Raw genomic sequence first — 115,343 nt, 5'->3', positions numbered from 1 at the left:
CGTGCATTACCGGATACAGCCACAACCTGACCCGCTCGCCCCACCATCACGCTGGTTCGACAGCAAGTCAGACGTACAAGACAAAAGTGCGAGCCTCCGGCTCGCACTCCCAAAACCAGTTTATCGCTCTCTACCAGCCAACGACGGGGATCAAAAAGGGCAGGTGTTTCGCCTGCCCTGTCTGCCGACTCTTTACGCTTCCTCGTGCTTTTCGACAATCTGCACCTTGTTGCTAGTTGGCGGTGTCGTTGGCCGACGATTCCAGCTCAGGAGTTGACCCAGCAAAGCCCACATCCGCTGCTCCACCTCAGCTTCGCGACCGCGCAGTAACAGGCTGACACCACCCAACAGCAGAATGCCCGGCCACAGTAGCTTGAACAGCGATAGCAACGCTAAACCAACACCCCACAAGAGCGCCTGCACCGCTTCGTCGGTGCGGCCCAGGTTGCGTTGACGACGGTAAATGGCGATACCACCCCCGGCTAGCAGCGCAATCGGCACCAGCCACCAGAGCTTGAAAAGTGTCACCACGCCGAGGGTGATTAAAAGAATCCCAATCAGGCGGGTTTGATCGTTCTGTAGCGACATGTGTTTCCTCCTTTAACACCAGGCCATTGTACTTCTGCGGCTATGACGTAGTCTTTTGCGCAAAAGTTGCAGCACTCGTGGTACCATTAGTAAAGATGCAGGGTTACACTGTAATACTGGCACGCTGTGCCTGTAACTTCTTCCAGGGGTGCACGATGACACTATCACTCAGCGCCGAGCGGGTTCGTCAGTTTGGCACTACGATTTTTGCCGAAATCAGTGCGCTTGCCGTGCAATGCGGTGCCGTGAATCTGGGCCAGGGTTTTCCTGATTTCGCTGGGCCGGAATGGGTGAAGCAGGCTGCGATAGAAGCAATCACCGCCGATGCCAACCAGTATGCACCCTACATCGGTGTGCCACGTCTGCGTGAGGCGATTGCGGCCACCTGGCAGGCCCAGGGCTGGCGGACAGTTGATCCGGTGACTGAAGTGACCGTCACCAGTGGTGCAACTGAGGCATTGTTCGGCGCGGTGCAGGCACTGGTGAATCCTGGTGATGAGGTTATCCTGTTTGAGCCTTTTTACGATGCGTACCTGCCCGATGTGACGATGGCCGGCGGCGTTCCCCGTTTCGTTCGCCTCCATCCCCCCGGCGACGGTCATGCAACGTGGTGGTTCGATCCGGCAGAGTTGCAGGCTGTGTTCTCGCCACGCACCCGTCTGCTGATGCTCAATACGCCTCACAATCCAACCGGTAAGGTGTTTCGCCAGGACGAGCTGGAGCAGATCGCCGATCTGTGCCAGACCTACGACGTGATCGTGATTTCTGATGAGGTGTACGACCAACTGGTCTTCGCCGGCGCAACCCATCTTCCTATTGCAACGCTGCCCGGCATGTGGGAACGGACATTGACCATTAACAGTCTGGGCAAAACCTTCAGCCTCACCGGTTGGAAAATCGGGTATGCAGTTGGCCCGGCCAGCCTCAACGCCGCCCTGCGCGCAGCTCACCAGTGGATCACCTTTGCGACCGCGACCCCCTTGCAATTTGCCGCGGCGGCTGCCCTGGAAGGAGCTTTGCATAACGGCTATTATGAACAATTTCGCGCTGAATATACAGCTCGTTATCGTCTACTGGAAGAGATTCTGGTTAGTGTCGGCTTGCCGGTCTTGCCCACCGAAGGCAGCTATTTCCTGATGGCCGACATCACCCCGACCGGCTTTCACGACGATGTCACGTTCTGTCGCTACCTGACGCAGGAAGTTGGTGTTGCTGCCATTCCCCCTTCTGCTTTTTACGCCCGGCAACACGATTTGCCGCTGCTGGCCCGCTTCTGTTTTGCCAAGCGTCCTGAAACGCTGCGCGCCGCCCAACAACGGTTGTTGGCCTGGCGACAGCGCAGTTGAGAAAGAGAGAGCTGTCATGGAAACCCGTCTCCAAGAACTTCGTGCTCGCCTCCAGGAGATTGACGATCTGAACAGTGCTGCGGCTGTGCTGGGTTGGGATCAGAGCACATATATGCCCCCCGGTGGTGCAGCCGCCCGTGCCCGTCAGCTCGCGACCCTCTCGCGCCTGGCCCACATGAAGAGCACCGATCCCGAATTGGGCCGGTTACTGGCTGAATTGATGCCCTACGCCGAGCAATTGCCGTATGAACATCCTGATGCAGCGTTAATTCGGGTTGCCCAGCGCAACTACGAGCGCATGACTCGCTTGCCCGCTGATCTGGTGAGCGAGATTGCTGCCCATACGGCAGCCAGCTATCACGCCTGGACTCAGGCTCGCCCGGCGAACGATTTTGCTACGATGCTGCCGTATCTCGAACGCACCCTTGAACTGAGCCGGAGGGTTGCCGATTGTTTTCCCGGTTACGAGCATCCGGCTGATCCGCTAATCGACTTTAGCGACTATGGGATGCGGGCGTCGGTGATTCGTGATCTGTTTGCCCGTCTGCGCACCGGCTTGACCCCCATCATTCGGGCGATTGTTGCCCAGCCCCCCATCGATGACTCCTGTCTGCGCCAGTATTACCCGCGCAACGACCAGCTTGCGTTTGGCGAGCAGATCATTCGACGCTTCGGCTACGATTTTGAGCGTGGACGGCAGGATTTGACCCATCACCCCTTTGCCACTAAGTTCTCGGTTGGCGATGTCCGGATCACAACGCGCATCAACGAGCACGATCTGGGTGATGGTCTGTTCAGTACACTTCACGAATCGGGCCACGCGATGTACGAACAGGGGATCGACCCCGCTTTTGAAGCGACACCACTCTGCAACGGTGTGTCGGCTGGCGTACACGAAAGCCAGTCACGGCTCTGGGAAAATCTGATCGGTCGTTCGCGTCCATTCTGGGAGCATTTCTACCCTGAACTTCAGCAGACCTTCCCTCAGCAATTGGGGAACGTACCGCTCGATACATTCTACCGCGCCATCAATCGCGTACAGCCATCACTGATCCGCACTGATGCCGATGAAGTGACGTACAACCTGCACGTGATGATTCGGTTCGATCTGGAGCTGGCGTTGCTTGAAGGCACGCTGAAGCTACGTGATCTGCCGGACGCCTGGAATGCGCGCTACGCTGAAGATTTGGGTGTGACCGTTCCCGATTATCGTGATGGCGTGCTCCAGGATGTACACTGGTTCGGCGGGCTGATCGGTGGTGCTTTCCAGGGCTATACCCTGGGCAACATTCTCAGTGCTCAGTTCCTGGTTGCGGCACGTGCTGCGCATCCTGAGATCGATGATGAAATCGGGCAGGGTGAATTCGCAACCCTGCACGGCTGGCTCCGCGAAAACATCTATCGGCACGGCAGTGTCTTTACCCCTACCGAGCTGATTGAGCGTGCGGCCGGTGGGCCGATGCAGATTGAACCCTACCTGACATATCTGCGCACAAAATACTCGGCAATTTACGGCATCGATTTGTCATCGTAAGCCGCGTTTATCGCTCTCGTAATGTCAGAGCGTCGTGGAGTCGCCGCGCTGTGTAGAGCGGAACAGCAGACGGTGACTCCACGATTAACATCCATCCCCATCCTTAAAAAGTTCTCCAATGGCATTCGTTCTGATGTGAGACGTACCGAAACTCAGCCTGTCGTGTTCCTCCTCTCGTCGATGACACGCCCGCTGACGCTTCCACACAGGTATGCCCCGCATGTGTGAGGTCCTGCTTCTGCACCACCAAAGCGTGGTTACGGATGTATTGCTGGTAACAAAGTTACTCGTGGATAAAGTACCGCGGCCTAAAGCTACTGCCTAAGCCGGCATTGCCTAATCGCACATCATTGATGTTCATGCCGCCGGCCTGAGCAATGCGTAGATCAGCTACTGTATCTCCATGCTGTCCAGGACGAATGACGGCAACATGACCGGGATCGGATGCGAGCGCCGGCTTGCCAGCGTTAACGTGTTCTTTCAGCAGCCGCAACCCTTCAGGTGTTGATGGATCGACTTCGCGCCATCCATGCGCCGATGCCTGCGTTGTAAGCCAGCGGTTGAGGTCGGCAGCATTGACGGTTGCCCGATCTCCGGGTACGCCCGTCCCCAGTTCGGTCTTTGTTGGCAAAGGTACGCCCATCGCCCGCATCACATCGCCGGCAAACGTATTGCAGTAGGTGTAGTTGTCTGAAGCGTAGCGAGGATTACCGGCAACCCCGAACTGATTAATCACCGCAGCGTACAGTTCAGGGTGGCGGTTACCGGGCACACTGGTGATCGGTGCATTGAGGGGGAGCTGACCGGGTTTACCGTAGATGCTATCCATTCCGGCAACGGGCGTCCGGCCATCAAGCTGACTCGCCAGAACTTCGCTATCGTTGCTGAGGCGTATGCGCTCGTTCAGAATTGGTGGCAGAGCACCGGTTGCCGGGGCAGGGGTTGGCTCCGGAGCCGTTTCTGGTGGCGTTGCCGGCGTTTCGGGAATGGGTGTCATACGTTCAGAACCACTGATGTGACGCCCAGCGCTGCTGCCATCTCCGAACCTGCTCCCAGCCTCTTCAAGGGCATTGGTAAACTGTTCAGTACGTCGCGTGAGCTGACCAAGCGTCTCGCACAGTGTCGTATACTGACTCCGGATGCGCTCCCAGGCGGCTTCCGCCTGTTGACGATGGTTCCCGGCCCATGGCCCACTCTGCAGAGCCGTCATCGCCTGCGTGGCCTGTGCAAATGCATCCTCTATCGCACTGCTACCCTGGCGCAAAGCATTTAACGTTGCCCGTAGTGCATCAATGTCAGCCTGAATAGTTGCCATACCGAACTCCTCTAGCTGTGGCTGGTGCGCGTTGTGATGGGTTGGAATAGGATTCTGCACCAGAGAGTATACCTTACCTGCTTCGCTCATTCTTCGCTGGGGGGTAGTTGGGGCCGCAGGGAGAAGACAGAACGCCTGGTATTGATGAACACACCGAGTAATGGGGAACACAGTAAAAACCGGCACATCCTAAAAGCGAGGGACGGTCAAGGGCAATTAGTACCGTGATGCAATCGAATCAGACGCCTGGATCAACGGCGAGCAGCGGGCGGGCACGTGCCACATGTACGGTAGTGGTGCGGAAGTATGGCTTCCGCACCTCGCAAACCACTACTCCGCCCCCAAAATACCCTCCAGCCGTGACGGTTGGGGGGCAGCCTGCGCCTGCCGACCAAAATCGTCGCGGCGAAAGACGATCTTACCGGCAGCCATGGTGAGCATCACCTGCCCCTTCAGGCGCTGACCACGCAGTGGTGTATTGCGACCACGTGATGCAAAGTGATCTGGGTCGACCACCCAACTGCGTTCGGGATCGAAGATGACAATATCGGCGGTCGCACCTGGGCGGAGATTGGCCGGTGAGCGGTTGAGCACCTGTGCCGGTCCTTCGGTGAGTTTGGCGATCAGATTGACAATGTCCATCTCACCGCGATGGACGAGGGTCAGGGTGAGGGCAAGGGCCGTTTCCAGACCGCTGATACCGGGCGGGGCAATCCCATATTCGCAGTCCCGGTCTACCAATGCGTGCGGCGCGTGATCGGTGGCAATCGCATCAATCACCCCATCACGCAGCCCCTCCACCAGCGCTTCAACGTGTTCGATACTGCGTAAAGGCGGATCAACCCGGGTCGAGCTGTCGTAGGGTGGCAACAGCACCGGATTGAGCCACGACGGCAGACTCAGGTCGGGATGTACTCCGGAACGCCCGGTCTCAATCTCGTTGCGCTCTTCCAACCATCCCAACAGCCAGCGGTCGCTTAGCGTCAGGTGGTGTGGTGTAACTTCGGCAGTGACATGGACGCCGCGGGCACGAGCGGCACGAATCAGCGCCACGCTGCCGGCTGTACTGACCCGACTGATATGTAGATGTGCACCGGTCGCTTCGGCAAGGGCAATATCGCGGGCGACAATCGCCTCTTCAGCAGCCGCCGGAATAGCGGGTAAGCCCAATCGAATACTGACAGCACCTTCGTGCGCTACTCCGCCCGCTGCCAGATACGGGTCCTGGCAACTGACCATCACCGGTAATTTGAGAGCCGCGGCATAGGCAAGGGCATGACGCAGCAAGGCCGTATTGGCAATCGTCCGCCCACCATCGCTGAAGGCAATACAACCGGCTTCGGCCAGCTCTCGCATCTCACTCAGCACCTGACCCTCATTACCCACGGTCAATGCACCGATCAGATCAATCCGCACTCTGGCGTATTGATCGGTCAACTCACGCAACTGGCGAATAGCCGCCGCATGATCCGGTGTTGGACGTGTCGTCGGTCGAGCGCAGAGGGTGGTAAAACCGCCAACGGCCGCAGCGGCACTGACACTGGCGATGGTCTCTTTGTGCTCTTCGCCCGGTTGGCGCAGGTGGGTGTGAAGATCGGTAAAACCGGGGGCAACCACACAACCACGGGCATTAATCACCTCTACATCAGGTGCTAATGGTTCGCGATCAGTGTGCAGATCGGCCAGATCGTACAACCGCTCAACTTTACCGTTGGCAACCAGAATATCGCCAATGGTGGCTACACGATTGGCCGGATCGATAATTGTGCCATTTTTAATCAGATAACGCATTACCATCTCCTCTCAACCGGCCATTCGATAGAGTAACGCCATACGCACCGCGACGCCATTCGTGACTTGCTCTTCAATTACTGCCGGCGATGCAGTAGCCACTTCGGGAAAGATTTCGATCCCTTCATTCATCGGGCCGGGATGCATCACAATCGCATGTGACGGCAGGCGGGCAAGGCGTTCGCTGGTGAGACCATAGACCCGAGTGTACTCGCGCAACGCCGGCAACAATCCACTCTGCATCCGTTCTTTTTGCAGACGCAACGCCATCACCACGTCAGCTTCTGGCAGCAGTGGGTCAAGTTCATACGCAATCCGCACCTGCGGCCAGGTCGCCGTCCAGAACGCCGCCGGGCCGATCAGGGTGGGTGGGCCACAGAGCGTCACCCGCGCACCGAGATGGGTCAAGCCCCACAAATTGGAGCGCACCACCCGGCTATGCAGAATATCGCCGACGATAACGACGTGCAGATCGCGGATCTGTCCCAATCGACTCTGCATCGTGTAGAGATCGAGCAGTGCCTGCGTGGGATGCGCATGGCGGCCATCGCCAGCATTGATAAGCGAGCCACGAAAGTGACGCGCCACCAGATACGGCGCACCCGACTGACTGTGGCGCATAACAATGATGTCGGCACCCAACGCCTGCAGAGTGCGCACCGTATCAACCAACGACTCACCCTTCTCGACACTGCTCCCCCGTGCGGTAAAGGCGACCACATTTGCCGACAAAGCCCGCGCTGCCAGCTCAAACGAGATGCGCGTGCGCGTACTCTCCTCAAAAAACATATTGACTACAGTTTTACCGCGTAGTGCCGGTACCTGCTTAATTTCACGACTCAGCACCTCGCGCATACTCTCGGCCGTTTCCAGAATCTCCTCGATCTCAGTCGCACTAAAGTCATCGAGATCGATTGCATGACGACGTAATTCAGTCATTGGCAGAACCTCGCAGAATCACAACCTCATCAACCCCATCGGTCTCGCGCAAACGCACCATCACCCTCTCGGAGAGCGAGGTTGGCACATTCTTCCCCACAAAATCGGCCCGAATCGGCAATTCACGATGACCACGGTCGATCAGAACAGCAAGCTGAATCCGGGCCGGACGCCCCAGATCGGCAATCGCGTCGAGTGCTGCCCGCACCGTGCGCCCGGTAAACAGCACATCGTCCACCAGCACAACCGTCTTCCCGGTAATATCAATCGGCAAATCGGTCTTACGCACCCGTGGTGCCGGCCCACGCAGCTTCAAATCATCACGGTAGAGCGTAATGTCCAGTTGCCCCACCGGTATGCGCGTCCCTTCAAAATCGGCAATTGCGGCTGCAATTCGCTCCGCCAGCGGCACACCACGGCTCCGAATCCCAACCAGAACCACATCGCGCAGACCGCCATTGCGTTCATCGATCTCGTGCGCAATGCGTACCAGCGCCCGCCGAATCTCATCAGCCGACAGAATCTGTTTTTCTTTTCCCATGCGTTCCTCCGCAGCGAACGGACTGCGCAAACAAAAAATCCCTGCCCGCAGGTGCGGGATCAGGGAAAAAGCACAGCGATAATATGGGCCACGCTGACATGTAACTCATCAAATTGCTCCTTCACAGCCTCACGGGGCTGTATTAAAGGTGAGCAGATCGTACCACAGCCAGATACGAGCGTCAATGATAGTGGCAGGGAAAAGATGACAAATTGGCAACAAATCCATACAACTGATCGGCGAATAGATAGCAATCACCCATTGCCAATCGCGTGTAATTAGCGCACCGTTGCCTTGAAGCAGCGCGTATCAGGGGAATAGCTCTTTTGGATCGGTCTGTCAGGATTAGATTCACCTCCTCCCTGTAATCCCTTAGCCTTTGCAGTGCCAGCCTCACCACCGCAACGCCGGTATGACAGAGATGATGAACTGGCGGAGAATCGCATCATTGTCCAGTGTGCCGAACATTATCAAGTGCGGTTTATCACACTCGCCCTACCCACTACCATTGTCAAGGTAAGACGCTACGACAGTTATCCCCACAGGACTGAACCATATCAAAACGCTACGTCCTTGACCGCTGCACGCAAACGCCGATACCCCTGGACGCTGGGAGCGCGGGCCTCTGGCTTGCCCCTGGGGACGCACGCCATACCCGCTTCCAGTAGATCATCGTACCCCCAACCAGATCGCGATAGCAGAAATCATCCTGTACCGGCAACTCTCGCCTCCAGCGGGGGTGAGTAAGGGTAGGGCGTAGCAGGCGCTGGGAGCGCACGCCTCCGGCTCGCCCACCATCTGAGTGCGCACGCTAACCTGCTTCTAGCGGGGCATCGCACCCTGAACCGAATCGCGCTAGCAGGAGTCATCCTGCCCCACCTTTACCCGCCCCCGCTGGGCTATGCATTACCCACATGTCACGCTGCGTCAGATCGGACGGCAAACGCTCCCCATGGCGCGGGCTTCCAGTCCGCGTGCAAGCATCCTCGCCACCGCCGTCAGGTACTGGACATGGCCGATGGTGCGCAGGCTAGAAGCCTGCGCCACAGGCTGATACACCGTTTCCCATTCGTGCCGTGAGACTCACGCGACGGTGTTACAGTGCAATAGTGCTGGGATCGCGCACGATGAGATAGGCGCTGCAGATGCGTGGAGAGGTTGACAAAATAGATATGGATAATGTATTGGGGGGCGGGATAGGGTGGGGGAGACTAAGTCCTGGGAACGCGCACCTCCGGTGAGTACGGTGCCGGTGCCAACCTTGCACGTGCTCGCCGTGGGGAATGCGGCAGCCATCCTGCCGCACCAATCGCACTCATCGCCCCACTTCTATCGGTTAGCCTGCCGGGCGCTGGTGACGGGTAGTGCCCTTCAGCCCCCGCTCCTCTCCCTGGGTGGTAGAGGAGCGGGGGAGTAGGGAGGGGCATGCTCCGTACTGGTTTCTGCTTATCTCAATTCCAGCCCCCTCCTGACCTCCCCCCGCTGGAGGAGGAACAGACAGAGCATCAGAATGAGCTACTGTTTATTGCATCAGGAAGTCCCAGCACCGCTCGCTGGTCTCCTATTGGAGGAATGGGGGGTGGAGTATTCCCCATCCTTCTCCGGGAGCTAGGAGCGCGGGCCTCTGGCCCACCCACCACCTGAAACCGCACACCATATCTGTTTCCAGTGGAGCATCGCCCCCTGCACCAGAGTGCGCTAGCAGGAGTCATCCTGCCCCGGCAACTCCCGCCCCCGCTGGGGGCGGGTAAGGGTGGGGGCGTATCGCAGCGCACTGCTGACGTAACATCATTGTCACACGTCGCACGCAACACCGTGTGGCGTAACCGTAAACAATTTCAGGAGCAGTCAATTCCTATAGACGCACTTCGTCACCTCTCACGGTAGCAACCCAGACTATACTCATTCTCTGTGTCCTCCGTGTCTCTGTGGTAAAAAAGGTAGCAACTTGAATTAGATACAAGACTACGCTTCGGCAATAGCCTGTCGTGACTTGGCCTGTTCGCGCAAAATAAACTTCTGAATCTTACCGGTTGACGTCTTCGGTAAGGGGCCGAAGGTAAACTTCTTGGGTATCTTATAACCGGCCAGAAAACGCCGACAGTGCTGCTGTAAATCCTCCTCGGTGACGGTAACCCCTTCCCTTAGCTCGATAAAGGCGTGAGGCACCTCGCCCCACTTCGGATCGGGTGCGGCGACCACCGCAGCCAACATCACTGCCGGATGCTTGTAGAGTGCATCTTCCACCTCAATCGAGGAAATATTCTCGCCACCAGAGATAATAATGTCTTTTGCACGGTCGGTGATCTTAATGTAGCCATCAGGATGCACCACCGCCAGATCGCCAGAGTGGAACCAGCCATCGCGGAAGGCAGCTTCGGTCGCGGCTGGATTCTTGAGATAGCCCTTCATAACGATATTGCCGCGAAACATCACTTCACCCATCGTCTGCCCATCCCACGGCACTGGCTGCATCGTCGCCGGATCAAGCACACTAATCGCCTCTTGCGCGTGGTAGGCTACCCCCTGGCGTCCGTTGAGATGCGCCTGTTCGGCAATCGGGAGCGTATGCCAGTCGGGTTGCTTTGCACATACCGCTGCCGGCCCGTAGGTTTCGGTCAGACCATAGACATGGGTAATATCAAAGCCAATTTCAGCCATTGCCTGCAAAACGGCTGCCGGCGGTGGAGCGGCGGCAATCAGACCGCTGACCTTGTGGGTACCCCGACCTTCACGCCAGTGAGGAGGGGCATTATTGGCGATCAACGAATGGACAATCGGGGCACCGCAGTAGTGAGTGACACGGTACGTTTCAATCGCCTGCCAGATCAGCCCGGCATCAACTTTACGGAGACAAATGTTAGTACCCGCGTTCGCAGCCATCGTCCAGGGAAAACACCAGCCGTTGCAATGGAACATCGGCAGCGTCCAGAGGTAGACGGCATGGTGGGGCATCCCCCACGAAACAATATTGGAGAGGGCATTGAGATAGGCCCCGCGATGGTGATAGACGACGCCTTTAGGATTGGCCGTTGTGCCTGATGTGTAGTTGAGCGTGATCGCTTCCCACTCATCGGCAGGATAGATCAAGTCAAAATCGGGATCACCACCGGCGAGAAACTGCTCATATTCAAGACTACCCAACCGTTCACCTGGGCCGGTGTACACAGGATCGTCTACATCAATGACGGTCAACGTTCGGTTACACTGTTCCAGCGCCGCTTTCACCACCGGCGAAAATTCGCGGTCGGTAATCAAGACTTTCGCCTCACCGTGATCGAGGATGAAAGCGATGGTTGCGGCATCAAGCCGGACATTGATGGTATTAAGGACAGCACCGGCTCCTGGAACCCCAAAATGACACTCGTACATTTCGGGTGTATTGCTGAGAACGACAGCAACCGTATCGCGGAAGCCAACACCAAGCGCACGCAAGGCAGAAGCAAGCCGTCGTGATCGTTCGTAGACCTGTGCCCACGTATACCGCCGTTCGCCGTGAATGACTGCCGGCAAATTGGGATAGACCATCGCTGTTCGTTTAAGAAACGAGAGTGGGGTCAGGGGCGTGTAATTTGCTGCGTTCTTGTCCAGACCAAGCTCATACATGTGCATCGGACACACCTCCTCGTGCGGTTTGCTACATCTGCGAAGGTCTGCGTCGGGCACAGACCCCCTGCCATGCATTGGCGTCTAATGTGATACAGTCGCGGAAATTATTGGCTGTATTATACTGGTTTTGTCGTCTGTCGTTGTTGGGAGATACTGGTGTATCTGGGAGCCGTCGCCCTCATCCTCGCAGCACTCTCCGGATGGATACCGTTCACGCGCAATCATACCCGTGGCATCATCTTGGAGTGCGGTAGCCCCGCTGCTACATCAGCCCGCATAATCAGGTGCGGTTCACAGAGACAACGTGCGTTCAGAGCACGTCCGCCGGCTCAACCGTCCGTGAAGAGCTGCCTGCACGTGAGTGCGATGCAATCGTGGATCAGGCGTCTGGCCTGTCACTTCCATGCTCGTCCCGTGAGTACCGGTTGATGGACAAGCGCAGACGAGAAGTCCATCCGTTGGCGTAAGGCAATCCCATCACTAGATTATTTCATAAACGCTGTGCTATCGTGCTACCAGACTATCGCCCAGGCCCATGAACGCTTGCCAATCACCAAAGCTCGTTCATTCTGCTCCCGACCTGTTGACAGAGAGCAGCTCCGGCCGTGCCATCAAGCGCTGGATGAGGTTGCCCTGCCTGCTCGTCGTGCGCGTGTCGCAGCGTTTGGAGTGTGGCAGCCACGCTCTCACCGCAGCCGTACTCATGATCCGGCACGTGGCATGCCATTGACCCTACTGGTCTCTGGGAGGCTAGATGTACTCGTTACGCTCATAGAGTTCGGTCAGGAGTGAATAATCTAACTTCTTGCAGAAAATAGGTTCTACAGCGTTGTGTTCTCAATATGCAACGCACATCAGCAGAAGTCAACGCGGTGCCGCCACACCTCACAACTAACAAATCTCTATCGGAAGACTGATTGACAACCGCGTTGAGCGAGATATACTACGAATACAGCCTGCGGGGATGCTCTGGTTTCGACAGGGAGTGAACGCCGTAGACTGCAGGTCGTGCCGCCCAGTCACGTAAAAGGGGCAAGGCAACAACTGCCAACACCAACACTCGGGCCCAGGCTCGCCTGGCCCTCGCTGCTTAATAATAGCGGCGCGCTCGCCGTAGCTCCCCCGATGGTTACGGGTCGAGCGTCAGCAGTCGGGTGCTCCGGTAACGCCTGCCTGAGCGTTATCGGCTAAGAGATCAGGCTGGCCCAACGGTCGCTCTGCCACTCGCGCGACCGCGGGCGAGATCAAGCGAGGGGCTAAACCTGTAGATGTCTGCGGTCTAGCTTTCTGGACGGGGGTTCAACTCCCCCCATCTCCACCACACACCACAGCGCGGAGCAATATGCTCCGCGCTGTTCGTTTGTACAAGCTCACCAACGCGCAAGATCACCCTTCGCATTTGCAACAGGGATTTCTGACGTCGCGGCAAAACGCTCAGACTGCTGGTTGCCGATGACAAGAAACTACTGCAATTTGTCGTATATTCGTATGGCACCAGAAATGGTGACTTGACTCACCAAAATCGGTGAATGGAATACTTGAAATTGTCGCTAGTTACCATCTATGATACTACTTGATATTGTAAAGCAAAACTGTATTAAATCTATCCACGAGATTTGATCGCAACTCTTTACAGCATGATTAGTCAACTGCAACGTTCAACACGGATGGCCAAAGTTCTGAAGCACAAATGTTCAGATGCAGGCCCGCTGCCGTTGTCGTAAATAACACCTTCTTTCTTTAATTTCAAAGATGTTTCTTCAGCAAAAGTCAAGATTTTGGCACACATGTACAGGGTGATTGCCCATACGGGTTGCCACCTGCTGTCACTCATCAGCAATATTTCGAGTGACCGATAAATACTGTTGTGCCAAAAACTGGTTGCCTCTGTCATCTCTATCATCAGGAGCGTGTGATACATCCATACGCACCATCATCTTCAAGCGGGTTGAAAAGACCTGATAGCGAAGCAGGATTGGTTCACACGGCATGATCAAACAGGCTAACCAGTGTTCTGTTCAAATGCCAGCTTTCTGAAAGGAGGCAGCCGAATGTGACCGTAGATGTCACAACTCCCTGCTATGCTGTACGTAGCCATATCGCACGAACGTACATCGCAGACCCGCGTATGGGGATGACATGGTATCGCACCCAGGTACAATGAGCAGACCTGTGCCATCGCTGAGACGAGCCAACTGCGCGAAGGAGCTACATATGGACTTTCAATCATCAGACCGGGAGCAACTGCAACCGTATCGACTCGCTCGGCACCGGCTCGGACAAGTTCTTCTGCGTACTCCAGAGCTTCCCGGGATTATTGCTGTTTTATTATGGATGGTGCTTGGTGGCGTTGTGTTCATGAATGGTTTTCTGGCATGGTTATGCAGCCTCTGGTTTCTGAGTCGATACCTGCTCATCGACCAGACGCGACGGCTGCTAGATGGCGGGCAGTACCATCCGGCAATGCGGCTCGCCCGGATAGCCAAATCGCTCAACCCGTTCTCGGTTGACGCACACTGGCTTCTGGGCCTAATCGCACTCCAGCGCAATCGACCACGGATAGCGGTAGACCACTTGAAGGAAGCGTGCCGGCTTGATCCTGACAATCCCCGTGTATATGCAGCGTTGAGTGCAGCGCTCGTTGAAGCTGAAGAGCCAAAACTGGCTATTCAGTATGCAAAAAAAGCGCTTGCAATGAACCCTGGATTGTATGGTGCAGCTATGGTGCTAAGCGATTGTACACCAGATAATGAACAGGTCGAGCACTATTTACGTCAGGCGATCAATACTGCTCGACGACCGGTTGAGCGAGCTGCTGCCTGCTGTGCTCTCGCTAATTATTTGATTGAGATGGGACGGCGTAGTGAAGCAGAGTCTTTCCTGGCACAGGTGATCGGTCTTGTGCCGACTTGTCCTCCGGCCAGTCGTGGGCAGCTTCATTACCGACTTGGTGAATTGTTGACCGCCTGTGGCAAACACGATATGGCACGTGATCAATTCTTGCTCAGCATCAAAATCGATCCCAGTGGCCCGTGTGCTGCCAATGCCTGGCGAGCGGCTGCACTTGGTTTCATCGAAGAGCACCGTTCGCGACAGCGTCAGCCGCTGGCAAGCCATGAGGTAGACGGCACGGATGTGATAACTTCGTTAGAGGAAATGTCAAGCAAGCGACGTTCACGTTCGGGATGAAGTCCCGCAGATGTGGAGCGGCGGGTTTAGGCGGGTTGGAACCCTGCCTCACGTCGTACAAGCCCCTTGCGGGGTTGGCATGACGGCGGAGAGGTTTACCCCCAACCCCACCGGAGCTTCCACGTCGTCAGGTAGGGCTTTAGCCCGCCTGAAGGTTAACATCCAGAAACCAACAAAGGAATGGCGAGATCAATTCTATAATCCAGGTCGCCACCTATGCTACGGACAGACCACGTGAGATTGACTGCCAGAATGAACAGCATAACACTATGCGCAATACCGTGTGACGTACCTGTATTTATGAACAATGTGGGGGTGGCAGCCAGTTCCTGTAGACGCGCTCTTTCACGCACGACTCAAGGTAGCAACTCAGGTTATGCCTATCCTCTGTGTCCTCCGTACCTCTGTGGTGACAAACGTAGCAACCCGGGTTGTACCATCAACAGCTCAGTTACAGCGAGAAGGATCACCAGGTTCGCAACCCTAGAAACGGCGCTGAACAAAGCCAGGTTGCCATCTTGTCATTACCTGCGCGAGAGCCGTTTTGAAACCGGTTCTCATCAACGGCCAGAGGCTGCAAAGACGTTGTAATCGAGGGGGTTCTGATTGACCCACTGTCCATCACGCCAGACCCAGACCTGGTAGTCAAGGTGTGGTCCACTCGACATACCGGTCGAGCCAATGTATCCGATCACATCACCGGGATTGACCCATTGCCCATCACTGACAGCAAAGCCTGACAGGTGAGCATAACCGGTGCGATAGAGTTCGTTAGTCACCCAAACATGGTTGCCGGCGGGCCAGCTATTCGATGTGATCTTGACCCGACCGGCATGGGTGGCGTAGACCGGCTGATTCCAGGTACCTTCTGGATCGGCTATTCCATCACCATTGTCATCGATAGCCAGATCAATCGCCCCCCAAACCTCTGCCGGCGCATGGGTGCCGACACCATAACCTTGCGTCATAACAGTATTGGCAACACCGAGCGGATTTCCGGTGGGCAAAAGCGAGTCGTTGAGTCCCCGTCCCTGCGGCTCGGCTACGCCGATCAGTCCTTGTTGGGACAACACATCAGTGCTACCGGCAACGCTCGCTGCCAGGGCTTCACTCGCATTTACCGGACCGCGCCAGCCACTGAGCACCGGCTGGTTAGATCGACTCATCGTATTAAAGGCAGCAAATGCCAGGAGTACGATGGCAACAAAGGCACCGATAGGAAAAGAGATTCGCATAGTGTATTTCTACCGCAGATGTTGGATAAACGTGAACCTGTTTAGTTATCGATTACTCATGGAATATTGCCGGTGCGCCACTGATCGACCAGCCGCGTAACGACATTGATGTATCCCTGAACATCATTCTCTATCGACGGTGCGTAAATCGGGATGACTTCAGCAACTGTCTGAAGCCCGCGACCACGAATATATTCCACATCGATCAGGCGATACCAGTCGGCAATACCGGCTTCCCAGTTGGGGTAATCACGAAACCGACCATAACAGGTCGGATAGCCGGCACAGATAATATTGCCGACATTGTGGGTTGTGCTGCCATCTGGCTTAAAGCCGGCCCAGTTCGGGTTGGTACCAGCACCGCTTTCATGAATGAAGAAGGCAAGGGCATAGGCTGGATCAATGTTATATTCCAAACCAAGGCGGTACCAGATTTCACCGGTACCGGTCGCCGGCGAACCGTAACTTTGCAAGATACGATCAATCTGTGCCGGCGACAGGCTAGGTGCAGTTCGCAGCCGATAATCGCCGGGCGCAGGCCCTGTTACGGCTGCTGAGGCAATACTGGCGGCTACTGAACCGTTATTCACCCTTGTGTACTGAAAGCTCAAAAATGGCGATGCCACTGCCATTCCAAACCACAACCCGATCACCACAATACTTGTAACGGCAATTGCCAGCAGTACGAGCGGCTGATTAAACCAATCGGCAATCGTTAGTGGTTCAGGCTGACGGTATGTAGGTGGTGGTAAGGGTAACTCGTCGGTAAGCTCTGCCGGTACCGGTACGAACGCTGTTTGCCGCTCAAAGCGGGGCACGTGACTGACGACGGTTGTCACTGGTGCTCGCTCTGGTTCTGGTAATTGAGCCTCCAATGGTCGATTGCGTCTGGCGCTAACGGGAACAGCCTGCCCGGTTGACAACGACGCCGGTTCTGGTCTCGTTGTTCTGGAATGAAACGTCGCTAATGGTCTACCCGTCGTACTGCCAGATTGTGCCGGAGGAGGTAGTTTTTGGCCTGCAATTGGTTGAGCGTTCCGGGCCGGCTCAGGGGTATGCCGGTAGCTTTGATGAAGCGGAGGCGCTGATCGAGCTGATTGTCGGGCACGCTCATAAGCAGCCCGTACCTCAGCAGGAATCCGCAACCCCTGCGGTTCGACCGGCGTATGCAACACAGGTGATTGATCGGCCAGTGCCGCATCAAGATCGGCAGTGAGATCGGCTAGCGGTTGCGTCGGCGCCTGCACGATCTCCGGATCCTCAATTGGAAAGAGAGGCTGACCCAACCGCCGTGGCCCTCTCTTGCGATTGGAGAACGTGCTCACTTGCTCCGCTCCTGTGCCAGTCGATGCCACTCTTCTGGCGTTGGTAAACGAAATGCGCCATCACGGTTAAGATAAACCAGTTGTTCTTGATGGATTGTCACTACCAGATCGGCCAACCCATCGCTGTCGGCATCTTCTAATGATAATACCACAGGCGTCAGATCTTCGCGTAACCCAAACAAGTATGGGCCTTGCCAGGTCTGCACCTGGCTCGTGTCCCCACCCGGAATAACCATGATCACAATTTGCCGATCAAGATTGAGCGCCATAAACCGCGAAGGATGGCCGGAGCGTTCGGCGGGTAATCCGGCATAGCCGGTCAGATGGGTGGTGCGTGGCCTCCCATAGCGCCAATCGTCAACGATAGTGCGACCAACATCGGTGATAGTTCCAACCAGAATGATAAGCGCACCTATCACTAATGCGATTACTGCCCCCTGCATCATACGGCCTATTTTGAAGGCCCGTTGCACCGGTTGTAGTTCACGACTGGTAGACGCCATGCCAGCCCTCCTCTGCGAGCTTTACAATGCCACACCCAATCAATCAGGAATAAATCCTTTCACGTATTTTCCCTCACCGGTCGACGATCTGCCGGGTGTTGCCGCCAGGCCATATGGTGTTGGTGTGATATTCAACACTGTATCGAACAAGTGTTCTAATTCTACCAAAGATCGGCACCGTCGTCAAGCTCTCTTTTCTCATTGTGATGATGAAAATCGTTCAACAAAATATGTTACTGGTAGTACGATGGTTCGCTATCGGCATTACAATGAAAACAGTGACACATGCCGGTAGAGTTGCCGGGCTGCCGTTCCCCCACAGGCAACGGTTACGATGAACGTTCTCCCTGATGACAAAGAAGAGGCGCTATGCGTTATTTACTCGATCAACGTTCTTACGACGAAATGTTAGCGCGGAAGAGCCATCCGCGTGATTGTTATGTGCGCAATCAGGAGTATTGTCATCACCTCTACATCGATGGTGTCAAATACACCGTCGCTCGCGCCGTATATGCCTGTCTGAAAGAGGCGCAGGCAAAGAACGATGTTGACGCACTGCTCCACCTTCAGATGCACGTTACCGATCTTGAGCGGTTGATCGGTGAGGCACGTGCCCGTGGTGAAAACGTGGCGACGCTCCGCATGCTGGGCGATCCGCCCCCTACCGAAGATGAAGCGCGTCCGCAGCTCAATCATTCGTTTTTGCCCGAACAGCCAACAACGCCAGCGGAGACCGGTCTCAACCGTACATTCCTTACCGAGCAGTTTTTACGTATTCTCTATAACAAAGGGCGAGCAACCGGGATGGAGCTGGCTGAAGCGATGGGACTATTCTACCGGGTGATTGAGCAGATCATCATCGATCTACGGAATGTCGAACAGATTGACATTGTCGGTCAACGTGGTTTCGGCGATATTAACTACGAGTATGTACTGACGCCACGTGGACAGACGGCGGCGCAGGCTGCGATGGAAAAAGTTCAGTATACCGGTGTCTGCCCTGTACCGCTTGAACGCTGGATTGAGTCGGTCAAAGCGCAGACAGTAAAGAACGTAAAGGTGACACGCCGGAATATCCGCGATGCATTCGAGGGTCTGGTGATTGATGAGTCCATTCTGAATATGGTTGGACCGGCGGTCAATTCCGGTTCATCGGTGATGCTCTTCGGGTATCCCGGCAATGGCAAAACCACGATTGCCGAGCGTATTACCTATCTGATGGGTGACGACATCTTTATCCCGTATGCGGTATACGCCGATGGCGCTATTATCAAAATGTACGATTCGGTTATTCACGAGCCGCCTCGTAATCCACTCCCAGAGGATGTCGAATACGACCGGCGCTGGGTTCGGATCAGTCGACCCGTGGTCATCGTTGGCGGTGAGCTAACTCTCGAACAACTCAATCTGATCTACAATCCGACCTCGAAGGTCTATGAGGCACCGTTTCAAATGAAAGCCAACTGTGGCATCTTTTTGATCGACGACTTTGGCCGGCAGCAGGTGCGCGTGTTCGATCTGCTCAATCGCTGGATCGTGCCCCTCGAAAAGCGCTATGACTTTCTCAATACGGTGTCAGGGCAAAAGATCCAGATTCCGTTCGATCAGCTCATTATGTTCAGTACAAACCTCGATCCTAAAGACCTGGGTGACGATGCTTTGCTTCGTCGTATCAAGTTCAAGATCGAAATTATCGATCCGACCGAAGAGCAGTGGCGGGAAATCTGGAAGATTATGTGTCGGGTACGCAAAGTTCCCTACGATGATCGCAGCATCGATTATCTGATCGCCAAGTGGTTTCGCCCTGATCAGCGGCCGTTTCGGATGTGTCAGCCGCGCGATATTCTCGACCAATTAATCGCAATTGCCCGTTACAACATGGAGACCCCAACCCTTAGCCCCGATTTGCTTGATGCCGCCTGCCTCTCCTACTTCCCCAGCAAGGAAAAGAAGAACTTTGGCGCTAAGGTGCGGTTGGATCTCTAAACGAACGTATTATCTGGTTCTGATCGGCCGGTTGGCAATGCGAGGATGACCGGTGACCATTGAAGTCCACATCTATCATCGTAGCATTCCGTAGGGGTAGACCTTGGGCCTGCCTTTTTGCGTAAGGAATGTCTAATGGCATAGACAACCCAGGCTGCCACCTTAATTTGTCCTATACAAATATGCTCTCGATGCTTCTGTGGTACAACGATCACCACAGAGAGACGGAGGATGTTCAGAACTTATTTCATAAAAAGCTGCGCTATCATGCTATCAGACTGTCGCATAGGCGCATGAACGCTTGCCAATCACCAAAGATCGTTTTTCATGCTTCTGTCTTGTTGGCAGAGCGCAGCTCCGGTCGTGCCATCACGCCCTGGATTGGTTGCCTTTGCCAGTCGTCATGCGCGTGGTACGCGGTGTGGAGTGCAGCAGCATGGCTGCCGCAGCAGCCGTACCCACGATCCGGTGTGTGTCATACCGTTGACCATGCTGATCACGGGGATGCCGGATGTGCTCGTTACGATCATAGAGTCGGTCAAGAATGGGACAACTCCTGGCAGACGTTTTTTGAAACAGGTTCTATTATAAAATCTGGTTTGATAGAAATTATCACACGTGATCACACCATCACACCGGCGGCGACCCGATTGCAGAGACGAAGAACGGTATGTTCGCTGCACAAACCGGCATGAATACCGCTACAACCTGCACGTGATCGTAAGTAGGGGCGGGTTCAGAACCCGCCCCCATAGACGTTGCCTGTACCTGTTCAGATCGCCTTACCACATGACACGAGTAGCCCTATTTGGCAACAGTATCACCTCCGAAACGTAATCCCAACCCAGGTTGCTATCTATATTGTGGGCTGTCCACAGAGACTGACTGCCAGAAATAGCGCGACGTTGCACGCCACACCGTGTGGTGTAACCGCATAAACGATGTGAGAAGCGGTCAGTTCTATGGATACATTTCGTCACGTTTTGTGGTAGCAACCCAGGTCATACCCATCCTCTGTGTCTCTGTGGTTACAAAGGTAGCAACTGGTGTGTCTCTGTGGTTACAAAGGTGGCAACTGGGGTTATGATAGCCTGCCCCTGATGCCAGTATAATTCCGTAGCATGCCTAACATCATCGACCACCCATAACCGATTGCGCCAGATGTGCACCTTTTTACAGACTTTTTTGCTATTGATTCAAGATCGGATCGTTCTTTGCTCTTCTCATTCTCGCAGGGCTGATGGCTGTTTATGGCTTCAACAAGCCTCGTACCTTTCTTCACAAGAAGTGATCGGATTGTTGCAAGCGGTAGACAATTGATCGCAATTCCGTTATAATTCTGTAGCGGTAAGATACTTTGTAGGATAAATCACGGATGTTTTCCTGCTACTGCCGGCCAGAGCCGGCAGTCAATTATCGTCTGTATCTTGCGCAGAGCTTGGTTTCGGGAAGGATGGAACGATGACAGGAGTGCTCACCATCACCCGCACGTCGGTCGGCAAGAAAGTCATTATGGCACTGACCGGCTTCGTTCTCGTTGGCTTTGTCGTTTTTCACATGTACGGTAATTTGAAGATGTATCAAGGCCCTGAAGTGTACAACGCTTATGCGGCCGGTCTGCGCGAACTTGGCTATCCCGTTTTCGGCCACGAGCATTTACTCTGGATAGCGCGCTTTGTTTTGCTGGCCTCGGTATTTTTACATATTTGGGCCGCAACCAGCCTGACCCTCCAGAGCCGGCGCAGTTTGCAGGCGAGCAGTATTTCAACGGTACACCGTTATGGGCAGCACAAGCGCCAATCAGGGTATGCCGACTACACGATGCGGTTTGGCGGGGTGCTGATCTTTTTCTTCATTATCTATCACATCCTGCATCTGACCTTCGGCGTCGTCGGTTATCAACCCGGCCAATTCATGCATCCCCACGGTGATGTGTACGAAACCTACAATAATGTCGTGTATGGCTTTCAAAATCCACTGATTGTTGGCTTTTATCTCTTGACGATGGTCTTCCTGGCCCTTCATCTCTACCACGGTGTCTGGAGTATGTTTCAGACCCTTGGCTGGAACAACCGCACCTATGATCGGTTATTGCGCGGTCTGGCTATTGTTATCGCAGCAGCCGTTTTCATTGGCAATATCTCATTCCCGTTGGCGGTCTACTTCGGCTTTGTCGCGTAGATGCTCCCGACCAACGCTAGAAGAGCGAGGAAATTCGCATGAGCGAGACGAAGAACGAGACGACTGTTCGTACCGGGACGCGGCAGGTTGAATATGTCAGTGTTCTTGACTCCAAAGTCCCGACTGGACCGATTGAGCAGCGCTGGGATAAACATCGCTTTGAGATGAAGCTGGTCAATCCGGCTAACCGTCGAAAATACACGATTATTGTGGTCGGTTCTGGACTGGCCGGAGCCTCGGCAGCCGCTACGCTGGGTGAAGCCGGGTACAACGTGCTTTGCTTCTGCTATCAAGATAGTCCGCGTCGTGCGCACAGCATTGCTGCTCAGGGTGGTATCAACGCAGCTAAGAATTACCGCAACGACGGCGATAGCATTTATCGCCTCTTCTACGATACCGTGAAAGGTGGCGATTTCCGGGCACGTGAGAGTAATGTCTACCGCCTGGCCCAGGTCTCCGTCAATATTATTGACCAGTGCGTGGCCCAGGGTGTGCCGTTTGCCCGTGAGTACGGTGGCTTGCTTGATAACCGCTCGTTCGGTGGTGCCCAGGTGGCACGCACATTCTACGCCCGTGGTCAGACCGGCCAGCAGTTGCTACTCGGCGCCTACCAGGCCCTGAGCCGCCAGATCGCAGCCGGTACCGTGAAGATGTTCCCCCGTACTGAAATGCTTGATCTGGTGGTGGTTGACGGGCGAGCGCGTGGAATCATTACCCGCGATATGGTGACCGGCAAGATCACGCGCTACGCTGCTGATGCGGTTGTGCTGGCAACCGGTGGCTACGGCAATGTCTTCTATCTGAGCACAAACGCTAAAGGGTGTAACGCCACAGCGATCTGGCGCGCTCATCGCCGGGGCGCATTCTTCGGTAATCCCTGCTTTACCCAGATTCACCCAACCTGTATTCCGGTCAGCGGTGAATACCAGAGCAAGCTGACCCTGATGTCAGAGTCGTTGCGTAACGACGGACGGATTTGGGTACCGAAGAAGAAGGGAGATACCCGCCGCCCACAAGACATTCCTGAGTCAGAGCGCGATTACTATCTCGAAGAGCGCTATCCTAGCTTCGGTAATCTGGTGCCGCGCGATATTGCCTCTCGTGCTGCCAAGCAGGTGTGTGATGAGGGGCGCGGTGTTGGCCCTGGCGGTCTGGGTGTCTATCTCGACTTCGCCGATGCGATTAAGCGCCTGGGCCGCCAGAAGATTGCCGAACGCTACGGTAATCTCTTCGATATGTACAAGCAGATTACCGGCGAAGACCCGTATGAGACCCCAATGCGAATTTATCCCGCCGTCCACTATACGATGGGTGGACTGTGGGTTGACTACAACCTCCAGAGCACGATCCCTGGCCTGTTCGTGATCGGAGAGGCGAACTTCTCGGATCACGGTGCTAATCGATTGGGTGCATCGGCGCTGATGCAGGGTCTGGCCGACGGCTACTTCATTCTGCCTTACACCATCGCCAATTTCCTGGCCCAGGTTAAGCCTGGTGGCATCAGCATCGACCGTCCCGAGTTCGCTGAGGCCGAAGCCGAGATCAACCAGCGTATTCAACGCCTGCTCAGCATTCGCGGCAAGCGAACCGTCGATTCGTTCCACCGCGAGTTGGGCAAGCTGATGTGGGACAAGTGCGGTATGGCACGCAATGCGGCTGGCCTGCGCGAGGCGTTGCAGCGCATCCCTGAGATTCGCGCCGAGTTCTGGGAGAATGTGAATGTGCCCGGTGAGGCCAACGATCTCAATCAGGCGCTGGAAAAGGCCGGACGGGTGGCCGATTTCCTCGAACTGGCCGAGCTGGTGTGTCTGGATGCTCTGCACCGTGAAGAGTCGTGTGGCGGCCACTTCCGCGAAGAATACCAGACACCCGACGGCGAAGCACTGCGCAACGACGAGCAGTTCTCGTATGTGGCTGCGTGGGAGTTTACCGGCGATCTGGCGAAACCTCGCCTGCACAAAGAGCCGCTCGTCTTCGAGTACGTCAAGCCGACCCAGCGCAGTTATAAGTGATCCGGTTGGATGCTGACGATTTCGTACAGGTTCCCGTTGCTATCAGTTTAACTGCTGCCGGTTGACGTCATCAATCGGTGGCCGGAGATAGAGTATGAAGATCACGCTGAAGATCTGGCGGCAGAAGAATCGCAATACTCCCGGCGAGTTCAAGACGTATGTCATGGATAATGTCAACCCCGATATGTCGTTCCTCGAGATGCTGGATGTGCTTAACGAGGATCTTATGTCGCGGGGTGAAGAACCGGTAGCGTTCGATCACGATTGCCGGGAAGGTATCTGTGGCATGTGCTCCCTGATGATTAATGGCGTTGCCCACGGCCCCAAGAACGCCATTACCACCTGTCAGTTGCACATGCGCAGTTTCAAAGATGGTGATACCATTACGGTCGAACCCTGGCGTGCATCGGCATTCCCGATCCTGAAAGACCTGGTGGTTGACCGAAGTGCATTTGATCGGATCATTCAGGCTGGCGGGTACATCAGCGTTAGCACTGGCTCTGCACCCGACGCCAATACCATTCCGGTATCGAAAGTAGCTGCTGACCGGGCGATGGACGCCGCAGCCTGCATTGGCTGTGGTGCCTGTGTGGCCGCCTGCCCGAATGGTTCGGCGATGCTGTTTACGGCAGCAAAGGTTACCCACCTGGCGCTGCTGCCCCAAGGCCAGCCAGAACGGTATCAGCGAGTTGTCAATATGGTGGCACAGGCTGATTTCGAGGGTTTCGGCAATTGCACGAACATCGGTGAGTGTGCCGCGGTCTGCCCCAAGGAGATCAGCCTCGATACTATTGCACAACTCAACCGCGATCTGGTGATGGCAGCGCTTCGCGGTATTGAGCCGAATACACCAATCGCACCGGCGACGACTCGTTAGTCTGTTCGTTATCCGCAGTGCCTGCGTAATCCCTCTTCCACCGGTGTGGAAGAGGGATTTCTGTAGCGCCAGTAATCTCAAATCTACTGCATCTGAACGATGCACTGTCAGACGCCAGCGCCAGGTAGGGGGACACGGCATGCCGTGCCCCTACTGACCAAAACTCATCGATGGGCCTCAGGCACACCTGGATGATGTCCATTGTTGAGCAACATGGGGAAACCACCGCACTCCCGCACCTGATCGTAATCGCGGCTGGTGCGGCAGCGTGGCCGCCGCACTTCACACCACGCGCCACGGGCAACTCTTCTGACAAGGGATGTTCTCACTGTGTGTGGAGTCAAAACGCTGGTTCGACGCATCCGCGCACAGTCGTAGTGTCGGGATAATCGTTGAGTCGCGTGTCACGAACACTATTACCCAGCGTTGATACAACCATCACCTCGATCACAAATGCTCCGCCCGATACCGTTCGCGTAGTTCGTCAATGCTGATCAGGGAACCATCAGCCACCTCAACAAACCAGTACTCCCAACCATTAAACGCCGGTTTGTTCTGTGCCCTGGCAGCGATAGCGTGAATTGACCCGCTGACCCCGTTCCACTCCACATGGCCATCGGCCTTGACCGTAGCGATAACGCTACGGTCACGATTCGAGAGTCGCTGACCAACCGCGATATAGCCAGCCGCGATGAGTTGACCAAATGCCACTCGCGGCGCATCCCGTTTTGAAGGGGTGGTCAAGAGCTGGTGATCGACCGCGACCGGCGTGATGGCAGCCAGCCGGTCGCGGGCAATCGCAACATACGTCGGATCTTGTTCGATCCCCAGATAGTGCCGGTGTAGCCGTTTGGCAACTGCGCCGGTGGTACCGGAACCGAAGAATGGATCGAGCACGACATCACCCGGTTGTGATGAAGCAAGGATGACCCGGTACAACAGGGCTTCTGGTTTTTGGGTGGCATGTGCTTTACGGCCATCAATTTTGATTCGTTCGGCACCAGTGCAGAGCGGGATATGCCAGACATTCTGCATCTGTTTATCATCATTCAGATGTTTCATCGCCTGATAATTGAACGTATAGGTCTTCTGATCAACCGATTTTTTTGCCCAAATGAGGGTCTCGGTCGCGTTTTGAAAGCGGGCACCGCGAAAATTGGGCATTGGATTCACTTTATGCCAGATCACATCGTTCAAAATCCAGAATCCGAGGTCCATCATGATGGTACCTACCCGAAAAATATTGTGATAGGTACCGATTACCCAGATGGTGCCGCTGTCTTTGAGAATACGCCGACACTCGCGCAACCAGGCACGGGTGAAGGCATCATAGGCCGTCAAATCAGGAAACTTATCCCATGCATCATCTACCCCTTCGACAAGGGTCTGATTTGGTCGCCGTAGTTCGTTACGCAGTTGCAGGTTATAGGGTGGATCGGCAAAGATGAGATCAACAGAGTGATCTGGAAGTTTTGGCAAAATATCCAGACAATTTCCACAAATGATCTGATCGATTGGAAGCTGTGTGTATCGTTTGGTATCCATATCTATTAATCAACAGAGTCATGCTGTGAGCAGATGTCACCGATTGTTACCGATGGCGAACAACCGGTGCTGCTTTCGCTACTTGTTCGAGAACGTTGAGTGTTATCGTAGCAGTATGCCGATATGAAAAACTGGCAGCCTGGGCCAGTCCTCGTGTGCGCAGATCGGAGCGTAGCGCCTCATCGCTCAAGAGACGATTGATTGCGGCTGCCCAACCGGCTATATCATCGGGTGCGATGCGGAGTGCCGCGGCTCCAACAACTTCCGGCAATGAACTGGCGTCGCTCACAATCACTGGTGCACCACACGCCATTGCTTCCAGGGGGGGCAAGCCAAACCCTTCGTACCGCGATGGATAGGTAAAGATGGTGCATGCCTGATAGAGCAGGGGGCCGTCGTCAACCGGAACGTCAATACGACGGACAGCCTTCGTCAGATCGAGGTCGCGGATCAATTGATCAATATCGGGAAAGAGGCGGGGATCGCGTCCCAACGCTCTCCCGGCAATCGCCAGAGTACAGTGGGGATGCCGGCCATGTACAAGCGCAAACGCACGTAACAACGTTCCCAGATTTTTTCGTTCATCAAGCCCACCGACGTAGTAGATGAAGGGCGGTTGCACACCATAACGGGCAGCAACCAGGGCCTGAGCGGCCTGTACATCGGCGGCTGGACGGTATTGATCACCGGCAGCCAGGTAGCTCACCGTAACCCGGTCAGGTGGGATGGCCAGGTAATTCAAAATCGTACTCCGGCTGAATGCCGAGAAGGTTAATACGTGCGCACTGCGCAGGGCTGCACGCCGAACTAATGCCATATAGGCCCGTACAGCCCAACTTCCCCGATAGGCCGGCAAAAGCAACGGTATCAGATCGCCGATAGTCGTGACAACAGGTTGGCGTGCGCGTAGTGGTGGGGCAAAGTAGGGCACAAAGATCACCGTCGGTTCGCCGTTGCGAGCCAGACGTTGGGTGATGACAGGAATGGCAATCTGTTCAAAGATGACTTTTGCAATCTGGCGTGGGCCGCCTATCTTGACAGTGATCCCCTCAACACCAACCGGAAGTGCAGGAGTTTTGATACCAGCCGGTACTACCATCAGGTAACGATGTTGCGGTGCCAGACGATGCAACCAGGGCAGTAAGTGATGCAGATACTGGCCGATGCCTACGGTCGGCTGGAACCAAAAGCTGCCGTTGATCACGATCTGCACAGCGAACTCCTCAATAATTCGCAAAGGCCGGGGAATTGGTGTTACGCGGTTTATAGCTCTAATAATAGCTATTGTTGGAGCGATTGTTACAACATTGTACCGCAATTCGCAATTCCGTCAATCGATTGACTGGTCAATTGACACTCTTCGTCGTCAATGTGATAATCGCCTGCACAACCGTAGTCTCTTGGGCATGGCCTTCTCTTACAAGAGCAGCCTCTGAACGTAAGGTGTAGTATGGCACAACATTCTCAGCATCTCAAACCAGAGTCATGGCTGGTAGCAGCCGGACGCACGATTGAAGCCGGTGCGCCGCTCAATGTTCCGCCAATCCCGGCATCCAATTTTCTTATCGGTCAAGGGCGTTCATATGCCCGGAATGATGCAACGCCAACCTGGGAAGCCCTCGAAGAGATTGTTGGCGGTCTTGAAGGCGGGCGGGCAGTAGCATTTGCGTCGGGTATGGCGGCAATTGCCGCCGTGTTTGATCAATTACCCGCCGGTGCCCAGGTTGTGTTACCGGACGATTGTTACCAGGGTGTGACCGGGCTGGCAATGGCAGGGGCAGCGCGTGGACGTTGGTCGGTGCGGCGGTTGGCGCTTACCGATACCGAAAGCTGGCAGCAAGCCTGTGCCGTGGCCGATCTGGTCTGGCTTGAGTCGCCTTCAAATCCATTGCTCGTCGTTGCCGATCTGCCGGCGATCTGTGCTGCGCCGCGCAAACCCGCTGCCATCGTCGCAGTAGACAATACCTTCGCCACCTCATTAAATCAGCAGCCGCTCGCGTTTGGGGCAACCCTCTCCATCCAATCGGCCACCAAGTTTATCGGCGGACATTCCGACTTGCTCGCAGGTGTGGTAACGACTCGCGATGAACAACTCTGGCACGATTTGCGACGGTCGCGTGAATTGACCGGAGCCACCCCCGGCACCATCGAGGCATTTCTGGCGGCGCGTGGTGCGCGCACGCTGGCATTGCGGTTGGAACGGGCGCAGCACAATGCGATGGAGCTGGCCCAACGGTTGTCCCGCCACCCGCTGGTTATATGTGTCCGTTATCCGGGTTTGCCAACGCATCCAACCCATGCCATTGCCCGTCGGGTATTGAAGGGGTTCGGTACTATTATCTCGTTCGATCTGCGCGGTGATGCTGCATTTGCCGATGCAGTCTGCCGCAACGTCCGCCTGATCCGCCATGCGACCAGCCTGGGAGCTGTTGAGTCAACCATGGAGCGACGGGCTGCGATTGCAGGGCAAGAGCACCTGCCGTCTACGCTGCTGCGGCTAAGCGTTGGGATTGAAGATGTTGATGATCTCTGGGCCGATCTCGACGAAGCGATCCGACAGGCTGCCCGGTGAGGCTCAACCGGACAATCGGCTGCGTTCGGTGCGTAAATGTGCGGCCAACGCAGCAACTGGCGGAAACTCCGTTGCCCACTCATCATCGAGCGGCCAGAACGAGTCAAGACCGCGGACACCACTGCGTTCGTAGGCCAGCGCCTGAGCCATCAGCTCAAGCCGATCAACCGCTTTGACCAACCGGGCTTCCCGTGAAGTACCGTCAACATACTCATCCCACAGCGTGAGATACTCATCACTGCGGGCCAGATGACCGATCAACGTCGCCAGGCCATCCCGTTCGGCCTGGCGCTTCGCCTCTTTGCCAAGCAGTCGGGTGGCCGATGCTGGCAAATCGCTCAACAGCGACTCGGCCAGGTCGTGCAACAAGGCAATTGCCAGCAATCGCCCGCGATCAATGTCGGCAATCTGATCCCCGATCAGCAGACAGAGAACTGCCACGCCAAACGAGTGTTCGGCAACACTTTCGACATCACGTACTCCACGTTGCAACCAACCGGTGCGTGGCAGCAATTTGAGCGCCAGGAGATGCGGGATAAGTGAACTTAACGCAGGTGATTCCATGTGATTCTTTCCAGAAATATCTGATACATGCATGGGATTGCCAATCGTGTATAGGTAACAACAATGACTAAGTCAAATCCGGTTCAAGAAACGTCATCACTCATACCGAGAGCAACCTGAGCGTGAACGTGGAGAACGACGTTTCTGCCACGCACGCAGTATCACACGCCAGCGTGAATACCGTTTCCAGACCAGGTTGTTCGTGATCCTTCATTTGGCGTGCGGCAGCAACGTTTCCACATTTGGCGTGCGCACCGGCAGGCGCGGGGCACAGCGTGTAATCGTACCGATACGTGGCCCTGGTGAAGGAGACGCCTGAGCATGGGCTGGAAGCCAGCTCCACCGGGCGCTGCTGACGCATTGCGGATAACGCCGCAACACGGCGTGCAGGGACTGGACTGACCAACGACGATTGTGCGCCTCGGCGATGATGCACAGTATGAGTCAAGATTTGATATACCACTGGTATACTCTGGTACAATACAGGGGTGAAGAACAATCTACTCTGATCAGTCTTTCCCTCGCGATCACGTATCAAATTTGAGCCTCGTATTATACAGAATAACACAATTGCTGAGGCGAGGGACGTTGTAAAGACATCGTAGCACTACTGAGGCGCTGAGAGAACCTTTGGGCGGGCAGGGTTGTGGTCATTTGCGGGTGCGGAGTGCCGGGAAATACATAAGGATGGGCACATGCAACTGGAAACCATCAAAGTTCAGGGATTCAAGTCGATCCGCGAACTGGAATTTTCGCTACGCCCCCTCAATATCTTGATCGGTGCGAATGGTTGCGGGAAATCAAACATCTTGGGCGTCTTTGCATTTCTCCGCGCAATCGTTGAACGCCATTTACAGATGTATGTTGCTCGGGCGGGAGGAGTAGATCGCATACTCCACTTCGGTCAAAAAAACACCGATTCATTACAGATTGAATTGTGGTTTACGAAGAATGATCCACGGTTCAGGGGAAATATCATCGCAAATGGATATCGCTGTGCATTGGTTCCAGCCATAGGAGATCGCTTCGTGTTTGCTGATGAACGTGCATTCTTTCATGACCGTCGCTACGATAAGCCCGTTGAAAAACTGTTGGGTTCCGGTCACGAAGAGAGTCTGTTACCGGCGAATTACGGTAGAGGTATCCCGGCGCATGTCTTCGAGGCAATGCAAAGCTGGATCGTGTATCACTTCCACGATACCGGTGATTCGGCTAGAGTGAAACAAACTGGCGATATTGACGATAACTATCGGTTACGTCAGGATGCATCGAATCTGGCCGCGTATCTGTACTATATACAGCAACAAGCGCCAGACCAGTATCGCAATATTGTCGATGTTATCCGCATGGTTGCCCCCTTTTTCGATGATTTTGTGCTCCGACCCAGTCCGTTTAACCCTAACAAAATAAAACTGGAATGGCGAGAGCGGGGCAGCGATACCTACTTTGATGCTTATGCTCTCTCTGACGGAACCCTACGCTTCATCTGTCTGGCAACGCTGCTCCTCCAACCGACACGGAAGTTGCCGGCCATCATCTTACTTGATGAACCGGAGATGGGGTTGCCTCCTTACGCTATACACGTACTGGCCGGATTACTGCGTAGTGTAGCCACGCAAACACAGGTTATCGTCGCCACCCAATCAGTAACGCTCGTTAATCAGTTTGAGCCGGAAGACATCGTTGTTGTTGAGCGACAGGATGGTCAGTCTGTCTGTAGACGCTTGACGACGGAAGAGGTTGAGCTGTGGCTCGACGATTACGGGCTGGGTGATTTGTGGGAAAAGAATATTCTTGGTGGCAGGCCAATACGTTGAAGGCCAGACTGAAGAGACTTTTGTGACAGAAATTCTGGCTGAACACTTTCAGCAGATCGGGATACATCCTGTTCCAATTCTAGCGAAGACGAAAAGAGAAAAATCAGGTCGCTCCTTCAGGGGTGGTATTACGTCATATGGGAAGGTAAAACAAGATATTCTAAACCTTCTCCGTAATCAGAACGTTACGGCTCTTACCACAATGATAGATTTCTATAATCTACCAGAAGATTTTCCAGGTAAGAGAACATTGCCTGTGGGTTCTCCATACCAGAAAGTAGAACATTTACAGCGGGCCTGGTATCAAGACATTAACGATAGACGATTTATTCCCTTCATTACCTTACACGAATTCGAGGCGCTATTATTTACTGATCCAGCAGAGATAAAGGCTGTGTTTTCCGATCTTCGTCTACAACGTCTACGACGTCTGGTGCAGGAAGTAGCAAGATTTAACAGCCCGGAAGAGATAAATGATGGTCCAGACACGCATCCGGCAGCACGTATAGAATCGTATGTAAAATCATATCAAAAACCAGTGCATGGCCCGTTAATTGCAAAGCGAATAGGTTTACAACAAATTCGTCGAGCCTGTACTCATTTTAATAATTGGATTATAGCACTGGAGAGACTCGCGTAGTAGGAATAAAACCTCGCTATCTATGTCTTATCCACCACAACACATTTAAGAGAAAATTATGTTTCTCATAACACAAACCAAGATTCAACTCTTCTCAATACTGACATCGTATCAGAATTAAATCAATTTTCCTTTGTTAATCACATACCATGCAATTACACTATATCAAAATACACAATCTATACGGAACTCACACGCAACAGATGCAACTCATAGCACCATAACCAACTCAAAGGGTTGCAGGAAGTGACATAGCGATCACAAACAGCATGATGTCACTTCAACCCAATAGCGACAAGCAGGTTTAACCCCTCACTCAACACTCCCCTCGTGCGGTGCAAAAAGGCGGTTCGTGCGCAGTGTAGCGAGGGTCTGGGCTGCTTCTTCGGCCATGCGCACGATCCGATCCAGGCTGACCCGGAGGGCCGGATCAGATATCTCTTCGCGTACCAGTTGCGCTTCTCCCATGATCACTGTTAAGGTCTGGCTGATATGATGAGCGGCGCTGCGCACGGTCAGGTACGCTTCATCCACCTCGCTGCGTAATTCTTCATAGTTGCGGACTTGCTGCCGAAGCTGATCGTAGCTAACCGCACGACGGAGCGTGTAACGGAGGGTTTCGTGATTGATCGGTTTGGTCAGGTAGTCGAAGGCACCGAGTCCCAGGGCTTCAAGCGCCGCTTTCGGTGAGTCGTTCGCAGTCGTGACAATAATGAGTGGTCGATCTGGTTCCAGATTTAACCAGTTGAGAATATCAAACCCACTACCATCGGGTAAGCCGAGATCGAGCAGAATGATTCTTGGCCGACGCGAGAGGATTGCCAGACGAGCTTCGGCAATGTTGCGTGCAGTATCAACGGCATAACCATCACGCCGCAGCATTGTGGTGAGAGTAAGTTGCAGGATTTGATCGTCTTCCACCAGGAGGATTGGTTCTTGCACCGGATTACCCCATCATGTAAGTGGCAGCCGCCGGCCACAGGAAAGCCGGCCCTTGTAATTCTTAAACCAATTTTCAACCCATGAGTATTGTACACACTTATGCCGGTTGTTGCATGGTGTTCTGACAGGTCGGACAGAAATAGGTGCTACGCTGGGTCACAACAATCCGTTCAATCGTGCTCTGACAGCGTGGACACGGCTCACCGGCTCGGTCGTAGACATTAAAATGCTCTTGCTGTGTACCCTGTCGGCCATAACCGTCACGGTAGTTGCGCAACGAACTGCCCTGATTGGCGATGGCTTCCTGCAGCACGTGCTGGATGGCACGATGCAGTTCGTCGATCTGTTCCGGCGTGAGCATTGTACCTGGGGTCAGTGGATGAATGCGGGCCAGCCAGAGCGCTTCATTGGCGTAGATGTTGCCAATGCCGGCGATCAGATGTTGATCGAGCAGCAGGGCTTTGATCGGTGCCCGTCGGCTGTGCAGGCGCTCGGCTAATGCAGAGGGGGTAAAATCAGCGGCGAGCGGTTCCGGGCCATGGACGGCATCTAGAGCTGCCAGACCTTGCCGGTCGAGCAGGTGGACGCGGCCAAACTTCCGCTGATCGTTGAAGATGAGCCGCCGCCCGTTGTCGAGATCGAGGGCAAAATGGACATGTCGTGCCTCAGATGTCTCCGGATCGGCAACCAGCAATTGTCCCGACATTCGCAGATGAATGGCCAGCGTCCACTCGCCATCGAGCGACAGCAGCAGCCACTTTGCTCGCCGCCCAATCGCCTCGATGCGCCGTCCGGCAATCAGTGCAGCAAATTCATCAGGCGACGGCGTCAGCATTTTTGGCCAGTCAAGTTTGGCCAGCCCGGTAATTGTACGTCCCCGAAGCTGCGGAGCAAGGGAGCGGGCAACGGTTTCGACTTCAGGAAGTTCCGGCATAGCCTGTTACCTACTCACGCCATTCGGCTTCACCATCGGCCCAATGCTCCTGTTTCCAGATGGGCGCAATCTCTTTGATCCGATCCATGATGTAAGCTGCAGCAGCGAAGGCTGCGTCACGATGGGGAGCCGCTACAACAACCAGTACTGCTGTCTCGCCAATCTCTAGCCGACCGACCCGGTGGTGGACGCAAACCCGCCCAATCGGCCAGCGCACTCGCGCCTCGTCGGCAATCTGACGTAAAACCGGCACGGCCATCTCGGTGTAGGCTTCGTACACCAGAAATGCCGTAGGCCGCCCACCAAATTGGTTACGGACTACACCACTGAAGGTGACAACAGCCCCATCATCAGGCGTCTGAACTGCCGCTACCAGTGGTGCTGGATCAAGCGGTTCTGTGGTAATGACAAACGGTTCGACCATACATCAACTCCGTCCGCCACTTACCGGCGGGATAAAGGCGACCTCATCACCGTTGGTTAACACAGTCGTCGGTTGGGCAAACTGTTGATTCACAGCAAAGAGCAGGCGTCCGGTATAACCGGCCAGTCGGGGGTATTCAGCAGTTAGTTGTTCCCACAATTGACCAAGGGTTGTTCCTTCGGCCAGGGTATAGCTGGCCTCACTACGTCCGACAATATCGCGGTGTCCGGCGAAGAAGCGTACAGTAACCGTAATCATCAGCCTCCTCCTGATTAGAGCCGGGCTTCCCAGCCACCATCTGCGGTAATGACGGCACCGGTGAGATAACCGGCAGTTGAACTGAGCAGGCAAAGGATGACACTGGCCACCTCTTCTGGGGTGCCCAGGCGCCCAAGTGGTACCCGCCGCGCAAAGCTGCGTAACGCTTCATCGGGACGTTGGGCGTTCAGCAAGGCGGCATTGGCACGGAGCAATGAGGTATCAATCATGCCGGGACAAACGCAATTCACCCGTATCCCATCGGCAGCGCCATCGAGTGCCATTGCCCGGGTGAGTGCAATAACCCCACCTTTCGAGGCTGCGTAAGCGGCCCAACCGGCTTCGGCCCGTAACCCGTAGACCGAAGCAACATTGACGATGGCCCCACCACCGCGCCGGCGTAATTCGGGCATCACAAAGCGCGAAACCAGGAATACACCGGTCAGGTTCACAGCAATAATCTCTTGCCAGAGCTGAACGGTCGTGCTTTCAATTGTACCAGGTTGTTGAATCCCGGCGTTGTTCACCAACAGATCAATACCGCCGAACGTCAGCACAGTTTCATTTGCAATCCGGGCTGCATCGGCTTCATCACTGACATCGGCGATAACGGCCAGCGCCCGCCCGCCCCAGGCGTTGATACCGGAAACCAGTGCCGTTGTAGCCGCTTCATCACGGTCGGCAATCACCACTGCGGCCCCTTCGCGGGCCAGTGCGAGAGCGGTTGCGCGCCCGATCCCCTGCGCACCGCCGGTAACGATGGCTATTTTGCCTTGAAAGTTCATGGTTCACTCTTCCTCTGTGGCCGGCAATGATGGTGCTGTGTTCCCTGCCTGAAGTGCCTCGGCTGCCACCCGTCGCCAGAAGGCACTGAACCGGCGTGGTGGTTCGCCACGCCACGTAACGAATGCCGGTGGCTCGTAGATCATAACCTGTAACCCGCCGGCCTGCAATGCAGCCACATACTCACGAAACCGCGGCGCAACGCTGGCTGTAACGTGCACGGTCAGCGCCTGGTGTTCAGCAGCGAAGGCGCGTATTTCGTCAACCACAACACCGCGCCGGATACTGCCGACCCGTCCGGCAATCGCCTCTAACGCACATTCATACAGAAAAAAGAGCCGCTTGAAGCTCAGTTGCGCCCTGGACAGAAACGGTTCATCGAACACAAACACCGCCGGCGCAGTTGGGTTCGCGACCAGCGCCGGATCGGTTGGGCTGAGGCTATCGCCGTGAAGCCAGACAATCCCGCCGCTCATCGCCTTCCCTCCAGTTCGGCCAGTGTCACCCCGAACAGACGCCGGGCAAGATTTTCATAACTGTCATCGAACGGACAGCCCCCCTGCGCCAGCGGACAGCGCACACAGAAGGTGCCGGCGCTAAACCGTTCAACATTCTGCCGGTTGAAGATGTAGGGCTTATGGCTGAACGTACTGTTCACCCATTGCCACGACAGACTGTTCGAGGCCGGATCACCGTCAAGCAGATGACGGTAAAAGAGATCGGCACCCTCACGCCAGTCGCCCCCTAGCCAGTGAATGAGATACGCCGCGACCCACATGCGGGCGTGGTTGTGCATATAACCGACTGTGTACAGCTCGCGGAGCGATTCATCGATACAGACCAGACCGGTGCTCGCCGCAATCACGTCTGGTGGTAGACGACGCCGTGGCACACGAGCTTTGTGTTTTGCCGGCTCAATATCGTGGTGAATCCGGTCACCGAGATGGGCATACACAAGCTGCCAGAATGCCCGCCAGGCCAGCTCATTGACAAATTTTTCGGTGTCTGGAGTGATACCAAACCGGCCCAATATCGAATCGCGCACTTCGGCCAGGCTTAGCACCCCGTGGCGCAGGTATGGCGAGAGCATGGAAACGCCGCGTTGCACCACATCATTGCGAGTACGGGCATAGTGGCGAACGTTAAATGCTCGCAACCGACGGAGCGCCGCCCGCCGCCCGCCACGGATCGGCGACAGTTGGGCCGGACCTTGAAAAAGGCCGGCCAGCGCTTCCGCCAGATAAGCGGCCTGCTCTTCACGGGTTGTCAGATCGGTACGGAGTTGCATTGGTTTCAGCTCAACTGCTCTTATCGAGTATACCACAAGTTCAGATGACGGCAGATAAGCCGTGATGAGTCAAATCCCTTTGCACAGTATGTTCTCCTGAATGGCACCCTCACCCCAACGACATAGGGGACAAAAGCTGCACTCACTCCACAGGACACGTCCCATTCGCTGTTGAAGCAACGAAATACATTCGATTGTCAGGGCACCATTACCTCGACTGACCAGAGCGCGATTGACGAGTGATCAAATCGAGTCGGTTAATCCGTTGCAGCGAGCCAATCAGCGTGCGTAACTCATCAATAGTAAAACCGGACGCATCCAGTGCAAGTCGTACCCCGGCATTACGACGGGAATTATTTTCCTCAATCGCTACCTGATAACGTTGACCGCGCACTGGTTCGATGCGTACCCGCCAGGGGCCGATCACTTCCACCGGAACAGTCAGATCAATACCGGGCAATCGGTCGTAGGTCAGGATCAACCGACGGCCATTACCGGTGTACAGCACACCATTAATGGTCGAACCGCGCAATCGCAACAATAATTCGCGGTCGATCCCAGAGGGTACCACTGCTGGCAGTACGAAGGATTCGGGAAGCCGCTGAAGGTTCGTTGCGCCAATATCGATCACATTATTCTCGCGTACCAGTGGCCAGGCCGGATCGGCGATTGATTGAATTGCTAACCCCTCGGTTTCTGCTCTTCCATTCCAGACTCGCTCGAACGTGAACGCATCGCGGATCTGCTCACCGGTCACCAGCCAGTTAAACGCAACCAGCCGCCAGACCACACGGCTGGTCTGCGTGCCGCCGGACGGACCGACCAGCTCGGTAATACTTAGCACATGCCCATCTTGTTCGCTAATCGCCATCAAAACCAGTACCGAGTCGGCAGATTCTGCCGGCAGATCGAGTGGACTGACGCCGCGAAAGCTAACAATGGAAGCCAGGCGCTCACCGATACGTTGCTGGCCTAACAACCGTAGATCGGGAGCAGTGGACGCCTGCCGCAGATACGTCGGCACGATGGCCCATGGCCCGGTGGTGAGACGGGCCCGATAGGCCGCCTCTTGCTGTTCAGGCGTTAATGCACTCATGACCAGTTCCGGCTCGTTGGGATTGGCCCGTACCGGCAGATCTCCGTATAACGTCGGTGCATAAGCGCCATCGAGCGCATAGTAGAATCGCCGACTCCCATCACCGAGCTGAAATTCGTAAGGCGCACCACCTTCAACGTGACGCAGTTGCAAACGGTGACGGGCAGGATTATCGCGGTCGTGCCAGATTTCAGCAAAGAGCGGGGCAATGGTGCGATTGTTGAAATACCATAGGGTCTGATAACGAGCCTGCCAGACGGGGGGGCCTTCTGGTTCAGGGATACCACCGTGAGCCAGTGCCCGTTCGATCAGGGCAGTGGCACTAAGTGCGGGTTCAGCGGCACTCATCGTCACCACCGTAAAGGGATTGCGAATCAATCCCGGTAAAACGAGTACGGCAACAATGCTAATCAGTGCTACCAGTTGCAAAAGCGGTAACAGGCGGGCAAGCTGATGTTGCGGTGCCTGGGCCGTTTTCAACAGGTGGGCACGGACACTATCAGGTAGTGCAGTGGTGTTGCGATAATGACGAATCGCCGACATTAACGCCCGACTAACCGCCTGCCATTCACGTTCGAACTGTCGGCAGGAAGTACAGGCAGTCAAATGCCGACGGATCGTCTCGAAGATACGGAGGTGCTGGGTTGGGTCGATGAGAGCCTGGCGAATCAGCGAACACTCCCGGCTGCTCTCTTCGGCGGGGGGAGTCTGCCCAAGCGCCGGTGCCAATGCCTGCATCGCCTGAACAAGGGTTGTCATTGCGCTATCGGAAGGTATCCCCAGAATGGCAGCAAGCCGACCATGATCAATGCCAGGCAAACTATATGCCAGCACTGCCACCCGCTGATCAAGAGGTAAGGCCCGTAATGGACCGAGTAGCGGTGCTCCTGGTGGAGACGGCAATCGCCGCAGTGGCTGGCCGGTAAAACCGGCTCCCGCAACCTGATAGAGCCGGGCCAGCAGATCATCATCTCGCCAGGACGCAGGTGGATCGTTACGTACTGATTGTAACCACCGCTGAAGTAAGCGACGGGCCATTCGTTCATCGGGAGTCAATGCCAGTGCCCAACCATACAGCAGATCACCGCTGTTGATCACCCAGTGCGCCAGTTCAGTGCTCATCTTCAATCCGCGTCGATTGTGCTGCCACCTCATCGTCGGCAGCCAGTTGCTGTTGTAATCGCCACATCGTTCTCATCCGTGCCCGTTGCCACGCTGCACTCTTGGGGCCGGTTTCACGTAACAACACAATGCGCTGGAGAGCGAGGTGCAACGCAGCACGCCGATCGGCCTGAACGGTGCCTTCTTTCTGATCGTCCATTGCCGGACCCCCTCATTGCCGATGGCTCAACCGGCAGCCATCCGTTCAAAGCGCCGACCGGCCCGCGCCCCCGGCACCGGTACCGCAGCCAGGACCTCATCAATAATCGTCTGCGCTGTCACATTGCGTACTCGTGCTGCCGGACTGACAATCAGCCGATGGCTGAGCACCGGTTGGGCCAGGACCTTCACATCATCAGGAGTCACAAAATCCCGTCCGTTGAGCGCGGCCCAGGCCTGCGCAGCGCGATAGAGGGCAAGCGCACCGCGGGTACTGGCACCGAGGTACACATCACCGTGATCGCGGGTTGCAGTGGTCAGCGCCACGATATACTCGACGATCAGGTCATCCACATGAACCTGTTTGATCACCTCTTGCAGATGCAAGAGATCGTTCATATCAACCACTGTTGGCAACGTTTCGAGCGGATGGCCTTCACGTTGCCGCTTCAGAATCGCGATCTCGTCGATCCGGTCGGCATACCCCAGATGCACTCGCAACAGAAAGCGGTCGAGTTGGGCTTCCGGGAGAGGAAACGTGCCCTCGTACTCGATTGGGTTTTGGGTAGCCAGCACGATGAACGGCTGCGGCAGAGCGTGTGTCACTCCATCAACCGTGATCTGGCGCTCCTCCATCGCCTCAAGCAACGCCGACTGCGTCTTCGGTGTTGCCCGGTTTATCTCATCGGCCAGCACAATCTGCGCCATAATCGGCCCAGGCCGAAATTCAAACTCACGGGTCTGCTGATTGAAAATCGAAACACCGGTAACATCACCCGGTAGCAGATCGGGTGTGCATTGAATACGTTTGAAGCTCGAACCAATCGAGCGTGCAATGCTCTTCGCCAGCATGGTCTTGCCGGTACCGGGAACATCCTCGATTAAGACGTGACCACGACAGAGCAGCGCGACCAGTACCAGCTCAACGATCCGCCGTTTTCCAACGATGACTTGTTCGACATTATTGACAATGCGTGCAGCAATACGCTGAACCTCTTCCACGGGCACCTCAATTCAGATGGCTATTTGTCGGATGCAAAAGCAGTATACCACGATCACGTAGCAAAGGGAGAGTGTGGTCACTGGTACGAGATGGGTGAGAAGAGGGGAGGAAACGGGTAAGCGCAGGTCAACGTACCTGTTATGAGAATACTATGAACGTTGCAGTCTGAACGCAATCCACAGGGGTCACGTTCAGACTGCAACATTCACAGCCACCACAGACGTTGATAACCTCTACCGCCTACGGCAGTGGGATACCAGGCGAGGTACTACCGCCACGAGCACCATTACCGGGATAGATCGAGCGTTCCGCCACGATAGGCTGATTACTGCGCACGATGGCGGCCACGGCTGTTTCATCGGGGAATACCTCATGGAGCGCCAGCGTGTAACGAGCGCCAGTCGGAATGCGCACACTCAGGCTCGTCTTTGTACCATCGCCAAAGACGACCTCAATAGTAGCAATAGCAGATAATAGGCCAACATTAGACAGGCACAGATAGTAGCTGGCATCACTGGTACGGCCATCGATGAATGCCCAGCGGTACGCCGGAGACCGGGCACCGGTGCCAATGGTACCGACTGCACCGTCGGCAAAGAACATTGCTCGCTCCACAGCAACGGGACGATCCGCGATGACTTCAGTGGCGAAGCCGAGATCAGGAACAACTTCGTTGACATCAATTGCCAGTTGTGCCCGTGGTGGAATTGCATAACGGCGGGTAGCCGCAATCCCATCCGGGCCGCGGAAGATTGCTTCGACATGGGCCGGCTGATTGTTCGGATTCAGCACTAACAACTGGGTGCGAAACTCGCCTTCGGTGGTACCCTCGGCGAACAGCCAGCGCCGCGAGAGCGTATCGATACCACGACCGGTATGCAAACCGCTTCCATTTGGGCCAAAACGCATTGTGCGCTCAACTGCAACCGGCTGGTCGGCAATAACCCGCATCCCAAAGCTTGCATCGGCGAGCGGACGAGTGCCATCGGGAAGTGTTATATCGTGTACCGAGACCACCAGCCGATTCTGCGCACCGATCTGCACCTCTTGCTCAAAGACGGTTCCATCGCGACGCATATACGTGATCTGTGCTCTGGTGTTGCTGGGTTGCGGATTAAAGATGATGAGATAGGTTTGGGTTTGATTGGTCGTACTCCCTTCGGCGAAATACCAAACCCGCGATAGGCGATCAACCCCTGGCCCGCTATCAATGTCGGTTGTGAGAGCCATCGATCGCTCGGCCAGAATCGCTTCGTTGGCTTCAACAATTGCCGGCAAAGCACTTGCGTTCGGAGCAATCTCATTCACATTAACATCAGCCCGACCACCACCGGGGACCTGGAGTTCACGGATGATCGGTTGCCCTGTTGGCGGAAAGAATGTCACCCACGCTGTCGCTGGCCGTGACGCAGGGTTATACACGCTCAGCCGCTGACTGTAACCGGCGGTATTACCTTCAGCGAAGTACCAGCGTGCACGAACTGTTGATCTGTCGACCTGTGTGCGCAATAATGGCAAAAGTTCGCGCAGCGGCGGATACGGATCAACCGCCATCGTGCTGACCTCGAAATGACCGGCAATAGCTGGGCGCAATTTTCCATCAGTTGCAGTCGGTTGCAGATCGGTTGGAGCGATAGCATACGTCTGGGTGAGCCATGCCAGCAAGGCGACAAGTCGAGATTGTGCAGCGGATGAAGGTGCCTGATCGGCAGGCGTGAGCAGCGCAACATGCACATCCGCCTCACTACCGGCAACCTGGCGCACCAGCGAGGTTGGTCCTCCTAGCCGGCCTTCAAACAGATTCCCCTCGTTGTCAATGATATAGTGATAGATCAGATCATCCCAGTCGAGCACGCTGGTCTGATAGACCAACAACGCCCGCAGATATGACAACGTCGCTGACGGTGGAACATCGACAGCCAGTTGATGGATGACGACCCCTCGTGGATCGCGACGATCGGGTCGAGCCGCTGCCGGTTCAGCCCAATCGGTACGAGCGATGTGCAGTGGACGCGGTGTCAAGACGGGCTTGCCAAACAGAATTGGCCGTTGCGGTAAACCGGCAGCGAAGATCGGTGGCGTGATCTGGGTTGCCAGGTAGGTAATCGTCACTTCATTGAGCACCGCCGACGCGCGTGGCACCTCGCTGGTAAAGGTCGCACGTAATTGCAGGTAGCGGGTATCGTCTGGCAAGAGCAGCGGAGCCGCAGTCGTAAACGCATCTGGATCGGCAGCAGGTGGTTCATCGGCCACAACGAGCGGTTGCCATGGCCCCCAGCCCTCATCGCCATTCACAGGTGGCGTTGCCCGTGCGCGCAGTTCCAACCGCAAAGCGGTGCCGGTAACCAGATCGGCGCGCCAGACAGCACCGGCAGCGTTGGTTACAAATGCTGTCTCAAACGGCGCCGAGATAAAGCTACCCTCATTTGACTCGGCTGCCAGTCGTAATTCACCACCGGCATTGTTCACCACCAGCAGATTTTGGCTCTCACCGGCCTGCCAGTCACGCACACTGCTCAGGCGCCAGCTCGACACCTGTGCCGTCAGCGCACCTGGACGAGCAATAACCGGTAGCGTCCATACCAGCATACCGGTCAGCGCGATGAGCAGGCTTAGTCTCAGCCCTGTGTGTCGGATCATACGTCATGCCCCGCTGCAAACTCATCGACGATTTCTCTGTTGCTATGGTGTCGAGCGCACGGCACCATTGAAGGCACCCGTGTAGATATTCGCCGAGTCGTAAAGTATCCAACCCGACGCAGCTTCCGGTTGCTCTTCGGTGGCATTGATCTGAGCACGTACTTCAGCCGGGCCGTATTCGACGACTACCGGCGACCAGGGATCGGTGTGATCCTGAAGCCATGGACGTTGCCGTCCGTAGCTGGCCATCATCTGACGGCCACCATTCCGTACTGCAATCTGGATCGTTTCATACGGAAATTTGACCGGCACCGCAATGTTCTCCAATCCACCCCACCATAGCGATGGATAGGGCATTGGGCAGACGTAATCGGCATGCTCACCCATCCGTGCCATATCCTGGGCAATTGTGAGCGATGGGCCATTCACTACCCGTCCAAAGACATCAACTGACATAAAGGCGCCAGCTGCATTAACTGCGTGGTGGGCACGTTGCATGAACTCGATAATGACATCGTACATGCGACCTGGATTGTCGACCGGATCGATTGGTTCGCTGAACAGCAGCTTATCGCGAAGCTCTTCTCTGGCACCAAACCAGTCAGGGAAGCGGATGTAATCAAAATTAATCTCATCAAACCCCATCTGAGCCGCTTCAACCGCTAGCGCGATATTGTAATCCCAGACATTCTGATTGGTTGGATCGAGATAGGCGTAACGAATACCAGGTCCCGGATAGTCGGCATACACCTCGCCGGTTGAACGCAGGCGGATTGACCACTCGGGGCGCGCATCAGACAACGCATTATCGTGTGAAAAGAGCTGAACACGAGCAATCGTGTAAATACCACGCTCTTTCGCTTTAGTCAGAATCGACTGAAAATCAGCTCTTGGTGCACTCAAACCCAATTCACGGGCCAGGGGTACCTGGGAGTCATAGTAGACCATGCCCAGATCATCGCGCAGATCACTCTTGATATCGATCACTATCGCGTTCAGTTCGGTACGATCAATCAGATCAAGAAAACGATCAACCAATCGCGGCACCGATGCCACCGCCGCCGTAATGTAGATTCCCCGCACGTAGAAGGGTTCCAGCTCAATCTGCTGCGGCATATTACCCGGCTCAATCGAGATCACCCGTTTGGCATACCCTGGAGCCAGGACCTGCACAAAACCACGTTCGGGCAGGTTGGGCAGTCGAAAGCGGCCCTCGACACTATCGTTGATACGAGTAAATGCAACGGCTGTTGAGGTCAGGGTCTCGGTGGCGATAATTGCCGCATTGGGTACCGGCTTACCGGTAGTAGCGTCAATGAGCTGGCCGATGAGTGTATCGGGACGAAGGGTGACATCGAGACTCGTCGTGCGGGTAAAGGGTTGTGTCGTTGGCGCAAAACCATCGGCCTCGACAATGATCTCACCCTGTTCGGTGGGAAGATCACGGAGCAGATAGCGCCCCTCTGCATCCGTTGTCGTTCGCAAATCAGCCAGTGTCACCGTTGCGCCAGCTACAGGTTCGCCAGTATACACATTGGTAACCTGGCCGCGTAACGTATTCGGACGCACACTGACATCGAGTCTAGTCGCTCGTGAAATTGTCTCGCTTGCCGGGGCGTAATCAGGTGCACGTACCGTCACGGTAAACGATTCGGGCACACCGGTTAGCGTGTACTGCCCATCGGCGTCGGTTGTCGTGCGCAGGGTATCGTCATTGTTCAACAGCACCTCGGCTCCACCGACCGGTGCTCCGGTGTACGCATCGGTTACTCGACCACTAAGGACGTTGGGACGAAGCGCTGTTGTAATCGTGACTGTAAAGACACCGCTCTCACCCACACCGGGTTGACCGGCCAGGGGCAGGCTTACCGGCTCATACGCCGGTGCCTGTAACGCCAGCGTGTCTTCGGGTCGCCAGCGTTCAGCGTGGAAACGTCCCTGCTCATCAGTGGTCAGAGTCAGATCACCAATCGTTACCGTAGCATTGGGGACAGGTGCACCGGTGTAGGCATCGGTAACTGTTCCGGTTAGGACAACTGGCCGTGACGCACAGCCAGTGATAATCATGACACAGAGCAAACAGAATAGCCAGAGGCGAACAATTCGCCGCGAGAACAACCCCATGGTTGGCGAACTCCTTTGGTTTGGAATGAAACGTGCCATCATTCAACAGACACCAATTGAACGTATCTTAAAGTGCCGATAGACGGCTGTCAAGTGATTGAGAGGTGATAGGAGATAGGAGATAGAAGATAGGAAGTTAGTAAGGTAAGAGGTAAGAGGTAGGAGATAGGAAGGTAGAAGATAGAAAATACATGTTGATAGACTGTTTTTGTTTTTACTTCCTATTTTCTATTTCCTACCTCCTACTTCCCTGCATTGACCAACGACTGATCAAGCAACACTTCATAAATAACATGAGGTTCCTGTTTACCTTTCAAGCGCACCGCACCCAATTCACGCAACTCATATGGTGATTGATCGCCAAGTACTTGCATCAAGTGTGATGAAATAATGATTTGACCGGCTTGAGCAATACTGCACAAACGTGAGGCCGTATTTACCACATCACCAATGAGTGTATAGTCTTGACGCTGATCCGAACCGATATTGCCGACTACCGCTGAACCATAGCTAATCCCAATACCCATTCCCATATCGAAGGTGAACTCGTCACGCCAGATTTGCGCCAGCCGGGCAAATGCCTGTTGCATAGCGACCGCTGCCATCACAACACGCTGAGGATCATCGGGATGGCTGATTGGTGAACCAAAGACGCCGATCAAACCATCACCCAGAAACTTATCAATTGTGCCATCATAAGCGTAGAGAGCATCGGTCATCGCTGTAAAAAACCGGTTGAGGACACGTTCCACCAGTACATGGGCGTCCATTCGCTCAGTTAACGAGGTAAAGCCACGCATATCGGCGAAGAGCACGGCAACTGTACGTTCCGTTGGCGTGCCGAAATCGCTCCCCGCACTGAGCAGCCGTTCAGCGACTTCCGGTGACACATAGCGGCGAAAAACGCTGCGTACCCGTTCACGCTCTTGTTGTTCCAGGCGCTTAATTGGGCTAATATCACGAAAAACGACGACCCGACCCAGCGTTTTTCGGTCAACGCTACGCACCGGAGCAATACTGACACTAAAGTGCAGGTTTGGCTGTGGTTCGATTTCAAGCGCTGTTGATCCCTCTTTGTCAAGCGCAGGCAAGATGGTGCGCAGCGCCGGAAACTGATCAATAGGCTGACCATAATGCGTTTTCTGGTCGATCTGCAAACGGGAGAGAGCTGCTGAATTGCCAGCAACAGGCGAGCCTGGGGATCAATGAGCAAAATAGGATCGGTTGCACCCTGCAAAATGGCGTTGAGTGTTGAACGCTCGTCATTCACAATCTGGTACAGTCGAGCATTTTCTACGATCTGGACAACAAGACTTGCCACCGTGGTGAGCAATTCCAGTTCAGCCTGCCCAAACTGCGCACGGCGATACACTTCCAGACACAGAAAACCTTGCGTTTGCTTTTTCAACCTCAGTGGTGCCAGTAAGAGATGATCCAACGCTTGCGCTGTAAAGAGCGATTGCAGAGATGCCAGACTTAGATCGGATCGTTCGGCAAGATCAGTTATGTAGCATGGCTGTTGCACCATCGCAATTTTGGCGGCGATGTAAGGATTCTGTTGCAGCAAACGTGACAGTTCTTTATCGAATGATGACTCCTGACCAGACGATACAACGATTGTATCAGCAGGTTTGGGGCCAAACAGAATGATAGCAGCCCATTTGGCCTGAAAGATCTGCGTAACTGCCTTAGCAATTAGTTGCATATCAGTAGCTGCAGTGAGCTGAGCAGTTAACGCGAGGGAGAGACGGTTAATATCGTTAAGTTGTCTGATGCGGCGCTGTTCGCTCTCAAACAGGCGGGCATTGCCGATGGCAATTGCCAGTTGGTTGGCGATTGCCTGTAAAATAGCTTCATCATTGCCGGTAAACGCGCCTGGTTGCGGGCTACGTACCTCAATCGTGCCCAGCAACTCACGGCCTAGCAGGATTGGAATGCTCAGCGCTGAACGCGCCAGTGCTTCACCCGGCAAGAGTGGCACAAAGCGCGCATCATGGCGCAGATCATCAACCCGCAGTGGTTGTTGCTGACGGTACACCCATCCACTCAATCCTTCTTCGAGACCGATGACTACCTTCGTTTCACCCAGCAGATTAACCCCGGTAATCGCACGCAACTCAAATTGATTATCCTGACGTAGTAAAAGTGCGACCATGGGGTAGTTGAACTGATGGTGGATCATCTGCACCAGTAACCGGCTCAACTGATCCATCTGCATCAATTCAGAAAGCATGCGGTTAATCTCGTTGACCTGACGCAACTCTTCGGCACGACGGGCAAGTAGCTCTTTCTGTTGCTCACTCAGACGATAGAGGCGAGCACTCTCCAGCGCAACTGCACTCTGTGCAGCGACTGATGACAGCAGTTCCAAATGTTCGGTTGTGAAATAGCCAGGGGTATGGTGTACCAGAGTAATCACTCCCCACGCACGGTTGTCGCGGATAATCGGCATGGCCGCCACTGAACGCACATCCTGATGATGTTCAGACGTTACCAGCCAGCGCGAGTCGGTGCGTGTGTCGGTGATCAGGATTGGACTACGCGACCGCAGTGCCAGACCGGCCACACCGTAACGCAAAATATCCTGGATTTCACTGGATGCTGGCTGCTGGCTGCTCGAATAGAGGAGAACCTTATCCTCGATGAAACCGGTCAGAATGATACTGGCGCGAATGGCGCCAATGGCATCGGCCAGGTGGTTGAGAAAACCTGTGAGGAGGACATCTAATTCGATACTGGAACCCAGATCACGCGACAGATGAAGTAACAACTCCGTCTTGCGCTGCTCTTGCTGGAGATTGCGTTGGGCACGTTGCAGACGGAGCAGAGCGCGTACTCGTGCCAACAACAGGTTGTGGTCAACCGGCTTGAGCAGAACATCGTCCGCACCGGCATCGAGATTACTGACACTAGTATTCAGGTCAGCGTGGGCAGAGACGATGATAATTGGAATAAATGGTTTGGTGCGATCTGCTTTGATCCGACGGGTTATTTCGCCTCCATCGACACCCGGAAGTGCCAGATCGAGCAAAATCAGGTCAGGAGTGATTAACTGGAGAAAGTTCAGTGCCTCTTCACCCGTGGTTGCTACCGAAACCCGGAAGCCATGGCGGGTGAGAATAACTTGAAAAATACGCCGAATATCATTGTCATCTTCAACAATAAGAATGTGTGCTGATTCGGACATAAACACTCCCGGGTAGGAAGTTCCGATTAGTAGTATAACACGTCTGAAACAGTTTCTCTCTCGTCTTCGGGTGAATATCAGAACTTAATTTCATAAAAGCTGTGCGGTTGTGCTCCCAGACCATCGCCCAGGCGCATGAACCTTGCCAATCACTAACGACATCATTCTCCTGCTCGCAGTCTGCCTGTATGGCAACGAGGAGGACTGATGGTCACCTCCGATGCCAGCACGCGCTGAATTGGTTGCCTTGCCCGCTCGTCATGCGCGTGTCACGCAGTGTGGTATGCGGCAGCCATGCTCACGATCTGGCGTTCGTCACACCGTTGACCCTGCTCACAGGGTGCCGGGTGTGCTCGTCACGAGCATAGCGTCTGCCAGGAATGAATAAGATAACTTCCAGGAGATGTTTTTTGAAATAGATTCTATTTTGTAGTTGTGAAAAGCCTATCTGGATTGATTTGGAACCTGCCTTTTGCGGTCTCGCCAAGACTGAACTAAAGGCACTCCCATTGGGGTAGCGCCCGCAGGGCCAGGATGTGGTCAGATAGGGCTTTAGTCTTGACAGGCCGGTAAGTGCTCTTCGGCAGATCTGCCTGGCTGGTCAGACGTAGCATTCGACAAGCGCAGAATGTTCGACCATCTGGTCAATACCGGCGAAACTCACCTCACCGTTTGGTCTCGCTGATGGCAGCTTGCAACCAGTGCAAAGGTCAGCTTGTCTGGCCGGCAATCAAAACCGGACCAGTGGGTCCAGGGCTACCGGGAGCCGGTTCAGCCGTAATTGCCAGTGTTATGCCACTGGCCACCCGTGCTGCCGGCAAGCGGATAAAGCCATAGCCATTCGGGTCAACGGTAAAGACACCACCACTAACCGGAGCTGCATTACCCTCGATAAGCCAGAGCTGATAGACCTGATCAGCGGCAAGAGGTGGTAGGGCTGCAATAACAACCAGATACCCATCTGGATCGCGAAATGCCGTTCCCTGACCGTTGTCTCCCTGTAGCGAAGCTAGAGGACTAGGCGCAACAAGGACGGCGGCCAGTTGTTGAGATGCAGCCTGCGCAGTCGCAGCGATCATTTGCGCCTGATCACGCTGTTGAATGATCGTTGCCAGTTGACCCTGCAAACTATTGGTGTACCAGACCAGACCAAAGACAGCGACGGCAAGGACTACCGTCAAACTACCGAGAACTGCCTGCCAGCTTCGCCACCAATGCCGATAGGACAATGACTTCTCTACCTGTGCTGTGCGGCGTCCTACGGCATAATCGAGGGTCCGCTGGCGCCACTCCGAGGGTAGTTTCGGTTGTTCGAGACCATACGGCAACAAATCGGCAGCCGCCCGCAGCTCGGCCAGAGTCTGCTGTAATGCCGGTTGCTCTATCAGTAGACGTTGCACCCGTTCGCGCTCTGCCGGTTCGAGTGCATCGAGTGCGTAAGCCGCCAGCAACTCGGCTATATCGTCAGATCGTTCCGATGAAGGTTCCATACTACGACTCCGCCAGCATTCGCAATAGTTCACGTAATTTTGTCAAACCAAGTCGCAATCGTGTTTTGATAGTGCCAAGTGGTTCACCGAGTCGCTCGGCGATCTCTGCTTGCGTCAAACCACCGTAATATGCCATCTCAATGGCCTGGCGCTGTGTTGATGGCAGATCGGCCAGGGCTGCGCGCACTGCTTCACGCAAGATGCGTTGCTCAACATCATGTTCAATGTCTGAGGATGTTGAAGGATGAGGCGTAGCCTCAATGCCGGTTAATTCACGGCTGCGCCCTCGTTCACGTTTACTGCGGAGCGCGTCAATTGCCCGATGGCGACTGATACCGATAATCCAACCCGCCACCGCACCGGCCTGGCGACGAAAGCCACCTGCCGTCTGCCAGATATTCTGAAAAACGTCTTGCATAACCTCTTCGGCTGTCTGCCGATCACCGGTGATACGCAGCGCAATCGCGTATACTAATGAAGCGTACCGATCATATAGCTCGCCGAGTGCAGCCTCTTCATGCTGAACAATTAAGTCGATGAGCAATTCATCGGTCAGACCACGGAGACCAGTATCTTCAGGTGGTTGCGATGGCATTGAATACGAGACCCTCTGTTCAGTAGCGCTACAGCGATCCTGTATTATAGCTGAATTGACCGGCACAAGTAATGATTGCCCACCCACAGTTGCTCCCCTCTCTTGTGCAACCGGTAAACATACACAAGCCTGCCAGGAGATGATCGCCCTGGCAGGCCCGGCCTCTGCTGACCCGACGCGCTTAGAACACCCTGGTATAGGGCTGAGTTGGATCGGACTTCACCCCACCGAGAACAGTCATAATCTGCGCCGCCGTTGGTGCGGTGACCGGCCCAATGAAGCCCTGACCGCCTTGCAAGAATGGGGCCAGCGTGGGCACTGCGTCAGAAACGTTGTAGTAAATCGGTAGCGGTAAAGGCAGATTATTCGGGGCAAAGCCGCCAATGTTTCGGATCAAGGCCAGATGCTGCGCTTCGCTGCACGCATGCTGAGCCGTGGTGCCGGCCAGCCGATCAGCACCCAATTCGGCAAAGCGGCGGGTGGCCGCAAGGTAAGCGCCGACAAACGCGGTCTCGGCATCTGCTCCGACCTGGACAAAGAGGGCTGGGTCACGTAGCAAATTGGCCGGAACATAGAACTGATTGGTCAAAGGCTGACCACCGTTGCTGACCAGAAAATCGAGATGGTACTTCTCGGCATCAAGGGCCAGCTTGAGGTAGAGAATATCTTCTTCGTGCAGTTTGAATTGGGCTGAGGTCAACGCAGCGTAGTAGAACGTGGTTGCCAGTGTCTCGGCTGTTGCAGCCAGATTCAGAATAAGCTGCGGATCGTCTTTGCGATCATGACCGGCTGAGGCAGATTGAATCCCGAACAGATTGGCGAAGCTTGCAACCACCAGACCGCCACCAATACCGGCAATACCCTTAATCAGACTCCGACGAGAGAAGATACCCTGATTTGTTTGTTCGGCTGTCACTGTCTTACCTCCGCTTTCAGATGATGTTCGGTGCATGCCCGTGCATGCGCCTTCATCTATCTGTGCGAAGGTTTTGCCATTTTGGATGTCAGGATCAGAACATCTACGCCAGGGATTTGGAAAGATTACCGTAAACCAGCCGCAGCGGCAATGGTATGGGTGTGAATGTCAACCGTGTCACTGATCTGACGGGCATAGCCGCCAGCCATCGTCACCGCAACCGGCACACCTGCCGCCTGACAATAACCAAAGACCAGACGGTCGCGTTCGGCCAGGCCGGCTTTGGTCAGACTCAACCGACCCAACCGGTCGTCGTAATAGGGATCGGCGCCGGCCAGATAGATCACCAGGTCAGGTCGGGCAATTGCGAAAACCTGGCGCACCCCCAACTCCAGCACATCAAGATAGGCTATATCGCCGGTAGCATCAGGAAGGGCAATATCCAGGTCACTCTGCTGCTTGCGAAAAGGAAAATTGCGAGTACAGTGGATCGAAAAGGTGAAGACGGTTGGATCATCACTGAAAATGGCGGCAGTGCCATCACCCTGATGTACATCGCAATCGATGATGGCAATACGTTGAGCACGTCCTTCGGCCTGCATGGTGCGTGCGGCGACTGCGGCATCGTTGAAGACGCAATAGCCGGCGCCGGCATCGGCGAAGGCATGATGGGTACCACCGGCCAGATTCACACTGACCCCTTCGCTCAGGGCTACCCGACAGGCGGCTATCGTTGCCCCCACCGAACGCCGCGAGCGTTCGACCATCTGCGGCGACCAGGGAAAACCGATGCGCCGAATTTCAGCACTGGTCAATTGTCCATGCATGACCCGCTCAACGTAGTTCGCGTCATGCACCCGGCACAGCTCAGTGATACTGGCCGGTTCGGGAACGTGCAACCGCTCAGGCGTTACAATCCCCTCGCTCAACACCCGCTCACGGAGCAACGCATACTTCTCCATCGGAAAACGGTGCCCTGGCGGTAGTGGCAAGACAAATGTATCAGAGTAAAAGGCGCGCATCTATTCCGAAGCATTCATTGAAAGCTGACGCTGGCGACGCTCTTCCCCCAGCCAGCGTAAGGCTCGAACAACCAACAGAGCGACGGTGAGAGGGATCAATACCAGACCTACAACTGTAGTATAGATCGGTAATCCGGTGCTACCGGTTGCCTGCAAGACCAGATACAGCGTATAGCTCAGATAATAGACCAGTAAGAGACTACCTTCCCGTTGCGATACCATTCGGCGAGTAAAGAAAATTGGCCAGCAGATGATCGCTGCCCCAAGCATGACCGGCAAGTCAAGCCAGATCGTTGCTTCAGGCACGGCAATCGGTTGTGGCGATAGGATCATCGTTGTGCTCAGCACAAGCAGCAGATTGAGAATATTACTTCCAATCACATTCCCAACCGCAATATCACGTTCGCCCCGTAACCCGGCGATCACCGATGTCGCAATCTCAGGGAGTGAGGTGCCCACAGCGACAATCGTTAACCCGATAATCAACTCACTCACACCAAACCAGCTTGCGAAGGTAACTGCGCCATCAACCAACCAGCGTGCACCCAGAATGAGTAATACCAGTCCACCGACGACCATTGCCAGTTGGAGAACAATCGCCCGCCAGTGCCGTTGGGTAGTTCGAGCATGATGCGGTGTCTCGTGGGTGCTATGTCGCGGCCAGATTGTCCATCCATAGCCTATCAAGGCTAGAAGCATAATCATCCCATCAACCCACGATAACGCGCGATCAAGGGCAAGCAAAAAGGTAAGGAGGGAAGCGCCGATCATAATTGGCAAATCCCGGCGGAAAATCTGCCGATCAACCGGCAGCGAGCCAAACATAGCCGCTACACCGAGAATGAGCATCACATTGGCAATATTGCTCCCGACGATATTGCCAAGCGTGATGGCACCCTGGCCGTTAAAGGCAGCTTGCAGGCTGACCGCAATTTCCGGTGAACTCGTACCAATGGCAACAACCGTCAGACCAATAATTAGCGAAGAAACACCCAGGCCGGCAGCCAGACTGGCTGCCCCACGCACCAGTAGATCGGCCCCCAAGACCAGCAGGACAATGCCTGCGATGAAAAGGATGACAACCATAATCTATGTCCTGACACAACATACCCCCTGTCAATGACAGGGGGCAGAGGATCCCGCTCACGAGCCAGTTGAGGCGCGACCGGCCCGAAGGGAAGCGTTAGTAACGCCGACCGCCGAAGCCGCCGCGATCACCACCGGAACGAGGGCCGCGGGAACCCTTGTCCTCGGCTTCATTAACGCGAATCTCACGCCCGTTGATCGGACGACCGTTCGTCTGACTGATCACAGTCGCTACATCAGCGACTTCCATCTCGACAAAGCCGAACCCACGTGAACGACCAGTCTCACGATCGTTAATCACCCGTGCGCTACGTACATCGCCGTAGTCCTGAAAGAAGGCCTCCAGCGTTGCATCATCAACGCTCCAGGCCAAATTACCGACAAAAAGCTTCACGTACATTCCGGTCCCACTCCCTCCGCGTTGGTTGCTCAACGCAGTCACTCACGGGGCTAATGCCCACAAACCACGCCTCCGAAACAAACACCGGACGCTTCGCCTCAGAGCGAACGGCGGCCCACAGCGCCGCGTGCTGTTCCTCAGGCGTGGAGGTCATGCGGACGGGGGAGTCGATCGGGCCTCAAACGGACGAACGGACTCTCGCGGCGACGTGACGCTGTGTAACGGCTATAGTGTATCACATTTGCAGCCGGCTGAAAAGACGGTTGAGGGTTCTAAATTCAAGCATGTCATTAGTTTTAGAGAAACAGATTAGCTCATGTACCCGGTAACATCGAGTGACGCAGACTCTGTCCTGTCCACGCTCATCCACGGCAGAGAGACGGCCTACCCCTGCCGCCCAATCAGACGTTGCGTCAGGGACCGTAACTGATCACGGGCAACGGCTGCCGCTGCGGTAGCCGGATTCAGACGATCCAGGGCTTTGAAGGCATCCTGGTGGTGTTCATTTGCCATTGCAGCGCAGAAGGCACGTGATCCGGCCGCATCGAGAATAGCCATCGCCTCCATCACAGCAGCCTCATCGAGTGTGGGCTGGCGGTAGAGGGCAGCCAGGCGCTCACGTTCAGGACTATGCGTCAACGCATGCACAACCGGAAGACTGACTTTACGGCGGTAGAGATCGGCAGCAAACGGTTTACCGGTCTGCTCTGGGGCACCCCAGATACCGAGAATATCGTCTTCGATCTGGAAGGCCAGGCCAACCGCTCGCCCAAAATCGGCCAGTGCTGCCACCGTCGCCCCGTCAGCACCGGCTGCACGGGCACCGAGTTCCGCAGCGCCGGCAATGAGAGCGGCAGTTTTCCCACCGATCATCGTCAGGTAATCAGTGGGGGTAATACTCAGATCGCCCTCAAAGCTGAGGTCAAGATATTGGCCTTCGCAGATGCGGAGGATGATCTCATCGAAGCGACGCAGAATCGATAACACCCGCTCTGCCGGCAAGCCACGCTCGCTCAGGCGGTGAATGGCCAGATGAGCGATGACAAACATGGCATCGCCGGCATTGATGCCATGCGCCAGACCCCAGATGTGCCACAGCGTGCGCCGCCCACGCCGCATAGCACTGTCATCTTCAATGTCATCGTGGATGAGCGAGAAGTCGTGGAGTAACTGGATACCAGCGGCAAGCGGCAATGCCTGGTGCGGATCACCACCGGCAGCCGCACAGGCCAGTAATACGAGCTGTGGCCTGATCAACTTGCCCGGATCGGCGTCCGCCGGCGTCAAATCCTCATTGCGCCAGCCGAGATGGTACTCCTGCATAGCGTAAAACCGGCTCAACCGCCCTTCGACCACCGGAAATGCAGCACGCATTTCCGCCTGAATTTGATAACGAACGTCTTGGGTTGCTGTCATATTCATTACAAATGGTTTACAATTCTAACAGCCGGATACGACGATTTGTCGTATGAATAAGCAAGAAATAGTACTACCGATGAGTCATCGCTGTGTAATGTTTTCCTCTTCTCGAAACGCAGGCAACGCCGTACACTCGCTCTCAGGAAGTGATGAGCTGTCGTTACCATTGATGCGCGTAAAGGGGTGTTGTATGGCGTTCAACCTGCGTTTCCGCTTCAGCCCGACGAAAGATGGTCTGGTTAAGGTCCTGGGTCCACTCGAGACAGAGATTATGCAGATTCTCTGGCAAGAGGGATCGAGCACAGTGAAAAAGGTACATCGGAAGCTGGCCCAACAGCGCGACATTGCGTACACAACCGTTATGACTACCATGAGTCGCCTGGCCGATAAGGGTGTCTTGAATCGTGAGCGAGACGGGCTGGCATACGTGTACACCCCGGTTATCTCTGAAGATGAATTTGTTAATCTGGTTGTACGACAGGTTCTGGATGGCTTACTTGATGATTATAGCGATACTGCCATTTCGTACATGGTTGATTATCTGGCCAAAAATAATCCTGCCGAATTGCGTCGCCTCCAGCGTGAGATCAGTCAGCAGTTAAACGGATCAAAGTAATCATTTTCCCAATCGGTGAGTGGCGTGGATTAACATCCACGCCACTCACTGCTGTTCATCTACCCAAGCTCCTCTCCCCACAAATCATACGCAGTCGCCTGGGTAACCTGTACCGGTATCATTGTACCCGCTGGATAGTTGCCCCAGACAAACACCTGACCGTCAATTTCTGGTGCATCACGGAACGAGCGCCCGATACTCAGCGCACTGCCATCATCTGCCGTACCATTCCCTTCGATCAACACCTTGATCGTTCGCCCCACCCAACGCTGATTGCGCGTGTAGGAGATGGTTTGTTGCAGACGCATCAGCTCGTGCCAGCGCCGCTCGATGACCTGGGGGCGTACCTGATCGGGCAATTCGGAAGCCGGTGTCCCTGGTTCGCGCGAGTAGCGAAAGGCACCAACCCGGTCGAGTTGGGCAGTTTGCAAGAACTCCAGCAGGGCGTGGAATTCAGCCGTGGTTTCGCCAGGATACCCAACAATGAATGTTGAACGGATGGCAATATCGGGCATTGCAGCGCGGAGTTCGGCAATGATCCGCAGGGTGCGGTCGGTATCCGGTGGCCGGCGCATACGACGTAGCGTAGCCGGATGCGCGTGTTGCAGCGGCATATCAAGGTAGTGGCAGATTTGAGGGTAGCTGGCCATTGTAGCAATCAGACGCTCGCTGATACCGTGCGGGTAGGCGTACATCAAGCGGATCCAGGTCTCTGGAGGTGTTACCTGACACAACTCGGCCAGGAGCCTTGCCAGACCGTCTTTCAAACCAAGATCACGCCCGTAGTCAGTCAGATGTTGCGCAACCAGCACAATCTCCCGCACGCCTCTGGCAACCAGTTCTTGCGCTTCCGCCAGCACTGCACCAACCGGCTTCGAGCGCATATCGCCCTTGAAACTGGGAATTGTGCAGAAGGCGCAGCGCAGGTTGCAGCCATCGGAGATTTTGAGGTAGGCAGAAGGCGTCTGATGCGTGCGACGAATTTGTGTCGTGCGCCAATCAGCATACGAGGTCGGCTGACCGTTTGTGGTCGTCGTCAATGGAATGGTGGTCACCGATTGCCCTGGCGTCAACGGAATCACCGGGCGTTCCAGTTGCCCGACCAGCGTGTTGATCTGCGTCCACTGCTGCGTACCCAGCGTTGCGTCTACACCGTGCACACCTGCCACCTCGTGAGGATGGCTCTGCGCCATACAACCGGCGGCAATAAGCCGTTGACCAGGACGCTTCCGCCCGGCCAGTTCTTTCAGGACACCAAGGGTTTCGGCACGCGCAGCCGCGATAAAACTACAGGTGTTGACAATAATAACATCGGCCTCCTCAGCCGAAGCAACTGCCTGATGACCCTGTGTGCTGAGCAGCCCATCCATTCCCTCGCTATCAACCGCATTTTTGGGGCATCCCAGCGTAACGATGTGATATTTCATTGGTTGTATTCTCGATAATAGCTGTATATTCTTGCAAAAGGATACAGAATCCTCTCGTTCCATTATAGATCGAGTTTCAGCGCGAGCGTGTACCAATGCCGGTCGCCCGTGCAATTGGTGAGAGGGTTTTTACCGTGCTCGCGCACAACCTCCGCTGAGCATGAAGGTATAAGGAGGATCACACCGGACACCGCCAGGGCATATGGTTAGAACCTATTTCAAACATATGCCAGGCTCCATGATTGTGACAAGCGCACCCGGCATCCTCATGATCGGCCGGATCAACGGAGTGACATGAGTCGGATCGCGGGCACGGCTGCTGCGGCAGCACGGCTGCCGCACGCCAAACGCTGTGACACGAGCATAGCGAGCGGGTAAGGAAGCCAATCCAACGCATGATTGAGCGGAGACGGTTGTCTGCTCTCCTCGCTGCCCTACCGGCAGCAGAATATGCCGGCGTTGGTGATTGGCAAGCATTCATGCGTCTGTGGAGAACGTCTGGGTGAATGACAGCACAGCTTTTATGACATAAGTTCTAGCGATAATTGGTCATCTGCAACGGCACCGGAATCTCGCCCTCGCGTTCGCGGAGAAATGCGATTACCGCCTGTAATTCATCACGGCTCTTCCCGGCAACCCGCAGTGAGTCTCCCTGGATGCGGGGCTGAACCTTGGGAAAACGATCCCGGATCATCTTGCTCAATTTCTTTGCCAGCTCGCTATCGATACCACGACGTAGCGTCACGATCTGACGTACCCGTCCACCACTGGCATCGGTGGGTTTGCCGTAGTCAAAGATTTTAAGTGATAGCTTGCGGCGCAGGGCTTTTGTCTCCAGCACATCACGCACACTCCGCAAGCTCATCTCGCTGTCAGCTTCAATGATCAGCTCTGTTTTCGTCAAGGTGATTGTGACACCAGCATCTTTCAGATCGTACCGTGTTTGAACTTCACGCAGGGTTTGGTCAACCGCGTTCACCAGTTCTTGTTGATCGAAATCTGACACAATATCAAAGCTATTTTCGGCGGGCATGAACTTCCTCCCTATTAGAACGTACTAATTTGGTGGCCATGACCAGTTGACCGGCTGGCCGGGCACGGTGCCGAGCGGCCCCTGTTGCAACCCATTAACCGTCACTTCCACATCGGTAGGATTTCCAGCCCGAATAAAGACGCGACGCTGGGCGGTAAAGGTGCGTTGCTCGCCGGTGCGCATGATCGCCTCAAAGACTGTACTCCCGTCAACCTGTACCCGTACCCAGGAATTCTCGTTACCACGCACACTGGGCACCCGCACTTCTACCACAATGGGCGCGGCCTGAGTTGCTTCCGGCGCGGGGGTAGGTGAAGTGACCGGGGTCAGAACCACCGGCGAAGGGGTTGGCGTAGCAACGAAACTGACCGTTGCCGGTGGTGGGCTGGGCGTTGGCAGTGGGGAAGGCGGCACAATTGTCGGTGAGGGAGCGATGCCGGCTGAAGGGGTGGCGCGCTCGCCAATTTGACCAAGAGCACTAAGGCCGACATAGGCCAGACCGACCAGAGTCAGGGTTATGAAAAAGATAGCAAAAAAACTGGGCAGCACATACATGCGAGTGCGGGGAGGGTTAGTTGCCGGAACAATCCGAATTTTGTTGGTAGCACCACGTTCCCGCCGGTAGAGTTCAATCATCTCATCTGGGGACAACCCCAGGTATTGGGCATAATTCCGAATAAAACCACGGGCAACAACATCTCCTGGCAAACGCTCGAACGCACCCTCCTCTAGTGCTTGCAACGATTGCAGAAGAATGCGGGTGTCAGCCGCCGCCTGAGCCAGTGAAATGCCGTTCGCTTCCCGCGCCCGTCGCAGACGTGCGCCCAACTCACTCATAACGCTTCCTTCTGCCGCAATGCTGGCTCCCTACCATCCTTCCCTATGGTATGGTGATATTAGATGCCCGATACCTGGGGTCAGTATACCACAATCATCGTTTGCCGCTAACAGCAGAGCGCAGAACTGCTCACGTTATTGTTTGCAAATCAATGTCAGGCACCGATCTGGTGGCCCGGTCAGAACTTTTGCAACGTTGCCTGCTATTCACTCGTATCATAAGCAAGGGATAATTCCCGCATCTCCGCTAAAACTACCTGCCATATTGTATAGTGTCATAGTCAGGGGAGAAAACCATGAGCACGTTGTTTTTGATCGCAATTATTATTGGTGGCTTGATCGTAGTTGCCTTGATTGGCTCAGATATCTTCTGGTTTTTAATCCAGATTGGCGTGATTGTGAAGAAAGCGGCTGAACCACCTACGCAGGATTACGGCAGCTACTCGCTCGATCAGGGGCGCGATGTTGGTGAACGAGAGCGATGATTGATATGTTCAGCGTTCTGGAACGTGAAGCCATCATTATTGGTGTTATCGTTGGCACCGTTGCGGTAGCCATATCTTTCCTCCTGGCCGGAAGCCCACTCTGGCTTCATCTGCTCGTGATAGTATTGGCAGGAGGTCTGATTTGTGGCGCGACGATGCTTATACGGTAGTACATGCAGATATACGTTGTCTGCTGGTCTTGTCTGGGCGAGAGATCGCTCAGGCGAGTTGAGTCTGTGTGTTTTTCGCTGAGCAATCGTGATGGTAGACAATGGTTTAGACGTTATCCATTCCCAAAATAGTCGGAGTCAACTCGCTTGAGTTGATACGTGGAGACGGTTGTGACGCCTACATCGTAGTCGATCATAAGCTCCACTAAACGTTTTTCATCAATCAGGACGATCTTCGTATCAATATTTGCAACATAATTAATAGCCTCAGCCGAGAAAGTAGACGTTGTGATGAAAATACCTTTCCTTGCTCGCTTTCCCATCAAAGCACCAACAAATTTTTGAATTTCTGGACGGCCAACAACGTTATCTCACCGTTTGGCTTGAATATAAATCGTATCAAGACCCAGCCGATCTTCATCAATGATACCATCGATTCCTTCATCTCCAACCTGGCCAACGGCCCTTGCGGCATCACGCCGCGAGCCACCATCCCCCATGTTTACGAGTAATTCAACAACAAGCCGTTCAAAGAACGCCGGAGGGCTTTGCTTTACCAGTTTGAGCAATTCTTGAGCCAGGTTATTTCTAATCTCTTGATAGGCATCTTCAAGAACCTCTTCAGGTGTTTGTTCTTTCTCTTCAAAGATTGTTGATTTGGGTCTTCGCCGAAACTCAAGATATTCAGGGAATGGTTCCAGAAATCTTATATCAATTCGCGAAGGGTTTTGTTGAAGAACTTGCTGACCACGAGCAATAATGCGGTAGTATGAACGACGGGTTGTTTCGATCAGCCCTGCTTTGGCTAAATACGTTCTGGCCCAGCCGACGCGATGATAAAACACGGGTTGCTTACCGCCCGGCAGCAATTCCCGTACCTCTTCTTCGCTTAGCGAAAATATCTCAGCGAGACGATCCAACAAATCCTGGATCGGGTGCTCTTGACCATCGGCCATTACCCGTAGCATGGGCAGCATGATCGTCTGAAAATCGGGGATCGGCATATCGACTCTGTCATTAGATATCATCTACCCGGCTACCGGCTCGCCTGCGCTTCAGGGTACGTCGCAATCCGTCGTTCGCCCTGACGTTGGGTGAGACGCTCGATCCGCGCAGCCACCTCGCGTAACACTCGTGGCTTATCGATGGTAAGCAGGGTACGCCTGTGCATCAGGATACGACCATCAACGATCACCGTATCAACATCGGCAGCCTGCGAACTGTAGAGCAACGCTGCTGCCGGGTTGTGCAGCGGCTGCGTATGCGCAGTTGCGCATTGTACCAGCGCAAGATCGGCACGGGTACCAACCTGCAAGACACCGATCCCATCCCATTGCAACGCACGGGCACCGGCGCCGGTAGCCAGTTCGAGCGTAGTTCCGATTGGCAGACAACGGGCATCACCCTGGCGTAGCTTTTCGAGCAGAGCCAGCAGACGAGCTGATTCCAGAATATCGTAGGTATTATTGCTCGCCGCACCGTCACTACCGAGCGCAACGGTAACCCCGGCTTCGCGCATTGCCAGCGTTGGCGCAACGCCAATCCCAAGTTTCATCTCGGTTTTCGGCGTTACGGCCACAGCTACGCCATGGGCTGCCAGGGTCGCAATATCGTCTGGCGACACGTGAGCAACGTGCGCTGCCAGGGCTGGTACATCGAACAGGCCAGCGTTGCGGGCGACGGAGACTGGTGAACAGCCGTGGGTAGCAAAACTCTGGGCGACCTGGGCTGCGGTTTCGGAAAGGTGAATATGGATACCGACGCCGAGTTCACGCGCTGTCTGGGCCACCCGCCGCAGCAACGATGGTGTGCAGGTATACGGTGAATGCGGCCCCATCCAGACCCGAATCCGATCTGCCTCAGCACCGTGCCACTGCTCGACAAACTGACGTGCCTGGCTCAGTTGGTCGTTTTCGTCAGCCCCAGAAAAGATCGTCCAGGCCAGCAGCGCTCGCATCCCTGACTCCTGCACCGCCTGGACAATTGCGTCCATGGCAAAGTAATGATCGGCGACGCAGGTCACTCCCGCTTCGATCATTTCAGCCAGACCGAGCAATGTGCCCCAATAAACATCTTCAGGGGTGAGGTTGGTCTCCAGCGGCCAGATAATGCCGTTGAACCACTCTTCGATGGGAACATCTTCGGCGACACCGCGAAACAGACTCATCGCGGTGTGGGCGTGACTATTGATCAGACCGGGGATAGCGAGCAGACCATCGGCGGCCAGGGTTTCACGAGCAAGACCGGGGCTAATGTTGGGAGCAATGGCAACGATACGTCTATCGGTGATGGCAATATCGTGTTGCGGCAGCACAGAGGGAACGCCGTTGGCGATCTGAAGGACGTCAGCGCGTTGAACAAGGAGATCGTACATAACGTTCCTCTATAGTAACAATGCACTTCGGTTATTACGAGCATTGTAACCGGAAATCTCAAGATTGACAAAAATTGAACATTTGTGCTATAATAATGTTAGCGCCGGCATTGCACAACAATAGCCACCAGGCGCATAGGGACGAATCGGTACGGAGAGTTAGAGGAGGAAGCCATGCCGGCCAAACCACAGAGCGAACGCAGCGTCACCCGCACCTATCGCACAGCAATCAAACTCGGCGACGACTTTATCACCATCGAAGAGACCATTACCCTGCCAATTGATGCTGATGACCAAATGGTTCAGCAGGCAGTTGATCTCGGCTGGCGTATTTTTCGCAGCCAGCGCGAAGCTGTCGAGCAGCAGATCGCCCACATCCGCGAGCAATACACGCCGGCAACGGCCATTACGGTGCGCGATCCTGATGCGCCAGCCAGTGAGCGCCAGCGCAACTTCATCGCTGCCCTGCAACAAGCATTGGGTTGGTCGGGTGAGCAACTCGCCAGCTTCGCCCAACAGCATGGCTATGATCTGGTCTCGCTCAACAAAGGCCAGGCATCAGCCTTCATCGATGAGTTAAAGCGTCTGAGTGATGAACACCAGCGGGTTGTCATCGCCGAAGAGCGCGCTCGCTACGCAAATCAGCCAATCACTGATAAGCAGCGCAACGCCATTGCTTCACTGGCCCGTGATCTCTCACTCGATCCCGACGCCGAAGCACAGCGTCGGTTTCAGGCTCCGGTTGCTCAGCTCACCAACGAACAGGCAGCCACGCTGATCAGCGAATGGCAAATGGTGCAGCGAGCAAGGGATAGTCGCCGGTCAGGGTAGACAGAGCTTGTTTGTCAAGCCATCTCATTCATCATTGACCAGCCCGATCATCGTGACGAGAACGTCCGCTATCGCTATGCCCATTGCGCGACGGGCGATACATGCGAGCGTATGTGGGAAAGAGGAGGTGAAGGGCGGCGAGTCGGCAGTTTCAACGTTTGGGCGGCCAACAAGAGCCAGCGGGTTAAAACCCTGCCTCACTTCCTTGAAGCCCCTTCGAGGCTGGCCTGCTGGTGGGAAGCAGGCGCCATACGCACGCATGAGTAGACTCAGCGGGGCTGCCACGTCGTGAGGGCGAGCGTCAGCCCGCACGAGCGCAGGGCTGGCCTGGCGGTGGAAAGCAGGACGCTGCGGAACCCATAACCGCCTGGTGTGCGTGACGAACGATGCGCCGTGTCCAGCACAATGCGCTATGAGGGGTCATACCAGCTGCTGAGTGACATGTGGGTAATGCATAGCGCACGCGAGAGAGGGACGACAGAGGTCTGCTCCAGAGCATCCTGATGCGTTAGCTGATATGTTCTGTTCACCTGTGAGCCTGGGCGTGCGAGCCTCTGGCTCCATCCCCTTGGACATGCGAGCCTTCAGCGCCGCCACCCTGGGAGCGTGCGCCTCCAGCGCACCCAAAATCCGTGTCCGTTAACCCTTGCTGTCAATCGCCGACCAATTCGCGTCGCCGGTGTTTGGAGTACGGCAACCAGGCTTCCGTATCGGCCATGCTGCGTGATACCAATCCATGGAATGCACCGATTCATCGGTCGATGGTGGAGCGGAGCGACAAAGCAGTAGTGTCCGGTAGGCCGAGTGATGGAGCGAACTGTCCAACACACCTCACTCCTATCCGCCCTCTCTTGCTAGAGCCTGTTTCAAAAAACCTCTACGAGACGTTATCTCATTCCTGACCGACTCTGTGATTGTAACGCTCTCATATAGCCCCCCCGTGAGCAGTGGGGGCAACGGCGTGTCACGCGCCGGATCGTGAGCACGACTGGTGCGGCAGCCATGCCGCCGCACTCCAAACGTGCGACACGCGCATGACGAGCGGGCAAGGCAACCCATCCAGTGCGTGATGGTACGCACAGCTTTTATGAAACAAGTATGAAACAAGTTCTCAATCACTCTACCACGTAACCGACAGGTTGAAACCACCCTACGCTTCAGCGCATCTCTTGCAAGACCGATCGGGAAGCAGCATTCTCACTTCCCATCACCCTGGGAGCGCGAGCCGCCGGCTCGCCCAAAACCCGTGTCTGACAACCCTGCCGACACTCGCCGACCAATTCACGTCTCCGGTGTTTGGAGTACGGAGTCACACTTCCATTCAATCACGCAGGTCGGAACATCATATTCCGCTTTCACTCCGGCTGGCAGAATGACACCGCAATTATTGCCACCAGGGAGCGCCAACAGAGAATATCAGGTGTCCACCGAACTCCAGATGGTGGGTTGCCTCACCAACGGGTGGCGTGGACACCGCAATGACCCCTTCATACCCGTGAACGGCGACTCTCGCGCCGACAGCGCTCTGAACAGTAGCGTACCTCGGCCCAGCAGCGTGTCCACTTTTTGCGCCATTCAAAGGGTCGTCCGCAAACGGTGCAGATTTTGGTTGGTAGTTGCCCTTTACGCTTTGGCGTGTGGATTGTAGCGTTGGTCAATTTTGTTTGGGCCATAACGGTGTACCTTTTCGCCTCGCAGAACGGTTATATATACAGGAGTATGTTACCGTATGTCTGATGAGTGAGCGCAATAGACGATCTCGCATCTCGGTACCGGCACCCTGACCGGTTTGGATTGATGGCTCAATTGACCACAGGAGCAGACCATGTCTCACGCTACGCCAGCTATGTTCAACCGTGTGCTGAACTGGCTCTTTCCCGACCGTTGTGCCGGTTGTCAGCGGTTGACCGGCGATCTCTTCTGTGCCGCCTGCCGTAAACGACTACGGCCTTTCCCACCCTTTCCGCCGCCTGCCGGCCTCGACAGGGCCTGGGTGGCGTTTCGGTATGAAGGTGCGCTGATCTCAGCCATTCACCAGCTCAAGTATGGTCGGCGGCGACGGGTGGCCCATGTCCTGGGTGATCTGCTGGCTGCGGCTGCCGGACCATTGGTGGCTGATGCGTTGATTGCGGTGCCGTTGCACCGCAACCGATTACGTGAACGTGGTTTCAATCAGGCCGCCGAGCTTGCAGGCCGCCTTCGGCAAGCCGGTGGGCCGCCATTGATTGAGGGACTGGTACGAATACGCTCTACCCAACGCCAGGCCAGGCTGGCGGCCAATGCCCGCGCTGCAAACGTTGCTGGTGCCTTCGCCTGGAACCAGCCAACACCCCCACCACCACATCTTATTCTGGTTGATGATGTCTTTACCACCGGGGCAACCCTGACTGCCTGCGCAACTGCCCTGCGCAGAGCCGGAGCACAATCGGTTGGAGCGATTGCGCTGGCACGTTCGCTTATTGACGACTCCGTTGTACAATAGAAGTATACGCGCACAGAGTGCGCTTCGGCAATCTACCATTCTCAGTCAGGAGGGACGATGATGTCTGACATCGAGCAGCTCGCTGCCGCCCACGAACAATGGGAACAGCAGTGCCTCTGGCCGGCCTTGCGCCGCACACCTGAACGGTCTGGCCCCTTTATGACAACCAGTAGTGCGCCAATTGAGCGTCTCTACACCCCTCTCGATCTCACCCGTGATGGCGGATCACCAACCGACCACTTCCTGCGCAACATTACCTACCCCGGTCAGTATCCGTTCACGCGGGGCATTCATCCAACCGGCTATCGCGGCAAATTGTGGACGATGCGCATGTTTGCTGGTTTTGGCAGCGCCGAGGAGACAAATGCCCGTTTCAAGTATCTGCTCGAGCAAGGGCAGACCGGATTATCAATTGCGTTTGACATGCCGACGTTGTACGGGCGTGACACGGATCATCCGCTGGTTGAAGGTGAATTTGGGAAGTGTGGGGTTGCTGTCTCGTCACTGGCCGACATGGAGATTTTGCTAGCCGATCTGCCGCTGGATCAGGTCAGCACCTCAATGACCATCAATTCGCCGGCGGCGATGATCTGGGCCATGTATCTGGTGGTGGCCGAAAAGCGCGGTATTCCGTGGAGCCAGTTGCGGGGTACGATTCAGAACGATATTCTGAAGGAATACATTGCCCAGAACGAATATATCTTCCCCCCTGAACCGAGCATGCGGCTGGTGGTCGATACCATCGAATTTGCCGCTCGCCATGTACCACAATGGAACCCGATTAGCGTGAGTGGGTATCACATCCGCGAGGCCGGTAGCACTGCCGTGCAAGAGCTGGCGTTTACGCTGGCCGATGGCTTTGCCTACGTTGAAGCAGCGCTGGAGCGGGGTCTCGATATTGATGAATTTGCCCCCCGGATCAGCTTCTTCTTCAATGCCCACAATGACTTCTTCGAGGAGATTGCCAAGTATCGCGCTGCCCGGCGCATTTGGGCGCGGGCGATGCGTGAACGCTACGGCGCAAAGAATGAGCGTTCGTGGTGGCTGCGCTTCCACACCCAAACCGCCGGCTGTTCGCTCACTGCCCAGCAACCTGAGATCAACATTGTCCGCACGGCGATCCAGGCGCTGGCAGCCGTGCTCGGTGGCACACAAAGCCTGCATACCAACTCGATGGATGAGGCACTGGCGTTGCCGTCGGAAAAGGCGGTAACGATTGCCCTACGCACGCAGCAGATTATTGCCTACGAGAGTGGTGTTGCCAATACAGTTGATCCACTTGGCGGTAGCTATTTCGTCGAAGCGTTAACAGATCGCATGGAGCGTGAAGCTCAGCAAATCTTTGACGCGATTAATGCCCAGGGTGGGGTGATTGCGGCGATCCGCAACGGCTACTACCACCGCGAGATTGCCGATGCTGCCTATCGCTATCAGCAAGAGAGCGACCGTGGGGAGCGCATTATTGTGGGCGTGAATGCGTTCCAGGATGATGAGCCGCTGACGATTCCGATCTTGCAGATGGATCCGGAGGGCGAGAAGCGTCATCTTGAGCGTCTAAATCGGGTGCGACGTGAACGAGATCAGGCGCTGGTCGCTCGCCGGCTGGCTGAGTTGCGCGCCGCTGCTCAGGGGAACGAGAACATGATGCCGGCAATCCTTGAGTGTGTACGGACGTATTGTACACTCGGCGAGATGTGTGATGTGCTGCGTGAAGTGTTTGGGGTCTATCAGCAAGACTCTGTGATCGTGTAGCAACGGCTTCACGGGCAGCGAGAGAGTGTTTTCAGGGGCGTAGGGCATGCGCCCCTGTGATTTTTTTGCCTGCACAGGGGCTGGCCGTTGCTGAAGAGGAAGATCATATCCAATTCGATTTCATAGAAGTCATCGCTCATGATCGCAGCTTCACATCAGTGTAACCTGCGCACAGAGGCCGAGAACGCTGGCCGTACTGTTCCAGTTCCTGGTATTCATCTAGCGTCACCTGCGCACAGAGGAGAACGGCGTTTCTGCTACGCACGTGGTATCACCCACCGGCGTACATGCGGTTTCCTGGGCAGGCTAGCCGGAGCGCACTCCAAACCGTGTGCATCGGCAGGTGCAGCGCGTACCTGTGCCGGTACATGCCCCTGGTGACAGGGAATGGAATGAGTGCTGCGAGAAGTCCGCTCCACCAGGCGTTGGTTCATCGCGGACAACGCAGCAACATGCCGTGCAAGAGCTGGCCTGACTAGAAGTTATCTCATTAATTACCGACAGACTACAAGATCGCGACGAGCACACACAGCATCACCGTGATCAGCAGGGTGAACGGTGTGACACGCGCACGGCATAAAGCACAGCAGGTGTGGCAGTGTGACTACCGTATTCCAAACAACGCAACACGCACATGACAAGCGTGCAACGCAGCTAATCCGGCGAGTGATGTACTGGCGATGGTTGTCAGCACTCTTCGCTGCCATAACGGCAGACTGGTAGCACGACAGTATGGCTTTTATGAATTAAGCTCTGCGCTCAAGGATACATAACGGTACGAATGCCCACTATACTGGATAAAAACTGGTTTCTTGCTTTCACATAACCGGGAAGCTTGCCTTGACCACCACTGCTCTCAACCGCCAGGCGCATAAAAACTGGTTTCTTGCTTTCACATAACCGGGAAGCACTGGTAACAACGCAGAGGTTTTCGTCATGGCAAAGCGTCACAAAGGAAAAATTGTTGTCTGGAAAGACGATAAAGGGTACGGATTTATTGAGTCTGACAATGGTCGAGATAGAGTCTTCTTTCATATCCGTCATCTCGCTGATCGGCAACGGCGTCCAGAACTCAATACTTCCGTTACCTATGCCCTTGGCAACGACGACAAGGGCAGGGTGCAGGCCATCGATGTCCGCTTCGGTAATGAACCGGTATCATTCGTTGTTGTCACCTTGCTGGTGAGTGGGAGCTTCTTCGCTGCACTGGCTCTCATCACCTTCATCGGCGGTATCTCGCCGCTGCTACTGATCATCTATGCACTTTTCAGCAGTATCACTTTCATCGCCTACGAGTTCGACAAAATCAACGCCCGCCAGGGCCGACGTCGCATCCCCGAACGAAGCCTGCATCTGCTCGAACTGCTTGGTGGCTGGCCCGGCGCACTGGTTGCGCAGTGGTATCTTTCGCACAAGAATCGGAAGGCGTCGTATCAACGAGTATTTTGGCTGGTGGTATTTGTCAATCTGGGTGTTCTGTTCTGGTATTGCTATCAGGTGCTCATGTAACACCACGCCGGACAGCGATAACAGTACATCGTTCCTGCAATAAGACAACGCTAACACTCCTCTTATTGCGTGTCCTGGTATTCTGGAGTAAAATATCTTGTGTGATACATCAAACAATAATCAAAGGGAGGTAGGAACAGCGCTATGCCGACCTACGTGTACGCTTGCGATGCATGTGGCAAACAGTTTGAACAATTCCAGAGCTTCAAAGACGAACCACTGACCGTCTGCCGCTGTGGACAGGCCGGTCGGGTCCGCCGGGTCATTCAACCGGCAGGGATTGTCTTTAAAGGTTCGGGATGGTATATTACCGACAGCCGTGGTTCGAGCAGTGGCTCGGTGGCGAGTAGCGACGCCGGCAAGGACAATAAGAGTGATACAAAGAGTGACACCGGTGACGATTAGACATTCTTTCACATCACACTGCACGCCGCTGTGCCGCACCCGTTCGCATCAACACGCCATCATTCAGGGTGCGGCTTTCCGTATCCCTTCGCCATTTTCTCCTCTTGTTGCCTGCTACTGTCGTTAGGGGTGCTGCCTGATCTGGTAGCGCCCCTTCTGCATATGCGCTGACGCGCACCTACCTGCGCACTGTTCCCCCTTGTGTCTGTTTGCGTCCTGTTTGTTCATTAGTTTATTACGGGGTAAGTCGATGCGTATTTCACATGCACTGTGTGTATTGCGCGATGATATTCGCGCCATTTTTCGCAATGATCCTGCTGCCCGTAATCTGGCCGAGGTATTGCTGTATCCAGGACTGCATGCCATTATTCTGCACCGCCTGGCCCATGCCCTTTACCGCCGCAACATTCCTTTCATCCCGCGCCTGATTTCGCAGATAAACCGGTTTCTCACCGGGATTGAAATTCATCCCGGCGCCCGCATTGGCCGCGGATTTTTCATCGACCACGGGATGGGGGTGGTGATTGGCGAAACAACCGAGATCGGCGATTGGGTGATGCTCTATCAAGGGGTGACGTTGGGGGGGACCGGGAAGCAAACCGGGAAGCGCCACCCAACAGTTGAGGACGAGGTTGTTATTGGCGTCGGGGCGATTGTGCTGGGCGCAATCACGATTGGCAAAGGGGCCCGTATCGGTGGCGGTGCGGTTGTGGTCAAAGACGTGCCACCGCACTCGACTGCCGTGGGCGTACCGGCACGTATTGTGGCGCGTCGCGATCCGGTAACCGGTCTGTCGCGCCGGGTTGAGCAATTACCCGACCCCGAAGGCGAGATGCTGCGCGGATTGCACGATAAGATACTTGAACTCGAACTGCGGATTGCCGATTTGGAAGCAGCTACCCATGTTCATCACGAAGAGCATCGTCTCAAGTACGACGCATTGCCCGATCAGCTCTGGCAAACGCTCTTGAATGACTCATCGTCGGTTGAAGAAGAGTATAATCAAGGTGCCGGTATCTGATCAACCGGGAGATAACTGTTTGCAACATAGTGAGTTCGTATGACGATTCAACTCTACAATACCCTGAGCCGCCGCCTCGAACCGCTGGAGACTATTGAACCCGGCGTGGTGCGGATGTATGTCTGCGGCGTGACCCCTTACGACGAAGCCCATATCGGGCACGCGATGTCGGCCATCGTCTTCGATGTCATCCGGCGCTATCTTGAATTTCGCGGCTACGAAGTGCGGCATATCGTCAATTTTACCGATATTGATGATAAGGTGATTGCCCGCGCCAATGCGCTTGGGCAAGACCCCTTAACGTTGTCGGGGCAGTATGCCGCCGAGTTCCTCGCCCAATTGCAGGCCATGAATGTCTTGCCGGCAACGGCCTATCCACGAGTATCAACCACAATGCCGGCAATTATCGCCTTTGTGCAGGGCTTGATCGAGCGCGGCTATGCCTATGTCGTTGATGGCGATGTCTATTTCCGCGTTCGCCGCGACGAAGACTACGGCAAGCTCTCTGGCCGTTCGCTCGATGAGATGTTGAGCGGAACCCGCTTCGAGGTCGATCCGCGCAAGGAGTCGCCGGCTGATTTCGCGCTCTGGAAAGCCGCTCGCCCCGGCGAACCATCCTGGGAGAGTCCGTGGGGGCCGGGCCGGCCTGGCTGGCACATCGAGTGCTCGGCGATGGCGATGGAACACCTCGGCCCACAGATCGACATTCACGGTGGCGGCACCGACCTGATCTTCCCGCATCACGAAAACGAGATTGCGCAAAGCGAGAGTTTGACTGGACAGTGCTTTACCCGCTATTGGGTTCACAATGGCATGCTGCAACTGGTTAATCCGCAGACGCGCCAGGTTGAGAAGATGTCGAAGTCGCTGGGCAATGTGGTGACGATTGCTGATTTTCTGAGCCGCTACGACGCCGATGTCTTCCGTTTGATCGTGTTGAGCAGCTCGTACCGCAGCCCATTAACCTACAACGATGAGGTTGCCGCTGATAATCAGCGCAAACTGGAGCGCTTGCTCTCGGCCCTGGCACCGGCCACTGGGACAGTACACGAAGGACCGGCAGTGACTGCCCTGCGCGAAGCGGCAGCACTTGCCCGTGAACGCTTCATCACGGCGATGGACAATGATTTCAACAGCCCGGCAGCCCTCGCCGCCCTGTTCGACCTGGTACGGGCCATCAACGCGGCACGCGATGCCGGTCTCGATAACGAGACATTGGCGATTGGTCAGCAGACTCTACGTGAGCTGGCCGGTGTGCTCGGTCTGCGCTTGCAACCACGGCAACGCACAATCGCTGCTGAAGCCACCCCGTTCATCGAGTTGTTGATCGAGGTGCGGAGCGAGTTACGCAAGGCAAAACAGTACGCTCTGGCCGATATGGTGCGCAATCGGTTGAGCGATCTGGGCGTCACGCTTGAGGATGGTCCGCAGGGCACGCGATGGAAGTGGGAGAGGTGACATCCATACCATGCAAACAACATCCTGGCTCGAAATTGCAGTCGAAGTTGACCCGGAAGCCGTGGAAACGGTGTCCGAAATCCTGGCCCGTTATGGCTACAATGGTGGTGTTGTCATCGAGCAGAGCTGGATCGCCGGCGATGAAGGGCCAGAATTTCAGTACGATCCCAACCGACCGGTCTGGTTGCGTACCTATCTGCCACTTGACGCGCAGGTCGAAGAGACCCGTCAGCAGATCGAGCATGCGCTCTGGCATGTCCACCAGATTCGTCCGCTCGGCCCAATACAGACTCGCACACTGGCCGAAGAGGACTGGGCGAACGCATGGAAGCAGTTTTATCCGGTGCTGCGCATTGGCGAGCGCACGGTGATTGTGCCGTCGTGGCTGGAATATCAGCCGCAGCCGAACGATGTTGTCCTGCTGCTCGATCCGGGGATGGCGTTTGGTACCGGCCTCCACCCGACAACCCGCCTCTGCCTGCACCTGCTCGAACGGCTGGTACAACCCGAACAACAGGTGCTCGATCTCGGCACTGGCTCTGGCATTCTGGCGATTGCTGCGGCAAAACTCGGTGCCGGTCAGGTACTGGCGCTCGATAACGATCCGATTGCGGTACGGGTTGCGCACGAAAATGTTGAGCGCAATCAGGTGCAAGACCTGGTGAAGGTAGCCGAAGGCAGCCTCGGCGCGGGGCAGGCGATGGGGCATTGGCTCTCCGGCGATTTTGGGCCGGAAACACCCGATCCCACCCTGCACGCCACCACTCCCCAGGCCACCTTCGATCTGATCGCTGCCAACCTGATTGCAAAAGTCCTGGTGCTGCTGGCACCTGATCTGGCGACTGCGCTCAAACCCGGTGGTCTGCTGATTAGTAGTGGTATCATTGATGTAAAAGAGGCAGAGGTCGTAGCAGCCTTCGCCGCAGTCGGTCTGCAACCGATCGAACGCCATGTTGAGGGTGAGTGGGTGGCTCTGGTTCACCGTCGCCCGCCACAGACCTGAAGACTCAAACCTATGCAGACACTCTATCCAATTCTCTGTGAACCGCGCCTGGTTGAACCACTCTGGGGTGGTCAACGATTGGCACCTTGGCTCGATCTGCCGTACCCCCATCCTGAACGGCTGGGTGAAATCTGGCTCGTCTTCGATAGCAATCGGGTCAGCAACGGCCCGCTGGCCGGCACAACGATTGCCGATCTGGCCCGTGCCTACGGCATCGCCCTGGTCGGTTCACGACCGTTCGCCCGCTACGGTGCTGATCTGCCGTTGCTGGCGAAATTTATTGATGCTGCCGACCGCCTCTCGGTCCAGGTGCATCCCGACGATGAGTATGCCCATACGTTTGAGGCGCATACCGGCTTCCACGGCAAAACTGAAGCCTGGTACATTCTGGCTGCCGAACCGGGAGCAACCGTGACGTTGGGCACATCCACGGTGCTGGAACGAGAGACATTGGCCCAGGCAATCGCTGATGGTACCGTCGAAACTCTCCTGGCGCAGCGGCCGGTTCAGTCCGGCGATCTGATCTTCGTGCCGGCGGGGACGATTCACGCCATTAATGCCGGGATCATGCTGTTTGAAATTCAGCAAAAATCGGATCTCACCTATCGCCTGTACGATTACAACCGACGCGATGCCCGTACCGGTCAGCTCCGCCCGCTGCACATCGAGCAGGCGCTGGCGGTGAGTCGGCTGGAACCGGCACGCACCGCCCAATTGCAACCACTACCACTGGATGAACGACGCGAATTACTGGTGGCCTGCTCTTCATTTGCGCTCGAGCGCTGGCACGTACAGGGCCAGTTAGCCGCGACGACCGACCCTGCCTCGCTTGAGATCCTCACCGTCATTGCGGGGACGGCACAGCTTGCCTGGCAACAGCTTACCCTCGACCTGCCGCGAGGAACAGCGGTCCTCTTGCCGGCAACCCTGGGAGCATACCGACTCCTCGCCGATGATGCAACCCTGTTGCGTTCATATATTCCCGATATACCGGCATTAATCAGCACACTTGGCGTATCACCGGGTACCGATCCAATCTTCCCGTAAAGCCGATGGTTGATGACACACTCGCAATTCCCAACACACGCCGCTTCTTCGTCAATCCTGGCTGGCTACGCACCGAACAGGTAGAGATTGATGATTCGGCCATCATTCATCAATGGGAGCGTGTCTTGCGCCTCCGTGCCGGTGATCGGGTGATGCTGCTCGACGGACAGGGATTGGCGGCAATCGTTGAGATCACTCACATTGATCGGCGACGCGCTCGCGGTCAGGTAGTGGCTCGCTGCCAGGCGACCGGCGAACCGGCAGTTACGTTCGATCTCTATCTGGCCCTCATCCGTCCTGAACGCTTTGAATGGGCAATCCAGAAAGCTGTTGAACTGGGGGTACACCGGATTGTACCGGTGACCTTCGCCCGTTCGCTTATTGCCGGTCGGATTGACGACCATCGTCTGGCGCGCTGGCAACGCATTGCCACCGAAGCAGCCGAGCAGGCTGGACGGGGACGATTACCGGTTGTCGCTGACCCGCTGTCGTTCACAGCGGCACTGACCAGGGCGCGTACCGCCGACCTGGCTATTCTGCTCGATGAACAGGCAACGGTGCATCTACGTACAGTGTTGCCGCCGCAACCATCGTTGCGCCAGATCGCCATTTACTCTGGACCTGAAGGCGGTATTGATCCGGCTGAACGAACGGCGGCGCATCAGCACGGCATTCAATCGGTGTCACTGGGACCACGCATTTTACGGGCCGAAACGGCACCGCTGGCAGCACTGGCCATGCTTCAATATGCACTTCAATACTAGAAAAGATACTGCTATGGAACGGGTGTGGGCAATTATCGGCAAAATCGTGCAATGGCTGGCTGTCGTGGCTGTGGCGTTCCTCGGCGGGTGGATTACCGGCCGTATCGTCGGCGTCTCGCCGATTGATGTCTTTATTACCGGCGTTTCCAATGCTGATGCCCGCCTGCTGACCCCTGGTGAACGCCGGCAATATGCGGCTGTGTTCTGGGATGTATGGGACCTGGTGGAAGGCAATTTCTACCGTCCTGAGAGTATTGATCGCCAGCGCATGATCTACGGTGCCATCCGTGGGATGCTGGCCACCCTCGACGATCCCTACACCTTCTTCCAGGAGCCAGAGGAAGCCCGACAGAATCGTGAATCGATGGAAGGCCGTTACGAAGGGATCGGTGCTTATCTGCGGGTCGAGAATGGGATGATTGTGATTGACCGCCCCATCCCCAACTCGCCGGCAGCACAGGCCGGCCTGCAACCGGGTGATATTATCCTGGCCGTCGATGATCAGGAACTGGCTGAACTGATCGCTGGCCTAAACGAGAACGACGCCAGTAACCGTGCGGTCAGCCTGATCCGTGGCCCAGCCGGTTCCGTCGTTCGCCTGACCCTGCGTCGCCCGGTAGAGGATCGCGTCTTTACCGTCGCTATCACCCGTGCCGCCATCCCATTGATCACCGTCAACAGCACCATGCTGCCGAATGGCATTGCCTACATCCAGATCACCGAATTCAAGGCTACCACCACCGAGTTACTTGATGCCGCAATTGCCGAACTGCGGCCGCAACAACCACGCGCCATTGTGCTTGATCTGAGAAACAATTCCGGCGGCTTTTTAACCACTGCGCAAGAAGTATTGGGTCGTTTCTACGACGGTGTCGCCCTTTACGAAGAGGAACGAAGCGGGGTCAAAAAGGAATTGCGTACCATCACCGCTGTACCCGACCGCCGGCTCTACGACATTCCAATGGTTGTGCTGGTGAATGGTGGCTCGGCTAGCGCGGCCGAGGTCGTGGCCGGCGCCTTACGCGATCAACGGCCCAACACCGTACTGCTCGGTGAGCGCACCTTCGGCAAGGGATCGGTGCAAAACATCTACACGTTACGCGACGGGAGCAGTGTACGCATCACCATTGCCCGCTGGTTAACCCCCGCTGGCGAAGCCATTAACGGTGTCGGCATTACCCCCCAACATGTGGTACCGGCCTCGAATGAGGCGACCTACCCTGCCCCCTGCGTCCCTGATCGTCCTGCCGATACGAGCTGTGCTGATGCCCAACTCTACTGGGCTTTACAGCTATTAGAGAATGGAACAGTACCGCCACCGCCGACAGAAACGGAAACGGCCCCTTAAGGGGCCGTAGACCGGACGGCGGGCAAAGGGGCAAGCGCGAGGAAATGGCGTACAGGTCGCCGTGGAGGTTGAATTGGGGAGGCAGAGATCCTGGCTGACAGGAAGGATACGGATGAACGTCATCGCGTATCCAGTTCTCTTGGTTGCTCGCCGCCAAACGGCACAATCACAGTATAGCAATGATGCAGCCTGGCAACAGAAAACGAGCAGCTACCATCGGTAGCGATGTCCTCACTTGTAACAGCGAGTTGACGCTTTGTGCTATGATAGCCATTCAAAGGCTGAGTTATAACGCTCTACTTGTTACCATCGTTGGCGAGGTAGCAAGCGCACGTCGTTATCATTGACGAATACGGTATAATACGAACAAAAGTTCTAAGACAGGTGGGAGTCAGAGGTGGCTATGAACAATCCGCGCCCCTTTATCCGCAGCGAACGGCGCCAGGGGGCAGAGAATGGCGCTGAGCTGCGCGAATATCGGCTACTCGAACGCATCGGACAGGATGAACTGGCTATCATCTACCGGGCCATTCATCAGACGCTGAACCGTCCGGTGTATATTTCCCTGTTACGACGCCACGACTGGATTTCCAGTAGCCGGTTTCAACTGGCCGCCCGCCTGGCAGCGAGTTTGAGCCATCCCCATCTGTTGCCGGTGATTGATGCCGGCCACGATGAGCGGTACGGCGACTATATGGTAACGCCGTATGTCGATGCCCGTCCGCTCAGTGATCTGCTGGCTGAAGGCCCGCTGGAACTGTCACCGGCCATGCGCATCATCAGCCAGATTGCCGCAGCGCTCGACTATCTTCACGAGCAGCAGATCATTCATCGCGATGTACAACCGGCGAATATTCTGGTCACGCCGCAGGGTAATGCCTATCTTACCAACCTCAGCCTTGCTGATGCCCCTGATGCCCCTGATCTGAGCCAGATCGAGGAAGCCGATTATGTAACCCCCTATTCAGCACCTGAACTACGCCTGACTCAGCACGAGGCGCATCCGGCCCTCGATATTTACAGCCTGGGTGCCGTGGCCTACCATTTGCTGAGTGGTGAACTTCCGCCAGCCGGTCTGATCGCTGAACTTGATCTGGTCGGTAAACCACCGGCTCTGACCCTGGCCGAACGGGTGCTCTTGCGCATGCTTGCCCCACAACCCAACATGCGTTTCACGACAGCCGGGGCTGCTGCTAATGCCCTCCGCCTGGCGCTACGTACCCTGCTCGACCAGGCTACCACCGATATGGAGGAATCACGCTGGGAAGCCTGCGCCGAATGGTTTGAAAATCCGCTGGAACTGGCGATCAGCACCGATCTTTCGAGTCTGGCCGATCAGTTCAACGATTTTCTCAGCGAGTCCCGAAAGCGGGCAGATAAGTGGCATCGCCGCAACTATGTGCGGCAGTGGCTCAACAACTGGAGCCGCAAAAATCGTTTTCGGCGCTCCTCCCTCGGCCAATTGATCGAGCTTGAGACGATTGCCAGCTTCAATATCTATTTCTACGAATTACACGTCCTCTATGAGACGCGCACCAGGCCAGAGATAAAGGTTCGACCCATGAACCTCGATGAACGCCCCCAGGCCGAACCGGTCCTTGATCTCTGGAGCGTGCCACTACCGGTAGCAGAGGAGTTTAGTTCGGAAAAAGGGGGGGACATCGTTCTTCCGGGATCACGGCGCTTTTTTACCTGTACCGAATGTCAGGGATCGGGTCAACTAGTGTGTCCACAGTGTCAGGGGAAAGGAACGATCAAACCACGGAAGACGCGCAATGATGAGGCCGATCCGGTTGATCAGACCTGCAATCGCTGCAAGGGCTACGGAAAGGTGCGTTGCGAGACGTGTGCCGGGAACGGCAATCTGGTTGAAGAGAAGGTGTTTCACTGGTCGCGGCGGGCAGTTGAGTACCAGAATGATGACGATAGCGAAGGATTGCCCAATAACGTGCGCACTCTGCTACGCCAGCGCGCTCAACCGGTCTACGAAGCCGAGATCGATCTTTTCGATAGCCACTGGCGAAGTGTTGGCACACTAAGTGATCTGATTGACAGAGCAATTGCCAATGCCGGCGAACATACCCGACCGATACGCGCCAAACTCCGTATCAGGGGTGTGACGATGACGCAGATCAACGGCTTGCTTGATGGTCAGGAATGCGAGCTGTATCTCATCGGACCGGATGATACACTGGTGAGCACGATTAGTCTGTGGAATATCGAACGCATTGCCCTGATTGTATCGGTCTTCCTGCTTGTGATCGTGATAACAGTAACACTGATGACGATCTGGCTGTAGCCTTTGCGGATTGCCATGAATCGAATCCATGCAGCAGGTGTGTAAGGAACCGAGGCTGCCGCACAACAAAAATCCAATAGGAGTGTCAGTGTCACTTCAGCACGGGGATGATCTCAGAACGAAGATTTCCCTGCGCAAATGGCGAGTGGAGATCGCGGATAGGCTAGACGCACCGGTGATCTCTCTGGCGATGCACACCGTGCAGGACGCGGGAAGGTTACAGTGGGGACAGCCGGAGCGTCGGACCAAGGTGTGGGGCGGGTTCCAACCTGCGCACCATCGATGACGTTCATCACCTGACGGCGGCGGGGGTATGCCTGCACACAGGCTGGAAGCCCACGCCACGGAGAGCCGCGCCACAGAGAGCATCACCCATAATGAGAGAACCTCTCGCTCACTCATCGTCCTCGCGCACGTTCTCGACCAAACGCAATGATCTCATCGAGAAAACGCGACGGTTTCAGACGTTGACCACGCTGTCGGCTTGCCGTCCACGAGAGATATAGCCGTTCGGCGGCACGGGTCAGCGCCACATAGCACAAGCGCCGTTCTTCTTCGATAGCCGCCGGATCGCCGATACTCCGTTCGTGCGGAAGTGTTCCCTCTTCTAAGCCTACCACAAACACAAATGGCCACTCCAACCCCTTGGCGGCGTGGATCGTCAAAAGCTGGACCCGATCACGTTCATCATCATCATTGTCTGTATTCGTCATCAGCGCAACTTCTTGCAGGAACGAACGTAACTCAGTGTGTTCTTCTGCTGCCCGCAGCAGTTCCTGCAAATGGGCACGCGCCTCGGCCAGCTCTTCGGCATCGAAACGTTCAGCTAATGCCGCCATATACCCACTCTGCTCCAGCACATCGGCCAGCAAATGATCCGGCGGCATGGTGCTCTCGGCCAACCGCCACCAGCGTTGCAGCAAGGCGAAGAGGCGACGGGCACCTTCGACCGCCCGCGGACTCAGACCGGGAATACTCTGTGCATGGCCAAGAGCTGTACTGATCGGCAACGATTGTGCTGCCGCATAAGCGGCAATGATCGCCAGCGCCTGCCCGCCTAACCCTCGCGCCGGCACATTCGCAAGGCGCGTCAAACTGAGGTTATCCGCCGGATTGGCAATACAGCGGAGATAGGCCAGGGCATCACGCACTACCGCCCGATCAAAGAAACTCACTCCACCGCGCACCTGATACGGAATCCGGGCATGGCGCAGGGCCTGCTCGAATGGTCGGCTCATATGGCGCGTGCGGTAGAGCACGGCAATATCGCGCAACCGTCGCCCTTGCCGTTGCAGATCGGCAATCGAACGGGCTACCTGCTCAGCCTCGTCACGACTATCTCTGGCTTCGCTGATCAATACACAACGTTCATCAACATTGCGTGCCGCAGCGCGCAGCTCCATCGGTGCCACACTGCGGCTGTGGCGAATAATTGCATACGCCGCATCGAGGATAGGCTGGCGCGAACGGTAGTTCGTTGTCAACTCGATCACACGGGCATCAGGAAAATCGGTAGCAAAGCGGTTGATAATGCTGTGATCGGCGTTGCGAAAGCCGTAGATACTCTGCATCGCATCGCCAACCACGAAGAGCGAGCGCGGACGCTGCGCCGTTGACCGGGTGAGCAACTCAATCAGCGCGTGCTGACTCGGATCGGTATCCTGGTACTCGTCGACCAGCACGTGTTGCCAGCGCTGCTGATACGTTGCCAGCAAATCGGGATCATCGCTCAGCAGGCGATACGCGGTCAGGATCAGATCATCGAAATCGAGGGCATTCGCCTGTTCGAGTGCCCGCTGATAGCGACGGTAACAGGCAGCGATAAAGCGATCAAGCGGGTCGGTAGCGAACCGTGCCATCAGGCGTGGAGTCAGCATCCGGCTTTTGGCCCGTGAAATCAGCCGTAACACCTCATCGGCTTCGATCAAACGGGGAGGGGTCTCACTTACGCCTGCCAATGCTTCCGCCGCCAGTTGCAATTGCTCCTCGCCGGCATAGATCGAGAACGAAGAGGTATATCCTTTCAGCCGACCCTCAATCGACTCGCGCAGGATACGTGTGCAGATGGCGTGAAAGGTACCGCTGGTTAAACCACGAATCCGCAGCCCTGGCAGATTGCTTAACCGTTCACGCATCTCGCGTGCCGCCTTATTGGTAAAAGTAACCGCCAGAATCTGCTGCGGCGCTACCCCGTAGTGCGTGATCAGATAGGCGATCCGCAGCGTCAAGACCCGTGTTTTGCCACTACCGGCTCCAGCCTTGACCAGTATCGGCCCAATTGGGGCAGTAACAGCCGCACGCTGGGCGGGATTCAGCAGGTTGAGTTGTTCCATATCGTGCCAGTTTTGCTAGAGGCTGTTAGACAATAGTGCTGCGCTGAATGATGCATGACGATTAACGACGTGTAAGGTGCAGCTATTTGCTTGCCATTTCACCGGTTCACAACCAGACGGTTTCCTCACCCGACAGAAGGTTGAACCACGTTCACACCTGTATTGTTTGCCGGGAACGGATTATACCAGACTGTCAGTATTACAGCAGTTCATTCAGAGCCAGTGCGATGCATCTGTCAGTCATTGTTGTGCTGTGTATCACCTGTCATGCTCTATCTCAGCAAGGGTATCGGTAGCGTGCCGCCACCGTTAGAGGACGCCGGAGTGCACATAACCGAATAGTGTTCTCGATCATGATGAACCGGGTTCATCACTCATCGCGTGCCACACCTGGTAGTTTCAGCTTTGCGATGGCCCCTGACTTTTGACGTGCGTGGTGGGATGGGCGGATTCGTAAGGTACGGGTTTGGAACCCACCCCTACGGGATGTCTGGGTGCGGAGGTGATGGTCACCCTCATCTCATATCCGGTAAGATGCCATGCCTGGAACACACGCCAACCCATTCCCTTCTACTACCCCGGCGTCTATCCGCATCCCGTGCGATACTAACCGGCAGGGGCGGATCAGTGGTACATACAGCATATCCACGCGCATCCACCAGGCCCAAGTTCGTGCATATTCCACAGGCTATCCCTACGGTTCCACAAGACCGGAATCGGATGCTCACAGATGACCACACCGCCGATGCCATGCGGTGATGCGCAGGATCAATCAAGCCCGGGCATTAGAGCACAACGTGCACAACAGACACAGCGGATACCAGAATGTTCAACACATGGCGGCTTCGACCTCTACACCAACCATGGCCCGTTTCATAACGCTCGCCAATACCATCGTCATTAAATCACTATACCAGTTTTTAATGTTTCAACTCTAGCCAAAAGCAAGCTATAAGTGGTACAATTAATGCGCCGTAGTTGTAGAGATCGTATTGTTGCACCACCAGCAAAGCAAACAGGGAGAGCCGCATGAATATTTTGGTTGTTGATGATGACATCCCCAGTGCAAGAATGACTTCTTACTTGCTTGAAGAAGCTGGTTATCGTGTATTTCGGGCACACGATGCATCCAACATTCTCCAGTTGATCGAGCAACACAATCCCGATCTCATCTTGCTGGATGTCATGATGCCTAAAACTGATGGGTTCGAGGTTTGTCGCCAGATTCGGCGCAACTCCGACATTCCGATTATCTTCCTCTCGGCTCGCCATCAACTCCAGGATCGGGTGATGGGGCTTCAAATTGGTGGTGACGACTATCTGGTCAAACCGTTTGAACCTTCGGAATTGCTGGCGCGTGTTGAAGCTGTCTTACGACGACGCAACGCCGATGTGCTCAACACCTCGACTCGTCTCAGTCAGGGCAATATCACGCTCGATCCTGTCGAACACAAAGTTCTCTTCACCGATGGTCGCGTTGTCGAATTGACTCCACTCGAATTTCGGTTGCTCTACTACCTGATGAAGAATTCGGGACGTATCTTGAACGTAACCCAAATTTTGAGTAAAGTATGGGGGTACGATCACGAAGGCGAAAGCAATCTGGTCGCAGTCTACATCCGCCGCCTGCGTACAAAAGTAGAGGAAGACCCGGATCATCCACGACACGTCATTACAGTACGTAATCTCGGCTACAAGTTTGAGCCATAGTTTGAGATACGTTGACGATAGCCATGAAGCATAACACCTGGCAACTGCAAACGATTATCCGTCGCCTCTTGCCGTTGCCGGCATTGGGGTTAGGCTGGCTACTAACCCAATTCGGTCTACCATCTGCGGCCTGGGGTGGTTTGATCGGTTACGGTTTAGTCAACGTTGTCTTGCTGCTATTGATTCGCCGTCACCCAACTTCGACTAACCGTCTCCTGACACTCACCGGCCTGAGCGATTTGCTCATGATCTTCTGGTCGCTCTTCCTGATCAGCACCAGCCCACTGCTGACCGTTGTTCAGGGGGTAGGTGCCTTACGCGCATGGCGGTATCGATTCCATTCATTGTGGCCGGCGCTACTGCCGGCGTTGATTGGCCTGCTCTACCCGCTTACCACGCCTTCGCCCTGGACTGACAATCCACTAACGTTGACCGCGCTGGTATCGATTGGTAGCTTCCTGTTAAGCATCATCACTGTTCTGGCTTTGGTCTGGTTTGGGCAGCGACGCAACCTGACAGCTCTCGATTGGCGGACACGGTACGATCAGGTTCGCCGTGAACAAAAACAGCAGGTTGCCAGCCTGGAAGCCTCGAACAATGATCTGCGTGAGCGACTACGGCGAATGGAGGCTCTCGGCGAAAGCCTGCGTGCTATCAGCAGTTCGCTGAGCCTGGATGATGTGCTGCGCCAGATTCTCGACTCGCTGACCCATATGCTAGGCGTGCAGCGCATCGATAATGTGGCGCTGACATTGGCCCGCGATGACGGCCTTGAACACCAGATTCTGCACAACGATGCCCAACAATCAGACTGGGCAACCGCTTTGGCGCAAGTCGTTATTACCGAAAAACGAACTGTTTTGCTTGACGCCCACGAGATAGTGCAAGAACCGGTATGGCAATCCCTGGCCGATCAGCAATGGCAGGCCGCGCTCAGCGTTCCTCTCTTCGATCCCGATCAGCCTGACCGGATTCGCGGAGCCCTCAGTGTGGTGAGTCGGCAGAGTGAAGCCTTCTCTCCGGCTGAAGAGCGTCATCTAACCTCGTTTAGCATCCAGGCCATGATTGCGATTCGGAACGCCGAACTCCACGTTCAGTTGAGTCGGCAACAGGCGATGCTTAGCGCCATTCTGCACGATATGGCCGATGGCCTGATCGTGTACGATGAAGTGGGCAAGATCTACCTCGACAACGCCGTAGCGCGACAGGTGATAGCGCATAGTCAGGCTTGCAATGGCAGACTGGCCGATCATCTGATCGATACGGCACGTCAGCTTTACCAGAGCAAGGTTTCGTTTAGCAAAGAAATTGTTGATGGCGAAGCCGAGCAGGCTCGCTGGTACCAGATTCACGCCACCCTGGTGAATCCGTCACCCGATACTTGCCTGGCTGTGCTGGTGTTACACGATATTACCGACCAGAAAGTACAGGAGCGGCAGCACCGGGAATTTATTGGCAAACTTGCGCATGAGCTGCGCAATCCGCTGAACGTTCTGAACGGTAATCTTGATATTGTCCTTAAGGAAAGTGATAACATTGGTAAGCTTACCGAAGAGCAACGCCGTTTCCTCGGCGAAGTGAAAGACAGTTATAAGTGCTTGTATAAACGCATCGAGGAGTTGATAGAGATCAATCGTAATGGCACCAATCAATTGGAGCTGCGCCCGGTGCGCACAAATATTATTGACATTATCATTACCACATGCGTTCAGCAACAACAGCCGGCTAGATCTCACGGCGTCGATCTGCGTTGGGAGGTGCCAGATCAGTTACCCGATATGTTTCTTGATGAGGAACGGATCGGTCAGGTATTGACCAATCTGATAGAGAATGCGGTCAAGGCGATGCCCAATGGTGGTCAGATCACCGTGAGTGCTGAACAACAGCAAGATTGTGTTCTTGTTCACGTGACCGATACCGGGATCGGTATTCCAGCCGATCAGATCGAAAAGGTGTTTCTGCCCTATCATCAGGTACCAAACCATCTCAATGGTCGCGAGACAAAAAATACACACCTCGGCCTTGGACTGGCAATCTGTAAACAATTTGTAGAAGCCCACAATGGCGGAATCTGGATATCGCACAGTGAAGTCGGGAAAGGAACACGCTTTACCTTTTCCCTCCCCATATTACCTTTTCCCTCCCCATAATGCCCGAGACCGAACAAGAGATTAAAACCGGCAGTCAAACCACTGCGTAAGTGAAATCTTTTCTGAATATTTCGTTATCTTAATTGCTGTTGAAATGTGCTATATTTGCAATAAGAATATTTCGTTGCAATACGTAGCTTTGAGGACGCTGAATCGAGTAGTCTGATCACTAGTGAAGATTCTTGTTCACAGTTGGCGAAGCCCTTTCTGACATAGTATTCGCTATTCAGACAGGTTGGCCAGAGAAACTACGTGAAGGTTGCACTCATTGCTCTACCCGGCAAACAGACCAATCAGATGCCGCCGCTGACTCTGGCCTACGTGGCGGCTGTTTTGGAACAACGTCGCATCATTGTGCGCATGTACGACCATGCCCTGGATGCAGCGGGAAGCTGGCACGATATTCGGCGTCGCCTGCAAACGTTTCAGCCCCAACGTGTCATCGTCGGCGGTGAAGATAGCCGCACGATTGAACAGGCAGTTGCGCAGATTCATCAGTCCTATCCTGACATTTTGCCATTGCTGGTTCAACGCAATGGTACTGATGCGCCTGCGGCCGTCACCGGTGTCCTGGCCTGGCTCGATGGCACAGTAAAGGAGTGCTTGCCAAACGATTTACCCTTTCCGGCCCGTCATCTGTTGTCGCTTGAGCACTACGCACTCCGCGCACCGGGTGGCGAGCTACAAACACCCGTTGTGATCGGCTGGCATATCAATACATGCGTCAGCCCCGCCAGATCGGTCAGGAGCTGCGCACGCTGGTGGAGGAGGCCGGTATCCGCCACGTGCTATTTTGCGAACCCGCATTGACCATCGATGAACAGTGGTTTACTGAACTACTTAACTATCTGGTAAGCGCCAGCTTAAATGTCAAATGGCAGGCATCAGCCGCTCTCGAACATCTGGATGAAGAGACTATTCCACGACTGGCTCAGGCCGGTTGTGAGGCACTAACATTTGTCATCGCCGCTAGCAGCATTTTTGACTCTGCCAGCAGGCGCAACCAGGCGCGTAAGCTGATTACCACTATCCGTGAGCACGGTATCTACACCCACGCGACTATTCTGCTCGAGCCGCCCTACGAATCCATCGCTCGCCTGATCGATGTTGCTGCTACGTTTGGGCTGAACGATGTCTCTTTTGAATTGATGCAGACGATGCGGGTTGGCGATGACGAGCAAACCATCAAACGCTTTGCCCGTCAACGGTATCAGGAAGGTCAAACCCGCCAGCGCCTGATTGATCGTTTTAGCCCGGTGCTCGGCGGTTTGCTCTGGCAACTGCGGGTGCAGAACGTGGATGAGGAATTGGGGGGGTAGAAGTGGATAATCCTCCTTATATCATCCTCACCGCCACCCCTCGCTCGGCCAGGTAGCGTTTGACATCGGCCACCGCGTAGTCACCGAAGTGGAAGATGGACGCGGCCAGTACTGCATCAGCACCACCTTCGACGATGCCGCGATACATGTCGTGCGGCGAACCGACACCACCGGACGCGATGACCGGTACCGGGGAAATGGCGGTAATCGCCTGTAGTAGCTCCAGATCATAGCCGGTACGCGCACCGTCGGCGTCCATGCTGTTAATGCAAATCTCGCCTGCCCCAAGATCGATCCCCCGCTTGATCCATTCGATAGCGTCAAGCCCCGCCGGGCGCGGATTGGCCCCGGTATGGGTAAAGACTTCCCAGCGTGGTGGTTCGCCTGGCGCGTTTACCCGTTTGGCATCGACCGACAGTACAATGCATTGGCTGCCAAACCGCCGGGCACCTTCGGCAATGAGTTGCGGGTTGTAGACCGCCGCTGTATTCAGGCTGACCTTGTCGGCACCGGCCCGCAACATGCGGTACATATCGTCAATGCTGCGTAACCCACCACCAACTGTGAGCGGAATAAAAACCTCGGCAGCCGTGCGTTCTACAACCTCGACCATAATTGCCCGCTCATCGCTCGATGCCGTGATGTCGTAGAAGACCAGTTCATCGGCTCCGGCAGCATTGTAGGCAGCCGCCAGCTCTACCGGATCACCGGCATCACGGTGATTCAGGAATTTCACGCCTTTTACCACACGTCCCGCTTTGACATCAAGACAGGGAATGATTCGTCGCGTCAGCATATGTTCGTCCTCGGTAACGTTCGGAAATAGTAGAAGTTATCGTCGGGTTGGTGACAGGTATTGCGCACTGCCACTTTCCTGAACACATCAATCACTATTTTGGCCGCACCTGCCCACGTCGACCACGCTCTTCAACTGGCGCCGGAGGTTCCGTGTCGGTTGCCTGCCTGGCCTGTGCGTCATCGATCAGAAATTGGGTCGCACGTACCCCCCACACCGCCAGGAGTGAGACACTGAAGAGCAGGAATGGGACGACCAGCACCAGGCTGCTGATAAACAGGATAAAGCCCATTAAGAGCATGGTGATCAGTGTATAGATGGGGCGACTGACGATCAAGATCAGAGCGTTACGGGCAATCTGGCGGAGCGAAGGCTGTTCCAGTAACACCATCATTGGGAAAGCGTAGATGATGATTGCCGACCAGAGCATGAACAGGTAGAGAAAAAAGCCGATCAGGAGTCCACCCAGCAGACCGGGTACGCCGGCATAGAAGGCCAGGTTCCATAAAATCAGGGCCAGACCGGCCATCCAGATACCGTATAAACGCCACGCCAGAAGCGCATACGTCCGCATACCGGCGAAGAAATCGGTTAATTTGCTGGCCCGGCCTTCGCTAATCCGCTTGCTCAGCGCGTACAGACCTCCAAATGCCGGTGCTGCCGGTAAGACACCAACCAGTGCCGCCGCTGCTGCGGGGAGGGCAGCGTTGCTCACCATTGCAACGTAGGCAATACTGAAGAGTGGTACACTCAGCGCGGCCCAGATGATGTTGGCAAACGTGAGTAGCAGAAATTCATCAAACAGGTCGCGCAGTGCCTGCCAGAAGACGCGAAACGGTGCGGTGATATTGGCTGAATTAATTATTTGGCGCTGACTCATAGCTTGTGTATTATAGCTGAAGTTTGCGGTATCTGCTCTCGCCAATGTACGGGCGTCTGTAGCTACCGGCCTGTCTATGAGCGTTTGCCAGGATGGATACGCCCGTGATTCGGTCACTCCCACCAGAAAAAAAGCTCCCGGCTTTACCCACCCCGTTGCCGATCCCGGCGCATAATACGACGCCGGTAGTTATCACGAACTACGGTGCGTCTTCGGCCCACAAGACTACGACCCGTTGCTCGTCAATCGCAAACAGGCCGTGATCGAGTGGGGCATCACTCAGCGAGCGCCAGCCGACTACCTCGTTGCCCTGGATGTCGTAGATCGCAAAATCGCCACTTACTGCGCCGTTGGTGAAATAGCGCGCCTGTGGCCCCAGTAACGCCAGTACTCTGCCGGCCAGGTCGGCGGCCTGAGCCTGGGGCACGACCTCGTCGGGGTAGGCCAGGTCGTGGGCGATGAGGTTGGTAGCGATCTTTACTGCGATCCGGCGCGGCACTTCGATCCAGTGCTGCCCAAGGGGCTGGAAGTCGAGTTCACGAGCCGCCGCATCGAGCGCGTCGCACGGATCGGTCGGGGGTTGGTGCAGACGAAATACTGCTCCGGTGAGTGGATAGCTCTGGGCGCGGGCCGTTTCGATAGCAATCCAGAGTCCCTCAATCGCAGGATCGGTCTCCAGGGTCAGTATCGGTTGTGACATAATGCCTCACTTCGCTTGCCAGGTTTCATAGGTGCTATGATACCGCGAGTCCACGATCATCACGTGCAATTTAATCGTCGCCGATCACAGCCTGCGCACAGTGAATAACGTATACAGTGGTATGATGGAGAGAAGTGGGGAATAACCGGACAGCGTTGAAGCTGGCGATGTTCGCATTAGAGGAGATTGTTGTGCATGAATAACCCGATGACCACCACGATTGACCAGTTATGTGCCAATGCTATTCGTGCGCTGGCGATTGATGCCGTTCAGCAAGCGAACAGCGGCCATCCCGGTATGCCACTTGGGATGGCCGATGCTGCATACGTGCTTTGGACGCGCTTTCTGAAGCATAATCCGAGCGATCCACATTGGCCGAACCGGGATCGCTTCGTCCTGTCAGCCGGTCACGGTTCGATGTTACTCTACGCCCTGCTCCACCTTACTGGTTACGATGTGTCGCTGGATGACCTGAAGCAGTTTCGGCAATGGGGGAGTCGTACACCGGGGCATCCTGAGTATCACGAAACGCCAGGGGTTGAGATGACGACCGGCCCGCTCGGCCAGGGGATTGCGACGGCGGTCGGGATGGCAATTGCCGAGCGCTGGCTGGCGACCAGATTTAATCGGGTAGGATTTCCAGTCGTTGACCACTATACCTACGTCATCGCCAGCGATGGGGATCTGATGGAAGGCATCTCCCACGAGGCGGCCAGTCTGGCCGGCCATTTACGGCTGGGGAAACTGATCGTCTTGTACGATAGCAATGATATTTCGCTGGTGGGGCCAACTCGTCTGGCCTGGAGCGAACAGGTTGCTGATCGGTTTGCCGCTTACGGCTGGCAGGTGTTGTACGCCGATGGGCACAATATGTCTTCGGTAGCGCTGGCTCTGGCCGAAGCCATTGCCGATGGCGAACGACCTTCCCTTATCATTACCCGCACCGTGATAGGGTATGCCAGTCCACGGGCCGGCAGCCATAAGGCCCACGGCGAGCCGCTCGGCGTCGAAGGCGTGAAATTGACCAAGGAAGCCTTAGGCTGGCCGCAGGAACCGGCGTTCTACGTTCCTGATGAGGTCTACGAACATATGCAGATGGCGGTCGAAGTTGGTGAGACCCGCCAGCGTGAATGGGAGGCGATGTTCCGGCGGTATCGAGCATCGTACCCCGATCTGGCCGCGCAGTGGGATTTGATGCAGCAGGGCGGTTTACCAGCGGGCTGGGAACAGACCATACCGACCTTTGCCCCTGATCCGAAAGCCAAAGGTACCCGTGTTGCGTCGGGAGCCGTGTTGCAGGCACTTGCTCCGATCATCCCTGGTTTACTGGGAGGTTCAGCCGATCTGCACACCTCGGACTTTACCTACCTGGAGGGGTTGGGATCGATCAACGGCGAGGATTTCAGTGCGCGCAACCTGCATTTCGGCGTGCGGGAGCACGCGATGGGGGCCATTCTCAACGGTATGGCGCTGCACGGTGGGATTATTCCTTACGGCGGCACCTTCCTTGTGTTCAGCGACTACATGCGCCCGGCCATTCGGCTGGCAGCCTTGATGCGCCTGCGAGTGATTTACGTCTTCACCCACGATAGTATCGGGGTTGGTGAGGATGGCCCAACCCACCAGCCGGTAGAGCATCTGCTGGCACTGCGGGCCATTCCCAATCTGCTGGTGGTACGACCGGGTGATGCCAATGAGGTGGCAATGGCCTGGCGCCTGGCGCTGCAACGGAACGATGGCCCAACTGCGATCATCTTATCCCGCCAGAATGTGCCAACACTCGACCGGACGCAGCTTGGTGCCGCCGATGGCACTCTACGCGGTGGCTACGTGCTGCGTGATGCGGACGCGGCTCAGGCACTGATCATTGCGACCGGTTCGGAAGTAGCGCTGGCCATGGCAGCCGCCGAGCATCTGGCCGGGGAAGGCATTGCCACGCGCGTGGTCAGTATGCCTTGTCGCGAACTGTTTGATCAGCAAGATACCGCCTACCGTGACCGGGTACTGCCCCCGCAGATCAGAGCGCGTGTGGTCGTAGAGGCAGGGCGCTCAATCGGCTGGGAGCGCTACGTTGGCTGTGCAGGCGCGATTATCGGGGTGGATCGCTTCGGAGCCTCAGCGCCATTCCAGCGCATCTACACCGAATTCGGTCTGACCGTCAAGCGGATCGTGGCGGCGGTGAAAGATCAGCTTATGCGGCACGAATAGGGTTGGCGTCACTAAGTGACTCACGGGTGGTGACATGAAGGCAACTGGATGGCGTTGCCTTCATGTTGCTTTGGGGTTGAGCCTATACCCCTCGGAGAAAATTACCAGCGCTCGTTACGCGGCCAGAGTGCCCACACAATCGCCGCTACCGCAGCCCACCAGGCCCGGTTGGCTTCCCGTTCCAGGCCGCGAGTACGGAGCTGAACACCACCGAGGAACAACCCGGTTGCGAGCATTCCCCCCATCAAGCGGTCAGTCGCCCGCTCAACCCGTTTCATACTGCGTTCAAGCCGGCTCAGATCGGAACGGGTCTGCAATTCGCCCCGATTGGCCGCCCGGTAGTAAGCATCCATCTGTCGTGGTAACCCGATCAGTATCTGACCAAGCTCCGACAGCTCTTGCTGCAACTTCTCGACCCAATTGCCATTGCGTTGTTCTTGAGCCAGCATCGCTCGTGCGAACGGTCGTAGCTCCTGGAACAGATTGATGTCGGGGCAAATCTCGGTGGCGAGACCGGCAACCATGCTCAGTGCCCGCCCCAAATAGAGCAGGTCTTGGGGGATCTGAAACGGCAAATCGTAGATCAGATCCTTCGTCTCGGCCATAATCGCCTCGACATCGAGGTTGGTCAGCTCGCGCACGGTGCGGTTGAACGAGTAGCGCAGCATCGTCTCGATAGCCGCCCTGATCGCCCGTCGATCAGCACCGGGCAGGATCATATTGAGTTGTTCGAGACAATTCAGAATCCGGTCGGCGTCGTTGGTTGCCAGACCGAGCACGCCCTGCCGCATAATCTCCATCGTTTGCGGTGGCAGACGACCGACCATGCCGAAATCGACAAAAATGAGCGTGAAGGGTGTGCCGGCTGACACTTCATCTGGAGGATTGTCAATTGGCAGCCCGGCATCAACCGCATCCATCGAGAGATGACCATTACGACTAACCGATGTTACCGGTGGTGATGGCTGAACGGGCGCCAGCGCAGTTTCTACCCGCACAAAGAGATTGCCTGGATGCGGATCAGCGTGGAAGAAGCCGTCGATGAAAAACTGTTTCAGGTAGCAATTGTTCAAACGGTCAGCCAGCTCAACCCGACTGACACCCAACTGATCGAGGGTATGCAGGTCGGTGATCTTAATCCCGCTGATCCGCTCCATTACCAACACACGCCGGGTCGTTAACTCGAAGATCGGTTCGGGAATGTAAATCCCCGGATAGTTAGCAAAGTTCTGGCGGAACGTCGCAGCTGAACGCGCCTCTTGCACATAGTCCAATTCCTGCACGAGCACACGGGCAAATTCGGCCAGCAACGCTTCCAGGTCGGCACGCCGGCGAATGGGCGGATAGTTTTTGATCAGGCGCACGACCCAGGTCACTGCGCTCAGATCGACCTCGATAATCTTATCGATCCAGGGGCGTTGCACCTTTACCGCCACCTCACGGCCATCGTGCAACACGGCATAGTGAACCTGCCCCAGGGATGCGGCTGCGACACAATCGGTCTCAAAGCTGCGGAAGATCTCGCTGGGTGGCGCACCGAGTTCCTCTAAAATCACCTCCAACACGTGGCCGGCGGGTGCGGGTGGCACTTCATCCTGGAGACCGGTCAGCTCGCGGCGCACGACATCGGGAATAATATCGGCCCGCGATGAAAGGAATTGACCGAGCTTGATCTGCATGCCCCCAAGCTCAACCGCCATCATGCGAAAGCGACGAGCGATAGACACCCAGCGCCGCAACATCGTGCGCTGAGCATACCAGCGGAAGATAGCAAAGCGGGCGAGCAAAATATCCCAGATGTAGATGTGAATAACAACACCAAGAAAAAACGACGAGACCCGTAAAAAGCGCTCGCGCGGGCGAAAGCGCGGTGGTTCGGTTGGCCGTGGAACGGCGTTGGTGGTATCAGTTGCCTGTACAGAGATTGGTTCACGCATAATATCCTGCCAGTATTCCTATTACTGATTATACCAGAGGCGAAACTCAATCTCACGACCGATCCGCAACGAATTGATCGGCGACTACCATAACAACGGGTGCGTAATGACGTTTGGATCCGACTTAGACAGGTATGGTATCGCTGATACTATGACGATAGATAGTCTTCGCTTGTTAACCGATAGTGCTGCCAGTTTATGGCGTCGTCTCAGTCAATTTGGTTCACCCGATATGCTTGGTCGCCGAACGCCATTTGACGAATGGCTGGCGACCGTCAAACCAGGCCTCTCATCCGCCGACGAACAGGCCATCCGCCGCGATTATCGCCGTCTCACCCTACTCCTTACCGAACTCGAAATCCTTACCCGCTCGCGTGAACAGGCCCTGGCACTGATTTTGGAGACTGTCCAGCAATCTCTTCCTGCCGAACAGGCCGGAGAGAAGTCGGCAACACCTGATAGCGACGTGACCTGAGTTGATGCCTTTATATCGAATCTTGACCGGCACGGTGTTTGTCAGAATCGCGCAGGAGCATTAGCGCACCAATGAGTCGCCGGTGGTTCGGCACAGGTACCTGAAATAGTACACGGGCGGTTTCAGGTACAGCGCTGGCGTGATGGGGGTGAGCGGGTGAGGTTGGTGTTACGTCCAGCACACTGCGACACGCCCCACTCTCATTCGCCCCCAGCGGGGGTGGGAACTGACAGTACGGGTGATGAGCGCGCCGGAGGCGCGCGCTCCACGATGATGCGTGGCGGGGCACAGCGTGAGGGTGACGCTCGCCAGCGTGCTATAACGAACCAGATGTGTTACTGTGCTCAAATAACCTCCAGCCTCGCTGTGGCAAGCGAGGCTGGAGGTTGGCATAACTGCGTCCGGTGGCTGTCAGACGGTACCTGACGATTACGGTACCGGCGATAGAGTAACCCGAATCGGGCCAAAGGTCGCTGTCGGTGTCGGTGGTGGTGGCGTGACACACACATACTCAGCCACAATGAGTTCACGCTCACGTTCGCGGACAATAATCTCGTGTTCGCCGGTTCGCTCGGTGCCAATCCGCAACACGATACGGAATGCGCCTGTTCGATCACTGGCCCCACCACCGACCGGTCGCTCATCGAAGAGTACCAGCAATGCGGTTTGCGGGCGAGCAGTGCCGGTTAATTCAATCAGATCACCCGGTGCACAACGCAGTATCTCCTGACTTAGTGGCGTAGCGGTAAAGGTGGCCGTTGGTGTAACCGTGGGTGGGGCCTGAGTTGGACGCGCCGGTACGGTCGGTGCTACAGTTACGATGGCTGGCGTAGTCGTGGCAGTAGACGTTGCGTCAGTGGTCGGTGCAGTCGCTGCAGTCGTTGCGGTAAAGGTTGAGGTCGGGGTCGCCGTCGCCGCTTGCTGGTTTGATTGGCCTTGAGCTGTCCTCGTGAGTAACGATCCAACGGTTGCGGTGCGGTTCTGCGCAACTACTGTTTGGGTTTGACTACACTCGTTTGGCCCTACATACGTACAATCAACTGGTGGTTCATAACACCCCGGATACAACGGCTGCTCATCACAGCTCGGTTGAGCCAGCGACATGCCCGGTGGCGTAGATAACGACAACCAGAAGGTAAAAACCAGCCCGATCACTACAATGCTTAGCGGCCAGAAGTAGCGTGACCGTGCCATGAACATCCTCTGCCTGCAAGAGTTACCGTTGTCCGACTCGCTCGATCAACTGAGCAAAGGTCTCGAAGCGCTGCGAGCCGACAATGACTTCCTTACCAATCCGAAACACCGGGCGGGCATAGACTCCTTCTTCAATTGCAGCGGCGTAATCGGCCTGCACCTGCGCCTGATACGTATGTTCGTCAAGACAGGTGGTGAATGCTTCCCTCGGAATGCCCAGGCCAGCAGCCAGATCAATCACCGTCTCGCGGGTGTTGAAGTAGAGTTGATTATACCGCGCATAAATCTCACGGCGCAACTCCCAGAAGTACCCGAAGTCGGATGCACATTCACTTGCCTCAGCCAGCATTTGTGAACGTTCCCCCAATTGCAGCAAGTGCCGATATACCAGCCGCATCTGACCGGTAGCCACAAATGCTTCAATCAGGCGTGGTTCAACATCGAGGGTGTGAATAGCGCATGAAGTACAGAGAAAGTCTGAATAGATGACCATCGTTACCGGCGCATCCGGCCTACCAAGGTAGTGATACCCCTCTGGAGTACGACCACGCGGCAGATCGGGAAAATAGGCAGCCACGACCGGCGTGCTATCGGCTGTTGTTGGGGTTGATGTTGATGCACGGGTCGGCACTGGCTCCGGAGTCGCCGTCGGCGACGTGGCAGCCGGAGCGCTACAGGCTGTTAGTAAAACGACGAATGACAAGATAAGACGACGTACCATTGAACAGTAACTTCTACGTATGTTAGCTATCGTAAGCACTCTACCACACGTGGCAACAATAAAGCAACAAAATGAGATGCGCGTGAGAAAGGGCGACCGGCTGGTCGCCCTTACCACACGATAGGTTGCCAAAGAACTATCCCAACTGGTTCAGTTTCGTTTGTAAGAGATGGTTCGACGGCTCCACCAGAATTGAACCATCGGGAAAAACAATCGTTGGCACACTCTGATTACCATTATTGACCTTGATCACAAATTCAGCCGCAGCCGGATCGTGTTCAATATTGATGTAGGTATACGGTACGCCGTGCTGATCAAGCACGCGCTGGGCACGACGGCAATCAGGGCACCAGTTGGTACCGTAGACAACAATGGATTGCGTGGTCATACACTCCCCTCATCGCAACAGCAACGAAGCCGCACGATGCGGCTTCATCTTTGAGTATACCAGTTTTCTAACCTTATGAGGTGCCCACTCGATTACAACATGCGTAACTATCAGGCATCCTCTGGCTAAAGGTGTGTTACGCTGCTACCGATTCCTCTTGTGGTACCTGCTTGACAATCTCGATCTCAATCTCAATTGTCACCTCTTCGCCGACCAGCACCCCACCGGTCTCAAGTGCCACATTCCAGGTCAAGCCCCAGTCTTTGCGGTTGATCTTCGTGGTGGCGCTGAAACCGGCGCTGATCGTCCCCCAAGGCGACTTAGACTGCCCATTGTATTCAACATCGAGGGTGACTTCGCGGGTAACACCGCGAATGGTCAGATCGCCAATCAGTCGTCCATGATTCTCGTCAATCATCTCAACCCGCTTGCTGACAAAGGTCAGCGTCGGATAGTTGGCGACATCGAGAAAATCGGGTGACATCAGATGCCCGTCACGCCGTTCGTCGCGGGTGTCGATGCTGCTGGCATCAATCGTGACCTGCACCTTCGAGTTAGTCGGGTTCTGCTCATCGAAATCAACGGTGCCGTCGAAACGGGTAAAACGGCCACGAACTTTGGAAATCATCATGTGGCGAACGGAAAAGGTGATTGTTGAATGGGAAGCGTCGATTACCCAGGTCATAGGGCCATACTCCTGTCAAACTACAATGCTTTACGTCATGCAGCATAACCTGCCGGCGTAGACAACAGCGTGAACAGGAGCGTGAACGTTGATCTACATCATCACGCTTCCCTGGTGTAGGCCGCAAAACGACGATGGCCTAATCGAGTGCCGGCACAATCTCATACCGGTACTGAATGTCAACGGTTGCGCCTAGCATCCGCCAGACCGGGCAGTAACGCTCGCGGGACAGCTCAATCGCCCGTTCGAGGGCAGCCGGATCAACCTCACCGGAGCAGCGATACACCAGTTCAATGTTTGTGTACGGTTTGGGGTATTCATCACCCCGCACACCCTGCGCTTTGACCTCCAGACCGGTAACCGGTTGCCGCTTCTTGCGCAAAATGCTTATCACATCCATTGCCGAACAGCCGGCCAGCGCCATCAACACCGTCTCCATCGGTGAAGGACCCGCCAGATCGGTATTACCTTCGTGGGGACTGTCGAGTTCGATGGCCCGCCCTGAATCGGCGACAGCGGTAAAGTGGAGACCTTCACGCAGGCGAACACTGGCATGAATTACTGTACCCATACAAATCCTCTCGCTATCAACAACAGTATGGATGGTCAGGCAATAAGACTATTGACTTTACCATGTTTAGTATAGCACTCCGGGTTATAATGCAAAAAGAGCAGGCCAAATGGCCGTGGGAGAAGACAGCCTATGGACTACGACTATATCATTGTCGGCGCAGGGGCCGCCGGTCTCAGCCTGGCCTATCACCTTGGGCAGAGTGCGTTAGCCGATCAAACGATCCTTATTATCGATCCCAATCACACTCGTCAAAATGACCGCACATGGTGCTTCTGGGAAGTGGGCGATGGCCCATTTGAAGCCGTGGTCTCACGACGCTGGGAACACCTCTGGCTCTACGACAAACATTGGTCGGCGCGTATGGCAATTGCGCCGTACCGCTATAAGTTGATTCAGGGCATCGATTTTTACCAGTTTGTTGATCAGTGGCTGGCACAGCGCCCAAATATTACCCGCCTTCAGGGCAGTGTGGATCGTCTAGTTGAGTTGCCGGATGGCGTGGCTGCTCTTGTTGGTGGCAGGCAATATACGGCGCGTTATGCCTTTAATAGCGTGTATCGACCGGTACCAACACCACCGGGCTACCACACCTGGCTGCAACACTTCAAGGGCTGGGTTATCAAGACACCACAACCGGTATTTGATGCCGAGGCGGCAACCTTTATGGATTTTCGGATTCCCCAGGCCGGTGATGTGCGTTTTGGCTATGTCTTGCCATTCGACACCTGTACAGCTCTGGTGGAATACACGATCTTCTCGCCGCAACTGGTCAGTCAGACCGAGTATGAAATCGGGTTACAGCGCTATATTGCTGAACAACTGGGGATCGACCGCTACGAGATCACCCATGTTGAATATGGTGTCATCCCGATGAGTGACGTACCACTGCCGCTTCGCCCTAGCCCCCACGTGCTCAATATTGGCACGGCAGGTGGGATGAGCAAACCATCCACGGGTTACACCTTCCAGCGTATTCAACGCCAGACGCGGCAAATCGTGGCCAGTTTGACGAAAGAGGGTCACCCCTTCTACCGCCAGCCTTTGTTCAATCGCCACGCTCTGATGGACAGCATCCTGTTGAACGTGCTCGATGCGGGTCGTACACCTGGTCATTGCTTCTTTGCCAACCTCTTCCGCCACAATCCAATCCAGCGTGTACTCCGCTTTCTCGATGAAGAGACCACGATTGCCGAAGACATTGCACTGATGTCTACCGTAGAAATGATGCCGTTTGCCATTGCCGCCCTGGCCGTGTTCTGGGGACGCATGAGCAGCCTGGGTCGTCGCGAGTGGGAGATGGGGTGATGATCGCGAGGGCGCAATACGACAGATGTCTCTGATCGAGAACGTCTGTCGTATTGCTCATTCGGGATACTGCTCCCGCCGCAAGCAAGGCAATTCTTCCTCAAGCTCGCGAATACGCGCTTCGATAGCAGCACGTGCCTCGGCGTCGCGGCGTGCCTATTCTTCAGTCTGGAGCCGTGCTTGAGCCTCTTTGAGCTGTTGCACCAACGTGGTGAAATCAGGGAGTGCGCCTTTGACATCGTCGTAGCAGACGACACGACCGTCCTTCACACCCAGCCAGAGGTGTGCAATTTCCAGGTAGACGCGCCCCAGGTTATCCGGTGGCTGCAACTGGTATTGATTGTCTACCAACCGGTAGTCGAGCAGGCGGAGCTGTCGTGGCTCGTTCTGTGATACTGAGTCCACGATAACGTATTGTTGCACTCCAGCCCATGCATAATGCTCAACTTTTCGCACAAGCTCGATCTCGCGCGTATGGGGTGAGGTGATCTCAATAATTAATGCTGGACGGTGCCCTTCCTTCGCAACATCGAATGCGCTCAAGTCTTCGTAGCGTTTGGCGATGCCGGGAATAACCATCACGTCTGGACTATGCGGTTGCAGACCAGGGACATCCCATACCACCCGCATACTACTAAACACAATAGCCTGTCCGGTTGTTTCAAGCCGTGCCCGTAACACCTGAGTGAGATAGCTCCTGTCAGTAAAATGCATTGCAGTATTGACAACAAAATCGCCTATTTCCGGGTGAAGGACATCTTCAAGGGTGAGCGGCACCTGGTCGAAGTTGTCTGGATCGTCGGGTGTAGGACGACGAACAAGACGCCAGCCGTAGTAATATGGATCGTCATGCGGAAACTGTGGTGTCGGTTCGGGTGTATTTTGCGACATTGCGATACCTCCCTGGTCATATGTTGGTATCGTACTATGCTGCGCATACTGGTTGTCGTCTGCAAGGTAAAGCCAGAGTCAATCAACAATACAAGGCCATCGTATATGACCGGGTAAGCAATACGTTCGTGATATACACGACCTGATAATAGAGCAAACTGGTGAGATAGATGCCTGGCCGGTGGATGGTAAAAAAGAAAACGGGTGCGCAGTGTTAGGCGCTACGCACCCGTGATGAATGTGTATACTCTGTCGCTAGAGCTGGGACCTCATACTCACCCTCCCAGGGCAACACAACCGACGGTAAAACGCCATAGAGTCTGGTTCGCTCTCTCAGGACTTACGGATGACTCTCCCTCACATCAATCACTTTGGCTACCACCGGTGTAATCACCTCACGCACCTGATCGAGCGTCATCCCGCTAACCTTGAATGTTACCTCTGACATTGTGGCAGTTTCACCGGCGAAAGTACCGAGCGCGATGATATTGCCACCACTATTCGCAATTGCCGCGGTCAGTTTGGCGAGACCCCCTGGTTCGTCTACCATAGACACGGTAGCCCGGACACCGGCGTTGCGCGCTCCCATCAACTCAAGAAAGATTTTGAACAGGTCAGTCTCGGTAATAATCCCAACCAGCTCGTTCCCTTTCATCACCGGCAACCCACCGACACGGTGGTCGGCCATAATCCGGGCAGCCTCTTCGATGGGGGTGTCAACAGTCACAGTATAGACCTCGCGCGTCATCACCCGCTCGACGGTCAGCTTGCTGAGCAGATAATTCAATTCCCACACACTCAATGTGGTGGCCGGCGACGGTGAAGCGTTGATCAGGTCTTTCAGCGAGACGATACCAACCAGACGACCATGCGAGACGACCGGTGCCCGCCGGATGTGTTCGGTACGCATGAGATGCATGGCATCGTGAATCGATGTTTCTGGAGTTACAGTAATTGGGGGATGCGACATTCGCTCGCCAACAAACATACAGGCACCTCCCTGCTGCCTCATCGTGAACAGCGCCTTCGCTGTTCTCTATCCTCAACTATACCATGCTCCTGACAAAAAGCGGGTAAACGGCTCATAACTTTTAACCCAAGTTGCTCCCTCTGTCACCACAGAAACACGGAGGATGGGTATGAGCCGGGTTGCTATCGTGAGGCGTGACGTAGCGCGTCCGTGGGAACTGGCTGCTCCCCACATCGTGCATGCGATTATGCCACACGGTGTTGCGTGCAACGTTGTACTGTTCTTCCTGGCAGCCAGCTTCCGCAGTCTGCTCATAGCATAGATAGCAACTTGAGGTAACTGTGTTGGCAGATATGCAAGACGGTTTCACACTACCATTACTGACAGACTCTGTGATCGTGACGGGCACACACCGCATCGCCGTGAGTGGCAGGGCCGACAGCATGACACACGTCAGATTGTGAGCACGGCTGATGCGGCAGCATGGCTGCCGCACTCCACACCGTACAACATGCGGATGACGAGCAGGCAAGACAACCAATCCAGCGCGTGATGGCACCAAAGATGGTCGTCAGTCCTCCTCGCTGCCATACCGGCAGAATCGAAGCAGGATATGCTGTCGTTGGCGATTGGCAAGCGTGCATGCGCCCGTGCGACCGCCTAGGAGCACGACAGTACCGCTTTTATGAAATAAGCAGAGGTTGTCTTCGCCTAACCCAATATTAATATTGCTTATCGACTGACGAGTCTTGCACTGAGGTTGCCAGCTTACCCAATCCCCCCGCAATCCCGTCAATCCTGTCGCATTGACGCTATGCAGCACGAATGCTATGATCAGCAGCGTTCCGAGGAACGGTGTTTGTGCGGAGAAAAGCAATGGAGCAAGAACAGATTATCGCCATCCGCGAAATCTATTGGAACATTGACCACACAGTCGGCGCAACCTTTCTCTATCTCACCGCACTGGTCACAACTGTGGTCATGGCCTGGGGGATTTTGCGCGATATTGCTCGCTGGCGACGCGGAAAACCTGCAAACCGCATTGGTAACCCACTGGCACGCCTGCTTGAGTTCACTCGTCAAAGTCTGGGCCAGAAAAAGGTATTGCGCGACCGGCGGGCTGGCGTGATGCATGCCCTGATCTTCTTCGGTTTTCTGGCTCTGTTCATCGGTACCGATATTATTGCCGTTGAAGAGGATTTCACCATTCCACTGATGGGTGAACAAGCCGGAAAAATTCTGGTCGGCGATTTCTACAAGAGCTACGAGTTTATCCTCGACACGCTGGGGTTGGCTTTTGTCGCCGGTTTGTTGTGGGCAACCTGGCGCCGTTACCGCACCCGGCCCGACCGGCTTGACAACCGGCGTACCGACGCCTGGGTGCTCGGTGTAATGCTCTTCCTCGGCATCGGTGGCTTTCTGATTGAAGGATTGCGGATTGCGAACCAGACTATCGGTGGAGTGTCGGTGTACGAACAGGATTGGGCCAGGATAGCGTATGTCGGGTTTGCCCTCGCGACCCTCTTCCGAGCGATTGGGTTAGGCGATGGTAGTCCGGTGGCACTGGCGATTCATCCGATCCTCTGGTATACCCATGCTGCGGCAACCGGCTTGTTTATGGCCTCGCTACCGTTCAGCAAGTTTCGTCACATTCTGTATACCCCTCTCAACACCCTGTTTCGCGATCTCCAGCCCAAGGGTGCCCTCGATCCGGTTCCCAATCTCGAAGCTGAGATCGAGAAGGATGAACCACGCCTCGGCGTGACAACCCTGGCCGATTTGACCTGGAAGCGCCGCATGGACCTCGATGCCTGTATGCGGTGCGGGCGCTGTCAGAGTGTGTGCCCCGCTCATGCCAGTGGCGCTCTGCTTTCGCCGAAGTATTTGATTACGAAAATGGCCGACCTGCAGCGTGGTGAACCGATCCACTTCAAAGATGGCACCGTGCGCACCCTGGCCGAGTTGAGCGAGAATGGAACGACCGCCGAGACCCTGGCCCTGGTAGGCACGATCATCGAGGCCGAAGAGTTGTGGGCATGTACAACCTGCAATGCCTGCGTCCACGAATGTCCGGCGATGATCGAGCACGTTGACGATATTGTGGACATGCGCCGTCATTTGACGATGATCGCCAGCGAAGTCCCGCAAGGGGTGAAGCGAGTGCTGGAGGGGATCGAACGGCAGAGCAATCCCTGGCGATTGCCGGCCCGGGAACGCACCGCATGGACAGAAGGGCTTGAGGTGCCGGTTTTGGCCGAAAAAGAGCAGGTTGAGGTACTCTACTGGGTCGGTTGTGCGCCGAGCTACGACGAGCGTTCGCGCAAAGTTGCCCGCGCTATGGTGCAGCTCTTGCAGCGCACCAGCGTCGATTTTGCCATCCTCGGTGAAGAGGAGTGCTGTACCGGCGATCCGGCCCGTCGCATGGGTGAAGAGCTGCTCTTCCAATCCCAGGCCCAGCAGGCAATTGAAACCATGCATCAGTACAAGTTCCGCACCGTCGTCACCACCTGTGCCCACTGCTTCAACAGTATCAAGAATGAATATCCGCAGTTTGGCGGTCGGGCCGGCGTTGACTACGAGGTTGTCCATCACACCGAGTTTCTGGCCCGCCTGGTGCGTGAAGGGCGGCTCAAGCCGCAAACCCCGATTCGCGAGCGGGTGGCTTACCACGATCCGTGCTATATCGGGCGCTACAACGACATCTACGATGATCCCCGCAGCCTGCTGGCAAGCATTCCTGGCCTTGAGCTGGTGGAAGCGCCGGAGCGCAACCGCGAACGGGCGATGTGCTGCGGCGGTGGCGGCGGAAATGTCTGGCTCGAAAAGTGGGGCGAACGGAATGTCAATGTCATCCGGCTCGAACAACTCACTGCGGCGCAACCACAGACGCTGGCCGTGGCATGTCCGTTTTGTATGGTGATGTTTGAAGACGCTGCCAAAAATACCGGACGCGCCGAAACGCTCCAGCGCCGCGACGTCGCCGAGTTGTTGTTAGAGAGCGTGCAGGGCGACGGCAGCGCAGCTCAGGCAGGATAAGGGTGTGGTGAACACGACTACCTGCTCTTGCACACCTCGCCCACAAGGGTTCAAGGGCGGACAGAGCGTGTGGGTTGATGCATTTTCTACCGCATCAGGATGCAAAAATAGCCTTCTGGCATCTCGTAGCCCGGAAGAGGGGGCAGGGTGATGGCATTCAGGGCATCGCCAGGCCCTACCTCCCGCATACCCTTGCATATGCTGTTCGTCTCCGAACCCGTTATACCAAATCTTGCGCAACGATGTGCCTCGTTCAGGGTATGGGCACGGCATGCCGTGCCCATACGCCTCGGTCGACGCCTGCATCGTCCTACTGGCATGACAGAAATCGTAGGGGCGACGCATACGTCGCCCCTACCTTCCAGCGGTATGGTACTCTCACCCACCCGGTGCAGATTGTTCTACCAGCACGCCTGCCATGGTATGATGGATCACGATAGTATCTCATCAGACACCGATACCGACAATGACGGACGTATGCCATCGCAATGAGCAAACCGCTGATCTCGGTGCTGCTGCCAATTCACAATGCAGCCGCAACTCTGCCGGCCTGCCTGCAATCACTGGCCCGGCAGGTCTTCACCGACTACGAAGTACTGGCAATTGATGACGGTTCGAGCGACGAGTCGCCGGCAATCATTGCGGCGGCAGCAGCACGCGATGCGCGCATTGTACCGATTAACGCTGGCAGAATTGGCCTGCCTGCTGCCCTCAATCTTGGGTTGACGTTAGCTCAGGCCCCGATTATTGCCCGGATGGATGCCGATGATGTCATGCATCCCGATAGACTCGCCCGTCAATATCACGCACTACAGGAACATCCCGCTTTGGCGCTCGTAGCCAGTCGGGTGGTCGCCTTTCCGGCACGTGAAGTGCGTGCCGGTTTGCGAGAATATCTGCGCTGGCAGAACCGCGTCGTAACCCAGGAGCACATAGCAGCCGAAATCTACGTTGAGGCTCCATTCGTCCATCCATCGGTAATGTTTCGACGGGCAGTCGTTCAGGAGCTAGGGGGCTATACCGATCAGTCATGGCCGGAAGACTACGAATTGTGGCTGCGGATGCATGCTGCTGGTGTGCAGATGCAAAAACTACCGGACAACCTGCTGGCCTGGCGTGAACATCCGACACGGGCAACCCGAATAGACCCGCGGTATGCACGGGAATCTTTTGACGCTCTGCGAGCTGTGTATCTGGCTCGCGATCCCCGTCTACACAGTGGGCGACCACTGGTATACTGGGGAGCAGGGCGGGTCACCCGGCAGCGTGCCCGCCGCCTGATCGAACAGGGATTTCCCCCGATTGCCTGGATCGACATTGACCCGGCAAAGATTGGTCAGACTATCTGGGGAGCACCGGTACATGCACCGGCCTGGCTAGAACGGCAACCGCGTCCATTCGTACTGGTCTATGTAACCAACCACGGCGCACGTGATCTGATTGCTGGTTGGCTTGGGGAGATGGGATACCAGCCCGGCCGTGATTATTTGGGGGTGGGGTAACATGAACAACTCTATCAATCACGCTCATCTTCAGATGAGGTGATCAGACCGCTATACAGAGACTGTAACAATGCTCGCAACTGCTTCACTTCGTGTTCAGACAGTGATCGCATCCGTTTACGCAACCGTTCGTGATGACGAGGGCGCAAGTTACGCAACTTCTCAGCACCGGCATCGGTGAGACAAATCAAACTTACCCGGCGGTCGTTGGGATCAGGGCGACGCTCGACGTACCCTTTAGCAATCAAACGGTCAACGATACCGGTCAGATTTGAATTATCACACATCATGCGGGCACTGATTTCGCTCAACGGCACGCCACTACGTGAGGCATAATTCAGGATCATGAATTGAGGAACGGTCAGATCCTCACCGCGCAGATCGTAGCGATTATACATCTCAAGCATCGAGTGAACCTGACGCAGCAAGGTGTAAGCCTCAAGCTCAGGCGTCATCTCACTGTTCTGGTGCCATCCGGTAGGCTCGGTGGAGACGCTCATGGCTTTCTCCTCACTAGTGCGCTGGAGACGCAAGGGTGTAAACTTATGAGTAGATGATAACAGGTGACTGCCGTATAATTCCCTATTTGTTTTAACTATATCATAGCTTTTGGTTGTATGTCAATCTTGTTTCAAATGAAACAGTTTCCACTTGCAAAGGGGGACCATGTGCAAATACCACAACCGCGCTACGAACAGATCGTGACGATGGCATTTGTGAACGCCATCGGCCTTGCCGTTGTCTTTTTAATGGATAGCAGTCCGGCAAATGCTCGTTTTGTATTCGGCGGCGATGTCCCGGAAATCAGTTTGTCGTGGGTGATTATCGGGACACTGGTTGCTTTAGCAGCGGCAGCAACCGAGTGGATCTGTCGCTCTCATCCTCACCCACATGCCTGGATTTTGCGATCGGTGGGGCCGCTACGCAATGTAACCCCAGCTTTATGGGTATTACCTGGATTGAACATTATTGCCGCATATGCTTTCTTAAAGCTCTTCAATCCGGTGTTGGGAAGTACTGTCTTTTTAGTGACACTGCTTGTATCCTCCGGTGCACTCGTTGTCATTCTGATAGCCCAGTATTTCAATTTTCATCGCCAGGCTGAGATACACATGCCAGCACAAATTGTGCTCCAGGTTATCGGTTACATCATTGCGTTCAGTATTTTTAGCGCTATTTACTACACTCGCTACCGCACACTCTACTCGGCAACAATGGTTGCCCTGGTGGCGGGAGCACTTATCTATGCACTGCTCAACCTTCAGCGTCGTCCGGTATCGACAGGTATTGCCTTGATTGCCGGTTTTGGGATTGCCGAATTGATGTGGGCACTGAACTACTGGCAAACGACCTTCTTACTGGCCGGCGTGGTTCTCCTGGCGGTGTTGTATGTGGTGATTGGGATTCTCAGCCATGCCTGTATCGGTCAACTCAATCGGCGGCTGATCCTGGAATATGGCCTTGTCGGGAGCGTACTGATCGGTAGTGTCGCCTTCCTGTCGTTGCAGTGAGGTGCCGCCGAACCATATTGGTCTGAACGCCCTCACCCCCGGCCCCTCTCCCGCAGTGCGGGAGAGGGGAGCGCAGCGAGCGGTGCCGGGGCGTCCCGATGCCATAGCTGGTGGGTTCGTGCTGATGTTCTGTCCGTTCCTCCCCCCAACGAGGGGAGGTTAGGCGGGGACGAGATGGCGGTGAACGAGCACCAGTATGGCGCACGCTCATCTCCGCTCCCCCGCTCCTCTCCCGTAGTGAGAGAGGAGCGGGGGCAAGGGGGTGAGGTGAGGGAGCCGGGATGGCGGTGAACGAACACCAGTATGGTGCATGCCCTAACCCACCAGCGAGGGAGAACCTTTCTCCAGATTGCGGGGTGCACCGGTGGCGCACGCTCTCAGGTAAGAACCTTTATCCAGATTTGCCATCACTCATACTACCAGACAACGACCGGTGATAGTGGCCTGACCGAAACGCGCCGAAATTGTGAGGATAGGTCTTGCCGCACCGTCTGCTTTCTGCTACACTTACTCATGTCTTACCCGATTGTCCGCAGGCACATCGCGGCGACCTCCTCCTTCCGGCCGCCGCCGGGAGAATGCGCGTGCGACACTTTATAGATTCGTGGCGGCAGCGTTTGAAACCCATTCATTTGTTCGTCGGGTATCGCTGGCTGGCATGGTTAAGCGCTGGTATTGCGCTGACTCTGCCCAACCGCCCCGCCGAACAGTTGCCCTTGAACGCCAGTCTGCTCTTGCTGGTACTCTTGATCGTTGTGTTCATTACCAGGCAAGCCCAGCAATATTTGCAACTGATGAAGCGCCGCCCCCCTCTGCTGGCAGTGGATATCGTGCTCGGCTGGCTGGTGCTGGTACTGAGCGGCAATACATTTCTTCCCTTCGGCTTGAACGCACTCGGTAGTCTGATCGCGCCGGGATTGCTCTTTGGATGGCGCGGTGCCATGATCGGTGCCGGATTATGCAGTGCCTTGCTAGCCTTGAACAGCGGCCTTCTTAACGGTAATCTATCGTCGCTGCCGATGCACATCGGGACACCTTTTCTCTTCGCATTGATCTGGGCTGGCCTGGTAGAATGGTGGCAACAGTCGCTTAACCGCGCTCCAGATAACAGTGACTCACAAATCCGTCCATCAACCAGAATGGTTGATGTCCGCCAAACCACTCTGACTGCCAATGATGCAATTCGGCGTCCGCCGGAATGGTATTCATCGGCAGGTAGTGTGGGAAGCCGAAGTCCGGTTGGTACAACGTCAACAGTGTCGTTACGGCCTGGCCTGCAACTGGCGATTCAACAGTTGGTCGATAGTGAGCGCCAACGGGGGGGCTTACAGGTTGAGTGTCAGATTGAAGGCGAAGTCCAGCGCCTCACTGCGGTACAGCAGAGTGTTCTGCTGCGCACCGCTCAGGAAGCATTGTCTAATGTGCGTCGCCATGCTCATGCCTCGTCATGCCAGGTTGTGTTGCACGTTGATGAACGGGCAGCGACGCTGCAAATCCAGGATGACGGTGTGGGTTTACTGGATGGCACCTACGAGCGACCTCACTTCCACGCACTCCGCACCCTCCGCTATCGGATTACCGAACTCGATGGTCAACTGGCTGTCTTTGAAGGTGAACGAGGCGGATTGATTGTGCGAGTAACACTTCCCCTGGAACCCTAAATGTGCGGTATCATAACACTGTGTGCTCGCTGTAGGCGCAGTTGAGCAGTGGATGAGGAGTGTTATCGCATGAGACGGCGCCGTTTCTGGTATGCGCCAGTACTGGTCATTGCGTTAGTCTTGCTCGGCTACGGTATCTGGTTGCCGGTTGAACAGGAGTCACGCTGGCTGTTGTTGCTCTGGATTGGAGGCCCACTGGCCGGCATTGTGCTATTGAGCTGGTTGCACGATACACCACCGGCAAGCGATCTGGCCCGTACAGTTTCGCGGGTTGGGGTTGTGATTATTATCGGCTTTCTGATGCTTAGCCTGCAACTACTCCGTCAACAATTTGTGCAGGCTGGAGCTATCAGCAACTACGTTGTTACCGGTGTTGACGGCAGCACAACCAGTAATGTGCGTCCAGTGTTGATGACGCAACGAGTATTGCGTGGTGCGATTGTAGATCGACGCGGACGTGTATTGGCCGAGAGCGCAATGATCAACGGTATCGCTCGCCGGGTCTACCCGCTGGCAGGACAATACGATATGACAGCGTTCGGTCATATTCTCGGCTTTTTTAGCCCACGGTACGGCCAGAGTGCACTGGAAGCCACCTATAATGAATACCTGTCGGGTGAACGCGGCAACGAGTGGCAGGCGCTGCTCAATGAATGGACTGGTGAAGTACAGCGTGGCAATTCGTTGACGCTGACGCTTGATGCTGAACTTCAGGCGCGAGTTGCTGCCCTACTCGGCGACCGTCGTGGCGCAGTGGTCGTTCTCGATCCACGTACCGGTGCAATCCTGGCCCTGGTCAGTCGCCCCGGCTTTGATCCGGGTCAGCTTGTAGTCAATCCAACCGCACCTGATCTGGCAGCAGAACGCCAGCGGGTGAGCGATTACTGGGCTTTTCTTAACCGTGATGATGCCGGTCAACCGTTACTCAATCGGGCAACTCAGGGCCTATACCCACCCGGATCGACCTTCAAAACGGTAACCGCAGTGGCAGTGCTGGAATACTGGCTGCAAGGACGACCGGATCAGATTACCTGTCCTAATGAGTTCTATCCGCAACCTGATGCGCCACCAATTGTGAACGCGGTTGACAATCTAGGCGCACAAATTGGTGAACCAGCAACTCTGGAACGTGCGTATGCGTTTTCCTGTAATACAGCCTTCGCTCAATACGCCGTGCGCCTCGGTGCTGAACGATTAACCGAAATTGCACAACGCTTTAATATCTTCGCGCCAAACCGCCTGCCGACCGGTTTTCGTCCCCTGCGCGATCTCCCTTCAGAGCCGTCTTTACTATCTGTGCAGGCCGATTTTTTGAACCAGCCTCGTGCATTAGCCGACACTGGCTACGGTCAGGGTCAACTACTGGTATCGCCATTGCAGATGGCACTTGTCGCAGCCACCATCGGTAACGATGGGGTCATGATGCAACCTTACCTTGTGCAGCGGATAACCCGCCCTGATGGGAGTACGATCTGGCAGGCCAATCCGTACAGTCTGCGTCGTGTTATGTCAAACCAAACCGCCAATCGTATGCGCAGCTATATGGCTGCGGTAGCTCAATACGGTTTTGGACGAAGCATCTCGCAATATGTTAACTGGCCGGTAGGGGGAAAGTCGGGTACTGCCGAGCATCTTCCCGGTGCGACACCTCACGCCTGGTTTATCGCACTCGGCCCAATCGACACACCACGTTACGCAGTGGCGGTCATCATTGAACAGGGTGGCGAAGGTAGCGGTGCAGCCGCCCGGCTGGCCGGCGAGGTATTGGCGGCTGCTTTCGCATTAGAGTAAGTAAATTGCTGGTTTGAATACATGCTGGAACGTATGAGCTTGCGCTGGGTGTCGATATGGTTCCTGTGTACGCTTTTATGGGCATGCACACCTGCGTCAACAGAAGTCCGTGAACCTGCACCGACTCCTCCTGCGATCCCATCAACACCGACCACAGCGTTGATAACACCGACACCGCAACCACCGCTTGACGCGACGCTACGGCAGCAAATCTTCACTGAGGTCTGGACAACGATCAACGAACACTATCTTGATCCCACCTTTAACGGTGTGGATTGGGCACGTGTGCGGGCAGAGTATGGAGCACGAGCGTTGGCCGCCGAGGACGATGCATCCTTCTTCGCCGTCATTAGCGCCATGGTTAGACTACTCCGCGACGATCATTCACGCTTTGTGCCGCCACAGGCAGTGATCGCCGAAGATCAGTTGACCAGAGGACGCGAAGAGCAGGTTGGCATCGGTGTCAGTATCCTTCCGCTAAGCGACGGCTTGCTGATTCAGCACGTCTTTCCCGACAGTCCGGCTGCACGGGCCGGTTTGCAGCCACGTGATCGCATTGTGGCGATTGATGGCCTTGCGTTCAATCTGGGTTCAATAGAGGGTCCGTTAGGCAGTAGCGTGCGGTTGCTGATCGTACAGCCGGAAGGTGTTTCGCGTGAGCTTGAACTGATCCGAGAGCGGGTGGAAGGCCGTATCGAGCCACTGATACGCCGTCTGAGTGACGATGTGGCTTATGTTGGCATCAGTACGCTGTGGGTCAACGATATGCACGAGCAGGTAGCAACAGCGCTGCAACGACTGATAGCTGAGCGACCACTGCGGGGGGTGATCCTCGATCTGCGCAGCAATCCAGGCGGATGGCGCGACGTGCTTAATGGCCTGCTTGGTCATTTTGTCACCGGTGAGGTAGGTGCGTTCATCAGCCGCAAAGGGGCTACACCGCTGATGGTCACGGCGCGCAATCCCGATCTGCGGGGTTTGCCGCTGGTGATCCTGGTTGATCGTGGCACTGCCTCATACGCCGAGCTACTGGCAGCCGTGTTACAGCAAGAGGCCCAGGCTACAGTTATCGGGCGGCCGTCAGCCGGTAATACAGAAACCATTTACGCTTACGAGATTACCGGTGGTGCTCGTCTGTGGGTTGCACAAGAGGTGTTTCGCCTCAACGATGGTAGTGATCTTGAAGGCAAGGGTGTACAGCCAGACATTCAACCATCCAGCGATTGGACTCGCTTTCGCTTCGAGGCCGATCCGTGGATTGCCCTGGCGCTTGATCGGATCAGAGAGGTGAGGTGAGCGGGTCATCCTAATTATGGCGGGTAGCGGGGCATGCCGTACCCCATTAATCACGTCAGTGGTGGTGCAGTATCAGGGTGATCGTTGGCCGGTGTGTCATGCGTGACGTTTGGTGTGTGGTGGAAAGGGCGGGTGCCGTTGGTGCGGGTGCCGTTGGTGCGGGTGCTGTTGGTGCGGGTGCCGTCGGGGCAGGTGTCGTTTGTGCGGATGAGTAGGGGCAGGTTGTGAACCCGCCCCTACAAGAATGGGACGGATCGTCACGGCTCACCGCATATCCGGTGGCGGGCAGGGATGCACTGTATCGCGCAAGATTTGATATGATCAGTGCGAGCCGCATTGCATGGAGGTATGTATGAACTTCGACCCACAGGCCATTCGTCCACTGTTTCCTGCTCTGAGCCAAACCGTTGCCGGACAGCCAGCTATCTTTTTCGATGGTCCTGGTGGTACACAGGTTCCGCAAACGGTTATCGATGCGATGAGTGCTTACCTGGCACATAGTAATGCCAATACGCACGGTGCATTTATCACCAGTCAGCGCACCGATGCCGTGATTGCCGAAGCTCACGCGGCAATGGCCGATTTACTGGGGTGCCATCCCGATGAGGTCTTCTTCGGGCAAAATATGACATCGCTGACTTTTGCTCTGAGTCGGGCGATTGGACGAGAGTTGCAACCCGGTGATGAGATCGTAGTTACTCGCCTGGATCACGATGCTAATGTTGCTCCGTGGCGAACACTGAGTGAGCGAGGAATCGTGATTCGTGAAGTGGACATCGACCCGGAAGATTGTACGCTGGCGATGGACGATATGGCAGCGCTGATCGGCCCGCACACGAAGCTGGTCGCGGTGGGTTATGCTTCAAATGCGGTTGGTACCATCAACAATATTCCCCGGATTGTCGAATGGGCACACCGGGTGGGGGCACTGGTCTTTGTTGACGCTGTTCATTATGCGCCGCACGGTCCGATTGATGTCAAAGCGCTTGACTGTGATTTTCTGGCCTGTAGCGTCTACAAGTTTTTCGGCCCTCACGTTGGTGTCATTTACGGTAAACGCGAGCATCTGCAACGCTTCCAACCGTACAAAGTTCGTCCGGCAGCCGATACCGTTCCTGAACGCTGGATGACCGGCACGCAAAATCACGAGGGGCTGGCAGGGGTGACCGCTGCTGTCAACTATCTGGTCAGTCTGGGGCAACCGGCGCCTGACCGGCGAACTGCTTTGGTGCAGGCGATGAACCGGATTGTTGCCTATGAGCGCACGTTGGCCGAACAGCTTATCGAAGGCGTGCTTGCAATTCCCGGTCTGACCTTTTACGGGATTCGCGAGCCAGAACGGTTCGGTCAGCGTACCCCAACCATCTCGTTCCGCCTGGCCAACCGCTCACCGCGAGAGGTGGCAACCGCACTAGCCCAACGTGGCATCTTTGTCTGGGACGGCAACTACTATGCGCTGAGTTTGAGTGAACGGTTGGGTGTTGAGCCACTCGGTGGGATGGTACGGGTTGGTCTCGTCCATTACAATACTGCGGAAGAGGTTGAGATGTTCTTGGCGGTATTGCGCGAGCTGGCAATTGCTTAGCGTTCGCACGATCAAACCCTCTCTGTTTGACGGGCAGGGCATCAGGCACATGCCTGGCTGCCCGGCGCACAGAGGATGGGCGCTGCCAGATTGTATCTGCGACCAGCCAAAGCGAAGACACTGTGGTGGATGTCAGGGAGTACCGGTTTTTAGCGGAAGCCGACACGTGCCATGTGCGTCGGGTATGGAGTGCGCTGGGTGCGGCATGTGGCTGTCGCACTCCACACCGACGATACGAATGGTTCATCGCGCCTTCAGTCCTCTCTGTTTGACGGGCGGGCATCAGGCACATGGCTGGCTGCCCGGCGCACAAAGGACGGGCGCTGCCAGATGATGTCTGCGATCATTGTAGAGAAGATACTGTGATTGCCATGAGATGCTGTACACACGCATTGCCGTGATGATACAGGCGTTCTGTGATATACTCCTAAGCGGAACACGCTGACTATCCTTGCCTGCCCTGAAAGCAAGGGCGAGAACTATCAATGCGCATCGCATTTCTCGATTCGTGGCTTCAGCACGTAGCTGAAGGTAGTGGTACCGCCGCCGCGATTGGTGGCCTGGGACACGCTCTGCGTGCCCATGGTCATCATGTGGCCCGGATTGCGCCACTGGTAGCCTGGCCGGCGAACCTGACGCTGCGGCGTTTGCTGTTCAATCTGTATGTGCCGGCACTGCTGCGCACGCTGCCTTACGATCTGATCGTGGGGGTGGATATTGATGGGGTGTTTGTCGCCGGGCGCGTTGCTACCCCCTATGTGTGCAGTATCAAGGGTGTGATCGCTGAAGAGCTGCAACACGAACGTGGTAATGTTCGCCGCTTGCTCTGGTTGCTGTCGCGCCTCGAACGGATGAATGCCCGTCAGTCACCACTGATTATTACCACGAGCAACTATTGTCGGCAGAGTATTCACCGCCATTACGGTGTGCCGCCGGAGCGGATTCGGCTGGTGCCGGAGGGGATTGATTTGACGCAATGGCCGGCGCCGGTGGCGCGTGATGGTGGGCAGACCATTCTCTGTGTGGCACGGCAGTACCCCCGCAAGCACATTGCCGACCTGATCCAGGCATTTGCGCAGGTGCGGCAGCGGCTGCCTGACGCCCATCTGGTTATTATTGGTGATGGCCCGGAACACGCCAATCTGAAAACTCTGGCTCATACCCTTGGCCTGGGAGCGTCTTGTCAGCTTACCGGTGCGTTACCATCTGATGATGAGGTGCGGTCGTGGTACTACCGGGCCGATCTCTTCTGTTTGCCGAGTGTCCAGGAAGGCTTTGGGATTGTGTTTCTGGAGGCGATGGCTGCCGGTTTGCCGATTGTGGCGACCACGGCAGCCGCGATCCCGGAAGTCGTGCCGAATGGGATGGCCGGTTTGCTGGTGCCGCCCGCCAACGTAGCGGCCCTGGCCGACGCGCTGACCACCCTGCTTGGGGATGCGTCGTTGCGCCGGCGCTACGGATCGTTTGGGCGCGATTATGTGGCTCAGTTTGACTGGATGCGGGTCGCCGAACAATTTCTCGCTGTCACACGTGGTTGAAACCAATGTCAATTGAAGTGCGCGGTCTGCGCAAGTACTATCAGGTGCATCGCAAAGAAGCCGGCTTGATGGGATCAATCCGGGCGTTTGTCCGCCGTCAGTACGAGACGGTCAAGGCCGTGGACGGTATTGATTTCACGATTGAGTCCGGTGAGATGGTGGGTTTTCTCGGCCCCAATGGGGCCGGCAAGACGACCACGCTCAAAGTACTCGCCGGTTTGCTGCACCCTACTGCCGGTGAAGTCCGGGTGTTGGGATACACCCCCTTTGCCCGGCAGACTGCGTTCCTCAAGCAGATTACGTTGGTGATGGGCCAGAAACAACAGTTGCTCTGGGACTTGCCGGCCATCGAGACCTTCGAGGTGAATCGGGTCATCTTCGAGGTACCGGAGCACGAGTATCGGCAGATGCTCAACGAGCTGATCGAGCTGCTCGAATTGGGTGATCTGCTCAACAAACAGGTGCGCAAGCTCAGCCTGGGTGAGCGGATGAAGTGCGAGCTGGCAGCGGCACTGTTACACCGTCCGCACGTGCTCTTCCTCGATGAGCCGACGATTGGGCTGGATGTGACGATGCAGGCCAGAGTCCGCGAATTCGTGGCCGAGTATAACCGGCGTTACGGCGCAACGGTTTTGCTCACCAGCCATTACATGGCCGATGTGACGGCGCTCTGCAAGCGGGTGATTGTGATCAATCACGGACGCCTGCTCTACGACGGCAATCTCCAGAGTATGGTCGAGCAGGTTGCCCCGCACAAGATCATTCATCTTGTCTTACACGAACCGGTACCAGTTGAGACGCTGGCGCAGTACGGTGAGGTGCAACACTGCGATGGGCTGGAGGTCGAATTGAAGGTTGTGCGCAATGAAACGACGCGAATCGGCGCCCGACTATTGACCGCGCTACCGGTTGCCGATGTCAACATCGCCGAGCCACCCATCGAGGAGATCATCAGCGAGGTCTTTGGGCAACCGGTGTGAGGGTGGCTATCGATCACAGACGCACAATGCTTCCTGCGGCAAGCACACGCTGTGGAGCAATCGCGACCCCGGCAGCAACCACCACCCCACGGGTGAGCAGATCGGCCTCGCTCAACAAGCCATTGACAACGGCGTTGACCGGTGCATCGCGGTATTCAGCGGCCTGGCAGACAACCTGATACCCGATTTGTACCCGTTCATCAAGCCAGGAGTGGCTGATCGACGCCTGGGCACCGACCGCCGTCTGGGCGCCGATCACCGAGCCACCGATCATCGCTTCGGCCCCAATTGTGGCGCCGGCTTCGATCACCGAGGCAACAATCAGTGCGCCCGACCCGATCACTGCGCCTGGCCCGATCCAGGCCGGGCCAACAATGCGAGCACCCTGATCGATGGATGCTCCGTCGCTCACCACGACTGACCCTTCCAGATCGGCCCGGGGAGCGATGTGGGCATCTGGCGCAATCTGTGGCAAGGGTTGTGTGAATGCCTGACGCGCCAGTAGAAAACGTGCGGCCAGGAGCGCTTCCCACGGGGTGCCGACCGGCAGCCAGTGGCCGGTGCAGACGTGGCAGGCGACCGGATGCTGTTCGGCCAGCAGCGCAATCAGATCGGTCAACTCAAGCTCACCGCGTGGTGAAGGGGTGATCCGGTGCAGGAGCGGAAAGACTTCGGCATCGAAATGGTAGATACCAGGATTGGCGAGGGCATCGGGTGGGGGCTGAGACGGCTTCTCGATGATCCGCTGCACCAGGCCATTGTGGACATCGAGCACACCGAATGAGCGCGGATCAGGCACGCGCAGACCGGCCAGGGCGTAGCGAAACTGAGCAACCCCGATCACATCGGCGCGATCAATTAGATTATCGCCGTAGAGCAGAAAAAACGGCTCATCAATCGGTGCTGCCGCCAGCAACGCACCCGCCGTGCCGTTGATGGTCGTCTGGTACACATAACGGATTTCCATACCACGGTATGCTTCGCCAAAGGTCGCGACAATCTGATCGGCGCGATAGCCGACCACCAGCGTCACCCGCTCTACCAGCCCAACCAGTTCATCGAGGATGTGGGCCAGCAACGGCTTACCGAGCAACGGAATCAGCGGCTTCGGGCGCTGATCGGTCAACGGGCGTGTGCGGGTCGAAGCACCGGCAACCAGGATCACGGCGTGTTGGGCACTAGACATGGCTCTCTCCTGCAAGCCCGTGCGCACTTTACTTTTGCAACTCACCAGTGTGCGCACGCTCGGTTGTAGGATACCACGAAGGTGCGGGGAGTGGGTGATCTCCCTCACCTCACCCCCCAGCCCC

General features: G+C 55.6%; 94 protein-coding genes, 1 other RNA gene and 1 pseudogene. 43 read left to right on the top strand and 53 right to left on the bottom strand.

Features of this window, described 5'->3' with window-relative positions:
- Window positions 1-192 precede the first annotated feature (192 nt).
- Window positions 193-588, bottom strand: a complete 396-nt coding sequence (locus VAE57_RS09310) for a hypothetical protein (RefSeq protein ID WP_322821609.1) — start codon at window positions 586-588, stop codon at window positions 193-195.
- Window positions 589-743: 155 nt separating this feature from the next.
- On the opposite strand from VAE57_RS09310, the gene VAE57_RS09305 reads away from it, so the two are divergent.
- Entirely contained in the window at window positions 744-1,934 is a 1,191-nt protein-coding gene (locus VAE57_RS09305; protein ID WP_322821608.1) for an aminotransferase class I/II-fold pyridoxal phosphate-dependent enzyme, read from the top strand.
- Window positions 1,935-1,950: 16 nt separating this feature from the next.
- Complete coding sequence (locus VAE57_RS09300; protein ID WP_322821607.1) at window positions 1,951-3,468, top strand: carboxypeptidase M32; 1,518 nt, start codon at window positions 1,951-1,953, stop codon at window positions 3,466-3,468.
- Between the two features lie 283 nt (window positions 3,469-3,751).
- Here VAE57_RS09300 and VAE57_RS09295 read toward each other — a convergent pair whose 3' ends face one another.
- The 5 genes from VAE57_RS09295 to VAE57_RS09275 form a co-directional block, all read right to left on the bottom strand.
- Window positions 3,752-4,783 (bottom strand): WXG100 family type VII secretion target, encoded by a 1,032-nt coding sequence (locus VAE57_RS09295; protein WP_322821606.1) that lies wholly within the window; start codon window positions 4,781-4,783, stop codon window positions 3,752-3,754.
- Between the two features lie 330 nt (window positions 4,784-5,113).
- Window positions 5,114-6,574, bottom strand: coding sequence for a dihydroorotase (locus VAE57_RS09290; RefSeq protein ID WP_322821605.1), 1,461 nt, complete (start codon window positions 6,572-6,574; stop codon window positions 5,114-5,116).
- A 12-nt stretch (window positions 6,575-6,586) separates the two neighbouring features.
- Entirely contained in the window at window positions 6,587-7,513 is a 927-nt protein-coding gene (locus tag VAE57_RS09285; RefSeq protein WP_322821604.1) for an aspartate carbamoyltransferase catalytic subunit, read from the bottom strand.
- Window positions 7,506-8,054 carry a bifunctional pyr operon transcriptional regulator/uracil phosphoribosyltransferase PyrR gene (pyrR, locus tag VAE57_RS09280; protein WP_322821603.1) on the bottom strand — a complete coding sequence of 183 codons (549 nt, stop codon included), beginning with the start codon at window positions 8,052-8,054 and terminating at the stop codon, window positions 7,506-7,508. Before pyrR ends, VAE57_RS09285 begins: the two co-directional genes overlap by 8 nt.
- Before the next feature lie 1,965 nt (window positions 8,055-10,019).
- Window positions 10,020-11,666, bottom strand: coding sequence for an acyl-CoA synthetase (locus tag VAE57_RS09275; protein ID WP_322821602.1), 1,647 nt, complete (start codon window positions 11,664-11,666; stop codon window positions 10,020-10,022).
- A gap of 957 nt (window positions 11,667-12,623) precedes the next feature.
- Here VAE57_RS09275 and ssrA point away from each other — a divergent pair.
- Window positions 12,624-12,984, top strand: a transfer-messenger RNA (tmRNA) gene (ssrA, locus tag VAE57_RS09270).
- Between the two features lie 893 nt (window positions 12,985-13,877).
- Complete coding sequence (locus VAE57_RS09265; protein ID WP_322821601.1) at window positions 13,878-14,852, top strand: tetratricopeptide repeat protein; 975 nt, start codon at window positions 13,878-13,880, stop codon at window positions 14,850-14,852.
- Between the two features lie 560 nt (window positions 14,853-15,412).
- Here VAE57_RS09265 and VAE57_RS09260 read toward each other — a convergent pair.
- The 3 genes from VAE57_RS09260 to VAE57_RS09250 are packed head-to-tail and all read right to left on the bottom strand — an operon-like array spanning window position 15,413 to window position 17,915.
- Window positions 15,413-16,087 (bottom strand): M23 family metallopeptidase, encoded by a 675-nt coding sequence (locus tag VAE57_RS09260; protein WP_322821600.1) that lies wholly within the window; start codon window positions 16,085-16,087, stop codon window positions 15,413-15,415.
- Between the two features lie 56 nt (window positions 16,088-16,143).
- Entirely contained in the window at window positions 16,144-17,412 is a 1,269-nt protein-coding gene (locus tag VAE57_RS09255) for a glucosaminidase domain-containing protein (protein ID WP_322821599.1), read from the bottom strand.
- Window positions 17,409-17,915, bottom strand: a complete 507-nt coding sequence (locus VAE57_RS09250; RefSeq protein WP_322821598.1) for a hypothetical protein — start codon at window positions 17,913-17,915, stop codon at window positions 17,409-17,411. Before VAE57_RS09250 ends, VAE57_RS09255 begins: the two co-directional genes overlap by 4 nt.
- A gap of 369 nt (window positions 17,916-18,284) precedes the next feature.
- Here VAE57_RS09250 and VAE57_RS09245 point away from each other — a divergent pair, with 369 nt between their 5' ends.
- The 4 genes from VAE57_RS09245 to VAE57_RS09230 all read left to right on the top strand — a co-directional run bounded on the left by VAE57_RS09245 (window position 18,285) and on the right by VAE57_RS09230 (window position 24,971).
- Window positions 18,285-19,901, top strand: coding sequence for an ATP-binding protein (locus VAE57_RS09245; protein ID WP_322821597.1), 1,617 nt, complete (start codon window positions 18,285-18,287; stop codon window positions 19,899-19,901).
- Between the two features lie 1,461 nt (window positions 19,902-21,362).
- Window positions 21,363-22,082: a succinate dehydrogenase cytochrome b subunit gene (locus VAE57_RS09240; RefSeq protein ID WP_322821596.1), complete on the top strand. Its 720-nt coding sequence runs from the start codon at window positions 21,363-21,365 to the stop codon at window positions 22,080-22,082.
- 38 nt (window positions 22,083-22,120) lie between these two features.
- Window positions 22,121-24,094, top strand: a complete 1,974-nt coding sequence (locus tag VAE57_RS09235) for a fumarate reductase/succinate dehydrogenase flavoprotein subunit (protein WP_322821595.1) — start codon at window positions 22,121-22,123, stop codon at window positions 24,092-24,094.
- A gap of 94 nt (window positions 24,095-24,188) precedes the next feature.
- On the top strand, window positions 24,189-24,971 hold the full coding sequence (locus VAE57_RS09230) for a succinate dehydrogenase/fumarate reductase iron-sulfur subunit (RefSeq protein WP_322821594.1): 783 nt from the start codon (window positions 24,189-24,191) through the stop codon (window positions 24,969-24,971).
- Window positions 24,972-25,418: 447 nt separating this feature from the next.
- On the opposite strand, the gene VAE57_RS09225 is transcribed toward VAE57_RS09230, so the two are convergent.
- Together VAE57_RS09225 and VAE57_RS09220 are read right to left on the bottom strand one after the other, a co-directional pair.
- Window positions 25,419-26,516, bottom strand: coding sequence for a site-specific DNA-methyltransferase (locus tag VAE57_RS09225; protein ID WP_322821593.1), 1,098 nt, complete (start codon window positions 26,514-26,516; stop codon window positions 25,419-25,421).
- Window positions 26,517-26,562: 46 nt separating this feature from the next.
- The gene (locus tag VAE57_RS09220; RefSeq protein WP_322821592.1) at window positions 26,563-27,729 is read right to left on the bottom strand and encodes a glycosyltransferase family 1 protein; all 1,167 of its coding nucleotides are present in this window, start codon (window positions 27,727-27,729) and stop codon (window positions 26,563-26,565) included.
- Window positions 27,730-27,966: 237 nt separating this feature from the next.
- Between VAE57_RS09220 and VAE57_RS09215 the strand changes: the two genes are divergently transcribed.
- On the top strand, window positions 27,967-29,088 hold the full coding sequence (locus VAE57_RS09215) for a trans-sulfuration enzyme family protein (RefSeq protein ID WP_322821591.1): 1,122 nt from the start codon (window positions 27,967-27,969) through the stop codon (window positions 29,086-29,088).
- A 3-nt stretch (window positions 29,089-29,091) separates the two neighbouring features.
- Here the strand turns inward: VAE57_RS09215 and VAE57_RS09210 are convergent, their stop codons facing one another.
- A complete protein-coding gene (locus VAE57_RS09210; RefSeq protein WP_322821590.1) occupies window positions 29,092-29,652 on the bottom strand; it encodes an HD domain-containing protein in 561 nt (186 codons plus the stop codon).
- A 695-nt stretch (window positions 29,653-30,347) separates the two neighbouring features.
- Between VAE57_RS09210 and VAE57_RS09205 the strand changes: the two genes are divergently transcribed.
- Both VAE57_RS09205 and VAE57_RS09200 read left to right on the top strand, forming a co-directional pair.
- Complete coding sequence (locus VAE57_RS09205; RefSeq protein WP_322821589.1) at window positions 30,348-31,469, top strand: AAA family ATPase; 1,122 nt, start codon at window positions 30,348-30,350, stop codon at window positions 31,467-31,469.
- A gap of 22 nt (window positions 31,470-31,491) precedes the next feature.
- A complete protein-coding gene (locus VAE57_RS09200; RefSeq protein WP_322821588.1) occupies window positions 31,492-32,109 on the top strand; it encodes a DUF4276 family protein in 618 nt (205 codons plus the stop codon).
- 312 nt (window positions 32,110-32,421) lie between these two features.
- Here the strand turns inward: VAE57_RS09200 and VAE57_RS09195 are convergent, their stop codons facing one another.
- From VAE57_RS09195 to VAE57_RS09095, 21 genes are all read right to left on the bottom strand, one after another.
- Window positions 32,422-33,051: a response regulator gene (locus tag VAE57_RS09195; protein ID WP_322821587.1), complete on the bottom strand. Its 630-nt coding sequence runs from the start codon at window positions 33,049-33,051 to the stop codon at window positions 32,422-32,424.
- Between the two features lie 97 nt (window positions 33,052-33,148).
- Complete coding sequence (gene mutM / locus VAE57_RS09190; RefSeq protein ID WP_322821586.1) at window positions 33,149-33,985, bottom strand: bifunctional DNA-formamidopyrimidine glycosylase/DNA-(apurinic or apyrimidinic site) lyase; 837 nt, start codon at window positions 33,983-33,985, stop codon at window positions 33,149-33,151.
- Window positions 33,986-33,995: 10 nt separating this feature from the next.
- Complete coding sequence (locus VAE57_RS09185) at window positions 33,996-34,409, bottom strand: molybdenum cofactor biosynthesis protein MoaE (RefSeq protein ID WP_322821585.1); 414 nt, start codon at window positions 34,407-34,409, stop codon at window positions 33,996-33,998.
- Window positions 34,410-34,412: 3 nt separating this feature from the next.
- Window positions 34,413-34,667, bottom strand: a complete 255-nt coding sequence (gene moaD / locus VAE57_RS09180; protein ID WP_322821584.1) for a molybdopterin converting factor subunit 1 — start codon at window positions 34,665-34,667, stop codon at window positions 34,413-34,415.
- Window positions 34,668-34,681: 14 nt separating this feature from the next.
- The gene (locus tag VAE57_RS09175) at window positions 34,682-35,452 is read right to left on the bottom strand and encodes a glucose 1-dehydrogenase (protein ID WP_322821583.1); all 771 of its coding nucleotides are present in this window, start codon (window positions 35,450-35,452) and stop codon (window positions 34,682-34,684) included.
- A 3-nt stretch (window positions 35,453-35,455) separates the two neighbouring features.
- A complete protein-coding gene (locus VAE57_RS09170) occupies window positions 35,456-35,926 on the bottom strand; it encodes a hypothetical protein (RefSeq protein ID WP_322821582.1) in 471 nt (156 codons plus the stop codon).
- A complete protein-coding gene (locus VAE57_RS09165) occupies window positions 35,923-36,738 on the bottom strand; it encodes an FAD-binding domain-containing protein (protein ID WP_322821581.1) in 816 nt (271 codons plus the stop codon). Before VAE57_RS09165 ends, VAE57_RS09170 begins: the two co-directional genes overlap by 4 nt.
- Window positions 36,739-36,946: 208 nt before the next feature.
- On the bottom strand, window positions 36,947-38,956 hold the full coding sequence (locus VAE57_RS09160; RefSeq protein WP_322821580.1) for an anti-sigma factor: 2,010 nt from the start codon (window positions 38,954-38,956) through the stop codon (window positions 36,947-36,949).
- Window positions 38,946-39,155 carry a hypothetical protein gene (locus VAE57_RS09155; protein WP_322821579.1) on the bottom strand — a complete coding sequence of 70 codons (210 nt, stop codon included), beginning with the start codon at window positions 39,153-39,155 and terminating at the stop codon, window positions 38,946-38,948. Before VAE57_RS09155 ends, VAE57_RS09160 begins: the two co-directional genes overlap by 11 nt.
- Window positions 39,156-39,181: 26 nt before the next feature.
- Entirely contained in the window at window positions 39,182-40,156 is a 975-nt protein-coding gene (locus VAE57_RS09150) for a MoxR family ATPase (RefSeq protein WP_322821578.1), read from the bottom strand.
- A gap of 241 nt (window positions 40,157-40,397) precedes the next feature.
- Window positions 40,398-42,797: a peptidoglycan recognition family protein gene (locus tag VAE57_RS09145; protein WP_322821577.1), complete on the bottom strand. Its 2,400-nt coding sequence runs from the start codon at window positions 42,795-42,797 to the stop codon at window positions 40,398-40,400.
- Between the two features lie 42 nt (window positions 42,798-42,839).
- Window positions 42,840-44,921: a putative glycoside hydrolase gene (locus tag VAE57_RS09140; RefSeq protein WP_322821576.1), complete on the bottom strand. Its 2,082-nt coding sequence runs from the start codon at window positions 44,919-44,921 to the stop codon at window positions 42,840-42,842.
- Between the two features lie 242 nt (window positions 44,922-45,163).
- Window positions 45,164-45,736, bottom strand: coding sequence for an adenylate/guanylate cyclase domain-containing protein (locus tag VAE57_RS09135; RefSeq protein WP_322821575.1), 573 nt, complete (start codon window positions 45,734-45,736; stop codon window positions 45,164-45,166).
- The gene (locus VAE57_RS09130; protein WP_322821574.1) at window positions 45,700-48,108 is read right to left on the bottom strand and encodes a GAF domain-containing protein; all 2,409 of its coding nucleotides are present in this window, start codon (window positions 48,106-48,108) and stop codon (window positions 45,700-45,702) included. Before VAE57_RS09130 ends, VAE57_RS09135 begins: the two co-directional genes overlap by 37 nt.
- Before the next feature lie 710 nt (window positions 48,109-48,818).
- Window positions 48,819-49,598, bottom strand: a complete 780-nt coding sequence (locus tag VAE57_RS09125) for an anti-sigma factor (RefSeq protein WP_322821573.1) — start codon at window positions 49,596-49,598, stop codon at window positions 48,819-48,821.
- 1 nt (window position 49,599) lies between these two features.
- A complete protein-coding gene (locus VAE57_RS09120) occupies window positions 49,600-50,193 on the bottom strand; it encodes a sigma-70 family RNA polymerase sigma factor (protein WP_322821572.1) in 594 nt (197 codons plus the stop codon).
- 181 nt (window positions 50,194-50,374) lie between these two features.
- Complete coding sequence (locus VAE57_RS09115; RefSeq protein WP_322821571.1) at window positions 50,375-51,109, bottom strand: ferritin-like domain-containing protein; 735 nt, start codon at window positions 51,107-51,109, stop codon at window positions 50,375-50,377.
- Window positions 51,110-51,234: 125 nt separating this feature from the next.
- Entirely contained in the window at window positions 51,235-52,131 is an 897-nt protein-coding gene (locus tag VAE57_RS09110; protein WP_322821570.1) for a histone deacetylase, read from the bottom strand.
- The gene (locus VAE57_RS09105; RefSeq protein WP_322821569.1) at window positions 52,132-53,217 is read right to left on the bottom strand and encodes a calcium/sodium antiporter; all 1,086 of its coding nucleotides are present in this window, start codon (window positions 53,215-53,217) and stop codon (window positions 52,132-52,134) included.
- Between the two features lie 97 nt (window positions 53,218-53,314).
- Window positions 53,315-53,617 (bottom strand): RNA recognition motif domain-containing protein, encoded by a 303-nt coding sequence (locus tag VAE57_RS09100; RefSeq protein ID WP_012257727.1) that lies wholly within the window; start codon window positions 53,615-53,617, stop codon window positions 53,315-53,317.
- A gap of 384 nt (window positions 53,618-54,001) precedes the next feature.
- Window positions 54,002-55,033: a polyprenyl synthetase family protein gene (locus VAE57_RS09095; protein ID WP_322821568.1), complete on the bottom strand. Its 1,032-nt coding sequence runs from the start codon at window positions 55,031-55,033 to the stop codon at window positions 54,002-54,004.
- A 193-nt stretch (window positions 55,034-55,226) separates the two neighbouring features.
- Between VAE57_RS09095 and VAE57_RS09090 the strand changes: the two genes are divergently transcribed.
- The gene (locus VAE57_RS09090; RefSeq protein WP_322821567.1) at window positions 55,227-55,652 is read left to right on the top strand and encodes a BlaI/MecI/CopY family transcriptional regulator; all 426 of its coding nucleotides are present in this window, start codon (window positions 55,227-55,229) and stop codon (window positions 55,650-55,652) included.
- 59 nt (window positions 55,653-55,711) lie between these two features.
- Here VAE57_RS09090 and rimO read toward each other — a convergent pair whose 3' ends face one another.
- The 3 genes from rimO to VAE57_RS09075 all read right to left on the bottom strand — a co-directional run bounded on the left by rimO (window position 55,712) and on the right by VAE57_RS09075 (window position 58,949).
- Entirely contained in the window at window positions 55,712-57,079 is a 1,368-nt protein-coding gene (gene rimO, locus VAE57_RS09085; protein WP_322821566.1) for a 30S ribosomal protein S12 methylthiotransferase RimO, read from the bottom strand.
- Between the two features lie 535 nt (window positions 57,080-57,614).
- The gene (locus VAE57_RS09080) at window positions 57,615-58,112 is read right to left on the bottom strand and encodes a YajQ family cyclic di-GMP-binding protein (protein ID WP_322821565.1); all 498 of its coding nucleotides are present in this window, start codon (window positions 58,110-58,112) and stop codon (window positions 57,615-57,617) included.
- A 24-nt stretch (window positions 58,113-58,136) separates the two neighbouring features.
- Window positions 58,137-58,949 (bottom strand): helix-turn-helix domain-containing protein, encoded by an 813-nt coding sequence (locus tag VAE57_RS09075; protein WP_322821564.1) that lies wholly within the window; start codon window positions 58,947-58,949, stop codon window positions 58,137-58,139.
- Window positions 58,950-59,245: 296 nt separating this feature from the next.
- Here VAE57_RS09075 and VAE57_RS09070 point away from each other — a divergent pair, with 296 nt between their 5' ends.
- Window positions 59,246-59,434: a hypothetical protein gene (locus tag VAE57_RS09070; protein WP_322821563.1), complete on the top strand. Its 189-nt coding sequence runs from the start codon at window positions 59,246-59,248 to the stop codon at window positions 59,432-59,434.
- On the top strand, window positions 59,431-59,604 hold the full coding sequence (locus VAE57_RS09065; protein WP_322821562.1) for a hypothetical protein: 174 nt from the start codon (window positions 59,431-59,433) through the stop codon (window positions 59,602-59,604). The genes VAE57_RS09070 and VAE57_RS09065 overlap by 4 nt, the downstream gene beginning before the upstream one ends.
- A gap of 113 nt (window positions 59,605-59,717) precedes the next feature.
- Here the strand turns inward: VAE57_RS09065 and VAE57_RS09060 are convergent.
- Together VAE57_RS09060 and VAE57_RS09055 are read right to left on the bottom strand one after the other, a co-directional pair.
- Window positions 59,718-60,608: pseudogene (locus VAE57_RS09060) on the bottom strand (restriction endonuclease).
- A 32-nt stretch (window positions 60,609-60,640) separates the two neighbouring features.
- Window positions 60,641-61,978 carry an amidohydrolase gene (locus tag VAE57_RS09055; protein ID WP_322821561.1) on the bottom strand — a complete coding sequence of 446 codons (1,338 nt, stop codon included), beginning with the start codon at window positions 61,976-61,978 and terminating at the stop codon, window positions 60,641-60,643.
- Window positions 61,979-62,152: 174 nt separating this feature from the next.
- On the opposite strand from VAE57_RS09055, the gene VAE57_RS09050 reads away from it, so the two are divergent.
- Window positions 62,153-62,809, top strand: a complete 657-nt coding sequence (locus VAE57_RS09050; RefSeq protein WP_322821560.1) for a hypothetical protein — start codon at window positions 62,153-62,155, stop codon at window positions 62,807-62,809.
- Window positions 62,810-64,296: 1,487 nt separating this feature from the next.
- Here VAE57_RS09050 and VAE57_RS09045 read toward each other — a convergent pair.
- Window positions 64,297-64,482: a DUF2256 domain-containing protein gene (locus VAE57_RS09045; RefSeq protein ID WP_322821559.1), complete on the bottom strand. Its 186-nt coding sequence runs from the start codon at window positions 64,480-64,482 to the stop codon at window positions 64,297-64,299.
- Between the two features lie 152 nt (window positions 64,483-64,634).
- Here VAE57_RS09045 and VAE57_RS09040 point away from each other — a divergent pair, with 152 nt between their 5' ends.
- The 11 genes from VAE57_RS09040 to VAE57_RS08990 all read left to right on the top strand — a co-directional run bounded on the left by VAE57_RS09040 (window position 64,635) and on the right by VAE57_RS08990 (window position 77,897).
- Complete coding sequence (locus VAE57_RS09040) at window positions 64,635-65,291, top strand: ComF family protein (RefSeq protein WP_322821558.1); 657 nt, start codon at window positions 64,635-64,637, stop codon at window positions 65,289-65,291.
- A gap of 57 nt (window positions 65,292-65,348) precedes the next feature.
- Entirely contained in the window at window positions 65,349-67,043 is a 1,695-nt protein-coding gene (locus VAE57_RS09035) for a methylmalonyl-CoA mutase family protein (protein ID WP_322821557.1), read from the top strand.
- A 936-nt stretch (window positions 67,044-67,979) separates the two neighbouring features.
- Complete coding sequence (locus tag VAE57_RS09030; RefSeq protein WP_322821556.1) at window positions 67,980-68,552, top strand: DUF1294 domain-containing protein; 573 nt, start codon at window positions 67,980-67,982, stop codon at window positions 68,550-68,552.
- A gap of 144 nt (window positions 68,553-68,696) precedes the next feature.
- On the top strand, window positions 68,697-68,957 hold the full coding sequence (locus VAE57_RS09025; protein WP_322821555.1) for an FmdB family zinc ribbon protein: 261 nt from the start codon (window positions 68,697-68,699) through the stop codon (window positions 68,955-68,957).
- 250 nt (window positions 68,958-69,207) lie between these two features.
- Window positions 69,208-69,978 carry a serine O-acetyltransferase EpsC gene (gene epsC, locus VAE57_RS09020; RefSeq protein ID WP_322821554.1) on the top strand — a complete coding sequence of 257 codons (771 nt, stop codon included), beginning with the start codon at window positions 69,208-69,210 and terminating at the stop codon, window positions 69,976-69,978.
- Between the two features lie 39 nt (window positions 69,979-70,017).
- A complete protein-coding gene (gene cysS / locus VAE57_RS09015) occupies window positions 70,018-71,436 on the top strand; it encodes a cysteine--tRNA ligase (RefSeq protein ID WP_322821553.1) in 1,419 nt (472 codons plus the stop codon).
- A gap of 10 nt (window positions 71,437-71,446) precedes the next feature.
- Window positions 71,447-72,439, top strand: coding sequence for a 50S ribosomal protein L11 methyltransferase (locus VAE57_RS09010; RefSeq protein ID WP_322821552.1), 993 nt, complete (start codon window positions 71,447-71,449; stop codon window positions 72,437-72,439).
- 12 nt (window positions 72,440-72,451) lie between these two features.
- On the top strand, window positions 72,452-73,486 hold the full coding sequence (locus tag VAE57_RS09005) for a type I phosphomannose isomerase catalytic subunit (protein ID WP_322821551.1): 1,035 nt from the start codon (window positions 72,452-72,454) through the stop codon (window positions 73,484-73,486).
- Between the two features lie 5 nt (window positions 73,487-73,491).
- Window positions 73,492-74,250 (top strand): 16S rRNA (uracil(1498)-N(3))-methyltransferase, encoded by a 759-nt coding sequence (locus VAE57_RS09000; protein ID WP_322821550.1) that lies wholly within the window; start codon window positions 73,492-73,494, stop codon window positions 74,248-74,250.
- Between the two features lie 13 nt (window positions 74,251-74,263).
- Window positions 74,264-75,598 carry a S41 family peptidase gene (locus VAE57_RS08995; protein ID WP_322821549.1) on the top strand — a complete coding sequence of 445 codons (1,335 nt, stop codon included), beginning with the start codon at window positions 74,264-74,266 and terminating at the stop codon, window positions 75,596-75,598.
- 403 nt (window positions 75,599-76,001) lie between these two features.
- The gene (locus VAE57_RS08990; RefSeq protein ID WP_322821548.1) at window positions 76,002-77,897 is read left to right on the top strand and encodes a protein kinase domain-containing protein; all 1,896 of its coding nucleotides are present in this window, start codon (window positions 76,002-76,004) and stop codon (window positions 77,895-77,897) included.
- Between the two features lie 398 nt (window positions 77,898-78,295).
- On the opposite strand, the gene VAE57_RS08985 is transcribed toward VAE57_RS08990, so the two are convergent.
- Window positions 78,296-80,230 carry an ATP-dependent helicase gene (locus VAE57_RS08985; protein WP_322821547.1) on the bottom strand — a complete coding sequence of 645 codons (1,935 nt, stop codon included), beginning with the start codon at window positions 80,228-80,230 and terminating at the stop codon, window positions 78,296-78,298.
- Between the two features lie 1,029 nt (window positions 80,231-81,259).
- Here VAE57_RS08985 and VAE57_RS08980 point away from each other — a divergent pair.
- The 4 genes from VAE57_RS08980 (at window position 81,260) to VAE57_RS08965 (ending at window position 85,409) form a co-directional block, all read left to right on the top strand.
- The gene (locus tag VAE57_RS08980; protein ID WP_322821546.1) at window positions 81,260-81,940 is read left to right on the top strand and encodes a response regulator transcription factor; all 681 of its coding nucleotides are present in this window, start codon (window positions 81,260-81,262) and stop codon (window positions 81,938-81,940) included.
- Window positions 81,941-81,963: 23 nt separating this feature from the next.
- On the top strand, window positions 81,964-84,090 hold the full coding sequence (locus tag VAE57_RS08975; RefSeq protein ID WP_322821545.1) for an ATP-binding protein: 2,127 nt from the start codon (window positions 81,964-81,966) through the stop codon (window positions 84,088-84,090).
- A gap of 252 nt (window positions 84,091-84,342) precedes the next feature.
- Entirely contained in the window at window positions 84,343-84,900 is a 558-nt protein-coding gene (locus VAE57_RS08970) for a hypothetical protein (RefSeq protein WP_322821544.1), read from the top strand.
- Window positions 84,810-85,409 carry a hypothetical protein gene (locus VAE57_RS08965; protein WP_322821543.1) on the top strand — a complete coding sequence of 200 codons (600 nt, stop codon included), beginning with the start codon at window positions 84,810-84,812 and terminating at the stop codon, window positions 85,407-85,409. Before VAE57_RS08970 ends, VAE57_RS08965 begins: the two co-directional genes overlap by 91 nt.
- A gap of 16 nt (window positions 85,410-85,425) precedes the next feature.
- Here the strand turns inward: VAE57_RS08965 and hisF are convergent, their stop codons facing one another.
- From hisF to VAE57_RS08950, 3 genes are all read right to left on the bottom strand, one after another.
- On the bottom strand, window positions 85,426-86,205 hold the full coding sequence (gene hisF / locus VAE57_RS08960) for an imidazole glycerol phosphate synthase subunit HisF (RefSeq protein WP_322821542.1): 780 nt from the start codon (window positions 86,203-86,205) through the stop codon (window positions 85,426-85,428).
- A gap of 94 nt (window positions 86,206-86,299) precedes the next feature.
- A complete protein-coding gene (locus tag VAE57_RS08955) occupies window positions 86,300-87,085 on the bottom strand; it encodes a hypothetical protein (RefSeq protein ID WP_322821541.1) in 786 nt (261 codons plus the stop codon).
- Between the two features lie 199 nt (window positions 87,086-87,284).
- Window positions 87,285-87,785, bottom strand: coding sequence for a hypothetical protein (locus tag VAE57_RS08950; RefSeq protein WP_322821540.1), 501 nt, complete (start codon window positions 87,783-87,785; stop codon window positions 87,285-87,287).
- A 195-nt stretch (window positions 87,786-87,980) separates the two neighbouring features.
- Between VAE57_RS08950 and tkt the strand changes: the two genes are divergently transcribed.
- Window positions 87,981-89,993 (top strand): transketolase, encoded by a 2,013-nt coding sequence (gene tkt / locus VAE57_RS08945; RefSeq protein ID WP_322821539.1) that lies wholly within the window; start codon window positions 87,981-87,983, stop codon window positions 89,991-89,993.
- A gap of 101 nt (window positions 89,994-90,094) precedes the next feature.
- Here the strand turns inward: tkt and VAE57_RS08940 are convergent, their stop codons facing one another.
- On the bottom strand, window positions 90,095-91,930 hold the full coding sequence (locus VAE57_RS08940) for an ABC1 kinase family protein (protein ID WP_322821538.1): 1,836 nt from the start codon (window positions 91,928-91,930) through the stop codon (window positions 90,095-90,097).
- Window positions 91,931-92,081: 151 nt separating this feature from the next.
- Between VAE57_RS08940 and VAE57_RS08935 the strand changes: the two genes are divergently transcribed.
- Window positions 92,082-92,405 (top strand): hypothetical protein, encoded by a 324-nt coding sequence (locus VAE57_RS08935; RefSeq protein WP_322821537.1) that lies wholly within the window; start codon window positions 92,082-92,084, stop codon window positions 92,403-92,405.
- Window positions 92,406-92,834: 429 nt separating this feature from the next.
- On the opposite strand, the gene VAE57_RS08930 is transcribed toward VAE57_RS08935, so the two are convergent.
- The 5 genes from VAE57_RS08930 to VAE57_RS08910 all read right to left on the bottom strand — a co-directional run bounded on the left by VAE57_RS08930 (window position 92,835) and on the right by VAE57_RS08910 (window position 95,964).
- Entirely contained in the window at window positions 92,835-93,599 is a 765-nt protein-coding gene (locus VAE57_RS08930) for a hypothetical protein (RefSeq protein ID WP_322821536.1), read from the bottom strand.
- Window positions 93,600-93,621: 22 nt separating this feature from the next.
- Window positions 93,622-94,320, bottom strand: coding sequence for an Rcas_1661 family thioredoxin-like (seleno)lipoprotein (locus VAE57_RS08925; RefSeq protein ID WP_322821535.1), 699 nt, complete (start codon window positions 94,318-94,320; stop codon window positions 93,622-93,624).
- A 136-nt stretch (window positions 94,321-94,456) separates the two neighbouring features.
- On the bottom strand, window positions 94,457-94,708 hold the full coding sequence (locus VAE57_RS08920) for a mycoredoxin (RefSeq protein WP_012257693.1): 252 nt from the start codon (window positions 94,706-94,708) through the stop codon (window positions 94,457-94,459).
- A 136-nt stretch (window positions 94,709-94,844) separates the two neighbouring features.
- Window positions 94,845-95,393: a YceI family protein gene (locus VAE57_RS08915; RefSeq protein ID WP_322821534.1), complete on the bottom strand. Its 549-nt coding sequence runs from the start codon at window positions 95,391-95,393 to the stop codon at window positions 94,845-94,847.
- A gap of 139 nt (window positions 95,394-95,532) precedes the next feature.
- Window positions 95,533-95,964 carry an OsmC family protein gene (locus VAE57_RS08910; protein ID WP_012257691.1) on the bottom strand — a complete coding sequence of 144 codons (432 nt, stop codon included), beginning with the start codon at window positions 95,962-95,964 and terminating at the stop codon, window positions 95,533-95,535.
- A 132-nt stretch (window positions 95,965-96,096) separates the two neighbouring features.
- On the opposite strand from VAE57_RS08910, the gene VAE57_RS08905 reads away from it, so the two are divergent.
- Window positions 96,097-97,272, top strand: coding sequence for a lycopene cyclase family protein (locus VAE57_RS08905; protein WP_322821533.1), 1,176 nt, complete (start codon window positions 96,097-96,099; stop codon window positions 97,270-97,272).
- A gap of 156 nt (window positions 97,273-97,428) precedes the next feature.
- On the opposite strand, the gene VAE57_RS08900 is transcribed toward VAE57_RS08905, so the two are convergent.
- Together VAE57_RS08900 and VAE57_RS08895 are read right to left on the bottom strand one after the other, a co-directional pair.
- Window positions 97,429-98,163, bottom strand: a complete 735-nt coding sequence (locus VAE57_RS08900) for a Uma2 family endonuclease (protein WP_322821532.1) — start codon at window positions 98,161-98,163, stop codon at window positions 97,429-97,431.
- Window positions 98,164-98,503: 340 nt separating this feature from the next.
- Complete coding sequence (locus VAE57_RS08895) at window positions 98,504-99,151, bottom strand: CBS and ACT domain-containing protein (protein WP_322821531.1); 648 nt, start codon at window positions 99,149-99,151, stop codon at window positions 98,504-98,506.
- Between the two features lie 151 nt (window positions 99,152-99,302).
- Between VAE57_RS08895 and VAE57_RS08890 the strand changes: the two genes are divergently transcribed.
- The 3 genes from VAE57_RS08890 to VAE57_RS08880 all read left to right on the top strand — a co-directional run bounded on the left by VAE57_RS08890 (window position 99,303) and on the right by VAE57_RS08880 (window position 103,671).
- A complete protein-coding gene (locus VAE57_RS08890; protein WP_322821610.1) occupies window positions 99,303-99,455 on the top strand; it encodes a hypothetical protein in 153 nt (50 codons plus the stop codon).
- A 554-nt stretch (window positions 99,456-100,009) separates the two neighbouring features.
- Window positions 100,010-102,169, top strand: coding sequence for a heterodisulfide reductase-related iron-sulfur binding cluster (locus tag VAE57_RS08885; RefSeq protein ID WP_322821530.1), 2,160 nt, complete (start codon window positions 100,010-100,012; stop codon window positions 102,167-102,169).
- Between the two features lie 488 nt (window positions 102,170-102,657).
- Entirely contained in the window at window positions 102,658-103,671 is a 1,014-nt protein-coding gene (locus VAE57_RS08880; RefSeq protein ID WP_322821529.1) for a glycosyltransferase family 2 protein, read from the top strand.
- Window positions 103,672-103,685: 14 nt separating this feature from the next.
- Here the strand turns inward: VAE57_RS08880 and VAE57_RS08875 are convergent, their stop codons facing one another.
- On the bottom strand, window positions 103,686-104,171 hold the full coding sequence (locus VAE57_RS08875; RefSeq protein WP_322821528.1) for a MarR family transcriptional regulator: 486 nt from the start codon (window positions 104,169-104,171) through the stop codon (window positions 103,686-103,688).
- 168 nt (window positions 104,172-104,339) lie between these two features.
- Here VAE57_RS08875 and VAE57_RS08870 point away from each other — a divergent pair, with 168 nt between their 5' ends.
- The 7 genes from VAE57_RS08870 to VAE57_RS08840 all read left to right on the top strand — a co-directional run bounded on the left by VAE57_RS08870 (window position 104,340) and on the right by VAE57_RS08840 (window position 114,033).
- Complete coding sequence (locus tag VAE57_RS08870; RefSeq protein ID WP_322821527.1) at window positions 104,340-105,182, top strand: hypothetical protein; 843 nt, start codon at window positions 104,340-104,342, stop codon at window positions 105,180-105,182.
- Between the two features lie 584 nt (window positions 105,183-105,766).
- Window positions 105,767-106,843, top strand: coding sequence for an ATP-binding protein (locus VAE57_RS08865; protein WP_322821526.1), 1,077 nt, complete (start codon window positions 105,767-105,769; stop codon window positions 106,841-106,843).
- A 69-nt stretch (window positions 106,844-106,912) separates the two neighbouring features.
- A complete protein-coding gene (locus VAE57_RS08860) occupies window positions 106,913-108,634 on the top strand; it encodes a penicillin-binding protein 2 (protein WP_322821525.1) in 1,722 nt (573 codons plus the stop codon).
- A 159-nt stretch (window positions 108,635-108,793) separates the two neighbouring features.
- The gene (locus VAE57_RS08855; RefSeq protein WP_322821524.1) at window positions 108,794-109,930 is read left to right on the top strand and encodes a S41 family peptidase; all 1,137 of its coding nucleotides are present in this window, start codon (window positions 108,794-108,796) and stop codon (window positions 109,928-109,930) included.
- Between the two features lie 352 nt (window positions 109,931-110,282).
- The gene (locus VAE57_RS08850) at window positions 110,283-111,515 is read left to right on the top strand and encodes a cysteine desulfurase-like protein (RefSeq protein ID WP_322821523.1); all 1,233 of its coding nucleotides are present in this window, start codon (window positions 110,283-110,285) and stop codon (window positions 111,513-111,515) included.
- A 485-nt stretch (window positions 111,516-112,000) separates the two neighbouring features.
- Window positions 112,001-113,053: a glycosyltransferase family 4 protein gene (locus tag VAE57_RS08845; protein ID WP_322821522.1), complete on the top strand. Its 1,053-nt coding sequence runs from the start codon at window positions 112,001-112,003 to the stop codon at window positions 113,051-113,053.
- 5 nt (window positions 113,054-113,058) lie between these two features.
- Window positions 113,059-114,033: an ATP-binding cassette domain-containing protein gene (locus VAE57_RS08840; protein ID WP_322821521.1), complete on the top strand. Its 975-nt coding sequence runs from the start codon at window positions 113,059-113,061 to the stop codon at window positions 114,031-114,033.
- A 13-nt stretch (window positions 114,034-114,046) separates the two neighbouring features.
- On the opposite strand, the gene VAE57_RS08835 is transcribed toward VAE57_RS08840, so the two are convergent.
- The gene (locus VAE57_RS08835) at window positions 114,047-115,219 is read right to left on the bottom strand and encodes a sugar phosphate nucleotidyltransferase (protein ID WP_322821520.1); all 1,173 of its coding nucleotides are present in this window, start codon (window positions 115,217-115,219) and stop codon (window positions 114,047-114,049) included.
- Window positions 115,220-115,343: the final 124 nt, after the last annotated feature.

It is taken from the genome of Chloroflexus sp. (genome assembly GCF_034434295.1).
Taxonomy (GTDB): Bacteria; Chloroflexota; Chloroflexia; order Chloroflexales; family Chloroflexaceae; genus Chloroflexus.
Note: the sequence above shows the minus strand (reverse complement) of the source record. Positions and strands in the feature narration are given on the sequence as shown.

Bases quoted from the DNA above. Each gene is read 5' to 3' on its own strand.
- pyrR (WP_322821603.1), bottom strand. From the start codon at position 8,054: ATGGGAAAAGAAAAACAGATTCTGTCGGCTGATGAGATTCGGCGGGCG.
- VAE57_RS09090 (WP_322821567.1), top strand. From the start codon at position 55,227: ATGGCGTTCAACCTGCGTTTCCGCTTCAGCCCGACGAAAGATGGTCTG.
- VAE57_RS08980 (WP_322821546.1), top strand. From the start codon at position 81,260: ATGAATATTTTGGTTGTTGATGATGACATCCCCAGTGCAAGAATGACT.
- VAE57_RS09070 (WP_322821563.1), top strand. From the start codon at position 59,246: ATGAGCACGTTGTTTTTGATCGCAATTATTATTGGTGGCTTGATCGTA.
- VAE57_RS09000 (WP_322821550.1), top strand. From the start codon at position 73,492: ATGGTTGATGACACACTCGCAATTCCCAACACACGCCGCTTCTTCGTC.
- VAE57_RS09010 (WP_322821552.1), top strand. From the start codon at position 71,447: ATGCAAACAACATCCTGGCTCGAAATTGCAGTCGAAGTTGACCCGGAA.
- VAE57_RS09100 (WP_012257727.1), bottom strand. From the start codon at position 53,617: ATGTACGTGAAGCTTTTTGTCGGTAATTTGGCCTGGAGCGTTGATGAT.
- VAE57_RS09080 (WP_322821565.1), bottom strand. From the start codon at position 58,112: ATGCCCGCCGAAAATAGCTTTGATATTGTGTCAGATTTCGATCAACAA.
- VAE57_RS09025 (WP_322821555.1), top strand. From the start codon at position 68,697: ATGCCGACCTACGTGTACGCTTGCGATGCATGTGGCAAACAGTTTGAA.
- VAE57_RS09045 (WP_322821559.1), bottom strand. From the start codon at position 64,482: ATGGCCCAAACAAAATTGACCAACGCTACAATCCACACGCCAAAGCGT.
- VAE57_RS09295 (WP_322821606.1), bottom strand. From the start codon at position 4,783: ATGGCAACTATTCAGGCTGACATTGATGCACTACGGGCAACGTTAAAT.
- VAE57_RS09300 (WP_322821607.1), top strand. From the start codon at position 1,951: ATGGAAACCCGTCTCCAAGAACTTCGTGCTCGCCTCCAGGAGATTGAC.
- VAE57_RS08925 (WP_322821535.1), bottom strand. From the start codon at position 94,320: ATGGTACGTCGTCTTATCTTGTCATTCGTCGTTTTACTAACAGCCTGT.
- VAE57_RS08935 (WP_322821537.1), top strand. From the start codon at position 92,082: ATGACGATAGATAGTCTTCGCTTGTTAACCGATAGTGCTGCCAGTTTA.
- VAE57_RS09185 (WP_322821585.1), bottom strand. From the start codon at position 34,409: ATGGTCGAACCGTTTGTCATTACCACAGAACCGCTTGATCCAGCACCA.
- VAE57_RS09170 (WP_322821582.1), bottom strand. From the start codon at position 35,926: ATGAGCGGCGGGATTGTCTGGCTTCACGGCGATAGCCTCAGCCCAACC.
- VAE57_RS09305 (WP_322821608.1), top strand. From the start codon at position 744: ATGACACTATCACTCAGCGCCGAGCGGGTTCGTCAGTTTGGCACTACG.
- VAE57_RS09055 (WP_322821561.1), bottom strand. From the start codon at position 61,978: ATGTACGATCTCCTTGTTCAACGCGCTGACGTCCTTCAGATCGCCAAC.
- VAE57_RS08900 (WP_322821532.1), bottom strand. From the start codon at position 98,163: ATGTCGCAAAATACACCCGAACCGACACCACAGTTTCCGCATGACGAT.
- VAE57_RS09110 (WP_322821570.1), bottom strand. From the start codon at position 52,131: ATGCGCGCCTTTTACTCTGATACATTTGTCTTGCCACTACCGCCAGGG.
- VAE57_RS09260 (WP_322821600.1), bottom strand. From the start codon at position 16,087: ATGCGAATCTCTTTTCCTATCGGTGCCTTTGTTGCCATCGTACTCCTG.
- VAE57_RS08915 (WP_322821534.1), bottom strand. From the start codon at position 95,393: ATGACCTGGGTAATCGACGCTTCCCATTCAACAATCACCTTTTCCGTT.
- VAE57_RS09245 (WP_322821597.1), top strand. From the start codon at position 18,285: ATGCGTTATTTACTCGATCAACGTTCTTACGACGAAATGTTAGCGCGG.
- VAE57_RS09235 (WP_322821595.1), top strand. From the start codon at position 22,121: ATGAGCGAGACGAAGAACGAGACGACTGTTCGTACCGGGACGCGGCAG.
- VAE57_RS08845 (WP_322821522.1), top strand. From the start codon at position 112,001: ATGCGCATCGCATTTCTCGATTCGTGGCTTCAGCACGTAGCTGAAGGT.
- VAE57_RS08835 (WP_322821520.1), bottom strand. From the start codon at position 115,219: ATGTCTAGTGCCCAACACGCCGTGATCCTGGTTGCCGGTGCTTCGACC.
- VAE57_RS09250 (WP_322821598.1), bottom strand. From the start codon at position 17,915: ATGGCGTCTACCAGTCGTGAACTACAACCGGTGCAACGGGCCTTCAAA.
- VAE57_RS09290 (WP_322821605.1), bottom strand. From the start codon at position 6,574: ATGCGTTATCTGATTAAAAATGGCACAATTATCGATCCGGCCAATCGT.
- VAE57_RS08875 (WP_322821528.1), bottom strand. From the start codon at position 104,171: ATGAGCGTCTCCACCGAGCCTACCGGATGGCACCAGAACAGTGAGATG.
- moaD (WP_322821584.1), bottom strand. From the start codon at position 34,667: ATGATTACGGTTACTGTACGCTTCTTCGCCGGACACCGCGATATTGTC.
- VAE57_RS09210 (WP_322821590.1), bottom strand. From the start codon at position 29,652: ATGGAATCACCTGCGTTAAGTTCACTTATCCCGCATCTCCTGGCGCTC.
- tkt (WP_322821539.1), top strand. From the start codon at position 87,981: ATGAATAACCCGATGACCACCACGATTGACCAGTTATGTGCCAATGCT.
- VAE57_RS08975 (WP_322821545.1), top strand. From the start codon at position 81,964: ATGAAGCATAACACCTGGCAACTGCAAACGATTATCCGTCGCCTCTTG.
- VAE57_RS08895 (WP_322821531.1), bottom strand. From the start codon at position 99,151: ATGTTTGTTGGCGAGCGAATGTCGCATCCCCCAATTACTGTAACTCCA.
- VAE57_RS08885 (WP_322821530.1), top strand. From the start codon at position 100,010: ATGGAGCAAGAACAGATTATCGCCATCCGCGAAATCTATTGGAACATT.
- VAE57_RS08965 (WP_322821543.1), top strand. From the start codon at position 84,810: ATGCGTCAGCCCCGCCAGATCGGTCAGGAGCTGCGCACGCTGGTGGAG.
- VAE57_RS09230 (WP_322821594.1), top strand. From the start codon at position 24,189: ATGAAGATCACGCTGAAGATCTGGCGGCAGAAGAATCGCAATACTCCC.
- VAE57_RS08940 (WP_322821538.1), bottom strand. From the start codon at position 91,930: ATGCGTGAACCAATCTCTGTACAGGCAACTGATACCACCAACGCCGTT.
- VAE57_RS09030 (WP_322821556.1), top strand. From the start codon at position 67,980: ATGGCAAAGCGTCACAAAGGAAAAATTGTTGTCTGGAAAGACGATAAA.
- VAE57_RS09155 (WP_322821579.1), bottom strand. From the start codon at position 39,155: ATGGACGATCAGAAAGAAGGCACCGTTCAGGCCGATCGGCGTGCTGCG.
- VAE57_RS09285 (WP_322821604.1), bottom strand. From the start codon at position 7,513: ATGACTGAATTACGTCGTCATGCAATCGATCTCGATGACTTTAGTGCG.
- VAE57_RS08985 (WP_322821547.1), bottom strand. From the start codon at position 80,230: ATGGAACAACTCAACCTGCTGAATCCCGCCCAGCGTGCGGCTGTTACT.
- VAE57_RS09215 (WP_322821591.1), top strand. From the start codon at position 27,967: ATGGCACAACATTCTCAGCATCTCAAACCAGAGTCATGGCTGGTAGCA.
- VAE57_RS09005 (WP_322821551.1), top strand. From the start codon at position 72,452: ATGCAGACACTCTATCCAATTCTCTGTGAACCGCGCCTGGTTGAACCA.
- VAE57_RS09040 (WP_322821558.1), top strand. From the start codon at position 64,635: ATGTCTCACGCTACGCCAGCTATGTTCAACCGTGTGCTGAACTGGCTC.
- VAE57_RS09120 (WP_322821572.1), bottom strand. From the start codon at position 50,193: ATGCCATCGCAACCACCTGAAGATACTGGTCTCCGTGGTCTGACCGAT.
- VAE57_RS09130 (WP_322821574.1), bottom strand. From the start codon at position 48,108: ATGTCCGAATCAGCACACATTCTTATTGTTGAAGATGACAATGATATT.
- hisF (WP_322821542.1), bottom strand. From the start codon at position 86,205: ATGCTGACGCGACGAATCATTCCCTGTCTTGATGTCAAAGCGGGACGT.
- VAE57_RS09075 (WP_322821564.1), bottom strand. From the start codon at position 58,949: ATGAGTGAGTTGGGCGCACGTCTGCGACGGGCGCGGGAAGCGAACGGC.
- VAE57_RS09225 (WP_322821593.1), bottom strand. From the start codon at position 26,516: ATGGATACCAAACGATACACACAGCTTCCAATCGATCAGATCATTTGT.
- VAE57_RS09165 (WP_322821581.1), bottom strand. From the start codon at position 36,738: ATGCAACTCCGTACCGATCTGACAACCCGTGAAGAGCAGGCCGCTTAT.
- VAE57_RS08990 (WP_322821548.1), top strand. From the start codon at position 76,002: ATGAACAATCCGCGCCCCTTTATCCGCAGCGAACGGCGCCAGGGGGCA.
- VAE57_RS09125 (WP_322821573.1), bottom strand. From the start codon at position 49,598: ATGGAACCTTCATCGGAACGATCTGACGATATAGCCGAGTTGCTGGCG.
- VAE57_RS09050 (WP_322821560.1), top strand. From the start codon at position 62,153: ATGCCGGCCAAACCACAGAGCGAACGCAGCGTCACCCGCACCTATCGC.
- VAE57_RS09205 (WP_322821589.1), top strand. From the start codon at position 30,348: ATGCAACTGGAAACCATCAAAGTTCAGGGATTCAAGTCGATCCGCGAA.
- VAE57_RS09310 (WP_322821609.1), bottom strand. From the start codon at position 588: ATGTCGCTACAGAACGATCAAACCCGCCTGATTGGGATTCTTTTAATC.
- VAE57_RS08840 (WP_322821521.1), top strand. From the start codon at position 113,059: ATGTCAATTGAAGTGCGCGGTCTGCGCAAGTACTATCAGGTGCATCGC.
- VAE57_RS08860 (WP_322821525.1), top strand. From the start codon at position 106,913: ATGAGACGGCGCCGTTTCTGGTATGCGCCAGTACTGGTCATTGCGTTA.
- VAE57_RS09160 (WP_322821580.1), bottom strand. From the start codon at position 38,956: ATGAGCACTGAACTGGCGCACTGGGTGATCAACAGCGGTGATCTGCTG.
- epsC (WP_322821554.1), top strand. From the start codon at position 69,208: ATGCGTATTTCACATGCACTGTGTGTATTGCGCGATGATATTCGCGCC.
- cysS (WP_322821553.1), top strand. From the start codon at position 70,018: ATGACGATTCAACTCTACAATACCCTGAGCCGCCGCCTCGAACCGCTG.
- VAE57_RS08850 (WP_322821523.1), top strand. From the start codon at position 110,283: ATGAACTTCGACCCACAGGCCATTCGTCCACTGTTTCCTGCTCTGAGC.
- VAE57_RS09145 (WP_322821577.1), bottom strand. From the start codon at position 42,797: ATGATCCGACACACAGGGCTGAGACTAAGCCTGCTCATCGCGCTGACC.
- mutM (WP_322821586.1), bottom strand. From the start codon at position 33,985: ATGCCGGAACTTCCTGAAGTCGAAACCGTTGCCCGCTCCCTTGCTCCG.
- rimO (WP_322821566.1), bottom strand. From the start codon at position 57,079: ATGAAATATCACATCGTTACGCTGGGATGCCCCAAAAATGCGGTTGAT.
- VAE57_RS08905 (WP_322821533.1), top strand. From the start codon at position 96,097: ATGGACTACGACTATATCATTGTCGGCGCAGGGGCCGCCGGTCTCAGC.
- VAE57_RS09265 (WP_322821601.1), top strand. From the start codon at position 13,878: ATGGACTTTCAATCATCAGACCGGGAGCAACTGCAACCGTATCGACTC.
- VAE57_RS08920 (WP_012257693.1), bottom strand. From the start codon at position 94,708: ATGACCACGCAATCCATTGTTGTCTACGGTACCAACTGGTGCCCTGAT.
- VAE57_RS09175 (WP_322821583.1), bottom strand. From the start codon at position 35,452: ATGAACTTTCAAGGCAAAATAGCCATCGTTACCGGCGGTGCGCAGGGG.
- VAE57_RS09275 (WP_322821602.1), bottom strand. From the start codon at position 11,666: ATGCACATGTATGAGCTTGGTCTGGACAAGAACGCAGCAAATTACACG.
- VAE57_RS09035 (WP_322821557.1), top strand. From the start codon at position 65,349: ATGATGTCTGACATCGAGCAGCTCGCTGCCGCCCACGAACAATGGGAA.
- VAE57_RS08955 (WP_322821541.1), bottom strand. From the start codon at position 87,085: ATGAGTCAGCGCCAAATAATTAATTCAGCCAATATCACCGCACCGTTT.
- VAE57_RS09140 (WP_322821576.1), bottom strand. From the start codon at position 44,921: ATGGGGTTGTTCTCGCGGCGAATTGTTCGCCTCTGGCTATTCTGTTTG.
- VAE57_RS08890 (WP_322821610.1), top strand. From the start codon at position 99,303: ATGAGCCGGGTTGCTATCGTGAGGCGTGACGTAGCGCGTCCGTGGGAA.
- VAE57_RS08910 (WP_012257691.1), bottom strand. From the start codon at position 95,964: ATGGGTACAGTAATTCATGCCAGTGTTCGCCTGCGTGAAGGTCTCCAC.
- VAE57_RS08930 (WP_322821536.1), bottom strand. From the start codon at position 93,599: ATGGCACGGTCACGCTACTTCTGGCCGCTAAGCATTGTAGTGATCGGG.
- VAE57_RS08880 (WP_322821529.1), top strand. From the start codon at position 102,658: ATGAGCAAACCGCTGATCTCGGTGCTGCTGCCAATTCACAATGCAGCC.
- VAE57_RS09240 (WP_322821596.1), top strand. From the start codon at position 21,363: ATGACAGGAGTGCTCACCATCACCCGCACGTCGGTCGGCAAGAAAGTC.
- VAE57_RS09105 (WP_322821569.1), bottom strand. From the start codon at position 53,217: ATGGTTGTCATCCTTTTCATCGCAGGCATTGTCCTGCTGGTCTTGGGG.
- VAE57_RS08995 (WP_322821549.1), top strand. From the start codon at position 74,264: ATGGAACGGGTGTGGGCAATTATCGGCAAAATCGTGCAATGGCTGGCT.
- VAE57_RS09095 (WP_322821568.1), bottom strand. From the start codon at position 55,033: ATGACAGCAACCCAAGACGTTCGTTATCAAATTCAGGCGGAAATGCGT.
- VAE57_RS09065 (WP_322821562.1), top strand. From the start codon at position 59,431: ATGATTGATATGTTCAGCGTTCTGGAACGTGAAGCCATCATTATTGGT.
- VAE57_RS08950 (WP_322821540.1), bottom strand. From the start codon at position 87,785: ATGTCACAACCGATACTGACCCTGGAGACCGATCCTGCGATTGAGGGA.